This is a genomic window from Proteus appendicitidis (assembly GCF_030271835.1).
Lineage (GTDB): Bacteria > Pseudomonadota > Gammaproteobacteria > Enterobacterales > Enterobacteriaceae > Proteus > Proteus appendicitidis.
The window spans coordinates 3,973,576-4,088,918 of record NZ_CP127389.1 but is presented as its reverse complement, the minus strand read 5'-3'; the positions used below and the strand labels follow the sequence as shown (position 1 = coordinate 4,088,918).

Sequence of the window (115,343 nt, the reverse complement as noted above, 5' to 3'; positions counted from 1 at the left end):
ATAATGTATTTTCTTGTTGCTGATGAATATGGTGCGCACTTTCTGTCATAGAAAGTGAACGTAACACCCAACTTAATATGGTGATATAAACTAACGATATCCCTATTAGCCAATAATAAATATTAAGCGGATGCCTGACAGAAAGTGCCAACATAAATAAAAGCTCCTTACTTTCTTTTAATTAAAATTGTGCAGTAACACCTAATCGGAACGTTCTTCCCGGTGCGGGCATACCTGATCGCGTTAATGGATCAATGTAATATTCGTTTAATAAATTACTGCCCGTTATTTCAAAAGATAAATTAGGGCTATATTGATAGTTAATATAGGCATCAACGGTAAAGACTTCTGCCCAACGCATCGGGTTATTATTTTGACCGTACATTTCTCTTGGTAACTTTTCTTTTAGCCATTTTTCATCTTTATTTTCTACTTCTGATGAATAGAGCCAGCGGCTACCTATTTCTAATTTATTATCTAACCAACGAGTACCTAAATGTAAATTAACCGAATATTTAGGCTGAATAGAGGTACGCAAAAAACCACCGGGATATCCCCCTGTCATACACTCTTTAATACCTAAGAAACCAAAGGGATCATAGTTACTAAAAGCATTTTTATCACATACCTTATTTTTATGACTATAAACGAGAGCGGTATCCATAAAGATAAAACCGTTATCAAAACGTGCTTGAACTTCCAACCCTTCTAATTTTTGCTTTTCAAATTGCCTAATTTGCCAATTCGCATCTCTATCAAACACATTTTCAATATTGGTATAAAAATAATTAATTTTAACGTCAGCATGGCGCTCTATATTAAGCCAATCGGTAAAATCAAACACAAACCCAAACTCTGTACTTTTGGCTCGTTCTGGTTTTAATTTAAAACCATAATAGCGGGCTTTAGAGCCTGAAAATCCGCTAGTATCTTCAAATAAATTAGGTAAACGCAGTTGCTCAGTATAGCGTCCATAAAAACGCAATATATCGTTGGCATACACCGTTGCAGATACCAAGGGTGAAAATGCACCATGTTGATAACTAGGTTCAGGTAAAAATTTATCTTTATTATCGTCAAGATAAATAGGGATTGATTTAGAAACCCCCATTTCATATTTATTAACTAATTTACCTGTAATTGGATCAGGTACTTTTTCATTGATATTAAAATAACCGTTTAAGAACATATTTTTACTTTTAGGTAATTCGCCATTTTCATCATAAAGTAAAACGGTATGTTCCCTGATCATAAGGCGTTTTTGGGCAGATTTTATATTGAGATTTCCTTGTTCATCACGAAGAAAATCTTCTTGCATCATATCAACCTGAATTCTTTTAACTTCATGACTATTAATAATCTTTTCTTTTATTTCAGGTAATAATTTTTCATATTCAGGATAAACAAATTTAGAGTGTAAAAACTCACGCACTTTTTTGTCTATTTCTGGATAACGTCGATAATTTTTAAGCTCTTCAGGTAACGTCTCCACATCAATCCGGTGAATTGCTCTATATAATAAATACTCCTCCGCAGTTAATGTGCGTCGATAAGGAAGTACAAAACCTCTAACAGAAGGTGTTTTCTCATACCCCTTTACTTTATTTTGTCGCTTATTATTTAAAAAAATATCTGTTAAATGATAATAATGATATTTACCGCCAGCAGTAATAGCTAACCAAGAAAGCGGTTTCCAATCAGTGGAAAGGGCTAAATTAATTTCATGACGTTGCCCTGCTCGCCCTGCGGTAACAAAATCAAGCCCCTCTGGCAGGTTAATTTCATCGCTATCTAATTTTTCAAATTGATAGTTACTGGAAAATGAAATAGAAAATTGAGGTGATAATTTAAGTATTGATGATAAGTCAATACCGTAACGATTATTTTCTTGATAAAGAGAAGATGTATCAATAAATCCAGTATCGATATTAAGATTCCAGTTATTAATATTGAAATCTACATATTTCGGCTCTCTTGGTTTACCACCACGAGTATTGGTATGACCTGAGGTTAAATTACCCCATAGCCTTAATAATAAGTCTGTTTTTTTATCTTCTGGTTTATATTGATAAGTTAATATTCCTGCTTGTTGTGTAATATTTCCTAAAGGCCATTGATTTACTAAATTTTTATCATAACGAACCCAACTTAAACGTGATGGCATAATATCGCCAAACAGTAAGTCAGTGTATCGGTAATTAATGGAAAAACGATGTGCTGATTCAGGAAATAATGCCCCTTTGACTAAAAGAGAGCGACTACGATTAGAGGTATTTGGTACTTCATTATCAGGTCGATAAATATGAGCAATAAACGGTAAATAAGGCTCAAAATTTCTTGCGCCGTCTCTTACATGAACTGATTCAAGTAAGTCTTTATCTGTCTCACTATAATTTTTGGCATTTCTTTTTCCTGCAAAGTAATTACCTTTTTCTCGTAATGCATAGGCAAATAATAAATTAAATTTTTCCTCTTCAAAACCGATACCTAAACGAAAAGAATAATCTCGAAAGTTTTTTATTTTACTTTTTTGAGGTGTGATTTCTAAAGCAGGATCAATAAGGTATGCATTTTGCTGATAGAAATTTGGATATTTACGATAATCTTCAGTCATATTCATATAAACTTCTTTATATCGTGTAGAGTTATTACTAATATCCCCTTTAAAGTTAATTCCAAAAGAGTCACCAATAGGCACAATATCTCGAATATCTAAGGTTTTTACTGCAATACCGCCACCGATACCGGTTTTCATATCCGGGGTTAATGAAGGACCTTTTTCAATATAGATACTACTAATCAAATTAGAATCAATATAGTTACGATTAGATGCCCCACTGTAACCACGGTAAACGGTAATTGCCTGCTCTGTTCCATCCACAGTAACAGGAATTCGCCCTTGCCCTTGAATACCCCGAATATTCGGATCAAGCGCTCCACCATTACGTGCTTCACCACTATAAACACCAATCGCACTTTTTAGTAAGTCCGCTGGTGATACCCCCTGATAACGCTCTAATAGCTCTTTACCTAAATAAACATTAGAGACATCTTTCTCATAAACTTGAGCATAACCTTGTTTATCTTTTTCTTTATTATCTGAAACCTGAATATGACCAAGATCGGTTTTATCTTCTTTGGCTTGCAGATAAAAACAAGGAGAAAATAGCGATAGAGATACGAAGATTGAAACAATTTTCCGCTTTCTAAAAAGCATTATATGCATTGTTTTACCTATTTAATTGATAAAGAAAGTAACTTATTTAATTAAAATTGTTTTTCTAATTTAAATAACACTTCATGTTGCTGATATTGATATAACCAATCCACATTGCTTAATCTTCGGGTATAACGTAACTCTATTGCGGGGTAAAACCCTAAAATAAAGGGTGATTTATTTTTAATATTGGTTGTAAAAACAAAGCTATTGTCTTTTCTTCTCTTTTTTAAAAAAGGATTATAGTTATTAAAATATTTAAATTGATACTATAAAAAAAGAGATATATTCCAATTTTCTAACAATGGATAATAAACGCCAGTTTTTATACCATATAGCTGATAATTTAATAAAGTGTTTTTTTTACGTTCTAATTGATAATTTAATTGATTAACTAAATGCACTCGATTATTTAAATAATAGTTATGATTAGTACTATAACTAAGTCGCTGACTATTTAGATTATTTAGCGCCTTTTGATATTTCTTTATTTTATAATCAAAACTTAAATTAATAGTTTGCTTTTTATTAAAAAAATAAAAAAATTGTGTTTCACTACCCCATGCTTGATATTCATATTGAGCTTGTGATTTTTTTAATTCGTAATAAGGTGTTATTAACCATTGGTATTGAGGTTTTTGATAGCGATAACCCAGTTGGGTGTATAATGCCAAAAAATTAGCGCTACGATGAGAATGATAATCTATATATCGTACATAATTATAAGAAGAAAAAGTATGGTGAGAATAAATGATAAAAGGCTGATAAAAAGAAAAATAATGAGTAAGACCTGTTGATGCGATAGGTTTTGCACCTCTTAACGTTATTTTTCTTTGAGTGGATTGTGAGACAATTTTATCAGGTAAATCAGGTGCATGGTTAATATTATCATCATAAAAGAAGCTAAGTTGATAAAAACGTTGCCCTTGAAAATAAGATGCTAACTTAACCTTATAAAATGCAATGGATTGGATAATATCTTTAGGTAAATCAATCATATTATTCAATTGATTCAGTTGCTGCTGTGCTTTTTTATATTCTCGCAAATGAAAATAAAGTTGAATTAACCCTGTTTGTGCTGGGATAAAATCGGCTTTTTGCTTAAGTTGCTGCTGATAATAAAATTCAGCATTTAAAAAATCGCCTCTGTTTTGAGCCAGTAACGCCTTTGCATAATTGACAAGTAATACTTCATATTGAGGCTGTTGTTGATAATAAAGCAATAATTGTTCGGCTTTTTGCCACTGCTGTTGTTGCAAATAGTGGTAAAGTTGCTGACCAATTTCCGCGACACTTCTTTTATTAAATTGATCACGCAATAATTTATCATTATTTTCTATCGCCATACTATTAAATGATAAAAAAATAAGTAGTAAAGCCAATAACCTTCTTATGAAAGGTCGATAATAATTCATGGTATATCCTTATAATAAAAACCGACCTATTCCTTAAGATCGGTTTATTTTTGATAAAAAAAAACAGATAACCCTATACCTGATTATCTGTTGCTAACATTTAGCTTAATGACCACTAATACCACTTTTTAAAGAATTAACCGATTGTATTACCAAACAAATTTATAATATTATTTTTGAAAAAATTAAGAAGCATCCGTGCTTGCTGTTATTTCTTCACTTTCACTGCTATTTTTCGCACCACCAAAACCAATATCTTTTGTGTGATCCGAACTGAACACCACAACACCCGCTAACACTTCAGCACTCTCGCCAAAAAAGGCTCCTTCAACAACCCCTGATGTTGAGCCTTCTTTCGCATCTGCAGAAAACGTCACTTGGTTATTTGCGGTATAAAGATTTCCATTTTCTAACTCAACCGTACGTTGGCTATTTGCCAATGAACCGTCAATTTTCTTTTGTGAGAAATCAACATCAAACGAACCTGAAAGTAAGTTACTACCACTGTATTGGCTAATACCCGTTATCGTATAAGTGGCACTATCTGTTGGTAATGTGGTTGTGACGTCTTTACCAACATAATAGGTTTGATGTGTCGCATCCGTTACTGATGTTGTTTTTGCCCAGTCACCAAAATAGACATTGGCATCCGTAATTTTAGCGAAATGAAAAACCCCCATATCTCGATGGCTAGCAGGCGTACGTTCATTTGGCTGAATAGTGTAAACTCCATTACTATCCGCACTACTTCCCATCATTGGCGATGTTAACGAAGCAAAACCAATTTTTTTCCCACCTCCTATGCCACTAATACCAACACCCGGCTCTCCACCTGGCATTTGATGATAGCCTCGATTAACAGCATCACTTGCTCCCACTTCCATCGTCGTTAAAGGACCGCTTTGATTAGAATGAATTTCAGCTTGTACAGTATGCGTACCCATTAATATAAATAATGCACAAGATAATTTATTAACATTTTTCATAATAATTTCCATATCATTAGTTTGAGGGTGTGGCTACTTATTATAAATAATAAGTAGCCACCTACAGAGGTATTACTACTTTATCTTTACAGCTTCACTTTCGAATATAAAGCTCGCTGTTTCTGGCGTAGGTAATATTAAATAAATCTCTTTTGTTGTAAATAACAGATTTTAATTAAAAAGATTTTAATTAACCTTACTTATATTATGAGAATTAAATTAATTAAATGATTTAACTTAATTTTTTATTTAAACACATAAAAAAACAAAGAATATTTTATGTTTATTTTTGTGAACAAACTCGCAATTATTTATCTTTATTCGTTTTAAAACTAATTAATATTTATTAGGTATCTTAGCTTTATTATAAGCTATATTTTAAAATATAATCATTGCCAAAATTAAAGCCTTTTTTCATTCACTATATTTTATTTATTTCCTCAGGAATTATTTTTATAAAAATATCACGATCTTTATTCTGAATATTATTATTCCAAATAACACCTATTTCCCATTGTGTATACAAACCTGACAGTGGCAATAAAGTGACTTTTTGTTTATCACAAATAAGTTCTGCATTTTTAGGTACCAATGCCATTCCTAATCCAGCAGAAACTAACGCTAACTGTGTTTGAATATCTTGTGATTGCTGCAATACACGAGGTTTGATTTGATGATGCAGCAAAAAATCATCGATTTGTTGATGCAGTTTTTTTCCCTTTTCAGGAACCAACTGAATAAGCCCAAGCGTATTAAAGTAGTGTAATGGATCATCATCAGTTTCTAACACCTTAATAGTTTGCGTGGGAATTGCTAACATTAATCGCTCTTGTACTAATGAAATACCCTTTAGTGGCGCTGTGACAGGTAAACGTGAAAACGCAAAATCAAGCTCCCCTAAAAGTAATTTATCTTCCATTGTATTAGAAGGCATATCATCAATATGCACGGTAATATCAGGGTGAGCGTGATTAATTTTTGCCAATAATGGTGTAATAAAATTTAATGAGGACAAACCAAATCCTGCATAAAGCTCTGCTTTTTGAGGTTCACTTAATTGACGTGCCTGTTTTTCTAATACTCGGGCTTCTGTTAAAACTGCTTGAGATTGACTCAGTAAATACTGTCCTTCAGGCGTTAATTTTGCTCCGTGACGTCCTCGTTGAAAAAGAGTGACACCTAATTGAGATTCCAGCGTTTTTATCTGTTTAGTGAGTGCCGGTTGGCTAATACAAAGCCTTGATGAGGCTTCACCAAAATGTTCTGTTTCCGCTAAAACAACAAAAGCATTCAATAAACGGGTATCCATGATTAATTATTAATCCTATTTCACTCTTCCTTTTTATTATTCTAACATAGAATAAATAAATAAAATTAATAACCACCAAAAATGCATTAATAAGCACTTATTCTTTACGTTTGATAACATTTTGGAATGAAATGAGATAACAGCTAGAAATAACAGGGTTATACGCCTCTGTTTCACGGAACAAATACCTTATTTATTGGCATAATAATGGCAATAAAGGAGTGTTTATGTCTGCTAAGTCCCTATTTATAGTTATTTCATTATTAGGATCATCTGTTTCCTGTTTGGCAGGAGATGGCTTAGTGGATAGAACATGGACAGCTTCAGGATTAAATACACAAAGTTATCGACAAGCATTAAGGCAACCGACCGCAACCTCTCGATATACTCTTTTTAATATCACGCCAGATATGCCTGTTCCGGGTGGTGCAAGCCATTCTGATCCTCAAGGTATCCGTTATATTGCCATGAAGTATGGTCCTTATGGTCAGCCTGAACACTATAAAACCTACCAAATTATGTTTTCCCACTATTCAAATAGTAGTACGAAGAAAATTCGCTATTTAGGGGAGTTATATACTGTTGTCGGTGATATCTATTTAATTGATCCTTTTGCAACAGCCAATGAGTGGCAACGTGGTCGTAGCCAAATTGTTGAAGAGTACTATGAGATATTAGATGCGCACGGAAATAGAACAGGCAAAGGGTTACGCTTTAATAATTGGGATAAACCAATTCATATAACCAAATGGTCATCAAATTAATATATTCTTAATCAATATTCCTCTTTGTTAACTCTCTCTTAATGTCATCATTTTTTCTTTTATTAAAATAAGCACTTTGAATATTAACCTACATTAATACTTTCTAAGTTTATATAAATAAAAAATATAAGCATATCAATAACTGACATTATTCTCTTAATTTCTATTTAATTTACTTGTTTCTTTAGATAGAAGTTTAACCCACAGAAAAGTTAGTTTTTATTTCACTTATCTATTTAAAATAATCATTAGCTTATGAAAATCATAGAATATTATTTCAAACAATTTCGAACTATCGCATTGCCTGATCGAATCTATTTAAAGAATAAATTTATTCGTAACTTAGGTTATCAACCCAACTTTAAAATACCGACATCACTTAATGAAAAAATCAATGCACGTATGCTATTCGATAGAAACCCAATTTATACGCGCTTAGCAGATAAAATCAAAGTAAGAGAGTATGTCATCGAAAGGATTGGTCCACACTATCTGGTTCCTATCATTAATACCTATTCTCATCCTGATGAAATCGATATCACTCAACTTCCTTCACGTTTTGTACTCAAATGTAATCACGATAGTGGTAGTACAATTATCTGCCTTGATAAAGCAACTTTTGATTTTGAAAAAGCAAAGCAAAAGCTTCAATTTCATTTAAAACGTAATCTCTATCCCGTCACTCGTGAATGGCATTATAAAAACATCAAAGCTCAAATTATCTGTGAAGAATATATTGATTTATTTGATACACAAAATCCAATGATACCAACGACTTGTCGTCTTCACTGCTTTAATGGTCAGCCTCATTATGCTGAAATTGATATTTCTGATACCAAAGGGAATGAGTATATAAATGTGTACGATACAAATTGGCAGTTACAACCCATCACATTAGAAGATCCCAACACACCAGAACTTGTTGAAAAACCAACTCAATTTGAAAATATGTTGCAATTAGCCGCTAAAATGGCAAATGGCTTTAATTATTGTCGAGTTGACTTTTTAATGTCTGAAAATAGGCTTATCTTTAGCGAAATGACCTTTACCCCAAATGCAGGACGTATCCCCATCAAACCTAAAGAGTGGGATTACAAATTAGGGGCATTGTGGCCATAAAAGAGAAAATTAAATAGGTGTAAATTGTTACATAAAACGATTTACGCCTATTTTTAAAAATTTCATTTGATTTAGTCAATCTGTCAGTCGTTGTGGATGCGTAAATACCGTCGCTCTTCCGCGACGACAAAAACCCACCAGCGTAACATTGTATTTATTAGCAACTTCAACCGCTAAAGAGGTTGCAGCAGAAACGGCAAATAAAATTTCAGCACCACACATGGCCGCTTTTTGTACCATTTCATAGCTTGCTCGGCTTGAAACTAATACCGCGCCTTCATGCCATTTTTCTTGTGCTTTCATACCTAAAAGTTTATCAAGCGCAACATGACGACCGACGTCTTCACATCCTCCTTGCATTTCACCTTCTGGCGACAACCAAACAGCAGCATGTGTACACCCCGTTAGCTCACCGATTTCTTGAACGGTTGTCATTTGCTCTAAAGCTTTATCAAGATTTGAAAGTGAAAATGTTTGTGTAAAAGGTAACGGTGTAATAGGTCGGAAAATCTCTTCTAGTTGTTCAGTTCCACAAATACCACAGCCAGTACGGCCAGTCATATTGCGGCGTCGCTCTTTTAATTCCATAAAGCGGCGACTTGATAATTCAACTTGAACTTCAATGCCTCCGTTACAACTTTCTACAATTTCGATACTGCGAATTTCATTCGCAGATTCTATAATGCCCTCGGATAAAGAAAACCCGACAGCGAACAACTCTAAATTTTTAGGGCTTGCCATCATAACAACGTGAGAAATTCCGTTGTACACTAATGCAACAGGAACTTCGAGTGCAATATAATCGTCTTCTTGTCTGTTAAGAGATCCTTTGTGTTGCACAATTGTTTGATCTACGCCAATGATTACACGTTTAGTTAACAATTTTGTCGATTTTGTTTCATCCATAAGATGAATTCCTAAATTTATTAATACATAATAACAATACGGGTAAAACGATTTTACACTACCTATCAGGCAATGAACCTGATCCTATTAAGGATAATAGGAATAAAACAACAATCAGCTCCATTTTCGTGAAGAAAATCAGAGTCAGTAAAAGCAATGTATGATGAGGAGAGACCCCATGCAGGTCAGCAGAAGGCAGTTCTTTAAGATCTGTGCTGGCGGTATGGCAGGTACTACAGCGGCGGCGCTTGGTTTTACACCAGCAGTTGCGCTAGCAGGCTCACGTCAGTATAAATTACTGAGAGCACGCGAAACCCGCAATACCTGTACGTACTGTTCTGTCGGTTGCGGACTATTAATGTATAGTCTGGGCGATGGCGCAAAAAACGCAAAAGAAACAATATTCCATATTGAAGGTGACTCAGACCATCCAGTAAACCGCGGTGCATTATGCCCTAAAGGTGCTGGTCTTGTGGATTTTATTCACAGTGAAGGTCGTTTAAAACACCCAGAATACCGTGCACCCGGCTCGGATAAATGGGTAAAACTTTCATGGGAAGAAACGTTTGATCGTATTGCGCGCTTAATCAAAAAAGACCGCGATGCCAACTTCCAGAAATTCAATAAAGAAGGTGTAGAAGTCAACCGTTGGTTAACAACAGGTATGCTTTGCGCCTCTGCAGCAAGCAATGAAACTGGGTTTCTAACTCAGAAATTCTCAAGAGCGCTTGGGATGCTGGCTGTCGATAACCAAGCGCGTGTCTGACACGGACCAACGGTAGCAAGTCTTGCTCCAACATTTGGTCGCGGTGCGATGACCAACCACTGGGTTGATATGAAAAATGCCAACCTTATCGTCGTAATGGGCGGTAATGCGGCAGAAGCACATCCTGTGGGATTCCGCTGGGCGATGGAAGCTAAAATCCATAATAACGCCAAGCTCATTGTTATTGATCCTCGCTTCACCCGTACTGCGGCTGTTGCGGATTTCTATACGCCTATCCGTTCTGGTACTGATATTACGTTCTTATCGGGCGTTATCTTATATCTGCTCGAAAATAAGAAATATCAAAAAGAATACGTTGAGGCTTATACCAATGCTAGCTTGATTGTCCGTGAAGACTATCATTTTGATGATGGTTTATTCAGCGGATATGATGCAGAAAAACGTAAATACGATAAGACCACTTGGAACTACGAGATGGATGAAAATGGTTTCGCAAAACGCGACACCACATTACAACATCCTCGTTGTGTCTGGAATCTGTTAAAACAACACGTTAGCCGTTACACGCCTGATGTGGTTACTCAGATTTGTGGTACACCAAAAGATGATTTCTTAAAAGTCTGTGAATATATTGCTGAAACAGCAGCGAAAGATAAAACAGCATCTTTCCTGTATGCATTAGGCTGGACTCAACATACCGTCGGCGCTCAAAACATTCGTACCATGGCAATGATCCAATTACTGTTAGGTAATATGGGTATGGCTGGTGGCGGTGTTAACGCACTACGTGGTCACTCCAATATTCAAGGCTTAACTGACCTCGGTCTATTATCTCAAAGCTTACCAGGTTATATGACGCTGCCTTCTGAAAAGCAGACTTCATTAGAAACCTACTTAGCCGCAAATACGCCAAAAGCGACAGTACCGGGACAAGTTAACTATTGGGGCAATTATCCTAAATTCTTCGTCAGTATGATGAAGACATTCTATGGTGATAATGCTCAACGTGATAATGATTGGGGCTTCTCACTGTTACCTAAGTGGGACAAACCTTACGACGTTCTGCAATACTTCGACATGATGGATAAAGGTGAAGTCAACGGCTACCTCTGCCAAGGCTTTAACCCAGTGGCATCATTCCCGAATAAGAACAAAGTTATTCGTTCATTATCAAAACTGAAATTCCTTATCACAATGGACCCGCTAAATACTGAAACTTCGTGTTTCTGGCAGAACCATGGTGAAGAGAACGACGTTAAAACAGCAGATATTCAGACAGAAGTTTTCCGTCTGCCAACAACCTGTTTCGCAGAAGAAGACGGCTCTATCGTTAACTCTGGTCGCTGGTTACAATGGCACTGGAAAGGTGCTGATGCCCCAGGTGTTGCTATCCCTGATGCTGAGATTTTATCTGGTATTTTCCATCGTTTACGCCAACTCTATAAAGAAGAAGGCGGCGCGATGCCAGAACAGGTGTTGAATATGACTTGGGATTACTTCGATCCTGATAATCCAACATCTGCAGAAGTTGCACAAGAAAGTAATGGTAGAGCATTAGTCGATTTAAAAGACTCTGATGGCAATATCATTCTGAAAAAAGGTCAACTGCTTAGCTCGTTCGCTCAGTTACGTGATGATGGTACAACAGCAAGCGGCTGTTGGATCTTCGCAGGTAGCTGGACAGAGAAAGGCAACCAAATGGCTAACCGTGATAACTCCGATCCTTCAGGATTAGGAAATACACTAGGTTGGGCGTGGGCATGGCCTCTTAACCGTCGCATTATTTATAACCGCGCATCGGCAGACCCACAAGGTCAACCATGGGATCCTAAACGTAAATTAATCGAATGGGATGGCAGCAAATGGACAGGTATTGATGTACCTGACTATAGCAACGCTGCACCGGGTTCTGATGTAGGTCCATTTATTATGCAGCCGGAAGGTATGGGACGTCTGTTTGCTATCGATAAGATGGCAGAAGGTCCATTCCCTGAACACTATGAGCCAATTGAAACACCATTGGGAACTAACCCACTGCATCCAAATGTGGTTTCAAATCCAGCAGCGCGCATCTTTAAAGATGACTGGGAAGATATGGGTAAAGCAGAAGATTTCCCATATGTCGGTACAACTTATCGTCTGACAGAGCATTTCCACTTCTGGACTAAGCACGCGCGCTTAAATGCGATTATTCAGCCACAACAATTTATTGAAATTGGTGAGCGTTTAGCCGCAGAAAAAGGCATTGTTCAAGGCGATACCGTTAAAGTCAGCTCCAAACGCGGTTATATCAAAGCCAAAGCGGTGGTGACTAAACGTATTAGAACCCTAGATGTTGATGGGCGCAAAGTGGATACCATTGGTATTCCTATTCACTGGGGCTTTGAAGGTGTTGCAGTGAAAGGCTTTATTGCGAATACGTTAACGCCATTCGTTGGTGATGCAAATACACAAACGCCTGAGTTTAAAGCGTTCCTTGTTAATGTGGAAAAGGTGTAAGGAGATAAATTATGTCACTGCAATCCCAAGACATTATTCGTCGCTCTGCTACCAATTCCCTCACTCCCGCGCCACAGGTGCGGGATTACAAGGAAGAAGTGGCAAAACTTATCGACGTAACAACCTGTATCGGCTGTAAAGCCTGTCAGGTTGCTTGTTCTGAATGGAACGATATTCGCGATAAAATTGGCACTAACGTTGGTGTTTACGATAACCCAACTGACCTAACGCCGAAATCATGGACAGTGATGCGGTTCTCTGAAGTTGAAGAGAACGGCAAGCTGGAATGGTTGATTCGTAAAGACGGTTGTATGCACTGTGCTGATCCGGGCTGTTTAAAAGCATGCCCAGCAGAAGGTGCTATCATTCAATACGCTAATGGTATTGTTGATTTCCAATCAGAACACTGCATTGGTTGTGGTTATTGTATCGCTGGTTGTCCTTTCAATGTGCCTCGCATTAATGAAGAAGATAACCGTGCTTACAAATGTACGTTATGTGTTGACCGTGTAGAAGTCGGTCAAGAGCCTGCATGTGTGAAAACTTGCCCAACAGGCGCGATTCATTTTGGTTCGAAAGAAGCCATGATCAATCTTGCTAGTGAGCGTGTTTCTGAACTGCAAACTCGTGGTTACGACAATGCGGGTCTTTACGATCCACAAGGTGTGGGTGGGACACACGTAATGTATGTTCTCCATCATGCTGATAAACCAAACCTGTACCATGGTTTACCAGAAAACCCAGAAATTAGCTCTACCGTTAAATTCTGGAAAGGTATCTGGAAGCCATTGGCTGCTGTTGGTTTTGCCGCAACCTTCGCGGGTGCGATTTTCCACTATTTAGGTGTCGGTCCAAACCGTACAACTGAAGAAGATGAAGAAGAAGCACTCAAAGAGATGGAAGCATCTTCTAAAACACAGACCTCTGTGAATAAGGAGGAGCAGAAATGATGAAGAAGAAAGGTGATAAAATTCTTCGCCATACCGCGTCAGAGCGTATAAACCACTGGGTCGTTGTGATTGTCTTTCTGTTCACAGCGATCAGCGGCTTGGGTTTCTTCTTCCCATCTCTGAACTGGTTCATGAATATTTTAGGAACACCAGAGCTGTCGCGCTTATTACACCCATTCGTGGGTAGCTTGATGGCGTTCCTCTTTATCTTTATGTTCTTCAGATATCTGAAGCACAACTTTATCGATAAAGATGACTTAGTCTGGGCTAAAAATATTCATAAAGTACTGCAAAATGAAGAAGCTGGCGATATTGGTCACTACAACCTGGGTCAGAAAGGGATCTACTGGACATTAAGTCTCAGTCTGATCTTACTGACAGTCAGTGGTGTTATCATTTGGCGTCCTTATTTTGCAGAGTATTTCTCGATCCCAGTGATTAGAATTGCCTTATTAGTTCACTCATTATCAGCAATCTTACTGATAATTACCGTATTGGTTCACGCTTATGCGGCATTCTGGGTAAAAGGTTCAATTCGTAGCATGATTGAAGGCTGGGTAACTCGCGGTTGGGCTAAAAAGCATCACCCTCGTTGGTATCGTGAAATTCTCGAAGAAGAGAAAAAAGAAGCCGAAAAGCAGTCACAGAAATAATGCCTTAAAGTGTATTTCTAAACAAACGGAGGCTTGTTAGCCTCCGTTTTTTATTCAATTTACGCCCATTTTTAAGACGTAAAAAACAATAAAATCACGCTATTATTACCCACTGTCATGGCTTCGTGTTTACATTTGATTTATTCTGAAGCCAAACCCTGTGGGTATTCACTATAAAATTTATGATAATAGGAAGATAGAACGTTATGAGTATTCGCATCGTTCCTAAAGAGCAATTAGGTAAAGAGCAATCAGAAAAAGGGATTAGTTTTATTCCACCCGTATTATTCCCTAATCTGAAAAACCTTTATCAGCGTCGTGCTGAACGTTTTCAAACACTAGCAAAAGATAATCCTTTCGCAGATTACCTTGAATTTGCGGCAGAAATTGTCAAAGCGCAAGAAAAAGCACTTCATGACAATCCATTAGTCGTCGATCTTGCCCCACTCCTTACGCAGCAAGTCGGTGTAGCGCCTTTAGATAGAAAAACATTTAAACGCAGTAAACATTGGCATGCTTTATTAGCCTCAATTATTGCTGAATTACGTCCAGTTGTGCCTGAAAGTGCCACCATCACTTTAGAAAATCTCTCTAAAGCGTCTGAAACTGAATTAGAAGACATGGCAACGGCATTACTCAATGATGAATATTCAAAAGTCTCAGCAGATAAGTCTGTCTTTATTTGGGCAGCATTGTCTCTTTACTGGGCGCAATTAGCAGCGAATATTCCCGGTAAGGCTAAAACAGAATACGGTGAAAATCGTCAATTCTGCCCAGTTTGTAACAGTATGCCTGTGGCAAGCATGGTACAAATCGGCACAACACAAGGTTTACGCTATTTACACTGTAATTTATGTGAAACACAGTGGCATGTTGTACGCATTAAATGCACCAACTGTGAATTAACAGGTAAATTAAATTACTGGTCTTTAGACAGCGAAAATGCCCCTGTAAAAGCAGAAAGCTGTGGTGATTGTGGAAGCTATCTGAAAATTTTATATCAAGAAAAAGATGCCAATGTGGATGCTATCGCTGACGATTTAGCGTCGATTGTTCTTGATGCAAAAATGGAAGAAGAAGGCTTTGCTCGTAGCAGCATTAATCCATTCCTGTTCCCAAATGAATAATAATTAGGTATTAGCATGACAAATGATACGCGCTCACTTTACAGCCAACTACCGTCTATTGATAAGTTACTGCACCAAGTAGACATTCAAGCCTTAGTGGCTTCTTATGGTCAGACATTTATTGCTGAGCATTTACGAAAGTTACAAGAAGAAGCGCGTATCATTATTCGTCAAGAAAATGCATTACCACAATGGCATAACCATTGGGCAGATGAATTAAAAAATCGTATTAGATTACAACGAAAATCCTCGATTAAACCTGTTTTCAATTTAACCGGAACCGTTTTACACACTAATCTTGGGCGTGCATTAATGGCAGAATCCGCCATTGAAGCAGTTAGCCAAGTTATGCGCTCACCAGCAACCTTAGAATATTCTCTTGATGGTGCATCAAGAGGACACCGTGATCGCGCGATCGCTGATTTGCTTTGTGAATTAACCGGAGCAGAAGATGCCTGTATCGTTAATAACAACGCCGCAGCCGTTTTATTGATGCTCGCAACGGTTGCTCCCAATAAAGAGGTGGTTGTTTCTCGTGGTGAATTAGTCGAGATTGGTGGCGCTTTTCGTATTCCTGATGTAATGACACAAGCTGGTTGCACACTCAAAGAAGTGGGAACAACAAACCGTACTCACCTAAAAGATTATCGTAACGCCATTAATGAGAATACGGGTTTGCTAATGAAAGTTCATACTAGTAACTATTGTATTCAAGGATTTACAGCAGAAGTACATGGCGACGAACTTGCCGCACTTGGTAAAGAGATGAACTTACCGACTGCTATCGATTTAGGCAGTGGCTCCATGACTAATTTAGCCGAATTAGGTTTACCTTCAGAGCCAATGCCTCAAGATTATCTGCAACAAGGTATCGACCTTGTTACCTTTTCAGGTGATAAATTATTAGGTGGTCCACAAGCGGGAATAATCTTAGGTAAAAAAGTGTGGATTGAGGCTATTCAACGCCACCCTTTAAAGCGTGCATTACGGGTTGATAAAATGACATTAGCGGCTTTAGGTGCCACATTACGCCTTTATCAGCAACCTGAAAAAATGGCTGTTGAAATTCCGACATTACGTTTGTTAACTCGGACACAAACAGAAATTAATGACATGGCACAACGGTTATTGCCTCATTTTCAGGCATATTATGGGGATAATTACCATATCACGATATCCTCATGTGCTTCTCAAATAGGTAGTGGTTCGTTACCTATTGAAAGTTTACCGAGTGCAGCACTTACCTTTGAAGCTAAAGATGGAAAAGGTAGCCAATTAGATGCGTTAGCTGCGCATTGGCGTAATTTAGAAAAGCCGATTATTGGTCGAATTACTGATGGTCGCCTGTGGCTTGATCTGCGCTGTCTCGAGGATGAAAATGCATTAATACAGGCACTTTTACTATGATTTTTGCGACAGCAGGTCACGTAGACCACGGAAAAACCACACTTATACAGACCATTACTGGGGTAGATACTACTCATTTACCTGAAGAGAAAAAACGAGGCATGACCATTGATTTAGGTTATGCCTATTGGCGTCAAGACGATGGAACTTCAATTGGTTTTGTGGATGTTCCCGGTCATGAGAAATTCCTGTCAAATATGCTCTCAGGTGTCGGAGGGATCTCTCATGCGCTATTAATTGTGGCTTGTGACGATGGCGTTATGGCACAAACCATCGAACATATCTCTATTTTACGTCTTGCTGGCTGTCCTCAAGTTACCGTTATTCTCACCAAAGCCGATCGTGTTACCCCAGAACGAATTGAAGAAGTTCGTTTACAAACAATGGATATGTTAGCCAATTTAGGCTGGCAAAAACCTAACTTTTTTGTCACTTCAGCCCCATCAGGGGAAGGAATTCCAGAGCTTCGCCACTATCTGGTTGGTCTGCATCAGCAAGAACAACAACACCCTCAATGGCATAAGCGTTTTCGTTTAGCCATAGACCGTGTTTTTAGCATTAAAGGCGCGGGATTAGTTGTCACAGGCACTGCGCTTGCGGGACAAATTTCTGTTGGTGATACCTTTTGGCTAACGGGTGCAGATAAACCAGTAAGAATAAGAGCCTTACATGCTCAAAATCAGCCCGTAGAACGTGCGGGTGCTGGACATCGTATTGCAATTAACATCACAGGTGATGTCAGTAAAGAAAACGTCTCTCGGGGTGACTGGCTGCTTTCTCAAGCACCTAACTATCAATCTCATAAAATATTAGTCAGTTTAATTGCGGATGAACCTTTAAAGCATTGGCAGCCGGTACATATTCACCACGGTACACGTCATATTACGGGTCGTGTTGCTCTTTTAAATGATGCTAATGAAACACCACAGTTAGCCGAGCTTATTCTTGATAACCCCCTTTGGCTGGTGGATAACGACAGACTTATCTTGCGTGATATCAGTGCACAACGCACCTTAGCCGCAGCAAAAGTCTTATATTTACACTCGCCACGTAGAGGCAAGCGACAAGCAGAATTCTTAACTTGGTTACACCAACTCGATAATGCAGACAGCGCCAGTGCGAATTTAGCGTTATGTTTACCAAAAGGTGAGTTATCTCTAAGTCAGTTTTCTTGGGCGCAACAATTAACTGAAAGTGCGCTGGCTCAGTTATTAGAAACCTTTGACTTAGTCAGTGTTGCTGGCGTTATTCTTTCTAAAGAGAATGCGGATAACGCAAAACAGAAATTACTCGATACGCTTGAGGAATATCATCAACAACATAATGATCAAATGGGTGTGGGTCGTTCTCGTTTAAAACGGATGGCACTACCGACTTATCATGATGAATTGGTCTATCACTTAATTGATCAATTGCGTAAAGAAGGTGCTATTAGCCAAAGTCGTGGTTGGCTTCATCTTCCAACTCATGGTCTTGCTTTTTCTCCAGAACAAGATGCGCTATGGCAAAATGCTAAAGTCTATTTTGAGCAATCTGAACCTTGGTGGGTACGTGATCTCGCTGATGAAATGAAAAATGATGAGAAAGTGATCCGCTCATTGTTACGTAAAGCGGCACAATTAGGTTTAATTATTCCGATTATTGCCGACCGCTACTATACACACCAAACAATAGAAAAATTTGCGTCTATCATTGTGAAATATAATGAAAGTAATGGCAGTGTCACCGCTGCGGATTTCCGTGATGAGTTATCTGTTGGGCGTAAATTAGCAGTACAAATCTTAGAGTATTTTGACCGCACCGGTTTTACTCGCCGCAAAAAAGATCTTCATATTTTACGAGACAAAGGGTTATTCTAAATCCAGATGTCAACTTAGGCTAAATAAAGTTATTTAGCCTATTTAAGGTTATCGCCTACAATATTTGTAAAATATCCCCTTTATTCTTTATCGCTATACTCGGAAGAGATATGAAAAAAATATTAGGAAGTGTTTATCTTGCACTTATTCTTATTGCCTCACTCTTTATTGTTTTTGAGAAAGCAACGTTTATTTATACTGCACTACTTTCCGTCGGTGTGTATTTTATTCTTTTTTCTCTTTGCTTTATTTTATCAGCTCGTGTCTTATTTTCGGTTATTACCACAGGCACACTCTTCCTGATAACTAAGTTTATTAATCAAATAAAAGTCCATTATTACAAAGAAACATTAATGTTCTCTGACTTTGATTTAGCTTTTGATAGCTCTAACTTAGGGACATTAGGTCATTATTGGGAGGCCGGCGTTGCATTGGTTGCGATGCTAATATGGCTTCTTATCAATATGTTTATTGCTTGGCGTTTTTCCAAAAAATCACGCCCCGCCTTGCGTATAAGTAGCTTACTCTTAATGGTCATTGGGTTTACCACTCTCCATTTCACCGTGGAAAAATGGCAAGCTGAATGGGAAGGTACACTTCCAGGAGGACGAGGAACGGTTACTAATTTAATCATGTCTGGTTACCAAACGGCTTATCACCCTCCTTATTTCAATGAAAATGCAGATTACTTCCTTGAACAAGCAGACAAAACCGTATTACCTGAAACACAGACAGATATAAAACCTGATATTATCGTTTTATTACAAGAATCGACGGTTAATCCTCATATTTATCAATTTGATACAAATGTTGCACTGCCTGATTTATTTATGTTCCAAAAAGATGAAGGTGTCAGTGCGCAAAGCCCATTACGAGTACAAACCTTTGGCGGTGGTACTTGGCTTTCTGAATTTTCGGTATTAACCGGGTTAAATACCGATGATTTTGGTGCGCGTAAAAACTCCGTCTTCTATTTTGTTGTCGATAAACTTAATGAGAGTTTATTCCGCCAACTAAAAGCAGAAGGTTATTACACGGTGTTACTCACTCCATTTAATCGTAGTGCTTACCATGCTGGTTACGCTTATGAAAAAATGGGTATTGATGAGATTATTCAACCTCAAGAGCTTGGCTACCCAGGAACATTAGAAGAAAATCTCTGGAAAATATCGACGGTAGATATGCTGGGTTACGTTGAAGAGGTACTGAAAAAACGGACTGATAAGCCACTGTTTATATTCTCATTAACCATGTATGAGCATGGTCCTTATGATGAATCACACCGAGATATGTACCAAATTACAGGTCATACAGAAAGCAATAATGCTCCGGGTAAATTTAGCCACTATATGGAAAAAATCATTACTAGCGATCCGGCTATTAAAGATTTCTCTCATTTTGTTGCACAAAGAGAAAAGCCGACGATGTTCCTCTATTTTGGTGATCATCAACCCAATATTGAGCTAAAAAATTACCAGTCACCGTTTAATAACCCTGCGTATATTACTCAGTTCACCTTAAGAGATAATCTGTCGCAAGGTGCGCCAATAACAACGGGTGAACTAACGGATATTAGCTTCTTAGGTGGTATGATCTTAGAGCGCGCTCGTTTGCCATTATCCCCTTTCTACAAAGCAAACATTCAAATGCGCCACTTATGTGAAGGTAAATTAAATGACTGCGAAGACGAAAAATTAGTTAATAGTTATAAAAATTATATCTATGACAAACTGAAAGTCGCTGGTGATACTGATAAATAATTTTAGTGACCTTGCATAAAAGGTGATCGGGATTATAAATCTAACAAAACAAGCAATATCAATAATGAAAAAGAGGCTAGCATTTAGCCTCTTTTTTTATTTTAAAAGAATAGCATCTTGATTATTTGCGTGTTGCAACAATCACGCTAGAAGCTTTCACTAATGCTAAAACCTCACTGCCTTTTGCCAGCTTCATCTCTTGTAAGCTTTCATTTGTAATAACAGCAGTCAGCGCTAAGCCTTTAGCTGTTTCTAAATGTATCGTAGAATTCACGGCACCTTGTGCGATTTGAGTGACTTTACCTGCAAATTGATTACGTGCAGAGAAATTTAAACCACAATCAGGTAGTGCCAAAACAACCCATGGCGCTTTAATAATGGCAATAGCTTCACCGTCTTTTTTAATCTTTAAGCTTTCACAGCTTTCTTTGGTGATGATTGTCGCCAGTTTCTCACCGTGTGCTAAAGATAAAATCACTTCACTATTAACTGCACCTTCAATAATATCAACAACTTTACCGACTAACTGATTGCGTGCTGAAACTTTCATTTATCCACCTCTATTGTTGATGAGAAATTATATTAATAACATTATCAAGTTATTGAGATAACTTTAGCATAAATAGTATTAAATAAATTATTCTTAGATCATAGATTAAAGTTTATTTATTATTTAAATAACATAACGTTATAAACAAATAGAGATAACGAAATACAATTAACTTATAAAATTTGAATAAGTATAAATAATTTAGAAAAATATTTTTTATCACTATCGATATAAAAAATAGATAACTTAATGCCTCTCTGTATTAAAAGGAATTTAAGCTATCTATTATTCAAATTAACTAAATATACTTATTGCCCGTTTTGAGCAAATGCCGCTAATAAGTGTAAAGCTGAAGAGTAATAATCCGTATCTTTACTTAAATCGACATCTTCAATAGGTGTTTTCATCGTTAAATCTCTCACTGCCATCATACCGGGAGTGAGGTTATATTCAGCACGCTCTTGAGCATCGATACTTACCCAAGCAGGAGTTTTATAACGATCAAATTGCTGCCAATACTGCACAAAAGGTTGTAACGCTAATTCATCACGCGCCCAAGCCAAATACAGCGGAATACGTATTGCATCAAAGCTAAATCGTGCAGGCCATTTTTCACTAGGCTCTATCTTTCCATCTGGAAACAAACTGACCCAGTCTGTTGGTAATTGATATTCACCAAACCGCATATTTCTAAGTAAAGACTGGCTATCATTAATTAACGCTTTCCAACGAACATCTTTACTTGTGCGGTAAAAATCTTTCCATGCAGGGAAAATAAAATAGGATGGGTTAATAATAATTTCTTCTGGTGTTTTAAAGCCATTAATACCAGGTAAAAGTACAGTATAATTTTTTGTCTTAACTAAAGTATGTTCCAAAATAGCGTGTTGAATAGAATCAGAAGCTGAAAGATAACTTTCATCATTCCATTTCTCACCCGCTTTTAATAATGCCCACGCAATTAAGATGTCACCATCTGTTGCATTATTAGGATCAGGGGTATGTTCACTATTTTCAGGCTCGTAACGCCATTTAAATAAGCCTAAATCGCCACGATAAAGGGAAGCGGCTGTCCAGCGCCATAACTTATTAAATGTTTCATGATCATCACTCATTACAGCCATTAACATGCCATAGCCTTGACCTTCAGAGTGTGAAATATTTTTGTTAGCGCTGTCTATAACTCGTCCATCATTCTGGATATAGCGCTCTTTAAACTGTTGCCATCCTACTTGAGTATCTGCTGCCTGTATTGAGGGAGAAACCATAAGCAACAAACCTAAAATAAAAAAAGTAGAAAATAGATAATGACAACGAGATAAGTACCAAAAAGACATTACCTTTCTCTCCTGCTATTGCCGACCGTCATTTTATTTCGGTCGGCATATTGCATATTATTTCAATATAAACTCAAAAGATAGCAACTATCTTTTGTGCTTCACTGACGTCATCTTCTGCTATGACTTCTGTTTTGGGTAATAATGTTTTTTCACAAAAGTCTTGCAACCAAGAAGAAAATTCTTCTTTTAACACCGAATTATAAAGCCCATATTCAACAAAGGCTTTCATATATCCTAGCTTATTACCACAATCATGTGATTTACCCACTAAGGTATATGCTTCAGCGACTTCTTTTTTCAATAATAAATCAATTGCATCTGTTAATTGAATTTCACCACCCACACCAGCAGGTAGACCATCTAATAATTCCCAGATAGCTTCAGAGAAAACATAACGGCCAACAACAGAAAGGTTAGAAGGCGCATCTTCAGGATTTGGTTTTTCCACGATACGACGAATAGGCGCCCAATTACCTTGAGGACAGAAAACACCTTGGCAATCTACAACACCATATTGTTGCACTTGGCTCATTGGCACAGGTTCAACCATAATTTGGCTACGTTCTGTTTTTTCAAAACGTTTTATCATTGCGGATAAATTATCATGTTGAGGATCGCAATAATGTGCATTTAATAAAACATCAGGCAGTAAAACAATAAATGGATTATTGCCAATAACTGGACGAGCGCAGCAAATTGCATGACCTAAACCTAAAGCATGCCCTTGGCGAATTTGGACAATCTTGACATTGTCAGGGCAAATTGAACGCACTTCTTCTAATAATTTATTTTTAATACGCTGTTCCAGCATATTTTCTAATTCAAAACTGGTATCAAAGTGATCCGCAATTGAATTTTTAGAAGAGTGAGTAACTAAAATAATTTCCTCAACGCCTGCCTGAGCGCACTCTTCAACAATATATTGAATTAAAGGGCGATCAACAATAGGTAGCATTTCTTTAGGAATTGATTTCGTTGCAGGTAACATACGAGTACCTAATCCAGCAACAGGGATAACCGCTTTCATCATAATAAAATCCTCTAATAGATATTTATCTAAAACTAATATTTAGTATTATTTTAAATTTACTCTTATATTTCATCAGGAGTGCTAGATATATTTTAAAAACAGTCACCTCCCTCTTCGTTAAAAAGAGATAACGTTATTTTTATATATCTTTATTAAAAAACTTTTTATTTAAAATCTTTTATTTAAAATCCGGAATAAAACCCATATTTATTACCACCCATTTCTTTTATAGAATAAAGTGTTTCATCTGCGGATTTTAATAATTCAGATAATGTTTTTCCGTCCTTAGGATATTCAGCAATACCTAAACTAATTGAAGGCGTTAACATAAAATCAGAATTAATATTGATGGGTTTTTCCATTGATTTCCAAAGTGATTCTATTATTTCTAACAAAATCACAGAACAAGAACGTAATCCTTTAGGGAAAAGCACAGCAAACTCATCGCCACCAAGTCGCCCACAATAGACTTCATTATTTTCTAATTGTGACAACCGTTTAGATATTTCACACAATACTTTATCGCCTGCATGATGCCCGAATTGATCATTAATAGATTTGAATTTATCGCAATCTATAATACCAAGGCAAAATGAAGAGGGTTGTAAAATATTTAATCGTTCATTTTCAATTTTTTCAACGATACTTAGTCGATTAGATATTCCAGTTAATGAATCAATATAACTTTTATTAAATAACTCATTTCTTAGCTCTACCTTATCAGTAATATCCAAGCTAATAAATACATAATGAGAAATTAAATTGTTTTCATCAAATACAGGAATAATACTAATATCTTCCCATATATCTTGTTGCATATTGTTATTTCTTTTGGCTTCTAATCGATATACTCCTTTATTATCATTATTACCATTTACACAACAATTGATTTGATTCTCGTCAATTAAATTAAATAAGCTGTAATTTTTACCTTTTATATTTTCAAAGTGAACATTATTAAATTCACAATATTTTTCATTTGCATAAATAATGATGCCATTAATATCTGTTACTAACATCATAAAAACATTATTAGTAAATTGCTTTATTAATAAGCATTTAGAATTATCATCATTAAATATCATTTCATTCATTTTTGACCTCCTATGCTCATCAATAAAGCATATATATTATTATTCGGCTGATGAGTTATGCGCATAGCGGAAAATAAAGACATCTTTTGCATCAGTAGGTTGGCGATGCACTTGCATTTTGGCATTACCGCCTTGATTTGTTAACCAACCTTCATATAACCCTTCTAAAACACCCGCACTTGCAACACGCCACTGAGCATCATCTTGGCTTTGCGTAAAATGAGGCCATGCACAATGAACCAGTAAAAGTTCGCTCATTGCAGGAGATATCGTGACAAAACCCCATTTAAATAGCGTTAATACGCGATTAATATGTGATTCAAGTAATTGAATATTTTCGCTTTCAGGTAAAGGATAACGTAAGGCAATATCTTTACCTATATTCCTTAATTTATTTCCAGCAGTAGAAATATCATTGTCATTTAAAATTTGAAAAAATAATAATTGAGTTAGATCTTGCCAGCCACTTTCAAAAGGTAATTGTAAGATATCACTGTCATGCTTATTCATTATTTGTCTCCTTAATTATTTAGACAGGAAGTCTGGGGTATATTTTAAGTGTAACCACATATTATCTTCAGCATAATCACCCGATGTATCATGCGATAAGCTGACACCTAACTCGGTTTCTTTGTTTAAATAATATTTCGCGTCTAAACCTAATCTATAAGTAATATTCGTTTCGTCTTGCTCTTCGTACTGAGATTTAATACGAGGATCGCTTGCATTCTGTTTATTTAATGCGTTTTGCATATAACCATGCGTTGGGAAATAATCACTACCTTTTTGTTTGTAACTTTGTATCCCTATTGCACCATTTAATGAGACTTCACCTTTTTCAAAACGGCGGGTATAAGCAACAGGCAATGAAACAGACACATAATCTTGTGGGCTGAAGTAACCACCGTGCCCTAAGGAGAAGTAGTTTTGGTTATTTCTAAAGTTCATATAATCAACATGCACGCCAGCTTTTACTTCTTGTTGATCATCTTGATAGAACTTAGCATAAGAGCCAATCCACGCTTTCACTTCATCATTACTCGCAACACTTTTACCTTCGTAGTTATAGAAACCACCACCAGCATAAGCCCCAATTTTTCCATCATCCCAAGCATATTGAACTTTAGCGCCGTTACGTGTTACACGCCCCCAACTTTCGCCTGTCATTGGATCTGTACGCCCCATATAAGAAAGTAGACTATCTTTTATGGCTCTGCGCTCTGCTGTTAGTGTTAATTGCCCATTTTGGCTAATTTGAGGTGAATATGTGATGCCACCAACAACCGTTGCCGTATCTTTACCTAATGGCGTAGAGCCAACATCGAAACTGACATTCTTGTCTGATAAACGCAGCCCTAATTCAACACCAGAAGCACGTTGACTACCGGCTTCATCGGCATTAATTTTGTTTTTCTCATCGTGGTTATCGCTATTTTTAGCAAAGCGTTCAGCATGTTGAAGCTGACCCGTACCAAAACGGTTAGCCCTTTCTCCTGAAACCGAACCACTTGTCATCGAAACAGGGTTAACACTAAATTCCCAACGGAACTCTTCACCAGGCACACTCGAAATACTGATTGGCGCTGAAATTTCAGTGACGTTAGATAATCCTTTATCACCATTACGATGACGCATAGCCACCCCACCTTGTACCCAAGGTGAAACTTTCTCTTCTAGCTCACGAATAGAACGTTGAACCGATGCCATCTCTTTACGTTCATAGATAGAACCCGCAAGAACAGGATTATCACTTCCTCCTAATGCGTTTAATTGACCCGCAGAGGTTTTTAATGTGCTATCACTGTTTTGCCATTGCGCACTACGCAGTAACGTTAATGCTTTGCGATTCTCACCATTTAATTGCGCAATTTGCGCAGCTTGTAATAAATAAGCCGGTTGTGAAGATGAAGGAATTTGCTGTAATAACTGTTGTGCTTTTCTTCCATCTTTTTGTGCTAATGCCACTTCGATTTGAGCTTGGATTAATTTGCTATCTTTTCCTTGCTCTTTTTCTAAATAAGAAAGAATTTTGTTTGATTGTTCAGGCATTGATTGCGCTAAATAAACACGACTTAATGCCATTAATAAATCGGGATCATTCGGTGATGTTTTTAAAGCAACCACTAACGCGTCATAAGCGGCTTTAATTTCGCCTTTTTCACGTAGGCTATCTGCTTGCGCAACTTTAGTGGCAACTTCTAAACGCTTTTTCTCAACAATCGGTGTTTCTTGTTGTAAAGCGGGATCATTAATCAAGCTAGATGCCTGTGTATAATGACCTAACTCATTGAGAACGTTGATATGGCCAGCATAGTTACCTACCGAACCTTTAGTGCCTTTTGCAATATCACTTTCAACTAATTGTAACGCCTCATCGTTTAATCCACTGTTAACCAATTTTTCTGCTAATTCACCCACATCATTTGGATAATCAGCGACTTGATTAATTAATGGACGTAAAATATTACGCATTGCAACAAGGTTTCCTGCCTGACGATAATGGTCTGCTTGCGCAAGTTGGCGATGGAAACGAGCGCGCTGTAATAACGCTTTTTCAGCTTCAGTTTGTTGATTATGGCTACTGAGTAAGTTAAAAACTTTATCCCACTCTTTTTGCTCAACATAAAACAGAGATACCACATAATCAGAGTCTCTTGTTCTACGGTTTTGTAGCTGTGAAATGATATTTTTTGCACCAGCGCTATCACCATCAGCAGCCATTAGGCGCGCTAAATCAAGGTAAACCCAGTTATTTTGCGGGTTTTTACGCTGAGCTTGAGTCAATAATTGTCTTGCTTGAACACGATCACCATTTTCTAATGCTTTTTGCGCTTCACGGCGTAATTTCTCAGAAGGATCTGTATTCGCAGTCAGTTTTTGACGCAAAGAGGCTGATTGTTGAGCCAGTAATTGTTCTGCTTTCGTATTCTGTCCTTCCTGAACTAATAAATAGTAATAAGCAGAAATCACTTTTTCATTACGGCTATTTTGCTGATAAAGCCCTGAAAGCAATTGATGAGCTGCAGGTAAATTACCTTGCTTACGTAATAAGTCAGCTTGCAATAAGTTGGCAGACAACCCTTTTTCACCGGAAGCTCCCGTTAATGGTGCTAATTGATCAAGAGCTTGTTGAATATTCCCTTGTTTAGCACGTTGTTGTGCGCCACGTAATTGCGCATAAAAACCCGCATCTTCCGCTTGTTGCTTCCATTTACTGCCTTGTTCACCACCTGATTGCGCAGCTTGGTTTAATAAACGCTGACCTGTGGTTAAATCACCTGAACGTAATGCGATATAACCTAAACCCGCTAAGGCTTGCGCATCATTGTTATCTGCCGCTAAAGCTTGTTTGAAATAACCTTCGGCTTCTTTCAATTTACCTTTATTTAATGCGGTATAACCTGCTTGGCGTGCATTACCTTGAATAGCGCCTTGGAAATGCTCTGCAACCGCTTTATCGTTCGGGTTTGCTTGCAAATAGGTTTTATATAACACTTCATCATCAGGACGAACATTCAGCCATAACAGAGCTTGACGCATACCTTTTTTGGCTGATTCATCACCTGAGATATTACCTAAAATAGTAATACCTTCACGACGCGTCTCTTCGTTATAAGTTAGTGTTAATCCTAATGCTTTTTGCGTTTCTTTATTATCAGGCATTAATGCAGCACGTTGCTTTAATCCTGTAATAGCTTGAGGCAACATAGCAGGCACACCAGCCATGGTTTGATAATATTCTAACGCCAGTGTTTCAGGTGGCTCACTACTAACAAATAAACGCTGATACGCTTTTATTGCTTCTTCATGTTGCCCTTTTTTGGCTAACTCTCTGGCATATCCTAATTGTTGTTCACTAAATTGTGATGATCGGATGTTTTTTAATCCTTCAATTCGCGGATCTTGCGGTGCAATTTGCGCAAGTTTTTCTCGCCAATATGCTGCTTGTTTTTCATTACCTTGTTGCGCTGTAAAGAATGCCATTAAATACAGCGCATCCTGATTATTGCTTTCCATAATCAGTACTTTTTGCAGTGCTTCTACTGCTCGTTCATCGTGCGCTCTACCGTGCCAATAATTAGCTTGTTCAATAAGAGAACTGACAATATTTGGATCAGTTGCAGCTGTATTCGCCTCAACGGCAGTTGCTTGTACTTGGCTTGAAGCCCCTAGAATGCAACCTGCATAGATGACTTTAACGATGATATTAAGTGCGTGATTTTTCATCTTATATCCCCCCTTATTTGTCTGAACGATGCTGTGATATCTGATGTAAACGACGAGTTGAACGACGTTGTAACCAGTAATAAGTAACGAGACCCGTCAGCGCACAAAAACCAACAGCTAAAAGACCCAGCAAATATACGTGTCTAGAGCTATACCAAAGGAATTGTTGTAAGAAAGGTAAGTCACCTTGCGAAAAGTGTTCGCCTAAATGGAAACTTTTTACGGTGTCTTTACCGCTAATCAGAGTGATGTCGCCTTTAATAGCCGCATTTATTTGAGCTAAATTTAAGTCATTGATAATGGTTTTTATCGAGTCATTACCTTTAGCTGTAACTAATACGACAACCCTATCGTTTGCCCAAGGTGAGATAAAACTCATCATGCCACGCCAATCTTTCACTGAAGATAAGTAACTTGCAGCATCACCACTTTGAGATAAATAATCGCCAGCCATCCAACCTTTTGCCTTATCAATCAATGATTGCGGTTTGATTTCGACGTTTTTATTTAAAAATGAGAACGTTTGTTGTGAAAAACGAGCGGGTAGAAATCCCTCACTATTTAATGAGCCAATTGCTAACACATCGTGTTGAGAGAGGTTATTTTTCTCAAGCTCTTTAGCACCTAAAAAAACTGAAGCATGAGAAACCGGTGTGCCTGTGGCATAGCCTGATCTCGCCATTAAGTTCACTAAGGTATAAAGCTCTTCTATTGTTGGACTTTCAGGTAATAGTAGAGTGGTTTGTGAAAAATCCGCACGGCGACTAAATGGGAATGACGCTCCTGAAAAATAAGCCAAGTTCGGCATTCTTGAGTAGTGCCAAGTATTTTTAAATTGCAGCGTTGATTGCGGATCTATTTGGCTAATTAAGCTACTGCCATCCGTTAAAATACACGGTGAATCATCAGGTTCACGTAAATCAAAATAAAACTGTAATTGATTCTGGCTATAAATTTGACGAGGATTTAAATAGAGCGTGCTATTTTGCTGTTCGCTCTCCATTCCTAGCCATTGTCTTAACATCCCTAAAGGCTCTGAACGCGCCGGATACAATGCACCTAAGAATTGGTTATTCAAAGAGACAATTAATGAAGAACGGCGACTATTTAGTTTATCCGAATGAGGAAAAACATATTTCAAATCTAAAGGCAGTGCATCACCATCCCACCAAAAGAGATCAGGAGAGACACGAAACGAAAACTGATTTGGTGCATGGTTAATACCTTGGCGTGAGAAATCATCACTATTATTGGCAATTTGACTTAACGAAACCGGTTTATTGGTATTTAACCAACGAGGTGCATCGTAATCCGTGCTCATGGCAAGCGTTTGAGAAGGCACCACTAAGTGATCGTTTTGTGGCAATTTACCGTTGTTTAACGCCCATACAGCTTGGCGAAGAGATTTTTCATTATCACCGCTGATCAGTAATAATTTGAAAACAGGATCGACCGGGTTATCAACAATAGTTAATTGCCCACTATTTCCTGAAGGTAATGTAATCCCCGCAATAGTTTGTCCTGAATAGCCAACTAAAATACCATCACTTTCAGGTAACTGATTCATTAAAACGGGTAAATCAACTTGCTTAATATCATGGCTAAAACTGCCAAACCATGATGCAGCTATAGCTGCCGTTGTTACCTCTGCATGGTCAGGTTTATCTGACAATATGATAGGTAACGAGGTCGCTGTCATTCTGTCAGGATCAAAGAACGGTAGGGGCAATCGTTCCAGACTATACCCGCCATTAATCCAGCGACCTCGATAATCTAATGATGAATCCGGTGAAATAACCAGGCTTAATCCTTCCGCCAGTGGAGGAATACATTGGTTTTCATCCAATGCATCACGATTGGCTAAACGAAAGCTGAGGTTATTCACATTCGTCAACATCATTTCAGGAATTTCTAAAACATATTCATGCTCTTGCCCACCTTCTTCTAAAGGTAGAAATCCCATAGGTTGACCATTTAACATTAAGTGAAGTGTTTGATCAGATTGAATTAATCCTTGAGACGCTTTCACCTTCATCGTTAATGTTGCTTTATCAATAAATAAATCGTTCGCCATATTAAAAGTCACACCAGAAAGTAATTTTCTTCCTGATAACACGATAGGTGAGGGGCTTCCCATTTGTGCTAATGTTAATTGCTCTTCAATATTACGCGCTTCAGACAATACGCCATCTTCAAGTTGGATCGGGTTATTCGCATTTTGTTGCACTTGTGAATGTGTATAAGAAGTCGGGTCAGGTAAAAGCTCCCCTCCTAGTTCTAACATTCCGGTATCTGCTTGAGAAAGATGAATACTTGCGATCGCTATCGCCGTCAGGCTTAGCATTAATGTCAGTTTCTTTTTCATGCTTAGTCATCCCCGTTAATAGATTGCACAGAGAGTGAAGCTTTTGCTTTCGTTCTTGTTGCTGGCGCTTTCACTTTTTGGCGACGACCAAAGAACAGTTCAAAAATACAACGTGTAATACCCGCCAATTCTTTAAATGGCTTGTCTTTATAATCAGCTTGATGGATCCATGCATCAGCACGACCAAAGACAATGCGCACCAATTTACGACGAAGATTTAAATCAATAGGTAAGAATTCAAGACGTAGTTGATTGCTTTCTAAACTCACCATATCAACAGGAACGGTAACTTCATCTCGTTGTACATTCAGGGTGATTGAAGTGACATTACGTTGGCGAAATTCAGACATTTTATTTACGGCAATGCGAACGCCACCCATTGAAATATCTTCTGTGGTCGTTGTTAATTCAGCGCCATCATCAAAATGTAACGTAATCGGTAAAGATGCGTTGATCCGAGTATTTTTACGAATTTGTCGCGTCTCTTTACCTACTGCAATAGAGGCTAGAATGATAAATAAACTGTAAGTTGCCCAAGTAAGGTTTAAAACAATAACCAGTGGGTCAATACCTTGGAAGTCATTTAATAAGTAACGGACAACAACCCATGAAATCCCAGTGATAAGAAGAAGTGCAGTGATAATTAATGGACGTACAGTGAGGTAATCCATATAGCTTTTATCAAGCAAGTCACCTTTATCTGTTACGTTAAATTTACCTAATTTTGGTGAAACTAAACTCAGTAAGGTAGGTAATACCAAACTAAATGCCATGACGGTTTCATAAATTTCCCCCCAAAAAGAGTAACGGTATTTACCGATATTTTTCGAGTTTACATAAACCGACATGATTAAGTGTGGTAATGCATAGGCAAATATCATGCTTGCAGATGAAGCGATAATATTAAGGTTAAATAACATAAATAGTAACGGTGCAGTCAAGAAAATGATACGAGGCAAACCGTACTGGAAGTGGAGCATGGCATTGAGATAACATAAACGCTGAGGGAATGTTAAACCACGACCCAACATTGGATTATCAACACGGAATATCTGTGTCATTCCTCTAGCCCAACGAATACGTTGGTTAACGTGTAATGCTAAACGTTCTGTTGCAAGACCTGCGGCTAAAGGAATATCAATAAATGCTGAGTTCCAACCTAAACGCTGTAATTTAAGCGCAGTGTGTGCATCTTCGGTAACCGTTTCAACAGCAATCCCTCCGATTTCTTCAAGAGCGCTACGACGCATAACAGCACATGAACCACAGAAGAATGTCGCATTCCAGTTATCATTACCACGTTGAACAGGACCATAGAAAAGTGCGCCTTCATGGGGTGCATCTTTAGCCGCACTTAAATTACGTTCAAATGGGTCTGCTGAGTAGAAATAGTGTGGTGTTTGGATCAGCGCTAATTTTGGGTCTTCAAGGAAGCTACCTACTGTTGCTTGCAAGAAAATACGTGTTGAGATGTGGTCACAGTCAAAAACGCAGATTAGCTCACCGTCTGTTAATCCCATCGCATGATTTAAGTTACCCGCTTTAGCGTGATCATGAACTTCACGTTCAATGTAAGTTACACCAACATCACCTGCGAATTGCTTAAATTCTTCACGACTACCATCATCCAATATATAAACTTTCATTTTATCTTGTGGATAATCGATAGCTTGTGCAGCAAGGACGGTATCACGTACAACATCCAAACTTTCGTTATATGTTGGAATATAAATATCAACAGTAGGCCATTGAGAAACATCTTTAGGTAAAGGGGCTATTTTTCTATTTAATGGCCATGACGTTTGGAAATATCCTAGGACTAATATTATCCAAGAATAAATCTCCGCCATAAATAAACCACTACCTAAAACAGCCTCGATAGTTGTATTAAAATTTAAGGTATTTGTTGCACGCCAGTAGAGATAACGCGTTGACATCAACAATGAAATAAAAACCATTGTTAATAATCGTTTTTTTGATTTTTTAAAACCGACAACAAATAACAACAATATATTGATAATACCGAATATATATTGTTGTTCGGCGCTCATTGGCATAACAATGAGTGAAAACATTGTTATCAATAGAAAAGCCGTAATTAATGTTTTAAATATTTTATTCATAAACCCATACCTTTGTCATCGCCATAGATCTTTTCTTAAGACAAAGGCACCCTATCGACATTAATAAATATCGAAAAGAAATAAACTTATCTTAAAAAATAAAATAACAATGGCTAAAGATTGACACCAGTCAATATTATTTATTTACACAAAGAGTTTTACTTATTTAGATTAGACAGAGGCAATAAATGACAATATATCTTTTAGTGATATATTTTCATGGGCATGAACTCTATCCGTTTCTTTGTTATCAAATATTTTATTATCTGCTAACAAATTTTCATTACTCTTAATTAAATTGTCTTTCTTTGCTTTAACAACTAAAGCATCCTGGTGATAAGAAGGAATAGACGATGAAGTAACAGGCTGTTTTGGTTCGTTTTTCACGACAAGTGAAGTTTCAGAAAACGTGTTATTACTCAAATTACTAATTTTATTATTATCTTCTTTATTTATAACTACTGATTCTATTTTATTATCAATATCTTGTATTGTAGAGGAAGAAAACTCTTGAAAAGCAAAGGCATCTTCCTGAAACTTATCTTTTAGGTTACTAATATCATCATACATAGTGTGGCCCCTTTAATAACAGTACTCTAAACCTTGTTCAATAATTTGATGCTCATCCAAAATAAGGAAGAGAGAACCTTATAGATAATTTTTACAATAAGTTAAAAATATATCTTTATAAATTCATATTTAAACTCTCATTAAATCATCAATTAATGAACATCAACTATGTAGGGTAAAATAATCTTATAAATACTAATCTATTTAATTACAAATAAGCATCATCCGATTAGGAGTAATGATTATTTAATTTAAATTGTATAATTATTTTAATGAAAAAGACAACATCAAAAAAAGTGTAAAAAGTAAAACGCTACTCATTTTCACTTTATAAAAATGGGTACTTCTACTTAATCTTATATTTATTATTACTATCAAAAATAGCGTCTTTTTTACCTAAAGAAACAGGTTTTGAAACCAGATAATAACTAGAGTTAATTAATAACAATTTGTATAAATTTTATAAAAATAAAATTCTAAAATAATTATTTATTGATATTATTTCTTCTAAAAACCAAAGAACCCATCAAGATCAATTTTAATAAACCCTCTTTTTCCCATTCCAAAAAAGACTAAAAAAATAACAACTAAAAATAGAAAGGATTATTTATTCATATTGATCATCATCAAAACAGCCCCTTTTTTTACACCCAAAAGTTGTGTTTATTGCTTTTTATCATATTACGATCGGTCTATTTCACTGAGAAAAAAATAAAATATATCAGTATTGGTTAAGTTTTAGAAAAAAACATCAAAATAAAAGACAAAAATAGATTATCAATCTATGATTGGTTTTATTATTTACTTATAGTAAATACCGCTAAGAATAACCTGTATTACAGAATAATTAACTTAAGTAATATTTTACCTATAAAACAATATTGTTAATTTAGCTTAACAAACGTATAAGCGTGACCTAGTTCAAATAATAAATGTAACAATGAAAATTAACGCATCAATTAATATAAGTTATTAATTTAATTATATAATAACCATTATATTAGTTATAAATACCAATAATTAGTATAAATACCGATAAATACACTTTTTTATATTAGAAATACTTAATTAACTACACCTTTATACTAAGTAAGCAATATCGTTTTAAGATTATCCTTTTGTGTGATTATATAAATAAAGAGGCTCTTTAGCTCAATTCTTTTAAGAGTAATCCTAGTAATCTAAGCGCTATTTTTTTTATCATTCAGCAAAAATAAGTCTAATTAAGATTAGTTTTATAAGAATAATTCAAAATAGCGGAATCGCTTCACCTATAAGCAGAATCGCAAAAAGACACTCTATCCTTCTTTACTTCTATGCTATCTTTATAAAGTGAATGAGGAGTATTCAACATAACGGGAAAAAAGATGGATTTAGAACAATTAAAAAAAGAATTTCGGGCAGGAAAGAAAATAAAGTACATCTACTTTTGGGGACACAAAAGTAAAGGCAATGACATCGCAAAAAGTTGCTTTAGCCAATGGTATCCTGCACCTTTTATATTAGATGATGTACGTTATGCCAGCGCTGAGCACTGTATGATGGCTGAAAAAGCGAAGCTATTTAATGATATAGAAGTTAGAAAGCGCATTATTACTGCATCTAATCCAGGCTCTGCGAAAGCATTAGGCAGAGAAGTAAAAGGATTTGACCAAGGTATTTGGGAACAACACCGTATGGATATTGTTATTCGTGCCAATATCGCTAAGTTTTCCCAAAATGAAGAGCTTGGTAAATTTCTGATTGCAACAGGCAATCGTGTGCTTGTTGAAGCAAGCCCCGTTGATAAAATATGGGGAGTCGGTTTAAGTGAGCAAGACAATGAGATTAACAATCCTCTACTTTGGAATGGATTAAATTTATTAGGCTTTGCTCTAATGAAAGTACGTAGTGTTTTGATTGAAAGTAGTAATCAATAGATAAAGAAAACTCAACTGTCACCAATCACTGTTCTTCTTTAACCTAGTGTATATAAGCAGTAGAGATAACTTAAGTATTGACTGAAATAGAAATGGCCACGTAACGACAACCTTGTCGTTGCTATAAATAATATTTACAGAATAATTAAGAGACTGATATGTATTATGGTTTTGATATGGGCGGCACAAAAATAGAGCTTGCCGTTTTTGATAAAGATCTGACTCAAGTGTGGCAAAAACGAGTTCCTACACCTAAAAATGATTATCCGGCATTATTGAATGTTTTTAAGGAACTGACCTTAGAAGCTGACATTGAATTAGGATGTAGAGGAAAAATCGGGGTTGGTGTTCCTGGTATTGTTAATGCAAAAGAAGGAACAGTATTTACCACTAATGTTCCAGCAGCGAAATACAAGCCTATGGTTCACGATCTTGCACATATACTCAATAGACCGGTTAAAGTTGAAAATGATGCCAACTGCTTTGCCTTATCGGAAGCATGGGACCCCGAATTTCGTCACCATCCTTCTGTACTTGGACTTATTTTAGGCACTGGTGTTGGTGGCGGTTTTGTTATTGATGGCAAAGTATTGTCTGGCAAGAATGGAATTGCCGGTGAAATTGGGCATATGAATCTGAATGTGGACGCAGATAACGTGATTGGCGAAACAATGCCAAAAATTATCTGCGGTTGTGGCAAAAAAGCGTGTTTTGAAACTTATTTATCTGGTCGTGGTTTTGAACGTATGTATAAGGCCTTCAATCACACTCCTAAAAGAGCTGTTGATATTGTTGAGCAATACTATGCTGGAGATAAGAAAACTGAAGAACACGTTGATCGTTATATGAAAGTGTTAGCCATTTATCTAAGTAATATTCTTACTGTGCTTGATCCACATTTAATTGTTGTTGGTGGTGGATTATCACAATTTAATGCACTGTATGATCAATTGCCCGAATATCTCTCACACTGTGTCTATGGAAATGCACAAATTCCAGCAATAGAAAAAGCACGTCATGGTGATGCAGGTGGCGCTCGTGGAGCTGCTTGCCTTAATTTATTAGACTAATAAATAAAAAAGAGCCTTTCTTCTTTTTTTATTAGAGGCTCTTCTATTTATATTTATAGTTATAGCGTTATAGTGTTTTATCAACGGCATCACATTATTAAGGCTATGTTATGAATAAAGTTTGGTTTAAAAAAAGGCTCACCTTTCTTGGCGGGTTAACTATCATATTAGTCTTACTTCAACTTATTAACTCACTATTCCCCATATCTCTTTTCCAATGGGGGATTATTCCAAGAACGGGTGAAGGTTTAATTGGTATTTTTATCGCGCCTTTCATTCATGGATCTTGGTCCCATCTATTTAGTAACCTACTCCCGTTTCTTATTCTTAGCTTTTTATCCATGACACAATCTCTACGAGAATATGTGCTATCCAGCATATTTATTATTATCGTAAGCGGTTTATTAGTTTGGATTTTTGGACGAAATGCTATTCATGTTGGTGCAAGTGGGTGGATTTTTGGATTATGGTCTTTACTTATTGCTCACGCTTTTACTCGGCATAAAATAATCGATATTGTTATTGCACTCTTTGTTCTATTCTATTACGGATCAATGGCATATGGTTTAATTCCGGGACAATTAGGTGTATCAACAGAATCACATATTTCCGGTGTCGTTGCCGGGTTACTTTATGCATGGTGCGCAAGAAAATTAATACGCCGTAAAAGCCAAGTAGTAGAAGTGGCTAAATAGCCACTTCTTTATAAAGCGGTTACTTGTGACCAATTGGCAGTATTGTTCTGCCATACATCTCATTTAATACTTCAGCCATTGCAAGATAAAAAGCACTGGCACCACAAATAATACCTTCAAAACCTGCAATTTTTAAAATCAGTGCATTACCTGTGATATTTCCTATCGCCAGTAATGCAAATAAAATGGTCAGACTTAAAAAGACAAACTGGAGTGCTCTATTGGCTTTTAATGTGCCAATAAACATGAAAAAGGTAAAAATTCCCCATAACGCTAAAAATACACCTAAAAAGAGAGGTGTTGTGGGTTCACTTAAGCCCATCACGGGTAATAACCAAATTCCGACCAATGTTACCCAAAAAAAGCCGTAAGAGGTAAATGCAGTGGCTCCAAAAGTATTGCCTTTTTTGAACTCAAAAATTCCAGCAATAACTTGTGCGATCCCACCATAAAAAATTCCCATACTCATAATGACTGAGACTACGGGGAAAAAACCGGCATTATGTATGTTCAACAAAATCGTTGTCATACCAAAACCCATTAAACCTAATGGACCCGGATTGGCAATGCGTTCGTTAGTCATAAAACCTAAAACCTCTAAAAATAATAGGGGAAAATTAAAAAAAATTTGAAGGCGCTGGATGATAAGAGGTAATACATCTAAAAACAATGATCCTACAGGGTATATATTTGAATAACGGTCTACACTGATCCTAAGGGGAAATAACTAGAGGATTTAACTTAAAGAAAAGAAGTCTTTAGTGATAGATACTTATATTGGAAAAAACAACACTATAAAATATAACTCTGGCTTTTAAATCACACCATCAATCATTTGATACATTAATACCTAGATTTACTTTTACATACTTTTTTATATATAAAACTGAAATAAAATAAGTACCATAATTAGTTATATTTTAACCAAAAAGCGAGCTTGATATGAAAAAAATTCTTGTATTATTAATTGGTAGTACGTTGGCTTTTGCATCTCAAGCCAATACAACATCTCATAATAATGGTGGTTTTGTTTCTCCTCAAGGCACTATCCAATCAAGTGCAGATCAAGGGGGATTTAAAGGTCCTTCCATTAGCGAAACCACTGTTGCAAAAGCAAAAGATCTTTCCGATGACACTTGGGTTATCTTAACGGGCAAAATTACCAAGAAAATTGGTGATGAGCTGTATGTTTTTGAAGACAGCACTGGCGGTATCAATGTGGATATCGACAATAAAAGATGGCGTGGACAAACAGTTACACCAGATAATACCGTCAGAATTGAAGGTAAAGTTGATAAAGAATGGACAAGTACTGAGATCGACGTAAAACAAATTACCATTATCAAATAATTTGTATTTAAATTAAACATAGTCTGTTTATTATAAAAGCTAATATATTGAAATATATTAGCTTTTTATTTTTTACTTTTTTATATTTTAGTTTAATCAATAAATTTGGACCCTTTATACAAATTTCTCCGCTTTAACCTCAGGTTAAGTTTAGGTTTATAGTAATTTAAAGTTAAAGCACAAATACTCTTCGCAAGAGGTGATTTAACTTAATGAGATACCCTCAACTCTACGTTTACCCTGTTTTCTCCATTTTGAGCCTGCTATGCAGGCTTTTTTCTTTTTATATCGGGTTATATTCCCGAAAAGCATCAAAAAAGGGTCAGCAAAGTATTATTTATATCTTTGTTTTCTATAAATATTTTTTTACAAAACTCTACGCGTTTATACCTTAATTAAATTGACCTTCCAGTAGGGGGAAAGATTAGTGTTTCGTCTATCAACTTAATAAAAGGAATGAACAATGAAAAAATTATTACTGCCTTCTGTCATTGCAATCTCTGCTTTTACAAGTACAGCTTATGCTTCTAATAATATTGTTGAGGTTTATAAAACAGAGAGTTGTGGATGCTGTACGTTATGGGCTGATGGTATGAAAGAAGCCGGTTTTAACATTAAAGTGAATATTGTTTCAGAAACACAATTAATGGAAAAATATCAACAAGCAGGTGTACCCAATAATTTATTAAGTTGCCACTTTGCGACTTATCAAGGTAAAGATTTAGTTGGGCATATCCCTGTCGATAGCTTAAAAAATATCAACTTAGTGGATAAATCTAAATCGGGTATTGCGGTTGCAGGAATGCCAGCAGGTAGTTTAGGTATGTATGCAGGTGATTACAAAGAGCCTTACCAAGTGATCGCCTTTGATAAATCAGGTAACCAATCTCTATTTAAGTCTTACAACTAGTTCTTTTCTTACTTCGTTTTGTTCTTACTGTTGTGTTGTTTTAATAGCAATATATCTCTCCGATGGTGCTATTTTCCTCTGCCTGTTATCGATTTACGGGCAGAGTTTTATTTTTTAGGCATAAAAAAAACCAGCCTGCTTTTTACAGCATAACTGGTTTTTTTTAGAATAAAGCTAACTTTAACTTTATTTATTCAACTGTAACCGATTTTGCTAAGTTACGAGGTTGGTCTACATCAGTGCCTTTAATTAACGCCACATGATAAGACAACAACTGTAATGGTACAGTATAGAAAATAGGCGCGATAAGCTCTTCAACATGAGGTAAAGAAATTAACTTCATCGTTTCATTTTCTTCAAAGCCCGCATCTTGATCCGCAAACACATACAGTAAGCCACCACGCGCACGCACTTCTTCAATATTAGATTTTAATTTTTCTAATAATTCATTGTTTGGCGCAATGATGATAACTGGCATATCCGCATCAATTAATGCTAATGGGCCATGTTTTAATTCACCCGCAGCATAAGCTTCTGCATGAATATAAGAGATCTCTTTTAGCTTTAATGCACCTTCTACCGCAATCGGGTATTGGTCGCCACGACCTAAGAATAAAGCATGGCTTTTTTCTGAGAAGTCTTCAGCTAACGCTTCAATCACTTTATCTTTCGATAACATGCTTTCAATACGGCTTGGTAATGCGTGTAATGCCGTTGAAACTTCTTGCTCTAATGTCGCGAAACCTTTAATACGTCCCATATATGCCACCAGCATTAATAGAACGGTTAACTGTGTGGTAAATGCTTTAGTTGATGCCACACCAATTTCAGCACCCGCTTTAGTCATTAAAACAAATTCAGATTCACGAACTAAAGAAGAGCCAGCAACGTTACAAATCGCCAGTGATGATAAATATCCTAGCTCTTTAGATAAACGTAAAGCTGCCAATGTATCAGCCGTTTCACCAGATTGAGATAATGTGATCAATAAGCTATTACGGCGAGTTGCTGGTTTACGGTAGCGATATTCTGATGCAATTTCGACATCACAAGGAATACCCGCTAAAGATTCAAACCAATAACGTGAAACCATACCGGCATTATAAGAAGTCCCACAAGCGACAATTTGAATATGTTCAACTTTAGATAAGATATCTTCAGCTTTAGATCCTAGTTCACTGAGATCAATCGTTTCTGATTTTAAACGACCTTCAAGCGTGTTTTTAATCGCGAGAGGCTGTTCATAGATCTCTTTTTGCATGTAGTGACGGTAAACACCTTTATCACCAGCATCGTATTGAACATTTGATTCAATCGTATCACGCACAACTTCTTCGCCATTCACATCAAAAATATGAACATGGCGACGAGTGACCTCGACAATATCTCCTTCTTCAAGGTAGATAAAGCGACGAGTAACAGGTAATAGAGCTAATTGGTCAGAAGCAAGGAAGTTTTCACCGACGCCAAGACCTACCACCAGCGGGCTACCAGAGCGAGCAGCAACTAATAGCTCAGGTGTACGGCTATCCATAATAACGGTACCGTAAGCACCACGTAATTGAGGAATAACGCGTTGTACAACTTCACGTAATGTACCGCCTTGGCGCTGTTCCCAGTTAACAAGGTGAGCAATTACTTCAGTGTCAGTTTGAGAAGCAAACTGATACCCTTTTTTAATTAATTCTGCTTTCAGTTCTTGGTAGTTTTCAATAATGCCATTATGTACAACGGCAATCGTACCCGATACATGAGGATGCGCATTATCTTCACAAGGTTCACCATGTGTTGCCCAACGTGTATGAGCAATACCTGTACCACCAATCACTTGTGTTTTTTCTGCCTCTTCTGCCAGCATTTGTACTTTGCCAGCTTCTCGCAGACGTGTCATTTTACAGTCATTATCCACAACAGCTAAACCCGCAGAATCATAACCGCGGTATTCTAAACGACGTAAGCCTTCAATTAAGATTTCAGCGATATCGCGTTGTGCAACTGCACCTACTATTCCACACATTGTGTTATTCCTAAAACTGTGCGTTTATTCGCACTTGGATGTCTTATACCTGATTGGTTTGTTCCCCAAGCCATTGTAGAAAGCGGGGATATTTTTTTGTTTTTAGAATAATAGCGTACAAGAAAAGGGCGCTAATGAAATATACGCCCTTTTCTTAAAATTATTGTTTTTTCTTCACTGGACGTTTCCATCCACTGATATGAGTTTGTTTAACTCGACTGATCACTAATTCGTTTTCATTCACGTTTTTAGTGAGTGTTGTTCCTGCACCAATTGTTGCACCATTAGCAACCGTAACTGGCGCAACTAATTGGGTATCTGAACCAATAAAGACATCATCACCAATCACTGTTTTGGATTTATTCGCACCATCGTAGTTACAAGTAATAGTACCTGCACCGATATTAACATTAGCGCCTACTTCAGTATCGCCTAAGTAAGTCAGATGACCCGCTTTAGAACCAACACCTAAGCTTGCTTTTTTCATCTCAACAAAGTTACCAACGTGAGCTTTATCCGCTAATTCACTTCCCGGACGAAGGCGTGCAAATGGTCCGACAGTACACTCTTGCGCTAAGTTTGCATCCTCGATCACCGTATAAGGGCTAATAATAGAATTATCGCCAATCACACAGTTTTTCAGGACACACCCTGTGCCAATTTCAACGTTGTTACCTAAAGTGACATCACCTTCAATAATCACGTTGGTATCAATCACGACGTCTTTACCGTGAGTTAATGTACCACGTAAATCAAAACGAGCAGGATCAAGCAACATAACGCCTTCTAATAATAAACGTTCAGCTTGTTCTGTTTGGTAAATACGTTCTAATGCAGCCAGTTGTAAACGGTTATTCACACCTTCCATTTCACTATGGCGACGAGGGTGAGCCGTTTCAATTTTACGACCTTCTTTATACGCTAACGCGATAATGTCAGTAATGTAATACTCTTTTTGTGCATTGTTATTATTGAGCTTACCTAACCAACGTTTTAAATCACCGCCGTTTGCTACTAAAATACCCGTGTTGATTTCAGTAATTTTGAGTTGTTCTTCAGATGCATCTTTTTGTTCGATAATGCCAGTTACTTCGCCATTTTCACGAACAATACGACCATAACCCGTTGGGTTATCTAAAATAACCGTTAATAAACCAATACCGCCTTCTGGTTTGACTTCAATTAAACGTTCTAACGTTTCTTTGGTGATAAGTGGAACATCACCGTAAAGCATCAGGATATCTTCATCATCAGCAAAGAAAGGCGCGGCTTGTTGCATTGCGTGACCTGTACCTAGTTGCTCTGCTTGTAGTACCCAATTAACGGGTTGTGAACCTAATTTTTCTTTCATTAGTTCACCACCATGCCCATAGACAAGGTGTGTTTGTTGAGCGCCTAATGACTTGGCAGTATCAATCACATGTTGAACCATGGATTTACCCGCAAGTTTATGAAGAACTTTAGGTAACTGTGAATACATGCGGGTGCCTTTTCCCGCAGCAAGAATAACAACGCTTTTAGCTGAATTAGACATAATTAACCCGATAACTCCCGTAAAGAATGGCAAGTAAACCTGTTTATGCCAAATAATACTACATATTTCGTCACACAAAATATTTCATGACGCAAAAAAGCCAGTTAGCGAAGAACCAACTGGCTTTTTTATTCATAGACTGCCTATTTACATCAACGTCGAGTCAATTCGATTACACGTAGTTTTGCAATCGCTTTGGCTAATTCTGCCGATGCTTGAGCATAATCAACATCACCATGAGAGGATTGAATGTGTTCTTCAGCTTTACGCTTAGATTCTAACGCTTTCGCTTCATCCAAATCACGACCACGGATAGCTGTATCTGCCAGTACAATGACGCCAGTCGGCTGAACTTCGAGAATACCACCTGAAAGGTAGATAACCTCTTCTTCGCCCGATGTTTTTACGACACGTACCATGCCCGGTTTTATGGCAGTTAATAACGGGGTATGCTGCGGATAAATACCCAGCTCACCTTCGCTACCTGTTACCTGAATTCGTTTAACTTCGCCGTCATATAACTGCTTTTCAGCGCTGACAACTTTCAGGTGGAACGATGTATCGGCCATATCAACCTCCCGTCAGCCGTATTAAAGCTTCTTAGCTTTTTCTACTGCTTCTTCGATAGTACCAACCATGTAGAACGCCTGCTCTGGCAGGTGGTCATAATCACCGTTCAGAATACCTTTAAAGCCACGGATAGTGTCTTTCAGGGAAACGAACTTACCTGGTGATCCGGTAAATACTTCAGCAACGAAGAATGGCTGAGATAGGAAGCGCTGGATCTTACGCGCACGCGCAACAACCAGTTTATCTTCTTCTGACAGTTCATCCATACCTAAGATAGCGATGATGTCTTTCAGCTCCTGATAACGTTGCAGGATAGACTGAACACCACGAGCCACATCATAGTGCTCTTGGCCAACTACCAGTGGGTCTAACTGACGACTGGTAGAATCCAGTGGGTCAACCGCAGGGTAGATACCTAATGAAGCAATTTGACGGCTCAGTACAACTGTCGCATCTAAGTGAGCAAACGTTGTTGCTGGTGATGGGTCAGTTAAGTCATCCGCAGGTACGTATACAGCTTGTACAGAGGTGATTGAACCTGTTTTGGTTGAAGTGATACGTTCTTGCAGAACACCCATCTCTTCAGCCAATGTTGGTTGGTAACCTACCGCTGATGGCATACGACCTAACAGTGCTGATACTTCAGTACCGGCTAAGGTGTAACGATAGATGTTATCTACGAATAACAGTACGTCACGACCTTCGTCACGGAATTTCTCAGCCATAGTCAGACCAGTCAGTGCAACACGCAGACGGTTTCCTGGTGGCTCATTCATCTGACCATAAACTAACGATACTTTGTCAAGAACGTTAGAATCTGTCATTTCATGATAGAAGTCGTTACCCTCACGAGTACGCTCACCAACACCAGCAAATACAGAGTAACCTGAGTGCTCGATCGCGATGTTACGGATCAATTCCATCATGTTAACTGTTTTACCAACACCCGCACCACCGAACAGACCTACTTTACCACCTTTAGCAAACGGACAGATTAAGTCCATTACTTTGATACCGGTTTCAAGCAGTTCTTGTGAGTTTGATAACTCTTCGTAGGTTGGTGCTTCACGGTGGATAGACCAACGTTCTTCAGTTGCAATATCACCTTTCATATCGATAGGTGTACCCAGAACGTTCATGATACGTCCCAGAGTTGCTTTACCTACTGGTACTTCAATTGGGTGGCCTAAGTTTTCAACTTTTAAGCCACGGCTTAAACCGTCTGATGTACCCATTGCGATACAACGAACGATACCACCGCCTAACTGTTGCTGAACTTCCAGCACCAGTTTTTCTTTACCATTCATAACCTCAAGAGCGTCGTATACTTTAGGGACGCTATCCTGAGGGAACTCGGCGTCCACTACGGCGCCGATTACCTGGACAATCTTTCCAGTAGCCATCTTGAATCCTCTACGTAATTCGTAAACCTAGCTGTTATACCGCGGCTGCACCAGACACAATTTCTGTAAGTTCCTGAGTAATGCTTGCTTGGCGTGCTTTGTTGTACACCAATTGCAGTTCTTTAATCAGGTTACCACCGTTATCTGTAGCGGCTTTCATCGCGACCATTCGGGCGGCCTGCTCACTCGCTAAGTTCTCTACGACGCTCTGGTAAACTTGCGATTCGATATAACGACGCAGTAAAGTATCCAGTAACGCCTTAGGATCAGGTTCGTACAGATAATCCCAAGATTTTTCTTTCAGCTCTTCATCATCACCTGGTGGTAATGGTAAAACCTGAAGAATTTTAGGCTCTTGAGCCATGGTATTGATGAACTTATTTGCCACCACATACAGTTTATCTAAACGACCTTCGTCATAAGCCTGCAACATGATATTGACTGGACCGATAAGGTCTGACAGTTTTGGATCATCACCCATACCCGTTACTTGACCAACCACATTCCCGCCTACTGAGCCAAAGAATGAAGCGGCTTTAGAACCGATGAGTGCTAAATCTACCTGCACACCTTTTTCAGACCACTCTTTCATGTCTGCCAGCAGTTTTTTGAACAAGTTAATGTTCAAACCACCACACAAACCACGGTCGGTCGAAACAACCAGGTACCCGACACGTTTAACTTCACGCTCTTCGAGGTATGGATGTTTGTATTCCAGATTCCCTAACGCAAGGTGACCAATCACACTGCGCATGGTTTCTGCATAAGGACGGCTGGCTGCCATGCGTTCCTGCGTTTTACGCATTTTCGACGCGGCGACCATCTCCATCGCTTTAGTGATCTTCTGTGTGTTTTGCACACTGGCGATCTTCGAACGTATCTCTTTTGCGCCGGCCATTTCTGCTTCTCCTCATGAACCAGACGGCCTAATGTTTAACTATTAGGCCGAATAGTTATTACCAGGACTGAGTCGCTTTGAAGTTTTCTAGCACGCCTTTCAGCTTCGCTTCGATTTCTTCGTTATAAGTACCAGTCTGGTTGATTTCTTTCAATAAATCAGCATGTTCACGAGAGGCATAAGCTAATAAAGCCGCTTCAAATGGCACAACTTTTGAAATTTCAACATCTTCCAGATAACCACGTTCTGCTGCAAACAGTGATAAAGACTGTTGTGCGACAGACATTGGTTCGTACTGTTTCTGTTTCAGCAATTCAGTCACTTTCTGACCGTGGTTCAATTGTTTACGGGTAGCATCGTCCAGATCGGAAGCGAACTGTGAGAATGCTGCCAGCTCACGATACTGCGCAAGAGCAGTACGGATACCACCAGAAAGTTTCTTCATGATCTTAGTCTGAGCTGCACCACCAACACGAGATACGGAGATCCCTGGGTTAACAGCTGGACGGATACCTGCGTTAAACAGGTTAGATTCTAAGAAGATCTGACCATCGGTAATAGAGATTACGTTCGTAGGAACGAATGCAGAAACGTCCCCTGCTTGCGTTTCGATAATAGGTAACGCAGTCAGAGAGCCGGTTTTACCTTTAACTTCACCATTAGTGAATGCTTCTACGTACTCAGCATTAACGCGAGCAGCACGCTCAAGTAAACGGGAGTGCAGATAGAAAACGTCACCAGGGTATGCTTCACGTCCAGGTGGACGACGAAGTAACAGTGAAATTTGACGGTATGCGACAGCCTGTTTAGACAGGTCATCATAAATAATCAGTGCATCTTCACCACGGTCACGGAAGTATTCACCCATTGCGCAACCAGAATAAGGTGCTAGGTATTGCAGCGCTGCTGATTCTGATGCAGAAGCAACAACAACAATGGTGTTTTCTAACGCGCCATGTTCTTCTAATTTACGAACAACGTTCGAAATAGTAGAGGCTTTCTGACCGATAGCGACATAGATACATTTAATGCCAGAGTCGCGTTGGTTGATGATAGCATCGACAGCCAGAGCAGTTTTACCTGTTTGACGGTCACCGATGATCAATTCACGCTGACCACGACCAATTGGGATCATGGCATCGACGGATTTGTAACCTGTTTGTACAGGCTGATCAACTGATTGACGGTCGATAACACCAGGAGCAATCATCTCAACAGGTGAGAATCCATCATGCTCTACTGCACCTTTACCATCAATCGGCTCACCCAGTGTGTTTACCACACGGCCAAGCAGACCACGCCCAACAGGAACTTCCAGAATACGACCTGTACATTTAACTTTCATGCCTTCTGCTAAGTCAGCATAAGGACCCATCACAACCGCACCAACAGAGTCGCGCTCTAAGTTCAGTGCGATAGCGAAACGGTTACCCGGCAGTGCGATCATCTCACCCTGCATAACTTCGGCTAAACCGTGGATACGAATAATACCGTCACTAACGGATACAATCGTACCTTCATTGTGAGCTTCACTCACTACATTGAACTGAGCAATGCGCTGCTTGATCAGTTCGCTGATTTCAGTGGAATTCAGTTGCATATGCTCCAGTCCCCTTAAGACTGCAAGACGTCAGTTAATCGCTCTAAACGGCCACGAATACTGCCATCGATGACGAGGTCACCGGCGCGTATAATCATGCCTGCGATAACAGACTTATCAATTTTGCAATTCAGCTTCACTTTGCGTGATAGACGTTTTTCCATCGCTGCAGAAATGTTAGCTAGCTGCTGTTTAGTTAGCTCAATGGCAGAAGTTACTTCAACGTCAACCGTTGACTCTAGTACTGCGCGCAATTGAATAAATTGGCTCAATACTTCAGGCAACGTTGATAAACGGCCATTATCAGCCATAACACGAATTAAATTCTGAGCATGACCATCTAATTGTTCGCCACAAAGGTCAACAAAGATGTCAGCCAGTTTTTCTGATGCTAAAGAACCAGAAAGTAATTCGGTTACCTGCTCATTGCGTGCTACTTCAGCGGTGAACGCCAGCATAACCTGCCACTTATCGACAGCCTGGTTTTCCACAGCAAAGTCAAAAGCTGCTTTGGCGTAGGGGCGAGCTACCGTTGCTATTTCAGACATGCCCCTCCCTCCTTACAGTTCAGCGACCAGTTTATCAACGATGTCGCTATTAGCAGCTTCATCCACGGAACGTTCAATAATTTTCTCGGCACCTGCGATAGCCAGCATTGCGACTTGTTTACGAAGTTCTTCACGAGCACGTTTACGCTCTGCATCCAGTTCGGATTGAGCTTGTGCAACGATCTTACTACGTTCTTGCTCTGCTTCTGCTTTAGCATCTTCAATCATTTGAGTGCGTTGTTTATTCGCTGATTCAATGATTGCTTGAGCTTCTGCTTTTGCTTTCGCTAGCTGATCGCCTGCATCGGCTTTCGCTAAATCTAAGTCCTTTTTAGCACGTTCTGCAGATGATAAACCGTCAGCAATTTCTTTTTGACGTTTTTCAATGGCCGCCATAATTGGTGGCCATACGAATTTCATACAGAACAAAACAAACAGGACAAATGCGACGGCCTGGCCGAGGATTGTTGCATTTAAATTCACAGCACAATACCTCTTTCTTGGTTATAAACTAACTTGATGCTTTTACTGCTCATTGCCATCATTAGGCAACAGCAAACATCACGTAAAGGCCCAGACCCACAGCAATCATTGGGATGGCGTCAACCAGACCCATAACGATAAAGAACTGTGTACGCAGAAGAGGGATCAGATCAGGCTGACGAGCAGCACCTTCTAAAAATTTGCCTCCGAGGATTCCGATACCGATTGCAGCACCGATTGCAGCTAAACCCATCATAATAGCGGCAGCCATGTACAGCAGATCCATACTCAGGTTTTCCATGACAGTCTCCAGTTTGTTTCAGTTATTTCTTCAAAGAGTTAATAATTAATGTTCTTCAGATGCCATCGACAGATAGACAATCGTTAGAACCATGAAAATAAATGCTTGTAACGTAATAATCAGTATGTGGAATATCGCCCAAGGAAGGCTTAATAACCACTGTGACCACCACGGTAACAGACCAGCAATAAGAATAAAGATCAGTTCACCTGCATACATGTTACCAAACAGTCGAAGACCGAGGGAAACAGGTTTAGATAGCAGGCTTACCCCTTCCAAGATTAAGTTGACAGGAATAAAAATTGGGTGATTAAAAGGCTGTAAAGTCAGCTCTTTTGTAAACCCTTTTATGCCTTTCATCTTAATGCTATAGAAAAGGATCAGGATAAATACACCAATTGCCATCGATAGAGTAATACTCACGTCCGCAGTCGGAACGATGCGTAACGCTGGTAACCCAAAGATGTGTTCACCGATATAAGGGATGAAGTCGATTGGTAATAAATCCAGGGCATTCATTAACAGCACCCAAACGAACACAGTCAATGCCAAAGGTGCAATGACCTTGCTCTTTCCGTGATACATATCACGGACGCTGCTATCAACGAAACCAATGATCATTTCTACTGCAGTCTGGAATTTTCCCGGTACGCCACTGGTTGCTCTTACTGCTACTTTTCTAAACAGCCATAGGAATAGTGCTCCCATCAGTACTGAAAAGAAAAGTGAGTCAATATTTAACACCCAGAATGATGGCGCATTTTCAGCATGGGGATTGACCAACTCGAAAGTACGTAGGTCCAACTGAAGGTTATTCAGATGGTGACCTATGTAGTCTCTAGTGGTTAATGCTTCTCCTGATGCAGACATGATGCCAATTACCCTTTTGTTGTTAAAAACGCTAACCGTTAATGACGGCTGGTGCAACGACCTGCATAACAAGCACCGCTAAGTAGGTCATGACCAGTGGTGCAAATGCCGCTTTAAACACTCCTAAAGCAACAATCAGCAAGGCTATTGATAATATAACCTTCAACCCTTCACTGAAAGCAAAAAGCCAGTTTATGCGAACTGGAGTTTCTTCGTCGTTGACTTTTTGTAAGCGCATTAACAAAAGAAAAGCAATATTGGGTAACCAACATGCCAACCCGCCTAAAAAAGCCGAAAAACTCCAGTCTGTACTCTTTAAGTAGAAACCCGCACTGAGAATAACAAAAGTCATAAACTGCAAAAATAACAGTTTCAGTGCAACTTTCCCGCTGTAGAGGGAGACAGACATGACGTTTGTATTCTCCAGACTAGCTATCGTAAAAGGTATTACTGAATGATGTATCAAACTGTCTTTGCTATAAAGTGTCAAGTGACAAAAACGAGCAAATTATACGGGGCGTGGCAATGAATTCAATCAATAAGTAGCGAAAAAGTGAAGATTAATTTAAATTTCTTACCAAGGTTCCATTTATGAAAAATGATTAAGAACAAAAAGAGTAAAAATAATAGAGCTGAATAAAATAAATAGCGTGATATACATCACAAATACAAAAGTATAAATAAAGCTTATTTCATAAATTATATAACGGGGTTAACAAATAAATGCCCTTTTATGAACAATTTAGTGGCAATTGAAAAATAATTAACCGAATTTTAATTAAATAAATTCAATATTTTTATAATGCACAGAATTATTAATTTATTTTGGAAATAAAAAGAGAAAAACCAAGGTTAAAAAGTGAATTAAAACAAAAGATAAGAAATTGTTAATTTATTGTTTTAGTTGGGTGAATTTTAATGTTTCACATAAAACCCCATAAAACAAATGGCGATAACATTGTAAATATTATCGCCAGAGCACAAAAAATGAAAAAAAGATCAATGAAACACAAGATGTTTGATTAAATAATCACCAAATGCCTTTGTTCATTCAATTCAGGTATGGATAAGCTGATCACTTTTTCAGGCATTTTTAATCCATTATCAGCAAGTTCATCCAACTCTTCTTGATGAATTTGTCCTTTCAATGCATAGAAACGACCATGTTCTTGAGTCACTAAATGTGAACACCAAGAAAGCATATCGTTCATTGATGCAAATGCCCGACTGATAACACCGTCAAAAGGGGTCTCTGTTTGGTATTCTTCAACACGGTATTGAACTGGCTCGATATTATTAAGTTCTAGCTCGTGCTGAACTTGTTTCATAAAGCGAACTCGCTTGCCTAAGCTATCCAATAAGACAAACTGGTGATCGGGACGCATTATCGCCAGCGGAATACCGGGTAGCCCAGGACCTGTACCCACATCAATAAATCTTTCACCTTCAAGATATTGGCTCACAACAATGCTATCCAAAATGTGACGGATAAGCATTTGTTGTGGATCTCTTACAGAGGTGAGGTTGTAGGCTTTATTCCATTTATCAAGCATAGCAACATAACCGATTAGCTTTTCAGCTTGAAGATCGGTTAGCTCAATATTGGCTTGCTTAGCCAGCTTTTTTAGCCGATTAAGTAAGTCACTCATGATGCACTCCTGCGTAATAGGCCTTGTTTTTTCAACCAAACTAATAAAATAGAGATAGCAGCAGGTGTGACACCTGAGATCCTTGATGCTTGACCAATCGATGTTGGTTTGTGATCGTTAAGTTTCGCAATAACTTCGTTAGATAATCCGCTAACTTGTTTATAGTCCAGATCAATCGGTAACGTCGCATTTTCATTGCGCAGTTGTTTTTCGATCTCTTCTTGTTGGCGATTAATATAACCTTCGTACTTAACTTGGATCTCAACTTGTTCCGCAGCTTGTGGTTTTGAATCGTCAATACCCGGCGCAAAATGAGGGATTTTTTTCAAAATGTCATACGTCATTTCAGGGCGACGTAATAGATCTTCACCATTAGCTTCTTTCGATAGTGGCGTATTAAGTAACTCGTTAATTTCAGAAATATTATCTGCTTTTGGATGAACCCAAATATCTCTTAAACGTTGACGCTCTTTTTCAACTAACTCCACTTTTTCGCTAAATTGCGCCCAACGGTTATCATCAACCATTCCTAATTCACGTCCAATTTCAGTCAGACGTAAATCTGCATTATCTTCACGTAGCATCAAGCGATATTCAGCACGCGAGGTAAACATACGATACGGTTCTTTTGTACCTAGTGTACAAAGATCGTCAACTAATACACCGATGTAAGCTTGATCTCGACGTGGGAACCAACCTTCTTGATCGAAGGCGTAACGTGCCGCATTAAGACCCGCAAGCATGCCTTGAGCTGCAGCCTCTTCATAACCGGTTGTACCGTTAATTTGCCCAGCAAAGAATAACCCATTGATAAATTTACTTTCTAGGGTTTGTTTTAGATCTCTTGGATCGAAGAAATCATATTCAATAGCATAGCCAGGTCTAATGATCTTCGCATTTTCCATGCCTTTCATGGAATTTACGATTTGCATTTGAACATCGAAAGGTAAACTTGTTGAAATACCATTTGGGTAAATTTCGTTACTGGTTAAGCCTTCAGGCTCTAAAAAGATCTGATGTGAATTACGATCAGCAAATCTCATCACCTTATCTTCAATAGATGGGCAATAACGAGGGCCTATTCCTTCGATGACACCCGCATACATTGGGCTACGATCGAGGTTATTACGAATAACGTCGTGTGTTTTTTCGTTTGTGTATGTGACATGACAAGGCATTTGTTCAGGATGCTGATCTACATTACCTAAAAACGAGAAAACAGGCATTGGAGTATCACCCAACTGAACAGCTAATTGGCTAAAATCAATAGTTCTAGCATCAATACGAGGCGGAGTACCTGTTTTTAAACGACCTACACGTAGAGGTAATTCACGTAGTCTGTGCGATAACGAAACTGATGGTGGATCACCTGCACGACCGCCGCTGTAATTTTCTAAACCAATATGGATTTTTCCATCAAGGAAAGTACCTACTGTTAGAACAACAGATTTAGCACGGAACTTTAAGCCCATGCGAGTAACAGCGCCTGTTACTTGGTCGTTTTCAACAATGAGATCTTCAACGGGTTGTTGGAAGATCATTAAATTAGGTTGATTTTCAAGAGTAGTGCGAACAGCTTGGCGATAAAGAACACGGTCAGCTTGTGCTCTTGTTGCTCTTACAGCTGGCCCTTTACTTGCGTTAAGGGTTCTGAATTGGATCCCTGCATGGTCAATAGCGGTCGCCATTAATCCACCCATGGCATCGATCTCTTTTACCAGATGCCCTTTACCAATCCCACCAATAGCTGGGTTACAAGACATTTGGCCCAAAGTATCAATATTGTGGGTCAGTAATAGGGTTTGACGCCCCATACGAGCTGCAGCCATAGCGGCTTCTGTACCGGCGTGACCACCACCGATGACAATGACGTCAAAGTGTTCTGGATAAAACATGTGTGAACCTTAAATGTTACGAATGCTGAATGTGTTGCATTGGGAAAACGAATTCTACTCAACTTTTTGACAGATACAAGCGAGCAGATCCGCAGGTAATTATTTAAAGATCTTTTTATTTAAAGATCTCTTTATTAGATCTTTTATTAGGGAAGCGATCCTCTGTGGATAAGTGGATTTTCTATTTAAAGATCATAAAAGTGTAAAGGATCATATACTGTGAATGATCCGTGATCTATCTGCTGATAAGCTGGGATCAAAATGACGACTTATGCACAGGTCATTTCTTGATATAGCCTTATACAATGGATAACTACGGGTTAACCCCTGCTTTTAAGCATAGTTATCCACATTCGTTTGCTGTTTTTTTGTTCGATTTAAAGTAAATTTTTCCAAGAAGCTATCCATTCTTCTGCTGGATCTTCCGGAATGTCGTACTTTTGAATATCAATTTCGAGACGATCGCCAAGGCGAGTAGCCCCTTTTTCCACCAATTTTTGATCCAATGTTCTGATCGCACCGCAGAAAGTGTCATATTCACTACTTCCTATGCCGATCGCACCAAAGGTGACATTACTAAGATCAACAGAATCAGCCGATATTTCATTAGCAAAAGGCAGTAGGTTATCAGGAAGATCACCTGCACCATGCGTTGATGTCACCACCAGCCAGATCCCTTCATTAGGAAGATCATTAAGAGAAGGTCCATGGTGCAGATCAGTCTCAAATCCTTCATCAGATAAGATCTCTGCAAGGTGTTCTGCTACATATTCAGCACTACCCATGGTACTGCCACTAATAAGAGTGACTTTTTTCATTAATGATCTCCTTATGTTTAAGACGCGCTATTGTACGCTGTGAATCACTTGGGATCTACCTGTGGATAATGTGGTTATAAAAAAAAATAAGAATTTACTCTTATGGCTTGATCGTCCTTATTATCGGGTTTTGCAGTGAGATCAGGGTTTCGGTTGATTGAATTTCATCAATTGTCTGGATTTTGTTGATAAGTACGTCTTGTAAGGCTTCTATACTTTTACACATAACCTTCGTAAAAATACTGTATTGCCCTGTTGTATAGTACACTTCTACAACTTCATCTAACTTATCTAATTTATCTAATGCGGTGTGATAGTCTTTTGCACTCTTAAGAATAATGCCTATAAAGCAGCAGACATCAAAACCAAGTTGCTTTTCACTAATATCAACTCGAGTGCCTGTAATAATTCCTGCCTGCTTCATTTTCTCTACTCGAACATGAATTGTGCCAGGGCTTACTTCGAATTTTTTGGCTAATTCAGCGTAAGGTGTTCTCGCATTTGCCATTAATGCGTGAAGTATGTCTCGATCGAGATTATCGATCTGATAAATATTGTCCATAAATCCTCTCTGTTTTTAACGATAATACATTTTTATAGCGTTATTTTTAACGATTTAAAACAAGCAAGGCTATTTTTAATGAAGTATATTGAATTTAGTACCTGTTTTGTTGCTTAATCTATATCAGCGAAACACGACATCACCACTAGGAATATAAAAATGGAAAAATCATTCATCCAGACTCAACAGCAAATTAGCTTTGTTAAATCTTATTTTTCACGACTGCTGGAAAAAGAATTAGGACTGATTGAAGTTCAAGGACCGATCTTAAGTCGCCTTGGTGATGGAACTCAAGATAACTTATCTGGTCATGAGAAGGCAGTACAAGTTAAAGTCAAATCTTTACCAGATTCTACTTTTGAGGTTGTCCATTCATTAGCTAAGTGGAAACGTAAAACATTAGCTCGTTTTGGATTTAGTTCTGGTCAAGGTCTTTATACGCATATGAAAGCGTTACGACCAGACGAAGATCGCTTAACTCAGATCCACTCTGTTTATGTTGATCAGTGGGACTGGGAAAAAGTGATGGAAGGTAAAGAGCGTACAGTTCCTTATCTTAAGCAGACAGTGGGTAAAATTTATCAGGCAATAAAAGAAACTGAAAAAGCCGTCAGCGAAGAATTTGGTCTGGTACCGTTCCTGCCAGATCAAATTCAATTTATCCACACTGAAGAGTTACTGCGTCGTTATCCAGACCTTGATGCTAAAGGCCGTGAAAAAGCGATTGCAAAAGAATATGGTGCTGTTTTCTTAATTGGTATTGGTGGCAAATTATCAAGTGGCGAAGCTCATGATGTAAGAGCGCCAGACTATGATGACTGGACAACACCAAACGAAGATGGATTTGAAGGTTTAAACGGCGACATTCTTGTTTGGAACCCAGTTCTACAAGATGCGTTTGAATTGTCATCAATGGGTATCCGTGTTGATCCTGAAACATTAATGCGTCAGCTAACATTAACAGATGATACTAAGCGTCTTGAACTAGATTGGCACAAAGCATTAATGCATGGTGATATGCCACAAACTATCGGTGGTGGTATTGGCCAATCTCGTTTAGTGATGTTACTGCTACAAAAAGAGCACATTGGACAAGTACAATGTGGCGTATGGGAAAAGGACACCCGCTTAGCTTTCGCTGATATGCTGTAATTATTGGCGCCAGCGTCGAAGTAAACGGCTTTTTAATCCAGTATCAAAACGCCATATATGGTCAAAGATTTTCATGATACTGGGTTTACCGTAATTGGATAGGGTAACCGCATGGAAGCGATTGTGCTGTTGCTGTTGGCTTTTTTTGATTTTGTTGATTAGGTTTTCGGGTAACCTTTGGGCGACAAAGTCAGAAATAACAACAGCATCAGCATCTTTCCATGCTGGGCTATTTAGTTTTTCTGCGACATTATCTAAACAAGCACTTAAGTCCGTGCCTCCTCTAAATGACTGATTCAAAAACTTGATAAGATCTTGCAGCCCATTGGGTGATGACAATTGATAATGTACCGTTTCAGTAGAAAATAACATCACATGGCATGAACGATTATCAGCTAGCGCTATTTTCATCAATGCTAATCCAAAAGCTTTAGCACACTGTTCGTTAAATCCTCCCATCGAACCTGATGTATCAATACATACAATAAAAGGTCCTCTTGGTCTTTCTTCATCATGATGATGAGTTACTGGACGTAATACAGTACGCTCTTGCCAATTATCTCCTTGTAATCGATAAGTATTGAGCTGTTTTTCCACCAGCTTGCGATAAAACTCATATTCGATTTCATTAATACCTAACAAGGCTAGCTCTGTCGGAAGTAAGCGTAAGATATCATCACTAAGCCCTATACCATTGACTTGCTCTGGTGTTGTATCTGGTGCTTTCTCAACAATAGTTACTGGTTCAAAAATAACACTCTCTTCAGGCAGTGATTTTGCTGTTTTACTACGACCTAGCAAACTTGCGAGTTTATGCAATTCAGGTTGTTGATCGAGAAAGTCGCTATAACGTTGAATAATTTTCTCATCGAAGGGGGTTTTTGTTACAACGCCTTTGCTCATATCCCATAAACGCCCAGCAGCCCGCTCATTTTCTGAAAATGTATTACTTAAGCTTCCACTTAGCGCTAAACGTTCCTGAAGTTCTGCAAGGAGTTGTTCTTGTTCTTGGTCAAATAAGGCTTTGTGTAATGCAGTGACTTGGAAAATTAAACTTATCCGCCAGTGTTGAATAAACAAAGCTTGTTGAGCGGGTGAAAAAGGCTTATTGGTTTTAACCAATTGCGATGCTTCGTCAGTAAAAGAGGAGTCTAGCTTGTTTAATTCAGCCAGTATTTGTTCTACTTGCTGATTAAATATGGCGTTACCAAATGATTGGGTCTGTTGATAAAGCGCAAACTCATCAGCAATCATTGTAGGGACCAATGTCTCTTTTACTCTTTGTTGTAAGCTTTTTTTCCATTGATGGATATCTTTCAATAAGGCTTTTTTGAGCCTTGGGTGCTTTTCAAAAAATACCGCTAATTGAGGGGATGCAAGCACAGCAATAATAACTTCTTCAATAAGCTGTCCTTCATTTATAGCTAAAAGCATATCTAATGTTGAAAGTGTCAGCATAATATCACTACTTTATTTGGCTTTTTAATTGCGATAATTTTTCATTAAGCTGAACAAAACTTTGTTCGATGGAAATAAGCCAATCATTATCAATAAATAAATTTGGTTGATGATGATTAAATTTTTCCTGCTCACCATAAATTTCTTGAGTCAGATCTTTTAACTTATCTTGCCACTCTTTGTTATCGCCAATAGGAACAGCAGGCGCTGTCTCTTTTTGTTGATAAAGAGATGTTGTTCGACGACTCACATCCAAAATTTCTAATACGCCATCTTGGCGTATTTGTGCATTAATTGATTGAGGGAAACCAATACCATTTAAACGTGCGAGTAACTCATCCCCTTTGGCCAAAAAGTTTTCTAATGCCTTTTTCTCGAGAGTAATAAAGTTAACTTGGATACTATGGATATGCAGAGGGATGTGTAAAAACAGGGTAAATTTATCAGCCTGCATTTTATCTGATAGGCTAAAATGTGCATTTCGTCCAAACATTCCACTTTGTTTTTCAAAACGAAAAGCCTGTTGATCTTGCTTACTTCTTGTCGATTGCATCCACTCAGCCCATAAACTTTCTGTTTTTCTAATCAACTCGAGCTGGTGGTAGGCTTGTTCTGTTAAAAGGCTTTGCAATAACTTATCTAATAATGCAAATGATGCTTGGTCATGCCATAGGCAATCTTTTAATAAAATAAGATCTAATGGTGAAATAACACTACGGCCATTAAAAAAAGCACTGGCTTGTAAAAGGCGTACTGCTTTTTTCCAACGTCTATCAGAAACATAAGGTGCAGCATCACTTTTATCTAAAGACTCACGAAGTTGATAAATTAAATCAAATAGATGGTCATCTAAAGTGACCTTTTCTAATTCTGATTGCCAACGTGAAAACTCTTCTGCGGTAATTTTAAGATGTTCTGGAATATGAAAAGAGCCTACTTCTTTATTAATAAGTAATGCACGAAAGTTTTTCTTATCCTGAACTTTTGTTAACCAAATACGAATAAGCATTCGGTCATATAGTGCTTCAAGACTACTGTCTGAATCAGGTAATTCATTAGAGGCTGATACTAATAAACGCATTGGAATAGCAACTTCAGCTTCTCCATTTCTAAATTTACGCTCATTAATCGCTGTTAATAACGTATTAAGAATAGCGGGTCCTGCTTTCCATATTTCATCTAGAAAGACAACTTCAGCATCAGGTAAATATCCGTCAACCAAACGCTGATATTTACCTTCATCTTTTAAGGCTTGAATAGATAAAGGGCCAAAAATTTCTTCGGGTGTTGAAAAACGCGTCATTAGGTATTCAAAAGCTTTAGCCTCTTTAAAGGCTTCTTTCATTCTTCTAGCTATTAAGCTTTTAGCAATACCTGGAGGGCCAAGTAAGAAAACACTCTCACCACTCAGTGCTGCAAGCAGACAAAGACGGATAGCAGACTGTCGCTCATAAAGCCCAGTTTCAAGATATTGGCTAAGTTGTGAAATCCGCTCTGCAAGTTGCATAAACACTCCTAATCATGGGTACTTATTTTCTTCATCCCTCCGAAAATATCAGAAAAGGATTGCTGGCATATAGTCAAACATTCTATTAGCACACAAATTGTTTATAGCAAAAATCGATTCAGCTTCCTACTGCTTATTTTTGGTTCTTTTTTGTTTTACTAGCGAAACGTTTCGATAGTGATCACGTTTTTTCATTAATGTTGCTGAGATGATCGGTTTAAAATATTGAATGTCATTTATGCAATACATCTAGAATTTATTACTGAAAGTAAGGAAAAATCATGGAAGCGAAGAAACTTGTGATTTTAGGTAGTGTTAATGCTGATCATATTCTTAATGTTGCCCATTTTCCGCTTCCTGGTGAAACCATTTCAGGCAACCAATTTCAAATGGTATTTGGCGGTAAAGGTGCTAATCAGGCGGTTGCTGCTGGGCGTTGTGGTGCTAATATTTCGTTTCTTGCTTGTTTAGGGAATGACGATATTGGTAAAAAAGCCAAAGCTCAATTAATAACAGATAACATTGATACCAATAGCATTGAGTTAATTGATGATGTGGCAACAGGTGTTGCGCTGATTTTCGTTAATCAACAGGGTGAAAATATTATTGGTATTCATGCTGGTGCTAATGGACGATTAGATACAAGTTATGTTCAGCGTTATGGAAATATTATAAAAGAAGCTGATGCTCTGTTAATGCAATTAGAATCGCCACTTGATTCAGTATTAAAAGCAGCTGAAATCGCTAAACAAGAAAATGTGCAAGTAATACTAAACCCCGCACCAGCCCAAGCATTACCTGATGAGCTGTTATCACTTGTCGATATTATTACTCCAAACGAAACAGAGACTGAATATCTGACTGGAATTAAAGTAATAGATGATGAAAGCGCTCAACAAGCAGCGGATGTGCTGCATCATAAAGGTATTAAAACAGTTCTTATTACATTAGGAAGCCGTGGTGTTTGGGTGAGTGAGAAAAATAGTAAAGGTTGTATTGTTCCTGCATTTAAAGTGAAAGCTGTTGATACTATCGCTGCGGGTGATACCTTTAATGGCGCGCTAATCACGGCTTTATTAGAAGGGCAATCTATGATGCCTGCGATTAAGTTTGCTCATGCAGCGGCTGCTATTGCCGTTACTCGAGCAGGCGCTCAGCCATCAGTACCATGGCGTCATGAGGTAGATACTTTTTTAGCTTCATCTTTATAATGTATTTTTCTATTTCATATAAAGAAAAAGAGAGCATCGGCTCTCTTTTTTAGTTTGAATAACATTATCAGGCTTTTTTCTTTTTATTAGTAAGATTATCACCATCATGTTTATCAAGGAGTAAAAATACAAAGGAAGAAAGCAATGTAATGATACCAACAGTAATAAAAGTATAATGAAAGTTATCAACTGTAGTGCCCACATTTTCAGTATCAAAATACCCTAAAATAGATGCACTCACCGCAATACCAAAACTAATAGCGAGTTGTTGGGTAACCGCTAAAACACTATTTCCTGAACTCGCATTATTATCTGTTAAATCAGCCAATGAAATTGTATTCATCGACGTAAATTGTATCGACATCACCACGCCTAATAAAAAGAGTGGGATAACAAGATAATAAATAGACATTTCTGGCGATTGAAGAGAGAACTGGGCGATCATCAAACCAATAATAATCGTGATAGCAAAGAGCGTTCGGCGATAACTAAATTTCACTAAGATCTTAGTAACAAATGATTTTGCTAAAATAGAACCTAATGCCATTGGTGCCATCATCATTCCTGAAATAATAGCAGGATAACCAAACCCAACCTGTAACATGAGCGGCATTAAGAAAGGAATACAGCCAGTACCTAATCTTGTTGCAATATTTCCCGCAATACCGACAGAGAAAGTTCGTGTTTTAAATATATTAAGAGGGATAAGTGGTTGCTGGTGGCGTCTTGCATGATTGACGTATAACCCCAGTAAAAAAAAGCCACCTAAAATAATGGCAATAGGAATATATCGAGAGATATTTTTATCACCAAAAAGATCAAGGCTGACAGAAAGCATGACTAAGCCAAAACCAAAGAAAATAAAGCCAAGCAAATCAAATTTACGTTTTGGCATAGTGAAATTAGGCATATGTTTTATGGCATAGAAAATACCTAATAGACCAATAGGAATATTTATAATAAATATCCAATGCCAAGAGGCATAAGTAACCAATACCCCACCTAAAAGAGGTCCTGCTATGGGGCCGACTAATCCGGGCATAGTGACAAAATTAAGAATGGGTAATAATTCGCTGCGCGGATAAGCTCTTAATAAAGCAAGGCGTGCAACCGGCATCATCATTGCGCCACCTATACCTTGTATAATCCGTGAAATAACAAGAAAAGTAAGGTTAGGAGAAAGTGCACATAATAAAGAGCCACCTGAGAATAAAGAAACCGCAATAATAAAAATTTTACGCGTTCCAAATCTATCAGCTAGCCATCCACTGACGGGAATTAATAAGGCAACAGTTAAGGTATAGCTGATAACAGCCGATTGCATGGCAAGAGGAGAATGATTAAGGCTTTTTGCTATGTCTGGTAATGCCGTATTAAGAATGGTTGCATCGAGAGCCTGCATAAAAAAAGCCATTGCAGCAATCCAAGGCAACCCAGACATATTTTTGGCGGATTTCAACATGAAGCATATACCGTCTTTGTTCTATATTTTGATTATCGCTTCATTATAAACAGAAAACCTACAAAATTTGTATTAAAACTATTCAATCACTCGTTAATAAGATTAAACAGAGGTCACGCGCCTTAATTCCATCTTTATCAATAATAGCTTGCACAATTTGGTTATGCGTTTCTGGCTGAACGGTTTCATTACCCACAATAAGATCGAAATACTTTTTATAAGCAGAAAGAAATAATGAGCCGAAAGAGGCAAAGAATGGATTACCACTTGCTTGATAAATAAGATAGTGAAATTGAGTATCGATATCTAACCAATGTTGTCTATCAAAATTCTCATCAAGCAACTGCATTTCTCTACCAAATAAAGCAAGAGACTGTTTTTGGCTTTCAGTTGCATTAAATGCGGCTAAATAACATGCTTGAGGTTCTATTGCTAAACGAACGTGATGGAAATAATGGCTGACCTTATTAAATTCACCACTGTCTATCCACCAATTAAGAAGATCATTATCTAATAGATTCCAATTTTGCATTGGAGTAACACGAGTACCTATTCTTGGACGAGGTAAAAGCATTCCTTTAGCTGCAAGCATTTTTATTGCTTCTCGAATAACAGTCCTGCTGACGGAGAGTAATTCTGCTAATTCTATTTCTCCTGGTAACAAAGATTCAGGTTCATAGTGACCAGAAAGAATTTGTTTACCTAATTTTTCAGCAACTATATAAGAAAGATTTTTTTGAGAAGCTGAACGTTGTTCGCTAAATTGCATAATAAAGGTTACCTATACCATAATTTATCTTCTATCTTACGTGAGTCGGCTAGAGAAAGCTGTTCGGATTTCACGCTATCAGCATAAAATTAGAGCGTTTTTCTTTATTTTGTTGAAAAAAAAAGCGAACAGAAAAAAAATTGAAATAAACACTTGCGCTAATCCGAGATCTCCCTATAATGCGCATCCACTGACCGGCGATGAGCAAACAACAAGCCACGCAGGACGGTGAAGAGAAAAGAAAAAAGTTTGAAAAAACTCTTGACTCTTCAGAGGAATAACGTAATATACGCCTCCTCGCAACAACGCAGAAGACCGGAAACGGCAGCGAAGGTTGCACTGCTCTTTAACAAATTATCAGACAATCTGTGTGGGCACTCGCAGAGACGATATCTTCTAAAATATTAGATGTATCAAGTCTTGAAGAGTGAACAACAAAAGTAAATTCATTTATGAATAGCTAAGTTTTCGATTTCTTTGAGCATCAAACACTTTTAATTGAAGAGTTTGATCATGGCTCAGATTGAACGCTGGCGGCAGGCCTAACACATGCAAGTCGAGCGGTAACAGAAGAAAGCTTGCTTTCTTGCTGACGAGCGGCGGACGGGTGAGTAATGTATGGGGATCTGCCCGATAGAGGGGGATAACTACTGGAAACGGTAGCTAATACCGCATGACGTCTACGGACCAAAGCAGGGGCTCTTCGGACCTTGCGCTATCGGATGAACCCATATGGGATTAGCTAGTAGGTGAGGTAATGGCTCACCTAGGCGACGATCTCTAGCTGGTCTGAGAGGATGATCAGCCACACTGGGACTGAGACACGGCCCAGACTCCTACGGGAGGCAGCAGTGGGGAATATTGCACAATGGGCGCAAGCCTGATGCAGCCATGCCGCGTGTATGAAGAAGGCCTTAGGGTTGTAAAGTACTTTCAGCGGGGAGGAAGGTGATAAAGTTAATACCTTTGTCAATTGACGTTACCCGCAGAAGAAGCACCGGCTAACTCCGTGCCAGCAGCCGCGGTAATACGGAGGGTGCAAGCGTTAATCGGAATTACTGGGCGTAAAGCGCACGCAGGCGGTCAATTAAGTCAGATGTGAAAGCCCCGAGCTTAACTTGGGAATTGCATCTGAAACTGGTTGGCTAGAGTCTTGTAGAGGGGGGTAGAATTCCACGTGTAGCGGTGAAATGCGTAGAGATGTGGAGGAATACCGGTGGCGAAGGCGGCCCCCTGGACAAAGACTGACGCTCAGGTGCGAAAGCGTGGGGAGCAAACAGGATTAGATACCCTGGTAGTCCACGCTGTAAACGATGTCGATTTAGAGGTTGTGGTCTTGAACCGTGGCTTCTGGAGCTAACGCGTTAAATCGACCGCCTGGGGAGTACGGCCGCAAGGTTAAAACTCAAATGAATTGACGGGGGCCCGCACAAGCGGTGGAGCATGTGGTTTAATTCGATGCAACGCGAAGAACCTTACCTACTCTTGACATCCAGAGAATCCTTTAGAGATAGAGGAGTGCCTTCGGGAACTCTGAGACAGGTGCTGCATGGCTGTCGTCAGCTCGTGTTGTGAAATGTTGGGTTAAGTCCCGCAACGAGCGCAACCCTTATCCTTTGTTGCCAGCGCGTAATGGCGGGAACTCAAAGGAGACTGCCGGTGATAAACCGGAGGAAGGTGGGGATGACGTCAAGTCATCATGGCCCTTACGAGTAGGGCTACACACGTGCTACAATGGCAGATACAAAGAGAAGCGACCTCGCGAGAGCAAGCGGAACTCATAAAGTCTGTCGTAGTCCGGATTGGAGTCTGCAACTCGACTCCATGAAGTCGGAATCGCTAGTAATCGTAGATCAGAATGCTACGGTGAATACGTTCCCGGGCCTTGTACACACCGCCCGTCACACCATGGGAGTGGGTTGCAAAAGAAGTAGGTAGCTTAACCTTCGGGAGGGCGCTTACCACTTTGTGATTCATGACTGGGGTGAAGTCGTAACAAGGTAACCGTAGGGGAACCTGCGGTTGGATCACCTCCTTACCTAAGAGATACGTGTTATGTGTAGTGCTCACACAGATTGTCTGATGAAGAACGAGCAGAAATACCGGTATAGGCTTGTAGCTCAGGTGGTTAGAGCGCACCCCTGATAAGGGTGAGGTCGGTGGTTCAAGTCCACTCAGGCCTACCAAATCGTATTGATACTGCGTTATGAAGCAACTCGTTTACTTAAAGTAAACTTCGTTACTCCATGCCTTGTCTCACTACGATTAGCTCTCTTCTTAATTAAAGGAACATTTCCGATAAGAGAGAATGCTGAGTAACAAAAAACGGTATTAAGAATGCATTATGGGGCTATAGCTCAGCTGGGAGAGCGCCTGCCTTGCACGCAGGAGGTCAGCGGTTCGATCCCGCTTAGCTCCACCATAATCTCTTGAATAAAAAATAATAATTCAGAGTATATTAGCAATAGTATACTGCGAATTATTTTGCTCTTTAACAATCTGGAACAAGCTGAAAAATTGAAAACAAATCAATATATCACCGAGGTATATTGATGAGTCTCTCAAAATCTCAAACTTTGAATGTGTTTTTGACATCAAAGTGGGATGAGCGAGCAATTTACAGTTCGAGGCGGCCAGCGCACAGCAAGCGGAACATACTAAAGTATGTGAGCATTGCGAGCACTGCCCAACGATGAAATGTAATCTGCGCAGCCATCACCACCAAGAGAGTCATCGAAAAAGACACCTTCGGGTTGTGAGGTTAAGCGAATAAGCGTACACGGTGGATGCCTAGGCAATCAGAGGCGATGAAGGACGTGCTAATCTGCGATAAGCGTCGGTAAGGTGATATGAACCGTTATACCCGACGATTTCCGAATGGGGAAACCCAATATCCAATGGATATTATCATTAACTGAATACATAGGTTAATGAAGCGAACCGGGAGAACTGAAACATCTCAGTACCCCGAGGAAAAGAAATCAACCGAGATTCCCCTAGTAGCGGCGAGCGAACGGGGAACAGCCCAGAGTCTTAATCAACAGCAGCATCAGGAGAACGGTCTGGAAAGTCCGGCAGTAAAGGGTGATAGCCCCGTATCTGAAGATGCTGTTATTGTGAACTCGACGAGTAGGGCGGGACACGTGTTATCCTGTCTGAATATGGGGGGACCATCCTCCAAGGCTAAATACTCCTGATTGACCGATAGTGAACCAGTACCGTGAGGGAAAGGCGAAAAGAACCCCGGCGAGGGGAGTGAAAAAGAACCTGAAACCGTGTACGTACAAGCAGTAGGAGCCTCTTCGTGAGGTGACTGCGTACCTTTTGTATAATGGGTCAGCGACTTATATTCTGTAGCAAGGTTAACCGTATAGGGGAGCCGTAGGGAAACCGAGTCTTAACTGGGCGAATGAGTTGCAGGGTATAGACCCGAAACCCGGTGATCTATCCATGGGCAGGTTGAAGGTTGGGTAACACTAACTGGAGGACCGAACCGACTAATGTTGAAAAATTAGCGGATGACTTGTGGATGGGGGTGAAAGGCCAATCAAACCGGGAGATAGCTGGTTCTCCCCGAAAGCTATTTAGGTAGCGCCTCGTGAACTCATCTTCGGGGGTAGAGCACTGTTTCGACTAGGGGGTCATCCCGACTTACCAACTCGATGCAAACTGCGAATACCGAAGAATGTTATCACGGGAGACACACGGCGGGTGCTAACGTCCGTCGTGAAGAGGGAAACAACCCAGACCGCCAGCTAAGGTCCCAAAGTCATGGTTAAGTGGGAAACGAAGTGGGAAGGCTCAGACAGCCAGGATGTTGGCTTAGAAGCAGCCATCATTTAAAGAAAGCGTAATAGCTCACTGGTCGAGTCGGCCCGCGCGGAAGATGTAACGGGGCTAAACCATGCACCGAAGCTGCGGCAGCGACACTATGTGTTGTTGGGTAGGGGAGCGTTCTGTAAGCCTGCGAAGGTGTACTGTGAGGTATGCTGGAGGTATCAGAAGTGCGAATGCTGACATAAGTAACGATAATGCGGGTGAAAAACCCGCACGCCGGAAGACCAAGGGTTCCTGTCCAACGTTAATCGGGGCAGGGTGAGTCGACCCCTAAGGCGAGGCTGAAAAGCGTAGTCGATGGGAAACGGGTTAATATTCCCGTACTGGTGGTAACTGCGATGGGGGAACGGAGAAGGCTAGGTTGTCCGGGCGACGGTCGTCCCGGTTCAAGCATGTAGGCAGAGTGATTAGGCAAATCCGGTCACTTAATGCTGAGGTGTGATGACGAGCCACTAAGGTGGTGAAGCAATTGATGCCCTGCTTCCAGGAAAAGCCTCTAAGCTTCAGGTTACCAACAATCGTACCCCAAACCGACACAGGTGGTCAGGTAGAGAATACTCAGGCGCTTGAGAGAACTCGGGTGAAGGAACTAGGCAAAATGGTGCCGTAACTTCGGGAGAAGGCACGCTGGCGGTAAGTGAAGTCCCTCGCGGACGGAGCCGAAGCCAGTCGAAGATACCAGCTGGCTGCAACTGTTTATTAAAAACACAGCACTGTGCAAACACGAAAGTGGACGTATACGGTGTGACGCCTGCCCGGTGCTGGAAGGTTAATTGATGGGGTTATCCTTAGGGAGAAGCTCTTGATCGAAGCCCCAGTAAACGGCGGCCGTAACTATAACGGTCCTAAGGTAGCGAAATTCCTTGTCGGGTAAGTTCCGACCTGCACGAATGGCGTAATGATGGCCAGGCTGTCTCCACCCGAGACTCAGTGAAATTGAACTCGCTGTGAAGATGCAGTGTACCCGCGGCAAGACGGAAAGACCCCGTGAACCTTTACTATAGCTTGACACTGAACATTGAGCCTTGATGTGTAGGATAGGTGGGAGACTATGAAGTGTGGACGCCAGTCTGCATGGAGTCAACCTTGAAATACCACCCTTTAACGTTTGATGTTCTAACCTAGGTCCATAATCTGGATCGGGGACCGTGTCTGGTGGGTAGTTTGACTGGGGCGGTCTCCTCCTAAAGAGTAACGGAGGAGCACGAAGGTTGGCTAAGCATGGTCGGACATCATGCGGTTAGTGCAAAGGCATAAGCCAGCTTGACTGTGAGAGTGACGGCTCGAGCAGGTACGAAAGTAGGTCTTAGTGATCCGGTGGTTCTGAATGGAAGGGCCATCGCTCAACGGATAAAAGGTACTCCGGGGATAACAGGCTGATACCGCCCAAGAGTTCATATCGACGGCGGTGTTTGGCACCTCGATGTCGGCTCATCACATCCTGGGGCTGAAGTAGGTCCCAAGGGTATGGCTGTTCGCCATTTAAAGTGGTACGCGAGCTGGGTTTAGAACGTCGTGAGACAGTTCGGTCCCTATCTGCCGTGGGCGTTGGAAGATTGAGAGGGGTTGCTCCTAGTACGAGAGGACCGGAGTGAACGCACCACTGGTGTTCGGGTTGTCATGCCAATGGCATTGCCCGGTAGCTAAGTGCGGAAGAGATAACCGCTGAAAGCATCTAAGCGGGAAACTTGCCTCGAGATGAGTCTTCCCTGTCACCTAGAGTGACCTAAAGGAACGTTTAAGACTAAGACGTTGATAGGCTGGGTGTGTAAGCGTAGCGATACGTTGAGCTAACCAGTACTAATGAACCGTGAGGCTTAACCTGACAACACCGAAGGTGTTTTGTCTGAGAGACGACAGTAGATGAAGTAAGCTTGTTTAAGATTGAAATTGCTGGTTACTGAGGAAGAAACAACAGTAACGGGTAATAAAACCGAATTTGCTTGGCGGCCATAGCGCAGCGGACCCACCTGAATCCATGCCGAACTCAGAAGTGAAACGTTGTAGCGCCGATGGTAGTGTGGGGTCTCCCCATGTGAGAGTAGGGAACTGCCAGGCATTAAATAAGACGAGAAAGCCAACCCAATGGGTTGGCTTTTTTGCGTTTGGACGTTACCTAGCTTATTTGTTAGTCGTTAATTAGAAACTATTGCTATATTCCTTAATAAAATTGTTATATTCCGCAATAAAATAGCCAATCTTCATGCTGTTAAATACTATTTATGGCAACTCTATTAGTAAGATTATCCTTGTATCAATTATCTAATATCACTTAATTTAATATCTAGTATTCTGATCTCTTTATTTCTTGTTATCTTTGATAGATCTTATTAAAAGTAGATGATGAAAATATAAAAAGTACATTTTTATTACTGAGTGTATTGTTTTTATTTAGGTATTTTTAATGAGTATGCTATTGAGGCTCCTGCTCTTCTGAGCGCAATAAATCATAGTTTAAGAGATTTTTATTGCCATCAATAACTGTGATTGATGATTTAGGTTGATAGCACTCATTTAATGGTGAGTGACACTTTTGGTGAGAGTTATGCTCTATTCCAAGCCAACTACTTAGTAGCCAATAGTTATTTACCGTTGAATAAGGTTTATTTAACGCTTCATTATTGATAATCGGTTTAATAGACGATGGGCTATACCAAATAAACAATGGTATATCATAAGCTTCTTTTCGTGGCGTATTTACACCATGATGATAACGAACTTCTTTATTTTTATCGAGACGTTGTAAAGCGTGATCAGCAAAGTAGAGAATAGAAGCTGGCTTATCTTTAACTCTCTCGATGATGTCATTAATTAACTTATCTGTATAAGCGATAGAGCTGTCATAACAGTTATCATCATCTTCTTGGGTAAATTTCTTTAAATACTGACTTGGAAATCGATTACAGGCCGGCTCATGGCTACCATACGTATGTAAGATGATTAATTTTTTCTGCGTAGATGGCTCATTAAGCGCCTTATCTAAATAAGGAAGTAGCTCTTCATCGTAACCGATAAATTCATTCCACTTTTTATTTTGAGCCATATTAGCAATGACAGAAATAACACTGGTTTTCTGATTACCTTCACCTTGATTACTTAACCAATATGTTTTAAACCCAGCATGATTGGCAAGAGAAACAATATTATCCGCATAATGATTTTTATTTTGTAACTGTTCTAACCCTATATTTGAGAGTGAAATTGGTACAGAAAGAATGGTTACTGGTGCCGGAGAATAAACTTGATTGAATAAAATAAGGTTACTCTTTTCTTTCATTAGATTAGGTGTTGTATCGTGCGGATAGCCATAAATTCCTAGATGATCTCTGCGAACGGACTCTCCAAGAATAAGGATATAAATTTCTGTATTATCATTATTTTTATTATATTGAAATTCAACTTTTTGCGAGGCAATTTTTCTAATTTGGCGATTTTCATGGAAGGTTCGAACAAGTGCCGCTGCATTATAAAAAGGTGTATTGAGAAGTGCATATTCTGTCAGTAATTTACTGCTGTTATCGTTTCTTAATGCTAAGCTTTTATAAATTGGAATAATGGCTATTAAGATAACAAAAGCAATCACACTTTTTTTTGTCGTTTTTAGATCAGATACTTGAGCGGCTTTATGGATGCAAAAATAGTAAATGACAAAAGCACATACATAAAATAAGACATAGTACTTATTATAAGAGAGCATACCGACAGTTTCGCTGCCGTTGGTATTAATAAAAGTTTCAGCAATGGATGATGAAAAGGCAATATCGTGTTCACGATAGAAAAATAGAGAAATAGAAAGGTTTAAAGACCATAGCGCACTAGTAATAAAGGTTATTATTTTTCCAAAAATAGAACGATAAATGCCACTACATATTAGTATAAGTAGCCAACCAATAAGGACAATATAGATTTTTTGTTCTATATGCAGTGTTGACGCCCCCAATACTGCAGGTGCCATTGATAAGAAAAATAAAAGTGCGTAATGAGTTAATTGAGACATAATTTATTTAAAAACTACCACCTCTTTTTATACAGAATAAAAAGTTAACCATTTACTTTTTGACAATACAAGCCTTGTTTGGCTGAAGTGTGTCTGAAATTGATATTATTATGTTTCTTTCTCACTACTTAGATAATTTTAGCTTTATTAATAAGATGTATAGTAAATAAATTATATTTATTTTTATTTGTAATTAATTGATTTTAATTTAATTTATTTTTCTTTTTATAATAGTGGAATAACTCATAATAAGTTATTTAAATAATCGTATAGATATGTAGTTAAAGATTAAAAATATTCTAAATAAGTAAATAATAGAAATAGGCGTAAGATTTTTATAATAATGGATAAAATCATTGAAAATGAATAACCCCAAAGTTGGAATTTACTTTGGGGTTATTTTTGTTTAGAAAGATAACATTATTTTAGATGGTTAGTGCTGTTTACCTTGTTCAATGCCTAAGCCAATTTGAGAACGAATAAACTGTACTTGGAATTTTGCTTTTTCTTGTTCACCTAAAGATGATTTATCTGTAACCGAGAAAAGCCATGAGACAACAAAAGCAATGATTATTGAGAATAATGCTGGGTATTCATAAGGATAGATCGGCTTCTCATGACCTAAAATACTTACCCAAATTGTTGGCCCCAAGATCATCAACGTGACAGCAACTAATAGACCAGACCATCCTCCCGCGACCGCGCCTCGTGTTGTTAGCCCTTTCCAATACATAGATAACAATATGATTGGGAAGTTACAGCTTGCGGCAATTGAGAAAGCAAGCCCCACCATAAAGGCAATATTTTGCTTTTCAAATAAAATACCTAAACCAATAGCGACAATACCTAAGATAACCACAGTAATTTTGGATACTTTTAGCTCTTGTCTTTCATCTGCGTGACCATTTTTAATTACATTAGCGTAGAGATCATGCGATACCGCAGATGCACCTGCTAAAGTTAGCCCGGCAACAACGGCTAAAATAGTAGCGAAGGCAACGGCTGAAATGAAGCCTAAGAAGAAATTACCACCAACAGCATCCGCTAAGTGAACCGCCGCCATATTGGTTCCACCAATCAAAGCGCCAGCGGCATCTTTGAACACAGGATTAGGGCTAACGAGTAAGATAGCGCCGAAACCAATGATAAAAGTAAGAATATAAAAATAACCGATAAAACCTGTTGCATAGAAAACACTCTTACGGGCTTCTTTTGCATCGCTAACAGTAAAGAAGCGCATGATGATATGAGGAAGCCCCGCTGTACCAAACATCAAAGCAAGACCTAAAGAGAGCGCAGATATAGGATCAGAAACCAATCCACCAGGACTCATGATAGAGAACCCTTTTGAGTGAACACTAACGGCTTCTTTAAATAAAGTATTGAAATTAAAATCGACGGCTTTCATAACCATAACAGCCATAAAACTTGCACCTGCAAGTAATAAAATAGCTTTAATGATTTGAACCCAAGTAGTCGCTAACATGCCTCCAAATAACACATATAGCACCATTAGAATGCCGACGAGTACAACGGCAATATGGTAGTTTAAGCCGAAAAGGAGTTCGATTAATTTACCGGCACCTACCATTTGTGCAATCAGATATAGAGCAACAACAACCAGTGATCCAATCGCGGAGAGTGTTCTCACAGGTTTAGGGCTTAAGCGATAGGAGACAACATCAGCAAAGGTATAGCGCCCTAAATTACGTAAGCGTTCAGCAATGATAAAAAGAATGATAGGCCAACCAATCAGAAATCCAATTGAATAGATAAGCCCATCATAACCCGAGGTATAAACCAGCGCGGAGATCCCTAAAAAGGATGCGGCAGACATAAAATCACCAGCGATTGCCATTCCGTTTTGGAAGCCAGTAATTTTTCCTCCGGCTGTATAGTAATCAGAACGAGAGCGGGTACGTTTAGAAGCCCAATAAGTGATGTAAAGCGTTAATCCTACGAATATTAGGAACATGATGATGGCCTGAATATTCATCGGTTGTTTCTCACCTCCTTCTGTTATTGCAGCAGCGTAAGCAACCGTTGAGGAGAGGAAAAATAAGCTTATTGCATAGAGTAATTTTCTCATTTTTCTACCTCTTCAATAATTTCAGCGGTAAGTTTGTCAAACTCGGTATTGGCTTTAATAACGTAAATACCCGTTAATAAAAATGAGGCGATGATTAAACCCATACCAATAGGAATACCTCGTGTAATGTAACTTCCCTCATATAATGGTGTACCTAACCATTGTGGATAGAACGCAATAAGTAAGATAAATGAGACGTACATAACAAGCGTAATAATTGAAAGTGTCCATGAAAAACGACTACGTTTATTAACCAGTTCTTTAAAGCGAGGGTTGTTTTCTATCTCTTGATAAATATTGGCATTCATCAGAGTTCTCCTCTATATAATTGTTTGGTTTATCACTTGATTTAGAGGCTTAATCCCCCGCATTCCATGATTTTTAGGTAAGAGAGCCTAGCAAAGGCATTTTTATGCCTTTGCTTTGTCGTATTACGTTTTTTAAATGACAGTTATTTTGTTGTGTATTAAGCAGTGAGTGATAGAGACTGTTTTTCTTCTAACAGTTTCTCTACAACACCCGGATCAGCGAGTGTTGAGGTATCCCCGAGGTTAGTTGTGTCGCCAGAGGCAATTTTACGCAAGATACGGCGCATAATTTTTCCTGAGCGTGTTTTAGGTAAGGAATCTGTCCAATGTAGGATATCTGGTGTGGCTATTGGTCCAATTTCTTTACGTACCCAGTTGCGAACTTCAGTATAAAGTTCAGGCGTTGGCTCTTCACCGTGATTTAAAGTGACATAAGCATAAATGGCTTGTCCTTTAATATTGTGAGGAATACCAACTACTGCGGCTTCTGCAATCTTAGGATGTGCAACGAGAGCGGATTCAATCTCTGCTGTTCCTAAGCGATGACCTGAAATATTTAAGACATCATCAACACGTCCGGTTATCCAATAGTCACCATCTTCATCTCGGCGAGCGCCGTCACCAGAGAAATACATCCCTTTAAAGGTTGAAAAGTAAGTTTGTTCAAAACGATCGTGATCACCAAAAAGTGTTCTTGCTTGACCCGGCCAAGAATCAGTAATGACTAAGTTACCTTCACAAGCTCCTTGCTGTACTTCTCCCATATTATCGACAATTGCAGGCTGAACACCGAAGAAAGGGCGTGTTGCTGAGCCAGGTTTTAGGATCATAGCACCCGGTAATGGGGTTATCATGAAACCACCGGTTTCTGTTTGCCACCATGTATCAACGATAGGACATTGGCTACGCCCCATCTTCTGATAGAACCATTCCCATGCTTCTGGGTTAATGGGTTCACCTACGGAGCCTAAAATGCGCAGAGAGGTGCGTTGAGTGCCTTCAATCGCTTTATCGCCTTCAGCCATTAATGCACGGATTGCCGTAGGTGCTGTATATAAGATATTGATTTGGTGCTTATCAACAATCTGAGCCATACGATTAACAGATGGATAATTAGGAACACCTTCAAACATAACCGTAGTCGCACCATTTGATAGAGGACCATACAGTAAGTAGCTATGCCCTGTTACCCAACCCACATCAGCGGTACACCAATAAATATCACCTTCATGATAATCAAAGGTGTATTTGAAGGTCATTGAAGCATAAACGAGATAACCTCCCGTTGTATGCAGTACGCCTTTGGGTTTGCCTGTTGAACCTGAGGTATACAGAATAAAGAGAGGATCTTCTGCATCCATCACTTCAACATCACACTCAGTGCTGACACCTTGGATGATTTCATCCCACCAAACATCACGCCCTTCAATCCATTGTTCGGTATGCCCTGTTCGACGAAATACCACTACATGATTAATAGGGGGGATATCAGCGTGATTTAAAGCATCATCAACATTTTTCTTTAAAGGAATAGCGCGACCCGCACGTAATCCTTCATCAGCTGTAATCACTAATTTAGCTTTTGAATCAATGATCCTGCCTGCTACAGCTTCAGGAGAGAAACCACCAAAAATAACAGAATGGATAGCCCCAATACGAGTACAAGCGAGCATAGCGACTGCCGCTTCTGGCACCATCGGCATATAAATCGCCACAACATCGCCTTTTTTAATACCTAAATTTTTTAATACATTAGCGAATTGGCAAACATCTTGGTGGAGTTGTCGGTAAGTGATTTTTTTCGACTCATTAGGTGAGTCACCTTCCCAAATAATGGCGGTTTGATCACCTCGTGTTTTAAGGTGGCGATCAAGACAGTTTTGACTGATATTTAGCTGACCATCTTCAAACCAGCGAATGCGTACATGGCCTGGGTCAAAAGAAGTATTTTTTACCACAGTATATGGCTTTATCCAGTCAATGATTTTCCCTTTATCTGCCCAAAAGGCCTCAGGGTTTTTGATGGATAATTCATAATCTTTTTGGTATTGCTCTTTATTGATCAGGGCGTGTTCTGCAATGCTTGCAGGAATATGATGTTGGTTTATTTTTGTCATAATAGTTCTCCTCACTATTGTTAATACTATGTCAAAAAATCGTTAACAAAAGAGGGTAAATAAAGATTGTTTCTTTTTTGCGCAGAAGATCACGAATTAATGGAAAGGCTTTTCATGGAATGTTCAATTAGTGCTAAAGCGAGTAGGGTATTATTTATCTACTATTTTCTTGTTTAATAGGATTATCGTTTAATAGAACGCTTTTAAATTAAAATAATATACTGTGAAAATTAATTTAACCGTGCTGGATAAAAAAACCACAAAAATAATATGGATTTGATAATGATTTTCATTAACGTTTTTTCCACTATAATGAAATGAAAAGATAAATCACATGGTGTGATCCAAGATAAAACAGCACTGGAGATTAATATGAGCTATACATTACCTGCACTGCCTTATGCTTATGATGCATTAGAGCCTCACTTTGATGAGCGTACAATGGAAATTCACCATACTAAGCATCATCAAACTTATGTGAATAATACCAACACAGCATTAGAAAAATTACCTGAGCTTGCTGGCTTAGAAATTGATGAGTTGGTTAAAAATCTTCATAAAGTACCTGCCGATCAACGTACTTTTTTACGTAATAACGCAGGTGGCCATTCTAACCACTCATTATTCTGGAAAGGTCTGAAGCTAGGGACTCAATTACAAGGTTCACTAAAAGATGCGATTGAGCGCGATTTTGGTAGCGTTGATGCCTTTAAAGAGTTATTTGAAAAAGCGGCGGCAAGCCGTTTTGGTTCAGGTTGGGCTTGGCTGGTATTAAAAGACGATGGCAAACTTGCGGTAGTTTCTACTGCAAACCAAGATAGCCCATTAATGGGTGAAGAGTTAGCTGGCGCATCAGGTTACCCAATTGTAGGGTTAGATGTGTGGGAACATGCTTACTACTTGAAATATCAAAATCGCCGCCCTGATTATATTAAAGCGTTCTGGTCAGTCGTTAACTGGGACGAAGCGCAAAAACGTTTTCAGAGCAAAGCATAATTGAGTAGATAGCATCCTTTCTCTTTTATATTTTCAATGCCGACATTTGTCGGCATTGTTTCTTTTGAACACTATCTTTACTATGAGTTATTCTTTTCTGTTTAGGTAGTGAGCTATGCGCTATTTTCCTAGTATTTTTATCGGTAATATCACAACAACATCTAATGGATTTACCAGTGCGATCACCAAAAGGCTGGTGGATGGCACTATCAAATTGACATCACTGGGATTAGAAGGTGATGAGCAAGCAGAAAAGAGTTTTCACGGTGGTCCTGATCGCGCACTTTGTCACTATCCTAACGAACATTATCTTTATTGGGCTGAGCAATTCCCTCAATTGATGGATTTTTTTCATGCTCCCGCATTTGGTGAAAATATCTCAACAACAGGCATGACGGAAGAGAATGTTTTTATTGGGGATATTTATCAATGGGGAACTGCATTAATTCAAGTTACTCAACCTCGCTCTCCTTGCTACAAACTTAACACAGTGACAGAAGTCAGTAATTTTTCGCAAACTATGCAAGATAGTGGTTATTGTGGTTGGTTATATCGTGTTGTGAGTGCAGGAGAAACAGGGAGTCATCATCCTCTTGCGTTAGTTTCAAGAAACAGTGATGTCTCTGTTAAAGAAGCTATTTCTATTGCTTTTCATATGCCTTTTGATGAAGAGCTTTATCATCGTTTATTAAGTGCGGCAGGATTATCAGCGAGTTGGAGTAAGACTATGCAGTTAAGACTGCAAAATCAAACTATTGAGAGCTTTGATAGGCGGCTGTTTAAGAGATAAATAATTATCTAATTGATAATTAATGATATTATCAATAAAAATTAGCTTGTGAGCTAATTTAACTTCTTTACTAAAAAAACACCTCCCTAAAAATAGGCGAGGTGTTTTTTATGCATTAACGAAAAATTACGGATGTGCAATAAATCCGATTGCGTCATAAACCTTGTCTAAGGTTGCTTGAGCGCGAATTTTGGCTTTATCTGCACCTTCTTTCATAATTTTATTCAATAGTGCTTCATTATCACGGAATGCGTGGAAACGTTCTTGAATGTTGGTTAGCATTTCAGATACCGCATCAGCGACAGCACCTTTTAGATGACCGTACATTTTTCCTTCAAATTCAGCTTCTAATTCAGGAATAGTTTTACCTGTTACACCCGCTAAAATATCCAGTAAGTTAGATACACCGGCTTTGTTTTCAAGATCGTAAATAACACGAGGTGGTTCTTCTGAGTCTGTCATTGCACGTTTGATCTTTTTCGCTGCAGCTTTTGGATCTTCAAGCAATGCGATAACGTTATTACGGTTATCATCAGACTTAGACATTTTTTTAGTCGGATCTTGTAATGCCATCACACGAGCGCCGCCTTTTGGAATAAAAGGATCTGGTACGGTGAATATGTCGCCATAAATAGCATTAAAGCGCTGAGCAATATCACGGCTTAATTCAAGATGTTGTTTTTGGTCGATACCAACAGGGACTTGGTTTGTTTGATAGATAAGAATATCTGCCGCCATTAATACAGGATAGTCGAATAGCCCTGCATTGATATTTTCGGCGTGGCGCGCTGATTTATCTTTAAATTGAGTCATTCGGCTCAATTCACCAAAATAGGTATAGCAGTTAAGTGCCCAGCTTAATTGCGCATGTTGTGGAACATGTGACTGAACAAAAATAGTGCTTTTTTCTGGATCAATACCACAAGCAAGATAAAGAGCCAACGTATCTAAGGTTCTTTTTCTAAGCTCTTTTGGATCTTGACGAACTGTAATGGCGTGTTGGTCAACGATACAGTAAATGCAATCATAGTCATCTTGCATTTGTACCCATTGACGTAATGCACCCATGTAGTTACCAATAGTGAGTTCACCAGAAGGCTGTGCACCACTGAATACAATTGGCTTTTGTGCCGTTTTTTCTACTGAAGTCGTCATCTTAATTCTGTTCCACAGTTGTCATTGCGTGATGTCGAGGATTGATAGCAAGTCAGCAAAATTATCGAGTGTATAATCAGGTTTGCTGTCTGCGATAGGAACGCCATAGTTATAGCCATAGGTTAAACCTACGCAAGGGCATTGAGCCTCTTGTGCTGCAATAATATCGTTGCGAGAATCCCCAACAAAAAGGAGTTCTTCCTTTTTAACACCAAATGTACCCATTGTTAAATATAATGGTGCTGGATGTGGTTTTTTTTCTTTGACATCATCTCCGCCAAGCACCAAGGAAAAATACCTATCAATTTCTAGTTGCTGTAATAGTGGTGCAATAAAGGGAGAAGGTTTATTGGTGACGATACCTAATGGAATGTTATGTGAAGCTAATACTTCAAGCGTTTCTTTGACATGTGGGAATAAATCGCTGCCTGTTTTGACCGAAGTTGCATAATGTTCATCAAAAAGGTCACGCATCTCTTTTAATAAGGTTTCTGTGACATCTTCTACGCCAGCGTTATGCAAAGCGCGCGTAAGTAGCATATCAACGCCATTACCCACCCAAATAGTCACATTATGTTTACCAGCAGGCGCAAAACCTTTTGATGTTAATGCGTAATCTGTTGCTTCTGTTAGTCCAACAGCGCTGTCTGTGAGTGTGCCATCAAGATCAAAGGCGATAGCACGAATGCCTTTGAGTTTTTTGTCTGTCATTACGATACCTTTTCTAATTCACGGCGCATATTGTCAATAACATGCTTATAATCTGGTTGATTGAAAATAGCTGAGCCAGCAACGAACATATCTGCACCTGCTTGGGCAATTTCAGCGATATTATCGACTTTAACACCACCATCAATTTCTAAACGAATGTCATAACCACCATCATCGATCATTTTACGAACTTGGCGTAATTTATCGAGGGTGTTAGGAATAAATGATTGGCCGCCAAAGCCTGGGTTAACAGACATCAGCAGAATAAGATCCAATTTATCCATTACATAATCGAGATAATTTAATGGGGTTGCTGGGTTAAGCACTAAGCCTGCTTTACAACCACAATCTTTTATTAGTTGAATTGTACGGTCAACGTGGTCACTGGCTTCAGCGTGAAATGAGATATAAGTTGCGCCCGCATTTGCAAAATCAGGAATGATACGGTCAACGGGTTTAACCATGAGGTGAACATCAATGGGTGCTGTAATACCGTAGTTGCGCAGCGCCTTACAAATTGGCGCACCAAATGTCAGATTAGGGACATAGTGGTTATCCATCACATCAAAGTGGACAACATCTGCGCCAGCCGCGAGTACTTTTTCAGTATCTTCACCAAGGCGAGCAAAATCAGCGGATAAAATAGAAGGGGCAATCAGAAAATCTTTCATCGCATTCTCCAGACAACACTCCCATTGTCGGGAGGTGTTAACGATTATTTATATAAGGCAAGTAATTCGTTCACTTTGCTACGACCAAGTGTGTTGCTACTGATTGTTCTTCTGACTTTCACACTGTGTAGCTCTTTTGCGTTTACATACCACTCTTTTGTTAACGCAGTCTCATGATTTGATATTAACACGGGTATCTGTCTCTCGTAAGCCAGCATTGAGGCAAGTTGAGCCAGATGTTCCTGCTCTTGAAAACTAAAGCTATTTGTATGGTATGACGTAAAATTTGCAGTCGGTGATAATGGTGCATAAGGCGGATCGCAATAAACGACAGCGCCTTTTTTTGCATTTGTCATCGTTGATGAATAGCTTTGGCAAACAAATTCGGCTTTTTGTGCTTTTTCAGAAAACCAAATTAGCTCTGCTTCAGGAAAATAAGGTTTTTTATAACGACCAAAAGGGACATTGTATTCACCTTTTGAATTATAACGACACAGCCCATTGTAGCAATGACGGTTAAGATAGAGAAATAACACACTACGCTGATAAGCGTCCGTTGAACGATTAAATTCTTGTCGTAGTTGATAAAACTCTTCTGCGATATTCATTTGAGGGGTAAATAATAAGCGAGCATCCTTCATAAATTTTTCAGGATGTCGCTTCACCGTATTATAGAGATGAATTAGATCACTATTTATATCGGCAAGAATATATGAATCGTATTCTGTATTTAAAAAAACAGAACCGGCACCCATAAAAGGTTCAATTAAACAATTACCCTCAGGCAGATGACGTTTAATGTCATCTACCAAAGGATATTTACCACCAGCCCATTTTAGGAATGCGCGTTTTTTTTTCATGCCGTCCAAATTTCTCAATCGTTTCAGAGTCGCCGATTGTACTCTGTTTCAGACAGCATATCAGCGGTGAACTTCGTCTTAATTATTTTTTTAGATCCTGATGAACATGTTTCATCGGTCTAACCCAAGGTTGTTTTGCTTGTACTGGCGCTGGTAAAGAAGAAATGGCCTGTTTGGCTTCACTTATATTACGATAATTTCCATAGATGAGTACATACCATGGATTACCGTTACGCTGTGTTTTGTAAATAGTGTAGTTTCCATTGAGGTTCTTTTTAGCGAAAGCCTCTAAGGTATCTTGGCGACTTGCACCACTTAATTGCAACGTATAGTTAGTGGCAGGAATAGCACTTAAATTACCTGCTGATAAGGAGCCTGAAACAACAGGTTTAGTCGTTGCAGGTTTAGGTTGCGTTGTTGCTGGTGGTGTTACCGGTTTTGTCGGTGGTGTTTTTATTTCAGCCGGTTTTTGTACTGGCTGTACAGGCTTGGTGACTGGTGGCTGTGTAACAGGCTGCACTGGTTTGGGTTGTTGTGCATTTAATTGTTGTTGCTGACCTGTCGCTTGGTTTATACCAGGTTGTTGTTGATTTAAAGAATCAACAATATCACCAGGGATCTCAACGCGTTGACCTTGCGAATCAATCATTGGCGGTAAATTTTGAGAAGGTGGTGTTGCTGGCTGTATCTCTTGCCCAGTAATAGATTGAGGTGTCGATGGCTGACCATTTTCTGAAGGTGTAACGGATGACGGTTGTTGAGATAGGTCGATATTTCTTTCCGTATTACTCGCAGGCGTTGATTCCGTTGTTTCCGGTGATTTTAATGCTGAACTTATTGCGATAATTAGCAGAATAAGAACTAAAACACCTACACCAATCATCATCTGTTGACGGGATACAGAGAATCGTGCGTTTTTTAATGGATTGTTACGAGGTCGGTTGGTTCGACGTTCAGGTCTATCCGAAGTATCAGGTTTGAGTGAATTATCACCCTTGGTTTCATTATCAGGTTTGAACTCGTCCATTATGCCCTCCGTCAGAGCGTCAAAAAGCGAAAAATATTCTATTCAGCCTTAGCCATTACCTCATAGTATAAGGATGAAACGCTTTTTCTGAAACGTTGCATTTGACAATATTAACCAGAATTTTCCTTAAATGAATATTCTAGTTTATTTCTTGTCAGGTAATGGGGAGCTTAATTTGCATTAATGCAAGATGTTATCGCTTTGCGGACTTGTTCGCGAGTAATATCGGCACGCAATTCGGATTGACCGATACCTTTTGGTAAAACAAGGTGTAATTTGCCACCAGATACTTTTTTATCTCGCATCATATGAGGTAAATAGTCATCGGGTGTCATTTCAATAGGACCATTGACGGGGAGATTGGCTCTCTCAAGCAATTGAATAACACGTTGAGTCTCTTCTTCAGTGAATTGACCAAGCGCTTGAGCTGTTCTTGCCGCCATTACCATACCTGCAGCAACGGCTTCACCATGCAACCAAACACCATATCCCATATGAGCTTCAATGGCGTGTCCATAGGTATGACCAAGGTTGAGTAGTGCGCGCAAACCACTTGTTTCTTTTTCATCAGCAGCAACGACGTCAGCTTTTAGCTCACAGCAACGACGGATACAAAATGCCATGGCTTTAGGATCAAGCGCCAAGAGTTTATCAATATTATTTTCAAGCCAGATAAAAAAGTTTTTATCTAAAATGATGCCATATTTAATAACTTCAGCTAAACCTGATGAAAGTTCACGAGGCGGTAATGTGGCAAGACAATCGAGATCGATAACAACAGAAGCAGGCTGATAAAACGCCCCAATCATGTTTTTGCCAAGAGGGTGATTAACTGCAGTTTTTCCACCAACAGAAGAATCAACTTGTGACAATAGTGTTGTTGGCACTTGGATAAAGCGAACGCCGCGCTGATAGCTTGCTGCGGCAAAACCAGTTAGATCACCAATAACACCACCGCCTAACGCGATAAGTGTTGTATCTCGATTGTGATTTTTTTCTAATAATGCAGTAAAGACATCATTCATGATTTCAAGCGATTTATATTGTTCGCCATCAGGCAAAATTACGCTATCAACCAAAACACCCTGTTTTTTTAAGGTGTCCGTTACCTTTTCTAAATAGAGTGGAGCAAGTGTCACGTTTGTGACTATCATAACTTGCTGCCCTGATTTTAAAGGTAAAAAGGTATCTTCTTGATGAAAAAGGCCAGAAGCAATGGTAATGGGATAGCTTCTTTCACCTAATGTGACAGTGATTTTTTCCATAACAGTGGCCTTCTTCTTATTGTCTTCACTTAACCTTGTAAATAGCTGAATTTATTAGTTTTGTTCTAATAATTCAATTATTTGATTGGCTACAATTTTTGCACTCTGATCATCAGTATGAATAGTGATGTCAGCAATTTCTTCATAAAGAGGATTACGTTCTTCAGCTAATGTCTCTAAGACATCGCGCACAGGTTCAACACCTTGCAATAAAGGACGTTTTTTATCACGTTGGGTACGCGCGAGCTGCTTTTCGATGTTGGTTTCTAAATAAACAACCACACCGCGTGCAGATAATCTGTTACGGGTTTCTCGCGATATCACCGAACCACCACCTGTTGCTAACACAATGCCTTGCTTTTCAGTGAGTTCGTTGATTATTTTTTCTTCTCGTTGACGGAAGCCTTCTTCGCCTTCAACATCAAATACCCAACCTACATCCGCACCAGTACGCCGCTCAATTTCCTGATCGGAATCATAAAACTCCATACTAAGTTGTTGAGCTAACTGACGACCAATAGTGCTTTTGCCGGCACCCATAGGCCCAACCAGAAAGATATTACGTTTCTCTGCCATGTTTTTGGTATTACTAAGATATTCGTTAATGATAACCCGCCCCGCCAAATTCATTCAGCGACGGGACCTAAACTGAAATTTATGAGTGTTTATCTAATACACACCTGATAACATTTGTTATCTACTCTCATAATAAGACTGAGTTCTTTCAGTAGATCGCTATAAAATAACCACATGCTGTCATAAACGACAACATAGGATAAAAATCCCTTTGCCCACAGTACATAACAAAAACTACTCAAAAAGTAATTATCTTTGTTGGCAACGCGGAGATTCTAACACAATTTAGTCGGAAAACCGCATCTGATAATATTGTCTTTTTCGTCATCAATCGATCAATATTACATATAAAAAGCCCTACCTCCAAGAATAGAGGAAGTGCATAAAATGTATCCGTATTTTTATTGTGATGTTTCAGGTTCACTCAAATTAGCTAACCCTTGTAAGCTAAATCGCCTTCATCGTCAAATCTATAAATACTGATTATAAGAAAAAACAATGAATAACTCTCAGTTTAATCCTAGTAAAAAACATGTAGTGCTTTGTATTTTATAATAAAAGTATTTATCACATAAAAAATTAGATTAATTTGGGTGTAATAAAAATAACCAATTCATGGCGACTGTGTTGATCTCTTTTATGACTGAAAAGTACTCCTAGTAATGGAATAGAGGATAAGAAGGGGATCTTTGCTGTGTGTTCTTGTTGCTTTTGCTGAAATATACCTCCTAACATAATGGTTTCTCCGTCTCGAATAGTCACTTCTGTGCTGATCTCTTGCTTATCAATAGATAGATGTTCACTTCCACCTTGAACAAGTGCAATGCCCGGTGTGTTTTGACTAATCTTAAGTATTAATCTTATCTTTTTATTTCTCTGAATAATGGGGGTTACTTCCATACCCAAAACGGCTTCTTTAAATTGAACTCGTGTAATTTCATTATCTCGACTGACATAGGGGATCTCCGTTCCTTGTTTAATGGATGCTGTTTTTTCATGAGCGGTTGTGAGCCGTGGACTTGCAATGATAGATAGCTGTTTCTCTTGTTCTAACGCACTTAATTCAAGCTCTAATAGACGCCCATTAATTCTGGCAATATTAAAGGCAACATAGTGCAGGGGATTTTTGGTGTTTTGATGGAGTGATAATGCAGAAAGTGAAGGCGTTGATGGCGCCGAATTAAGCGAGGAGGTTGTTGAAATAGCATTAGGTATGGTAGATGCAGCTTCGGTTTGTGTTTTTAATGCTTGTAATCCCCATTGAGTACCTAATTCATTTAAAGCATCCTGACTGCTACTCACAATATGTGCGGTGATATGAACTTGTTGTTGTGGAGTGTCCCGTAATTTTAGCCAATCCTCAATTTCAGACAGTGTTTTACTGTTATCAACGATTGAAAGACTATTCGCTTCTCTATCAATAATAACTCGCCCCTGCTGACTTAGTAATGGAATAGTGTGATTACTGAGTTGTTCGCCTAATCTCTCAGCATCAGCATAATTTAAAGGATAAAGTTGGTGATGTAACTCATCAGGTTGTTCCGTAGTTGATGTTCGCTCTTCAATAAAAGTAGATGATATCTTTTCATCATCGATATTCTCAGGAAAAAAGGGATCTCGGGTGTGAGCCAAAGTGGCGGTAGTCATACATAATATGACGATTAAAATTCCTATCTTCATGATATATCACCCTGTATTGCGCTAGGATAACTTAGCTCTGTAAGGCTTATTTGTACTGAAATTAAATGGGTTTCTATTGGAATAATATTTAGAGAAACCAGCGCTAAACTTGTTTGATTGAGGTATTCCAAGAGTGCTAAAAACTGTGAGTAAGACAAAGTAAAAGTGAGTTTATATAAAGAGCTAGGCGAGTTTTCCCAAATCTCCGGTATAAAATGGTAAGTCATCAGTAAACGTTGTAATTGCTCACTAACCGGTAGGTTATCGAATGGAATGTCATAATCTATTTGTTGTGAATGAATAGATGGCATTGTGTCTAACGCGCTCTGATAGTGATTAATACGCTTTAGTCTTTGTACTATTTCTAGGTGTTGTTGAGCTATCTCTTGCTGGTAGTCCGTATAGATAAAGAGGTAATAAAATAGAAGGGTAATAAAAGGTATTATTAAGCTCAGTAAAGTGAGTTTCCACTTGGGTAGAAACGCAATAAGTAACAACCACTGTGCATTTATTTTCATTGGCTTCCCTCATCTTCTTCACCTTCTTCATTCCATCGCGCTTGTTCTTCTGACTTTCCGTTTAAATGTATTTCTGTATAAGACGGATCAGCTTTGCTTTGTTGTAAATAACTCAACGTTAAAGAGGCTAAAACAGGGTGATTTTTAAGGTTGGTAATAAAGGAGAGTGATTGTGTATTGGGAAGTGTGAGATGGAGTGAGCGCTGATTATCTGCCTCACCATAGTGGCTAATCCAACCAGTTGAGGGAAGATGTGTTTCGATAGCTCGAAAGAAGCGAATGTAATGTAAATAGCGCAACCAGTTTTGATAATAGAGTGAATAGTGTTGATAGCGTAAAAGTGTCTGTTTTTTCTGTTGTTGATATATATCGAGCTGTTTTAGCAATAAATCTTCTTGTTGTTGAGTTTGGCGTTGTTGATCTGTTATGTGTGAGCGTTTTTGTGCTAAATGGTAGGTGTAATAGCTACAAATAACGAAAGTGATCGTGACCAATGATAGTGTTTGAAAAAGCCATAACAATGCATTTTGCCTAAATAAACGGCTGCGCCAAGGTAAGTAATTTACTTGATACATAACACCTCTTCAGGGCGTAATGCCAAACCCAAAGCAACAAGTGGAATGAGATTTTTATCTGACGTTGTGTTAAATAAGTCGAGGGAAAGATGGGGCCAAATAGGCATCAACTGACTAAAATATTCTTCATTATCACCTGTTAAGTAACACTGTTTTAATGACCAATGATATTTTTCTATTAACTGGTAAATACAGGCTTGTTGCTCTTGTTGGTTTTCATAGGCAAGAGTGCCGTAATGGGGCATATTTTCATCAGATGATATCCAAAGTAGCGTTTTGTTTTTACAGTACAAAAGTGGGTACTGAGGTGAGATATCAAGGTAAGTTGCTAAATAGCGTAGTGCGCATGCCGGGGTATCAATCGCAGTTATTGTTAAGTTTATTTGAGAAAACAAGTCAATATACTTATCTAAAATCGTTTTATGGCACAGATGAATAGCGAGTTTCCCATTATTTTGCCGATAATCAAAATTAACAGGGATTTTCGTATTTTGTGTGTAAGATGTGGCTCGTAGTTGCGCTAACCGATAACATGCTGCTGATGTAAGGGAAACTGCATGAGGCAGTGAGATAATTTGATAGTTTTCATAAATATCTGGTAGAGAAAGCGTAACATTATTAATTGAGGGTAATTTTTCACGCCAATTTATTAGGATTTCTCTTAATTTTATGTCATTTAAATCGTCATTAAGAGGTAAAGGGAATTGCCAAAATGTACTGATCTTCCATTGTTTATTCTGCTGAAATACCAAAACTGCATTGATATGATGAGTGTTAATTTCAATACCAATCTGGTAATTGTGTGTTTCCATAAATGATATCCATATCTATTGATGAGTAATTGCCTATTTTCGAAGAGGCGTTACCTTTATACTACGCACTGTTTGTTTATAAACCGCCCAATTCACATTACATGGGAAATTTAAGGTGAAGTTCTTAAAATATTTTTTCATCTTCGTTTTTGCTTGCATAATTTTGGGAGCTGCCTCGATATACGGTATGTATAAGTATGTAGAGCCTCAGTTACCCGATGTCGCGACATTAAAAGATGTTCGTTTACAAACTCCTATGCAGGTATTTAGTGCAGACGGAGAGTTGATTGCGCAATACGGCGAAAAACGTCGTTTACCGCTAACATTGGAGGAGATACCTCCTCAACTTATTAATGCTTTTATCGCAACAGAAGATACGCGTTTTCGTGAACACCACGGTATTGACCCTATTGGGATCTCGCGTGCTGTTGTCGTGGCATTAACATCAGGACAAGCCTCTCAAGGCGCGAGTACCATTACGCAACAATTAGCTAGAAATTTCTTTTTAACACCTGAAAAGAAATTAATGCGAAAAATAAAAGAAGCCTTCTTGGCGATCCGCATTGAAAAAGAGCTGACTAAAGATGAAATTTTAGCGCTGTATCTAAATAAAATTTATCTAGGTAACCGCGCTTATGGTGTGGGTGCTGCGGCTTATGTTTACTTTGGTAAAAGTGTTCATGATCTTAGCCTAAATGAAATGGCTGTCATTGCTGGTTTACCGAAAGCACCATCGACACTTAACCCACTCTATTCTTATGATCGTGCCTTAAAACGTCGTAATGTCGTTTTACAGCGTATGTATGAAGAGAACTATATCACTCGTGCGCAGTATGAAAGTGCAAGAGCCGAGCCTATCGTTGCTAAATACCATGCACCACAAATTGATTTCTCTGCACCTTATTTAACAGAAATGGTGAGAATGGAGATGTATGAGCGCTATGGTGAAAATGCTTATACAGATGGCTATAAAATTTACACTACGGTGGTTCGTAAAGATCAATTAGCCGCAGAAAAAGCCTTGCGTGACAATGTTATCGACTACGACATGCGTCATGGTTACCGTGGCGCTCAAGAAGTTTTGTGGCGTGAAGGACAAACACCATGGGATAACGAAGCTATCAACAAGAAATTAAAAGGGATCCAAACTTATGGTCCTTTAATTCCTGCTGTTGTGTTATCCGCTGATGCGAAAGAAGCCAAAGTTATCTTAAAAACGGGCGACAACATTACGCTAGATTTAAAAGCGGTTCGTTGGGCGCGTAAATTTATTTCTGATACCTCTCAAGGCGCAACACCAACAAAAGTTGATGCCGTTGTGCATGCTGGTGAGCAAATTTGGGTACGCCAAAATAACGAAAACAATTGGGTACTAGCGCAACTTCCGGGTGTTAATGCTGCATTTGTTGCATTAGATCCTATCAATGGAGGGATTATTGCGCTGGTTGGTGGTTTTGATTTTGAGATCAGTAAATTTAACCGGGTTTCTCAATCGTTACGCCAAGTCGGTTCAAACATTAAACCTTTCTTATATGCTGCTGCATTAGATAAAGGATTAACGTTATCGACACTGCTTAATGATTTACCTATTAGCCGTTGGGATGCCGGTGCGGGAACAGATTGGCGTCCTAAAAACTCACCGCCAACTTATGCCGGTCCTATTCGTTTACGTCAAGGTTTAGGTCAGTCTAAAAACGTGGTGATGGTACGTGCAATGCGCGCAATGGGTGTGGATTATGCTGCTGATTATCTATTACGTTTTGGTTTCCCTAATCAAAATATCGATAGAACAGAATCTTTAGCATTAGGATCACCATCATTTACACCAATGCAAATGGTACGAGGGTTTGCTGTTATGGCAAACGGCGGATATCTCATAGAGCCTTACTATATCCAACGTATTGAGAATGCCGAAGGTGAAGAGCTGTTTACTGCAAAACCAAAGATAGCTTGTCCTGATTGTACTGATATCCCTGTTATTTATGGCGATACCATGCGTTCTATTGCGTTATCTGATGATTATATGGAAAACGTTGCTCAATCTAATACATCTCAGCCAGTAGCGGTTACGCCTGAAATTGAATTAGAACAAGCACCATTAGCTGAAACGGTAAAAGAAAGCCCTTATGCACCACATGTTATCAGCACACCACTGGCTTACTTAATGCATGATGCATTAAGAACAAACCTTGTGGGAGAGCCGGGATGGTCTGGTACAGGTTGGCGTGCTGTTCGTGATCTTAAACGCCAAGATATTGGTGGTAAGACCGGAACAACAAACAGTTCTAAAGATGCTTGGTTCTCTGGATATGGTGCCAATATTGTTGCTACAGCTTGGATTGGTTTTGATGACAGTAGCCGCAATTTAGGTCGAACTGCCGCAAGTGGTGGTGAAGCGGGTGCTAAAACAGCACAACCTATTTGGAATGACTTTATGAAAGTAGCTCTGGATGGTGTCCCTGTTAATATGATGCCAGCACCAAAAGGTGTTGTGGCTGTTCAAATTGATAGAAGGACAGGAAAATTGGCGGGTGATGGCGCTTCAATGAAAGAATATTTTATTGATGGCACTCAACCGACAGAAAGGGCAAAAAATGAAGTAGGAACACAGATTTTTGAGGATAATGGCGAATCTAACGAGTTATTCTAATTAATCGAAAATAAAAACCGGATGTTAAAGTCCGGTTTTTTATTATCTATTTATTTTGTAATAGATAGCGGTGGGCTAAGAAGAGAGCACTAACACTACGAGCTTCTGTAAAATCTGGGTGCTCGAGTAAGTCCATCATTTTTGCGATAGGCCAACGTATTTGGATCAGTGGTTCAGGCTCATCACCCTCAAGTTGCTCTGGATAAAGATCATGCGCGATGACAATGTTCATTTTGCTAGAAAAGTAAGAGGGTGCCATCGACAGCTTTGCGAGTTCTATTAATGAGTGAGCGCCATAGCCAATTTCTTCTTTTAGTTCGCGGTTTGCAGCTTGTAGGGCATTTTCACCAGGATCAATTGCGCCTTTGGGAAAACCAAAGTCGTAATTTTCGATACCTACGGCGTATTCACGAATAAGAATAATATTGTCATCAATAATAGGAACAATCATAACGGCTTCACGATTAGCGGGCTTCATTCGCTCATAAGTGCGCTTTTCTCCGTTACTAAACTCCAGATTAACGGATTGGATCTGAAATAATTGAGAACGGGCGATGTTATCAATGTTTAATATATTGGGTTTTTTTAGTTCTTTCATAACAGTCCCTGACAGAATAGAGATTAACCTGAATTTAACACATTAATGACAAAATAAATCTAACAATTAGATTTAGCTTTTAAAGGAAAATTGAGTACACTCCGCTATCAAATCTAGTTATTTATTGATTTTTTGAGAATATTATTATTTATTGATTCGCTATTTTACCCGAAGATAGCATTGTTAGCGGATATAAACTTGATTATAGATATAAATTATAACGCGACTACAAAAATATAATCTATTGTATTTAAATAAAAAATAGAACAAAAGAATAGGAATTGCCTTATGTTAGGCAGGGTTTTAAATTTGTTATTGTTACTACGCAGCATCAGTATAAGCATGGGGAAAAAATGAGATTATCAGTCATTATATTGGCTATCTTGATGATAAGCCTATTTATAATGGCCGCCTTTCTATTCTTTAAAAGAAGGCGGCTTGATGGCTCACATCATCTCCCATCTCTCGCTAAACCTACTTATCGCAAGCTCACTTCTGATGACTATGGGCTTATTAGTGATTATTTATCTTATTTTGGTACCTCTAATTTCTCTTCTGGCTATTCATTACAAAACTTCCCCGATATGCCAATTAAAGGCGAAGTCGTTGCTACATTAAGAAATATCGTTAATCGCTTTGCAGGTTCTAGTGAAGGATTAAATCATTGGCGTTATTATATTGATGCTGTAGAAATTCATATTCCCCCGCTGCTTGTTCCTTATCTTCAGCAAGAAAACGTTCTCGATGTTGTCTGTACCCCTTCGATCCCCATCGTTATTGGTGTGAATGGACATTTTTTAAAAGACGAAAAAATTCATTTTTCTTCGCTAAGTTTAAAACAGCTGTCTGAACCAATATTGGCAAATGGTTCATCAACTATCCAAAAGAACGAAGGTGATGCGGCTCACTTATTACAAATCCGAGAAGAAACAAACGAAGAATACCGATTACATAACTCATCTGGTTTTTGGGATGGTTCTTTTGTTTGTATAGGGCTTACGCTGTGCCTAACAGCCTTAATGATGCCTCAAGTTTTTCTTCCTTGGATCTTAGCGACCGGTGGTGCTTTTCTTGCTGTTGGTATTTTTCTGATCCACAACCCTTTAATCAAACCACGTAAACAAGAAATCCACTGTTTTAAAGGACGCTTAAAGCGCTGGGGGCTTTTTGGTAACTTTGATCATGGGCAAGTAAAAAATGTTTCTTTAGGGGGGATTGATCTGGTTTATCCGCCTCATTGGGAGCCTTATATTCAAAGCGATATTGATAAGGTGACCTATTTAGAAATGTATCCAAGTCATCATGTTGTAAAGCAAGGAAACTACCTTTCATTGCATGATGAAGAGAAAAATTATCCTTATAAACGGTATATTAAAAATATTATTTTCGTTTTTTGGAGCTTGTTTATTATTGGAATGTTGTATCTTTATCAGCCACTTTCTCTTTCAATGAAACTCAGTTTTTCATGGCTTAAAGATACAGAGCCTCATTTAGTCACTAATTTTACTGAGTTAGAAACAACCAATTTGCATGTCGGGGATATTATTCAAGCTAAAGGGGTTGGGATGTGCTATATGCCACCTAATTTATCAAGTAAGAATAATAAAACGATTTTTGCACCTTTTGATTGCTCAGGGATTTATTGGAATAACAGTAATCCAATGCCAATGCCTGAATCGAGCACGATAGAAAAAGCCGCGGCTTTATTGCATATGGTTGAAGAGCAATTACACCCTGTTTCTAATAACCGAGTTAACCCAAGTTTAGGCCAAGCGATTACTAAATCTGGGATGAATTTGCTAGATAATTTTGATGGCATTGTGTTGAAAACACAGGATTTATGCCCCCGAGAAAATGAATGTATTCGGCTAAAAATGGCGCTAGTTAACTTAAGTAACGTCAATGATTGGGCAGCATTAATTCAACGAGCTGAAAGCGGTAAATTGACCGGAACGAATGTTTTATTGCGTGCAGTAAGTGCTGAGGCCTTGGAAAAGCTTATCGACACCACCACATCCTCTTTTATCTACCGAGAAATAGATAAAGCCGCAATACTGTTAAACAGCCCTCCACCGGGTGGTGTGCTGTTAATCAGTGATGAAAGAAAACAGCTTGTTGATTATGCTTCAAGTTCAAACTCAGTGTTTGAACCTACTCCGTTAGAACAGTGGCGAGAATTACAACGTTTATCCGATATTTTATTGCATACACCTTTTGATACGGGTGGCGTAATAACGGGTATGGTTGTCGATGCGAATGGCACGTTACAGATATTTTTACATAGCCTGCCAGACTCGATGACAATGTTATATTACATCGGTAATACGGTATTGTTGCTTCTTGCTATCGGGTTCTTAGTATTGAACCTATTTCTTATCATCCGGCGCCGGCGACAAAACAACCAACGCATGAATAAAATCAGTCTCTACTATGAGCACTGTTTTTATCGCCCTCCTCAGTAAGTCCCTTGTTGTGGAAGGCCATGTGTTTACACTATCGCCTTCGTAAAGAAGTTGAAGTTAAGGAGAAAGGGATGAGTCAACCATCACAAGACAGTGGTGTCCGCTTAGATAAATGGCTTTGGGCTGCTCGTTTTTATAAAACGCGTGCCATTGCGCGCACGATGATTGAAGGTGGTAAAGTCCATTACAATGGTGTGAGAGGTAAGCCAAGTAAAATCGTTGAAGAAGGTGCAGAAGTACGCCTACGACAAGGTAATGATGAACGGACGGTAACCATTCTCATGGTGAGTGCTCAGCGACAAGGTGCTACACAAGCGCAGACACTTTATTGCGAAACGCCAGAGAGTATTGCTAAAAGAGAAAAAATTGCTCTAGCAAGAAAAATGAATGCGTTAACAATGCCTCATCCTGAGCGTCGCCCTGATAAAAAGGAAAGACGCACCTTACTTCGCTTCAAACAGACAAATTTACAAGAATCGGATTAACCGGTTCCCTGAAATGAGAGAAAATTATGTCTAAAAAAGACGCTTTATCACGTTTTTTATTCGAAAAAAACGCGGTACGTGGTGAATTAGTCAATGTGACTGAAACCTATCAATCAATGCTTGAAAATCACCATTATCCTGAGCCAGTTCAATGCCTTCTGGGTGATTTATTAGTGGCAACGAGTTTGTTAACAGCGACGCTTAAATTTGAAGGAGATATTACGGTTCAAATTCAAGGTGATGGCCCAGTACGATTGGCGGTTATTAATGGCAACAATAATCAACAAATGCGTGGTGTTGCGCGTGTTGGTGATGATGTTAAGGCTGGTAGTACCTTAAAAGAGATGATCGGTAATGGTTTTATGGTCATCACGGTAACGCCTGAAAAAGGTGAACGTTATCAAGGTATTGTTGCTCTTGATGGTGAAACTATTGAAGCATGTATTGATAACTACTTTAAGCAATCAGAACAGCTACCTACACGCGTATTTATTCGTAGTGGTATGCAAGCGGGCAAACCAGCCGCAGCGGGTATGTTATTACAAGTATTGCCTGCGTCAGAAGAGTTCACCGCAGAACATACTGCTGAACACTTTGAATTGCTGACACAGTTAACACACACAATCAAAGCTGAAGAGCTATTTACGCTAGATACTAAAGAGATCTTACATCGCTTATATCATGAGGAAGATGTCACTCTTTATGATCCTCAAGTTGTTGAATTCCATTGTACTTGTTCGCGTGAACGTTGTGAAAATACATTAGTAACATTGTCGGAAGAAGATGTGAACCACCTGTTGCAAGAACAGGGAAATATTGATATGGAATGCGAATATTGTGGAACACATTATATCTTCACAGAGAATGATATTAATAAAATCAATGAGTTAAATAAGTCAGAATTGCACTGATTCGATTTAGCAAGACGGTTTTATCAAAAGGACGCTATTTTGCGTCCTTTTTTATTCAACAATTTTTCTTTAGTTTTGTGCATTAGCTCTCGTTCTTAACATAAAAAAATTATAAATTTTCAAAATATTGATAACAATCGCTGTTAATTACTCGTAACACCTTAATATTATTCGCAGAAAGGTCTATTTATCAGGAGCAAAACTATGAGCGTTAAAGGTCTTACCCCTAAGGATCTCCAGCAGTACGGTATTAAGGACACGAGTGAAATCATTTATAACCCAAGCTATGAGCTGTTATTTAATGAAGAAACCAAGCCTGAATTAACAGGTTACGAGCGAGGCACACAAACCTCGTTAGGCGCTATTGCCGTTGATACAGGTATATTTACTGGACGTTCTCCGAAAGATAAATACATTGTTCGTGATGATGTTACGCGTGACACCGTATGGTGGGCTGATCAGGGTAAAGGTAAAAATGATAATAAGCCACTTTCACAAGAAGTGTGGGCTGACTTAAAATCATTAGTAACCAATCAGCTATCAGGCAAACGTTTGTTTGTTGTCGATGCATTTTGTGGTGCGAATGCGGATACACGTTTGAAAGTTCGTTTTATCACAGAAGTTGCTTGGCAAGCGCATTTTGTTAAAAATATGTTTATTCGTCCTGAACAAGAAGAGCTGGAAAATTTCACACCAGACTTCATTGTGATGAACGGAGCGAAATGTACAAATCCAAATTGGAAGGCGCAAGGTCTGAATTCAGAGAACTTCGTTGCTTTCAATTTAACTGAACGCATTCAGTTAATTGGTGGTACTTGGTACGGTGGCGAGATGAAGAAAGGTATGTTCTCTATGATGAACTACTTCCTTCCTCTTAAAGGCATCGCTTCTATGCACTGCTCCGCAAACGTTGGCGAAAGTGGTGATGTTGCTATTTTCTTTGGTCTATCAGGCACAGGTAAAACAACCCTTTCAACCGATCCTAAGCGTAAGTTAATTGGTGATGATGAACATGGTTGGGATGATGACGGCGTGTTTAACTTTGAAGGTGGTTGTTATGCGAAAACAATCCACTTATCAAAAGAAGCTGAACCTGATATCTATGGTGCAATTAAACGTGATGCACTGTTAGAAAACGTGGTTGTGTTATCTGATGGTTCTGTTGATTTCGACGATGGTTCGAAAACAGAAAATACCCGTGTTTCTTACCCTATTTATCATATTGATAATATCGTTAAACCTATTTCCAAAGCAGGTCATGCTAAGAAAGTTATTTTCTTAACAGCGGATGCTTTTGGTGTGTTACCTCCTGTTTCACGTTTAACACCAGAACAGACGCAATACCACTTTTTATCCGGCTTCACCGCTAAACTTGCGGGAACTGAACGTGGTGTGACCGAGCCAACACCAACATTCTCAGCCTGTTTTGGTGCAGCATTCTTATCTCTGCACCCAACACAATATGCTGAAGTATTGGTAAAACGTATGCAAGCATCAGGTGCAAAAGCCTACTTGGTTAATACAGGTTGGAACGGTACAGGTAAACGTATCTCGATTAAAGATACACGCGCTATTATTGATGCCATCTTAAATGGTGATATTGATAAAGCACCAATGAAAACATTACCTGTATTTGATTTAGAGATCCCAACCGCACTACCAGGCGTTAACAGCGAAATCTTAGATCCTCGTGATACTTATGCTGATAAAGCACAATGGGATACTAAAGCAGACGATCTGGCTGATCGCTTTGTGAAAAACTTTGATAAATATACGGATACCCCAGCGGGTCAAGCGTTGACTAAAGTGGGACCAAAACGTTAATTTTTATTAGCATGAATAAAAGACACCAAACTCATAGGATGTGATTTTGGTGTTTTTTTATTTGAGATCTTCGAGATAAAAAAAATCCCTGAAATGCGAGAAGATTTCAGGGAATACAAAGAAAATAAAGTGAAATTGTTTATTAGAGAAAAAGTGACTTTAGAGGGTGATAACCCAACTATGCTGTTACTGGAGGTAAATCAAACAGTAAAATTTCACTGTCCTCATCACCAACGAAACGGATCATATCTTCATTTGCGATAGCCACACCATCACTGGTGGTCGCAATTATGTCATTAATCGTTATTTTGCCTTTCACTACTTGTAGCCAAACATTGCGTCCTGTTTCTACCTGATACTGTGCTTCTTCACCTTTTTTCAGGTTCCAGCGCCATAGCGTCATATCTTGAAAGACTTTTAAAGAACCATCACGAGCATCTGGCGATAAAATAAGTTGTTTACTCACTGAGGTATCAAAACGACGTTGATCGTAACGTGGTGTGATACCGGTGGTGCTAGGCATAATCCAAATTTGGTAAAAATGCAGCCCTTTATCACTATTTGGATTATATTCTGAGTGAGTAATACCTGTACCTGCACTCATTATTTGAAACTCACCTGCAGGAACATTTTCTTTATTACCCATGCTGTCTTGATGCTCGATATTACCTTCAAGCACATAGGTTAAAATTTCCATGTCTTTATGTGGATGAGTACCAAAACCTTTACCGGGTATTACGCGATCTTCATTAATAACTCGTAGTGCAGAAAATCCCATAAAATCACGATCGTAATAATTTGCGAAAGAGAAGGTATGCCAGCTATCTAGCCAACCATGATTAGCGTGTCCTCTTTCATTTGCTTTGCGTAGATAAATCATAATGTGTTTCCTTCTCTGAAGTTGTTGAACACAGTTTACCCAGTAGCGCAAAGTAAAAAAGCGGAGGAATTTAACCTGAAGATCCAAATAATTTGAATAAGAGAAAACAAAAACATCGAATGAGTTCTAGAAAAGAAAAAAGCCAGCACCCGGCTGGCTAAAGTAAAACACTGGAAGCAATGTGAGCAATGTCGTTCTTTCATATGACCCTGAAGGTGGTGCATCTGAAAGTGTTATTGATGATAATGGTTCTCAGTATCATTTGTAAAGCCCTTTTTTTAAGCAAATTAGAAAAAAGAGCTAAAAAAGTTTTAACTTACTGATTAACGAGTTATTTTATTTTAATAATTTTTTAAAACAGTAATATAACCAAATAGTTAACAATATTCTTTATGGGGTCATTTATAAAGAAAAGAAGAGAAAATGTGGTATAAAACCAGAGGAAAGGAAGGGATATAAGGTATTTTGGATCTCTACCGAGAAATACCAGAAGAAAAAGCCATCATTGATTGATGATGGCTGGTTTTTATTATGTATGAGTTATAAGTTTATAGAATTATAAAACCAATATTTATAACTTTAACATTTGCACATTTATTCATTATTGTTCAACAACAGTCGATTTTGGTGTTGAAATAAGGCTCTGCGCACAGGCATAAGCCGAGCTCCACGCCCACTGGAAGTTATATCCACCTAACCAACCCGTCACATCAACCACTTCGCCAATAAAATAGAGTCCTTTTACTTTTGTGGCTTCCATGGTTTTAGAGGAAATAGCTCGAGTATCTACACCGCCTAGTGTGACTTCTGCGGTGCGATATCCCTCAGTACCATTGGGCTGAATTTGCCATTCTTGTAGTAACGTTGCAATTTGTGTAATACGTTCATTACTCAGTTGAGTCAGAGAAACATCAGGTAACTGTTTATTTTCTATCATTATTTCAATAAAACGCTTTGGTAATAAGCGAGAAAGCGTGTTTTTTACTAATTGATTTGGATGCTCTTGACGTTTTTCTTGTAGCAGGCTTTCAAGATCAATACTTGGAAGTAAGTTAATACTTACATACTCTCCAGCTTGCCAATAACTTGAAATTTGCAAAATCGCAGGACCTGAAAGACCACGATGTGTGAAAAGAATGTTTTCTTTAAAACTTGTGCCATTTTTTGCCGTCACAATAGCGGGTACCGCTACGCCGGATAGTTGGCTTAATTGCTCAAGTTGGGGTTTATGCAGAGTAAAAGGCACTAAACCGGCGCGAGTGGGTAAAACAGGAAGCCCAAACTGTTCAGCAACTTTATAGCCAAAAGGGGTTGCCCCTAAACCAGGCATAGAAAGACCACCACTGGCAATGACTACCGAAGGTGTTGTGATGGTTTTTCCATCAACAAAAATAGTAAAGCCCGTATCTGTTTTCTCGATTTGTGTGACTTCACTACGTAAGCGAACACTTACTTTCCCTTTTTGACATTCAGTGAGTAATAAATCAACAATTTGCTGTGCTGAATCATCACAAAATAGCTGCCCGAGCGTTTTTTCATGGTAGGCGATGTTATGTTGTTGCACTAATTCAATAAAATCCCATTGTGTATAGCGAGCAAGCGCTGACTTACAGAAATGAGGATTCTCTGATAAGTACGCGGAAGGTTCGATATACATGTTGGTGAAATTACAACGCCCACCACCTGACATTAGAATTTTACGGCCCGCTTTTTTACCATTATCGAGGACTAAAACAGATAATCCTGCTTGTCCTGCTAAAGACGCACAAAAAAGCCCCGCGGCACCTGCACCTATAATTACTGTATCGTATGATCCCACAATGATGTCTCGTTCTTGGTTTTCTCTGACTACTTAATCAATGATTTTCGCGTAAGATCAGAGTATTTTGTAAAATTATATGGAGAAATCTGCATTTTTCACCTAAATTCTTATAAGCAAGGAAAAAATTGTCAGAAATTTACTTTTTTTTATTTTTATTAATTAAATGATATATAAGGAATTATCTTAAAAAGGCTCTGATTTTCTTGGTTATCAAATCAAAAAAAGGTTAAATTTTGCTTCCACCGTTCGCATTTGTCGCTGATAATGCGCCGCGTTCATGTCCAACTAACTGGCTTAACGTCTATGCTACATTTGTTTACTGACCTAGAATTTCACACAGGTTTGATGTTGGTTTTAGCACTGTTATTTGTGCTATTTTATGAAGCTATTAACGGCTTCCATGATACCGCAAATGCGGTAGCAACTGTTATCTATACTCGTGCTATGCGTGCGCAATTTGCGGTCGTGATGGCGGGTGTATTTAACTTCCTTGGAGTTTTGCTCGGTGGATTGAGCGTAGCTTATGCTATCGTTCACTTGTTACCGACAGATCTTCTGCTGAATGTGAGCTCAGCTCATGGCCTTGCCATGGTCTTCTCGTTGCTGTTAGCCGCCATTATCTGGAACTTAGGTACATGGTATTTCGGTATTCCAGCATCAAGTTCACATACGCTGATAGGTGCTATCATTGGTATTGGTTTAACAAATGCTATCGTGACAGATTCGTCTATCGTTGACGCATTAAACATACCAAAAATGATCAGTATCTTCCTATCACTCATTCTTTCACCAATTATCGGCTTGGTTATTGCAGGCGCGATGATTTTCTTACTGCGCCGTTACTGGAGTGGTACGAAAAAACGTCGTCGTATTCACCTGACACCTGCTGAACGTGAGAAGCAAGATGGTAAGCGTAAGCCGCCATTTTGGACCCGTACTGCACTGATTTTATCTGCAGTTGGGGTAAGTTTCTCTCATGGTGCAAATGATGGGCAGAAAGGTATCGGTCTTATCATGTTGGTATTAATTGGCGTTGCGCCTGCGGGCTTTGTCGTCAATATGAGTGCAAGCGGATACGATATCACCAAAACTCATGATGCCGTTGTACACTTACAACAATATTATGAGAAACATCAGCCAGCACTACAGCATGCTATTGATAATACACCAGTAGTACCAGCGCAAGCTGATGCTAGCGATACAGATTTCCATTGTAATAGCGCAAGAACGCCAATTGTTCTGAATCAAACAGAACAGCTGCTTGCAAATATTGGCTCTTATGATGAGCTAACCGCAGACCAGCGTGCTCAAATGCGTCGATTACTTATGTGTATCGCTGATACCGCAACAGAAGTGGCTAAATTACCAGAAACTAGCGCCCAAGATGCACGGTTCTTAAAAACATTGAGTCGTGACCTGCTAAACACCGTGGAATATGCTCCGATTTGGATCATTGTCGCCGTGGCATTAGCGCTCTCTATCGGGACCATGGTAGGTTGGAAACGCGTTGCAGTAACGATTGGTGAGAAAATTGGTAAAAAAGGTATGACCTACGCTCAAGGGGTTTCTGCGCAAGTAACAGCCGCAGTTTCTATCGGTGTAGCAAGTTATACGGGTATGCCTGTATCAACAACACAAGTTCTGTCATCTGCAGTTGCAGGTACGATGATTGTTGATGGTGGTGGTGTTCAAACGAAGACAGTGAAAAACATTGCGCTGGCTTGGATCTTAACATTACCAGTTAGCATTGGTTTATCAGGTTTACTTTATTGGATATCACTTACATTTATTGTGAATAGCTGATAACAATAATTACCCAAGTTTGTTTATAAACGGTGACTTTTAGTCACCGTTTTTTTGTTTTTGTCGCTTACCAAAAAAGCATGGCAATTAAACTTGCGACAGCCAAAATACAAAAACGGCTAACAAGATAAAATTGCCGATAAATTCGCTCACAACGCATAATGACTTCAGGATTATGATGATTGATGTATTGGCGTTGGTTGATATAGCGAATGAGTCTTAGTTGTTTTGAAAATTGTCCGTGCATAGTAAAAAATCCATTGCCATCCACAGATTGGTAGAGCAAAGGATCAGATTGGCGCAATATTGTGAGTAATACCCGAATAGATGAAAAATAACGCATCATATTAATCAGGCAAAGAATACATAGCGCCCAAAAGACAACAATGACATTAAACATAATCCCCTCCCTAGAATAATAGATTCTGAGATGAGAAAACCTTTACCAATAAAGGTTACTTTTTTCTCTAATTTAAGTTTAGGTGAAATTAAGCAATAAACAAAAGTGACTTTTTCAAGTTGTTTCCTTTTTCAGAAAAAAAGATAAAAAATAACTCTAAAAGGGTGCTTTTGTTGTTTTTTATACTCAATTCTCATTATTATGATGTTATTGTCGGTGAATGACATCGTGCTAATGTAAAATAGTGTATATTGTTATTTATCGATAGATGCTTTCTTGATGAATTTGACATAAGTTGTGATCAAGGCGACATCTAACTTTCATCTTAAAACGTTATATTTAATACATAGGATTTAGGCTTAACCGCCTTTCCAACCGATTAATCAGCTTATGGAAGGAGTTCACGATGGCTTATAAGCATATTCTAGTGGCAGTTGATTTATCCCCTGAGAGTAACGTCTTAGTACAGAAAGCTGTATCTATGGCAAAACCCTATAATGCCAAAGTTTCCTTAATTCACGTTGATGTTAACTACTCTGATCTTTATACCGGTCTAATTGATGTCAACCTCGGTGATATGCAGCAACGTATTACTGATGAAACCCGTAACGCGTTAAAAGATCTCTCTGATAACTCGGGTTATGAAATTCAAGAAACCCTGAGTGGTAGTGGTGATTTAGGACAAGTTCTAGTCGATGCGATTAAGAAATACGATATGGATTTAGTCGTTTGTGGTCATCACCAAGACTTCTGGAGCAAATTGATGTCATCAGCACGCCAACTAATTAATACTGTGCATGTTGATATGCTAATTGTTCCTCTGAAAGATGATGAATAATAATCGCTTGCTTGTTTAAGCAAAAAAATGCCTGCTTATGCAGGTATTTTTTTGCCTAAAATTCCTATTTTTCCTGTCGTTAAAGCGAGTCAACCTTTTTTTTTTGTCTAATTGTGAAAAAAATGTCTTGAAGTGTGAATGTATTTTAATGATATATTCAAGAAGCAAAACAACATCAACCTCACAAAACCCAAAAATATTCCGAATAAATGAGGTTATGCCAACATCACATTACACAAAAAAGGAATAACTGAATGAATATATCTGGCTCATTATCTTCGTTTTTAGAAGGGGTAGAAAAATATAACGCTCATCAACCTGAGTATCATCAGGCGGTTCGTGAAGTTTTTACCACTTTGTGGCCTTTTTTAGAGAAAAACCCACAATATCGTGAACAATCATTACTTGAGCGCTTAGTAGAGCCTGAACGTATTATCCAGTTTCGCGTCTGTTGGTTAGATGATAAAGGGCAAGTGCAAGTTAACCGAGCATGGCGTATCCAATTTAACTCCGCCATTGGACCTTACAAAGGTGGTATGCGTTTTCATCCATCAGTAAATCTTTCTATCCTAAAATTCTTAGGTTTTGAACAAACATTTAAAAATGCATTAACGACATTACCGATGGGAGGAGCCAAAGGTGGCTCTGATTTTAATCCTAAAGGTAAAAGCCATGGGGAAGTGATGCGCTTTTGTCAGGCATTGATGACTGAACTTTATCGCCATTTAGGCGCTAATACAGATGTTCCTGCCGGTGACATTGGGGTGGGAGCACGAGAAGTCGGCTTTATGGCCGGCATGATGAAAAAACTGTCTAATAGCAATGAATGTGTATTTACAGGTAAAGGTCTTTCATTCGGTGGCAGTTTAATTCGCCCAGAAGCTACTGGGTACGGTCTGGTTTACTTTACTAATGCGATGCTTAAACGTCATGGTATGTCTCTTGAGGGAATGCGTGTGGCGGTTTCTGGCGCGGGTAACGTTGCACAGTTCACTATCGAAAAATGTTTAGAGTTAGGCGCTAAAGTAATAACAGCATCAGATTCAGGTGGTACTGTGGTTGATGAAGCGGGATTTACCACTGAAAAACTCGCTCGACTCACTGAAATTAAAAATAATTATGGTCGTGTTGAAGAGTACGCAAAAGAATTTGGCTTAACGTATCTTGAAGGGCAACAACCTTGGGCTGTTCCTGTTGATATTGCGTTGCCTTGTGCAACACAAAATGAGTTAGATTGGGAAGCGGCTAAAGTGCTTATCAAAAATGGGGTAAAAGCTGTTGCTGAAGGCGCAAATATGCCAACAACGATTGCTGCAACAGATGCCTTTATTGAAGCGGGTGTCCTTTTTGCACCAGGTAAAGCAGCTAATGCTGGTGGTGTTGCAACCTCGGGGTTAGAGATGGCACAGAATGCGGCACGTTTGAGCTGGAAAGCAGAGAAAGTGGATGCTCGCTTACATCACATTATGTTAGATATTCACCATGCTTGCGTGAATTACGGCGGTGAAGGTAAGCAAACTAATTATATTCAAGGCGCAAACATTGCAGGTTTTGTTAAAGTCGCTGATGCAATGCTGGCACAAGGCGTGTTGTAATTTTCATTGATTCTGAACGGGTGTTTAACACCCGTCAGATTTCAAATTTATTTTTTCCTAATGTGTAAGTAGTTACACACAAGGATAGATATCAAAGCGGTGATTTTTGGTTGTTACATTGGCATGTGCAGGCTGATTATTTAATGGTTCTGCATAATCAGGACGTTTAACTACAACCCTTTTTTTAGCTAACGTAATTGCCGGCTCTAACAGTGCATCTGCATCTTCATCGGCACCCACTAAAGACTGAAACACTCGCATCTCTTTTTTTACTAATGCGCTTTTCGCTTTATGTGGATACATAGGATCAAGATAGACCACATCGGGTGCTGGTGTGATTTCTGTTAGTGCTTGAGCTGAAGAGGCGTGGATCAGTGTCATACGTTCTTGCATCCATTCACCAATATCAGGATCAAGATAAGCACGTTTTAAGCCGTCTTCAAGCAATGCTGCGACAACAGGATGGCGTTCAACCATTCTCACCTTACAACCAATAGACGCCAATACAAATGCATCACGACCAAGCCCTGCCGTTGCATCAACTACATCAGGTAGATAGTCTTTTTTAATGCCGACAGCTTTTGCCACAGCTTCACCTCGACCACCGCCAAATTTACGACGATGTGCCATGGTGCCTTCCACAAAATCGACATAAATGCCACCCAATTTAGGTTCATCTTGTTTGCGTAATTCAAGGTGTGTGGGTGTTAACACTAATGCCATAATTTGCGTTTCATCGTGAACTAAGCCCCAACGTTGCGCTAAATCAGATAAGGCGCTGTTATCAGCGCCTTCTTCACAAAGTAAACAGATATTCACATATCATCCTTTAATGCCGTAGCCTTTGAGCATAGCATCAAGTTGCGGCTCACGACCACGGAAGCGTTTAAACAGTTCCATTGGCTCTTCTGAACCACCACGAGTTAAAATATTATCAAGGAATGATTGACCCGTTTCACGGTTAAAAATACCTTCTTCAGAGAAGCGAGAGAAGGCATCGGCTGCCAGTACATCTGCCCATAAATAGCTGTAATAACCTGCGGCATATCCACCAGCAAAGATATGACTAAAGGCATGAGGGAAACGCGCCCACGGTGTAGAAGGAACCACAGAAACTTTCTCTTTCACACTGTTTAAGATATCCATAATACGCGCGCCTTTAGATGGATCATATTCAGCGTGTAAACGGAAATCAAACAGACCAAACTCCAGTTGGCGTAACACAAACATCGCTGACTGATAATTTTTTGCTTTAAGCATATTATCAAGCATTGCCTGTGGTAATGGTTCGCCAGTTTCGTAGTGACCTGAAATAAAGGCTAACGCTTCTGGCTCCCAGCACCAGTTCTCCATAAATTGGCTTGGTAATTCAACGGCATCCCAAGGCACACCATTAATGCCTGCAACATCTGCGGTATCAATCTGCGTTAACATGTGATGTAAGCCGTGGCCAAACTCATGGAATAGCGTGGTTACTTCATTATGAGTAAACAGTGCCGGTTTATCGCCTACTGGCTTATTGAAGTTACAAGTGAGGTAAGCAACGGGGTTTTGTAGTGAACCATCCGCATGACGCATTCTGCCTATGCAGTTATCCATCCAAGCGCCACCACGTTTGTGCTCGCGTGCATATAAATCAAGATAGAAGCTACCACGTAAAGTATTGCTTTCATCATAAAGCTCAAAGTAACGGACATCATCATGCCAAGTGTCGATATCGTTACGCTCTTTGGCAGTTAAACCATAGATACGATGAACGACTTCAAATAAACCACTTAAAGCACGTTGTTCAGGGAAATAAGGGCGTAGCTGTTCATCATCGATTGAGAATAGGTGTTGTTTTTGTTTTTCGCTGTAATAAGCCAGATCCCACGATTCGAGTTTATCAACACCATAGTGTTCTTTTGCAAATTGAGTGAGTTCTGCTAATTCTTCTTCACCTTGCGGATGAGCGCGTTGGGCTAAATCAGTTAAGAAGCTCAATACTTGCTCAGGAGACTCTGCCATTTTAGTAGCAAGGGATTTTTCAGCATAATTTTTAAAGCCGAGCAGTTGAGCGAGTTCGTGACGTAACGAAAGGATCTCCGCCATAATTTCACTGTTATCCCACTGACCTGCATTTGGACCTTGATCAGAAGCGCGAGTGCTATAAGCAATGCTCATTTCTTTTCGCAGTTCACGGTTATCTGCGTAAGTCCTAACCGGTATATAGCTTGGCATATCAAGTGTTAATAGATAGCCTTCTTGATCTTTCGCTTGTGCAATTGCTTTTGCTGCATCAATCGCACTTTGTGGCATACCAGATAGATCGTCTACATTGGTAATTAATTTAGACCAACCCATTGTGGCATCTAATACGTTATTGCCGTATTTCGCACCTAGTTCTGACATCCGCGCACTGATTTCACCAAAGCGCTGTTGTTTTTCTTTTGGTAGCCCAATACCTGATAATTCAAAGTCACGTAATGCGTTTTCAATCGTTTTTTTCTGTGGTTGAGTTAACGCATTAAAATCAGCACTTTCTTTAATTGATTTATAAGCTTGATATAAACCTTCGTGTTGCCCCATCCATGTACTGAATTCAGACAGCAATGGTAAACTCTGTTCATACGCTTCGCGTAGTTCAGCACAGTTTTTGACAGAATTTAAATGACTAACGGGGGACCAAACACGAGAAAGTTTATCACCTACTTCAGCTAATGGCTGGCAAAGGTTATCCCAGTTAAATTGCGTATTATCAGCCAGTAATTTTTCAACTGTTTCACGGTAAGTTGTTAAGACTTCTTTTAGCGCAGGAACAACATGTTCTGGTTTGATAAGGGAAAATGCAGGTAATCCCGTTGTATTAAGTAATGGATTTGACATAAAAACATCCTGTATTTTGGTTTGCAGTGGCGTAAAACACATCACTGAGTTTATTCGTCATAGAAAGTAAGATGAGGGTGAAACCGCATAAGTTCAATAGTATCGTGGTAATTATCCGAGGTTTTACTCAAAAATGGGATTATTTTATTTGAAAGGGCTTTTATTGATTTGATGCACTTGGGATTAAAAATAATTCAGCGTATAATCATCCCGTTATTTCCTTTTGACCTACTCAAAAATGGAAGATCATCGTCCCCGGTGGGGCGGCTGGACTTCAAATCCAGATGGGGCCGCCAGCGGTCCTTGGCAGGTTCGACTCCTGTGATCTTCCGCCAATTCTTATTCAATTAACCTCCTCAAAAAATCGCTTTTTATGTCTTTATCATATTGTTTTTCGCTAAAACAATAAGTTTATTATCTATTTATAAGCGCTCTTATCTTTGAATACAGAAGCTAAAATTGCTGAATTATATGGAAAAGACGTCCGTACAATTAATAAGTATCTTGTTAATATTTTCCTTAAAAGGGAACTTGCTCAAAACGCAACCATCCGGAAATTCCGGATAGTTCGCCAATAGGGTAATCAGGTAGGGTCAATAAAAAAGCTAAGGATAACTGACGGTTCATAACAACGAAAAGTATATTAAGAACCAGCCAGTATTAGTGGGTCTTTGCCGGTTTTAGTTGGAGTAATTTTTTAACTAAAAATCCGTTTTAGAAAAACCAGTCATAACATCTAGCCCCATTTCGCGGCCTAATGCTGTCATTGGATGGACGATTATCAAGCCTCGTACGGCTTTCTTCAGTTTGCCAATATCAGCTTGTTCTTTCTTAGTAATGGGGCGTTTGAATGGCATATCCACCAATTTCTGCGCTTCTTTACTTAGTTTATTGCTACGTACTTCTTTCAAACGAACGATTTCAGTTTCCAGTTCTACTTTTTCTTTCTCAAACTCTGCGTATTTTTCCGCTTCATCTGTCAGCGAGATATTTGCCATTTTGTGGCGAATAAGATCTAAACGGTCACTAAGGAGTTTGATTTTTGCTTTTTCGATTTCTTTCATTATTAATTAACCGTGAACAAATTTCTTGTCGGTAAGTATACACTATTCTGTGTAAGGGCGTGGAAAGGGGATAGATTGGCTTGCTTTGTACCAAAGCAGACACCGCATTCATTATTTTTTCTTGTTCAGCATCGACTTTAAATCTGCAAAAGGATTATAAGTGGCTGCACCTACATCATCCTGTGCATCTTCACCGGCGACAACGGTTGTACCGTACTGGTCTGCTTCTGTGTATTTTGAGTGTTCATGGTCATGGCAAAACAGACACAATAATTCCCAGTTACTGCCATCTTCTGGGTTATTGGTATGGTCGTGATCAATATGATGAACGGTTAGTTCACGTAGATTGGAATAAACGAACTCACGCGCACAACGCCCACATACCCACGGGTAGATTTTCAGTGCTTTTTCACGGTAGCCACTTTCCAACCGTGCATAGTTTTTTGGGATCAGAGCCATTGTTAGTATTACCTGTTATAAGAGAAAGTTTGACGATAGTTTTTCCAATATACTCTGAATGTACGGATAGGTTCAAATCTCACAAGGTCTATTTCCTCTAATAAGCTATCAATCTTACAACCTGATGCACTCTTGGAAATTACAGGTATAATTTCATAAATTATTGAGCAGACTTAGGCATAACAATGGCAAAACTTACCTTACAAGAGCAAATGTTAAAAGCGGGACTTGTGACCAGTAAAAAAATGGCAAAAGTTCAAAGAACAGCGAAAAAATCACGCGTTCAAGCGCGAGAAGCAAGAGAAGCGGTAGAAGAAAATAAAAAAGCCCAACTGGAGCGCGATAAACTGCTTAGTGAGCAACAAAAACAAGCTACATTATCTAAAGAGTATAAAGCGCAAGTTAAGCAACTTATTGAGATGAATAGAATTACGCCAGTCAAAGGCGATATTGATTTTAACTTCACTGACAACAATGTGATTAAAAATATCGTGGTGGATAAATTGACACAATCTCAATTGATTAGTGGACGTCTCGCCATTGCGCGACTGGATAGTGCAGATAAAACTGAATACGCGATTATTCCAGCAAGTGTAGCGGATAAAATTACACAAAGAGATGTGGGCTGTATCTTGTTAAATAACGCACTTAGCGAAACAGAACAAGATGAAGACGATCCTTATGCTGATTTTAAAATCCCAGATGATTTGATGTGGTAATAAGCAAAGTAGCTTATTATCCCAAAGGGCATAGTCTGTATAAGCATTGTGCTTTATACTGCGTCTGAAAATTTTTGTAGATAAACGATTAAGTAGGCGATAATGGCAATGAACGGAATAATCACAAAGTGGTTTGAAGATAAAGGTTTTGGATTTATTAAAGATGAAAACGGTGATAACCGTTATTTTCATGTGATTAAAGTTGCCAACCCTGCTTTGATAAAAACAGATGCAAATGTCACGTTTGAACCAACCACAAATACTAAAGGTCTATCTGCTTACGCGGTGAAAGTGATCCCAGACAGCAAATATGTCTATATTGCTGGTGAGCGAGTTAAGCTGACATCTATTAAATCTTTTCGAATTTATAGTGAAGAGGTATCTGCAGATACACATATCAATAAAGAAAACACCGTACTTTCTGTCGGCACTTTAATGAATAGTATCAGACCAAAATCTGCAGATGATACTCATAATATGCGTACGTTGAGAAAGCTTGCGATCACCACTATGCACGGAACAGAAATCATTTTTACTGAAGATGAACTTGATATCGATGAAACAGTAAAAGCGCTTAAACTGTAAATAGCGATATTTAAAACGGGCTTTCGCTACGCGCTTTTATTGGTGCTTGGCTAATGGGGTGAACAAAATGAAGTTCACTCGCATGCAGCATAAGTCGCGTAGCCCGTTTAGTACCATCCCTTTCTTCTATCAAATCTTCGTCGCACCTGCCATATAAATCACAACCTAAAATAGGATGCCCTATAAACTGGCTGTGAATACGAAGTTGATGCGTTCTCCCTGTTTCAGGCATAAATTGTACTCGCGTTAAAGGCAATAACGTTCCACTTTCTAACGTATGATAAAAATGCTCAATAACACGATAACGAGAGCGTGCAGGTTTGCCATTAACGGGGCAAATCGACATGCGTGGAAACAGAGCCGGATCTTTTGCTATCGGCGCATCGATTATTCCTTCATTCTCATCTAAATACCCACACAGTAGCGCGCTGTATATTTTGGTTACACTGCGCTGGCTAAATTGTTGACACAAAAGAGCATTGATTGCTTTATTGCGTGCGACAACCATCAATCCAGATGTGCCAAAATCAAGCCGATGAACAAGCGTACATCCCGGAAATAACTTTACTAATCGATAATGCACGGAGTCGATATTTTGTGGATTTTTTCCTGATAAGCTCAATAAACCTGTCGGTTTGTTGATAAGTACTAAGTGCTCGTCTTGATAAAGGATCTCGATTTCATCATGGCAAGGTGGGGCAATAAAAGTATCGATAATCGTAGACATCGGCTTATCCGCAGCAAAAGAAGGAAATGGATGATAGCGAATTTTAGGTTAACAGGCGAATGTAGAGATATACTCTTAGTAATTTGAATATGACGAGTATAAACGTTAATCCTTGGGGACAAACTATGAATAATGAAATCCACTTTAAATATTATGATATGGTCGAAGAATATGCGATGGAGTCGCTAGAGCCTGTTGCTGAGGCCGAAGAAGATGCACTTGCTCTCTACTTCCAGTTACTTCTTACTCGATTAATGAATAACGAAGAAATTAGTGAAAACGCACAGCAAGAGATGGCAAAAGAAGCGGGTATTGATAAAAAACGCATTGATGATATCGCCATGTTTCTTAACCGCTGGGGTAACGAATAACACGTATTGAGCTCATTAAAAAATGGGCTCAATATTATCCTAATTCACAAAATATCACTCTGATCCTACATAACTGTATGATTTAACGTATACTCGTTATGTATTTTATTTCACATAAACTCGCAAAAAGAACAGAACCATTTTGTTGATGCTTGCTGTTTTCATAAGCTTACTGTTTTCATAAGATAGTTTAGATTAATTTATTGGGTGAGATATGCTGGATTTTTTAAAAAATTATGACAATTTAACGATCAGCGAAAAGAAAGTATTAAAATATCTCACCGATAATATTGCGGATATTCCGTATTTAAATATTAATGATTTAGTTGCTAAAACCTTTGTATCAAAAACGGTTATCATTAATTTATCGCAAAAGTTAGGGTTCAGTGGATTTAAAGAGCTTAAATTCCAAATTAATAATTATATTTTGACAAAAAATAAAGTCGAAAAAACCCATGCGGCGTCTTATAAAAAACAATTAGAAAAAAACATTCATAAAACATTTACCTTAATTAATGAAGAACAAATTCAGGAGTGTGCAAAAACCTTACGTCATTCTAGGAATATTTTTATTGTTGCAAGAGGCACAAGCAAAGCCGTAGGGTATTATCTTGAACACCTATTGTTTGCATTAGGTCTACATTGCTTTTTTATTAATGATTACAATTTATCTGATTCGTTTACACGTCTTGTTAATGAAGACGACACCGTTATCTTTATCTCTCTTTCTGGTGGCACCAAAAAAATCATCGAGACAGCAAAAATCGTACAATTAAAAGATGCTAACATTATTAGTATGACAGCATTTAATACCAATGAATTAACCAGTTATGCAACTCATGCTCTATTTTGTTTTGCTGATAATCATGATACTAAAAAAGATGATACCAAATCCCGTATTGGCTTTTTTATGCTGGTGGATTTACTGATTAATGAGTTAGAAAATCTACTTTAAAAAGAGATAACAGCCTCTATATAATTTATTAAATACTCTTTTTAATGATTAAATCGTGAATAGTATTAATATATCCCGCTAGATTACTCGTTGTTTATTTTAAAATAGCCTTGCTTTTCAATATTAATTCCCAACCCTAAAATAAATATTATTTAATAGAATAAAATAATTTATTTATGGCTCTTTATTACGTCGATAATTAACAAAAAGACCTAAGTCATAAAATCTGACCTGAGATAATATTTAAAACCAGCGCGTCATTCATTTCCTATAATCCCTAAGATAGAGTACCTCGGTAATTCTTTTATATTCGAGAAGTCATAAGGAAAAAAATATGGCCAGGAAAAAGTTCAGCGAATCTATTCAGCGCTTTGGTAGAACCCTACTTCTACCTATCGGCGTATTGGCACCTATTGGTATGATCTTAGGGATCAGTGGTGCTTTAGTTCAGTCTTATATGATTGCACGCTTTCCTTTTTTAGGGAATGAAACAGTCAATGCTTTATTAGTGAGTATCCGTTCTATTGCTGGCGTTGTGTTTGACAACATTCCCCTCTTGTTTGCAATGGGGGTGGCATATGGTATGAGCCACAAAGATAAGGGGATCGCGGTCTTTGCCTCTGTTGTCGGCTATTTAACCTTGATAAGTACTATCAATATCTGGCTGGTATTGACAGGAAAGCTTGCTGATCCTGCGATTATGACGCAAGTGGGGCAAATCAAGGTTCTTGGTATACAAACCATGAATATCAGTGCCGCAGGGGGGATTATCACGGGATTAATTGCCGCATGGGCAACGGATAAATTCTACAACCTTGAATTACCAACGGCATTTGCCTTCTTCTCAGGAAAAAAATCAGTCGCCATTATTATGGTCGGATTGATGATAGGCGTAGGTGCACTATTGCCATTTATTTGGGAAGTCTTAGTCATGGGCTTAACTAAGCTCTCGGCTGTCTTCTTAAGCCCTGTCGGACCTTTCTTTACCGCGGGTGGCGAGCGTCTGTTTATTCCATTTGGTTTACACCATGTTTGGAACGTTCTGTTTAGATTTACTGAAGCCGGTGGTTCTTATGTCATTGAAGGTCAAACCTATGTGGGTGTGGTACCTGCAATGACAGAAGTGTTATTCAACCAAGGGCCAAGTAGTGAATATTGGGCAATGATGCCAAGCCTAACGCGCTTTATGGCTCAACAACAAATGTTGGTGACGCTGTTCCTGTTCCCTGCGATTGCATTAGCAATTTATAAAACCTCGAAGAAAGAAAATCGCGCTGAAGTTAAATCGATGCTGGTGACGATGGTCTTAACGGCAATGTTGGGTAACGTTACCGAACCACTTGAATTTACCTTCGTCTTTATCGCACCGTTACTTTACTTAATTTACGCGATTATCGTCGGTATTGGCGCTGTTCTGCTCTCTTTTGCGGGTGTTGCGATCGGTTATATCCGAGGCACCGTCTTTGACTTCACTATCTTTGGATTACTGTACGAACACACTAACTGGATCTTCTTAGTGCTGATTGGTAGTGCGCTGGCTGTTGTGACCTACTTTATTTTCTACTGGGCTATTGTCAAATTTGATATCAAAACACCGGGTAGAGAAGAATCAAGCAATATGAAAAATACGCTAATCAAAGAAAAACGTTATGGCGAAATTGCAGAAATTCTTATTCAAGCGTTAGGTGGCAAACAAAATATTCGTAATGTTGATAACTGTATTACGCGACTACGTATCGATATTAATGAAGTTAATCAAATAGATAAAGAGTTAATGTTAGAGTCTGGTTGTACGGCATTCTTCTTTCCGGCAGCAAACCATGTCCATGTCGTTTATGGCCCTAAAGTCGAATTTGTTCGCAATGCTGTTGATGAAGCAATGAAGAAATAAAAGGATATATGATGAGAGCGTTATACGATTCTAAAAGTAAAACAATCGACGATCGCGGTATAAAAAATCTGCTGTCTAATGAAGCAAAATATTCTACTTGGTTGATGTTTGAAGCCATGTTAGCGCAAGCACAAGCTGAATACGGTTTTATTCCACAGTCTGCCGCAGATGAAATTAAAGAAAAGGCGATTATTGAGAATATCGATTTCGAAGAGATGAACCGTATTTATCAAAAAATCGGTCATGGCTTTGTGCCTTTCTTAAAAGTACTGGTAAATGCATGCTCTGAAGAGAGTGGTAAATATGTACACTACGGCATTACCACTCAAAATATACAGCAAAGTTCACAGCTGTATATGATGAAAACGGTACACGATAAGTTCATGTTATTGTTAAGCGAGATCATCGAAAACTTATCAAATCTTGCTGAAAGAACCAAACATATGGTGATGGCAGGTAGAACGCACGGTCGTCATGCTATTCCGATTACTTATGGCTATAAAGTATCTGTTTGGATCAGCGATTTTATTGATTGCTACCAGCGTATGAAAGAGTGCGAAAAGCGTGTATTCACTATCATGATGGGTGGTGCGGTAGGTGCTTTTAACTCCATGCCTGAAGTGGGAATGAAAGTACAAAAACGCGTTGCTGAATTAGTGGGTATGCAAGCAATGGAAGTGCCATCACGTAACCTCAGTACGCATAAATTAGAGTACATGATGAACTTGGCATTGATGGCAAATATCTGCCATAAAATTGGTGAAGAAGTGTATAGCACCACGTTAGAAGAGATTGCTGAGGTTTCTGAAGGATTTACAAAAGGCACAGTGGGCAGTAGCACGATGCCTCATAAAATTAATCCAAAATTAGCCAAAGGTATTATTGCTAACTCACAAAAACTTTACTCATTACCGAATGTGGGGATGTATTCTGCGGTAAGACCATACGAGGGCGATAGCAGCTCTTATATGTTATTCGATGGCTTAATTGAAGAAGCCTTAGAATTAACAACAGAAATTCTCTTAAGAACAGAAGAGCTTTCAAGAACCATCGTTCCTCATGAAGAGAGAATGCTACATAACGTGATGAGAAATAAGGGTTTAGATAATACCGAATACGTTATGATGAAAATGGCAGAAAAATTAGGGAAAGATAAAGCGCACTCACTGTTATATGAAGAAGCCATTAAAACGGCAGCAGACGGTGAAGATTTTTATACTAACCTAATGAAGAATGAAACCATTACTGCCGCCTTTAATGCAGATGAAATTAAGGCAATGCTTGATCCTCGTTCTTATATCGGTTTATCCGTTGAACTTGCTGAAAAAGAAGCAAAACGTGGATTAGTGATTTCTCAAGAAATTAAACAAAGTTATAAATAAGTAGTAAAAACCATCAAGTATCCATAAATAAATCATTATCAGTTAAGTCGAGAGCCACTTATTTGAGTGGCTCTTTTTTGTTGAGAGTTAACCAATTAAACCATGCACTAAAATAATACCGATACAAATAGGACCAATATAACGCCATACCAATAATAAGCTTTGACGTTTTAATCCCGTGATATTTTCAGGAATAAATGCATTCGCTCTGCGTGACCAACCAAAGATCAAACACATTGCGATACCAAACAGTGGCATCAAAATATTAGACGTCAGGTAATCCAACAAATCGAAGACTGTTTTGCCCCCCAGAGTCACATTACTCATAGGTCCAAAAGATAATGACACTGGAATACCCATCAACATAATAGAAGCGGTAACCACTAATCCAGCACGACGACGAGTCCATTGAAAACGCATTTGTACGTAAGCGACGATATGTTCCAGTAACGAAATTGCAGAGGTTAACGCTGCCATTAACAACAAGATAAAGAACGTCACAGCTAAAATATTACCACCAGGCAAGTTGGCAAAATAAACTGGCATGGTCATAAAGGTTAAACCGGGACCAGCATTAGGCTCTAAGCCTGCGGCAGATAATGCAGGAAAAATCATTAATCCGGCAAGTACACACACCATACAAGACAAAATAACCACCCACATACTGGAGTTAGCGATGCCTTTATTATCTGCTAAATAAGCACTGTAAGTGATGTGAATACCTAAACCGATAGACAGTGAGAAGAAAGCTAACCCTAATGCATCTAATACGCCTTGAGGCGTTAACTTACTGAAATCAGGGTATAAAAATAATTTTAAACCTTCAGACGAACCAGGTAAGCTGATGCCGACAATAATCAATAAAATCATAATGATAAATAACATTGGCATCATGATTTTGACAGCTTTTTCTAATCCACGTTGTACACCAGCTAAAACCACAAAACAGGTTAATCCCGCAAAGACAAGGTGAGCCAAAATAGGCCATAAAGGATCACTAATAAAGCGGGTAAAAATACCTGTTAATTCAGCGCTATCTGTAATATTTAACTGACCTGTTGCCGCCATAACGGTATAGCCAATTGTCCAACCACCGACAACGCTATAGAAGCTATAAATACACCATGAACTGAATACACCAATAACGCCGATAATGACCCAATTACGTCCCATCATTCTTTTAAATGCGTTAACAGCTTCAGCGTGTGTGCTACTGCCTAAAATATTCTCAGCCAGTAATACCGCAAGCCCGATAATAAAACTGAATAATAAGAAGACGATTAAGAATGCGCCACCCCCATTATTGGCAGCGACATAAGAAAACTTCCAGATTGCGCCAATACCGATTGCAGAGCCTGCGGCTGCTAAGATATGACCTACACGAGATGTCCATTGCTGGCTCATTTTGCCCCCTGAGTTATCGAA

91 protein-coding genes, 3 tRNA genes, 3 rRNA genes and 1 pseudogene (1 of these 98 running past the window's edge) are annotated in these 115,343 nt (G+C 38.8%); 38 read left to right on the top strand and 60 right to left on the bottom strand.

Translation table 11 applies throughout. From position 1 onward, the window contains the following. From QQS39_RS18585 to QQS39_RS18565, 5 genes and pseudogenes are all read right to left on the bottom strand, one after another. A protein-coding gene (locus tag QQS39_RS18585; protein WP_285805148.1) for a cell envelope integrity TolA family protein crosses the window boundary here: on the bottom strand, positions 1 to 154 show its beginning. 641 nt of this gene lie to the left of the window's left edge; the window shows 154 of its 795 coding nt (coding positions 1–154); its start codon is at positions 152 to 154; its stop codon lies beyond the left edge, outside the window. A 27-nt stretch (positions 155 to 181) separates the two neighbouring features. Next, positions 182 to 3,226, bottom strand: a complete 3,045-nt coding sequence (locus QQS39_RS18580) for a TonB-dependent receptor domain-containing protein (RefSeq protein WP_285805147.1) — start codon at positions 3,224 to 3,226, stop codon at positions 182 to 184. 41 nt (positions 3,227 to 3,267) lie between these two features. Continuing rightward, positions 3,268 to 4,563: pseudogene (locus QQS39_RS18575) on the bottom strand (surface lipoprotein assembly modifier). Between the two features lie 254 nt (positions 4,564 to 4,817). Then, on the bottom strand, positions 4,818 to 5,618 hold the full coding sequence (locus QQS39_RS18570; RefSeq protein ID WP_285805146.1) for a Slam-dependent surface lipoprotein: 801 nt from the start codon (positions 5,616 to 5,618) through the stop codon (positions 4,818 to 4,820). Positions 5,619 to 6,039: 421 nt separating this feature from the next. Beyond that, the gene (locus tag QQS39_RS18565) at positions 6,040 to 6,927 is read right to left on the bottom strand and encodes a LysR family transcriptional regulator (RefSeq protein WP_285805145.1); all 888 of its coding nucleotides are present in this window, start codon (positions 6,925 to 6,927) and stop codon (positions 6,040 to 6,042) included. Between the two features lie 227 nt (positions 6,928 to 7,154). On the opposite strand from QQS39_RS18565, the gene umoA reads away from it, so the two are divergent. Together umoA and QQS39_RS18555 are read left to right on the top strand one after the other, a co-directional pair. Next, a complete protein-coding gene (umoA, locus tag QQS39_RS18560; RefSeq protein WP_151436518.1) occupies positions 7,155 to 7,691 on the top strand; it encodes a UmoA family flagellar biogenesis regulator in 537 nt (178 codons plus the stop codon). A gap of 255 nt (positions 7,692 to 7,946) precedes the next feature. After that, on the top strand, positions 7,947 to 8,810 hold the full coding sequence (locus tag QQS39_RS18555; protein ID WP_285805144.1) for an ATP-grasp fold amidoligase family protein: 864 nt from the start codon (positions 7,947 to 7,949) through the stop codon (positions 8,808 to 8,810). A gap of 75 nt (positions 8,811 to 8,885) precedes the next feature. Here QQS39_RS18555 and fdhD read toward each other — a convergent pair whose 3' ends face one another. Beyond that, positions 8,886 to 9,716, bottom strand: a complete 831-nt coding sequence (fdhD, locus tag QQS39_RS18550) for a formate dehydrogenase accessory sulfurtransferase FdhD (RefSeq protein WP_285805143.1) — start codon at positions 9,714 to 9,716, stop codon at positions 8,886 to 8,888. Positions 9,717 to 9,894: 178 nt separating this feature from the next. Between fdhD and fdnG the strand changes: the two genes are divergently transcribed. From fdnG to QQS39_RS18515, 7 genes are all read left to right on the top strand, one after another. Next, positions 9,895 to 12,942: a formate dehydrogenase-N subunit alpha gene (gene fdnG, locus QQS39_RS18545; RefSeq protein ID WP_285805142.1), complete on the top strand. Its 3,048-nt coding sequence runs from the start codon at positions 9,895 to 9,897 to the stop codon at positions 12,940 to 12,942. 11 nt (positions 12,943 to 12,953) lie between these two features. Beyond that, positions 12,954 to 13,892 carry a formate dehydrogenase subunit beta gene (fdxH, locus tag QQS39_RS18540; RefSeq protein WP_151436514.1) on the top strand — a complete coding sequence of 313 codons (939 nt, stop codon included), beginning with the start codon at positions 12,954 to 12,956 and terminating at the stop codon, positions 13,890 to 13,892. Then, positions 13,889 to 14,545, top strand: coding sequence for a formate dehydrogenase cytochrome b556 subunit (gene fdoI / locus QQS39_RS18535; RefSeq protein WP_151436513.1), 657 nt, complete (start codon positions 13,889 to 13,891; stop codon positions 14,543 to 14,545). The genes fdxH and fdoI overlap by 4 nt, the downstream gene beginning before the upstream one ends. Positions 14,546 to 14,751: 206 nt before the next feature. Beyond that, positions 14,752 to 15,672, top strand: a complete 921-nt coding sequence (gene fdhE, locus QQS39_RS18530) for a formate dehydrogenase accessory protein FdhE (protein WP_151436512.1) — start codon at positions 14,752 to 14,754, stop codon at positions 15,670 to 15,672. Positions 15,673 to 15,687: 15 nt separating this feature from the next. Continuing rightward, complete coding sequence (gene selA / locus QQS39_RS18525) at positions 15,688 to 17,079, top strand: L-seryl-tRNA(Sec) selenium transferase (RefSeq protein ID WP_285805141.1); 1,392 nt, start codon at positions 15,688 to 15,690, stop codon at positions 17,077 to 17,079. Next, positions 17,076 to 18,938, top strand: coding sequence for a selenocysteine-specific translation elongation factor (selB, locus tag QQS39_RS18520; protein ID WP_285805140.1), 1,863 nt, complete (start codon positions 17,076 to 17,078; stop codon positions 18,936 to 18,938). Before selA ends, selB begins: the two co-directional genes overlap by 4 nt. Before the next feature lie 110 nt (positions 18,939 to 19,048). Then, on the top strand, positions 19,049 to 20,698 hold the full coding sequence (locus tag QQS39_RS18515) for an LTA synthase family protein (RefSeq protein WP_285805139.1): 1,650 nt from the start codon (positions 19,049 to 19,051) through the stop codon (positions 20,696 to 20,698). Between the two features lie 121 nt (positions 20,699 to 20,819). Here QQS39_RS18515 and QQS39_RS18510 read toward each other — a convergent pair whose 3' ends face one another. From QQS39_RS18510 to QQS39_RS18470, 9 genes are all read right to left on the bottom strand, one after another. Beyond that, positions 20,820 to 21,248: a TOBE domain-containing protein gene (locus tag QQS39_RS18510; protein ID WP_285805138.1), complete on the bottom strand. Its 429-nt coding sequence runs from the start codon at positions 21,246 to 21,248 to the stop codon at positions 20,820 to 20,822. A 308-nt stretch (positions 21,249 to 21,556) separates the two neighbouring features. After that, on the bottom strand, positions 21,557 to 22,585 hold the full coding sequence (locus QQS39_RS18505) for a family 8 glycosyl hydrolase (RefSeq protein ID WP_285805137.1): 1,029 nt from the start codon (positions 22,583 to 22,585) through the stop codon (positions 21,557 to 21,559). 73 nt (positions 22,586 to 22,658) lie between these two features. Continuing rightward, positions 22,659 to 23,618: a UTP--glucose-1-phosphate uridylyltransferase GalU gene (gene galU / locus QQS39_RS18500; RefSeq protein ID WP_285805136.1), complete on the bottom strand. Its 960-nt coding sequence runs from the start codon at positions 23,616 to 23,618 to the stop codon at positions 22,659 to 22,661. 182 nt (positions 23,619 to 23,800) lie between these two features. After that, on the bottom strand, positions 23,801 to 24,712 hold the full coding sequence (locus QQS39_RS18495) for a sensor domain-containing diguanylate cyclase (protein WP_285805135.1): 912 nt from the start codon (positions 24,710 to 24,712) through the stop codon (positions 23,801 to 23,803). Between the two features lie 39 nt (positions 24,713 to 24,751). Further along, entirely contained in the window at positions 24,752 to 25,222 is a 471-nt protein-coding gene (gene bcsD, locus QQS39_RS18490; RefSeq protein ID WP_109373335.1) for a cellulose biosynthesis protein BcsD, read from the bottom strand. Positions 25,223 to 25,237: 15 nt separating this feature from the next. Beyond that, complete coding sequence (locus tag QQS39_RS18485; RefSeq protein WP_285805134.1) at positions 25,238 to 28,939, bottom strand: cellulose biosynthesis protein BcsC; 3,702 nt, start codon at positions 28,937 to 28,939, stop codon at positions 25,238 to 25,240. A gap of 13 nt (positions 28,940 to 28,952) precedes the next feature. Then, positions 28,953 to 31,304, bottom strand: a complete 2,352-nt coding sequence (gene bcsB / locus QQS39_RS18480) for a cellulose biosynthesis cyclic di-GMP-binding regulatory protein BcsB (RefSeq protein WP_285805133.1) — start codon at positions 31,302 to 31,304, stop codon at positions 28,953 to 28,955. Between the two features lie 2 nt (positions 31,305 to 31,306). Next, entirely contained in the window at positions 31,307 to 33,427 is a 2,121-nt protein-coding gene (gene bcsA, locus QQS39_RS18475) for a UDP-forming cellulose synthase catalytic subunit (protein WP_285805132.1), read from the bottom strand. Between the two features lie 171 nt (positions 33,428 to 33,598). Then, complete coding sequence (locus QQS39_RS18470; RefSeq protein ID WP_285805131.1) at positions 33,599 to 33,997, bottom strand: hypothetical protein; 399 nt, start codon at positions 33,995 to 33,997, stop codon at positions 33,599 to 33,601. A gap of 1,367 nt (positions 33,998 to 35,364) precedes the next feature. Here QQS39_RS18470 and ybiA point away from each other — a divergent pair. The 3 genes from ybiA (at position 35,365) to QQS39_RS18455 (ending at position 37,681) form a co-directional block, all read left to right on the top strand. Next, a complete protein-coding gene (ybiA, locus tag QQS39_RS18465) occupies positions 35,365 to 35,916 on the top strand; it encodes a riboflavin biosynthesis intermediates N-glycosidase (RefSeq protein ID WP_285805130.1) in 552 nt (183 codons plus the stop codon). A gap of 158 nt (positions 35,917 to 36,074) precedes the next feature. After that, positions 36,075 to 36,986, top strand: coding sequence for an N-acetylglucosamine kinase (gene nagK, locus QQS39_RS18460; RefSeq protein ID WP_285805129.1), 912 nt, complete (start codon positions 36,075 to 36,077; stop codon positions 36,984 to 36,986). 110 nt (positions 36,987 to 37,096) lie between these two features. Next, on the top strand, positions 37,097 to 37,681 hold the full coding sequence (locus QQS39_RS18455; protein ID WP_196735249.1) for a rhomboid family intramembrane serine protease: 585 nt from the start codon (positions 37,097 to 37,099) through the stop codon (positions 37,679 to 37,681). Positions 37,682 to 37,700: 19 nt separating this feature from the next. Here the strand turns inward: QQS39_RS18455 and satP are convergent, their stop codons facing one another. Next, complete coding sequence (gene satP / locus QQS39_RS18450; RefSeq protein ID WP_072065220.1) at positions 37,701 to 38,264, bottom strand: acetate uptake transporter; 564 nt, start codon at positions 38,262 to 38,264, stop codon at positions 37,701 to 37,703. Between the two features lie 359 nt (positions 38,265 to 38,623). Here satP and QQS39_RS18445 point away from each other — a divergent pair, with 359 nt between their 5' ends. Beyond that, on the top strand, positions 38,624 to 39,031 hold the full coding sequence (locus QQS39_RS18445; protein ID WP_099073863.1) for a YgiW/YdeI family stress tolerance OB fold protein: 408 nt from the start codon (positions 38,624 to 38,626) through the stop codon (positions 39,029 to 39,031). 463 nt (positions 39,032 to 39,494) lie between these two features. Further along, positions 39,495 to 39,941, top strand: a complete 447-nt coding sequence (locus QQS39_RS18440) for a DUF411 domain-containing protein (protein WP_151436496.1) — start codon at positions 39,495 to 39,497, stop codon at positions 39,939 to 39,941. 190 nt (positions 39,942 to 40,131) lie between these two features. Here the strand turns inward: QQS39_RS18440 and glmS are convergent, their stop codons facing one another. From glmS to asnC, 15 genes are all read right to left on the bottom strand, one after another. After that, a complete protein-coding gene (glmS, locus tag QQS39_RS18435; RefSeq protein ID WP_151436495.1) occupies positions 40,132 to 41,958 on the bottom strand; it encodes a glutamine--fructose-6-phosphate transaminase (isomerizing) in 1,827 nt (608 codons plus the stop codon). A gap of 160 nt (positions 41,959 to 42,118) precedes the next feature. After that, a complete protein-coding gene (gene glmU, locus QQS39_RS18430) occupies positions 42,119 to 43,492 on the bottom strand; it encodes a bifunctional UDP-N-acetylglucosamine diphosphorylase/glucosamine-1-phosphate N-acetyltransferase GlmU (protein ID WP_196570554.1) in 1,374 nt (457 codons plus the stop codon). A 152-nt stretch (positions 43,493 to 43,644) separates the two neighbouring features. Further along, positions 43,645 to 44,061, bottom strand: a complete 417-nt coding sequence (locus tag QQS39_RS18425) for a F0F1 ATP synthase subunit epsilon (protein ID WP_006534340.1) — start codon at positions 44,059 to 44,061, stop codon at positions 43,645 to 43,647. Between the two features lie 21 nt (positions 44,062 to 44,082). Continuing rightward, a complete protein-coding gene (gene atpD, locus QQS39_RS18420; protein WP_023583323.1) occupies positions 44,083 to 45,465 on the bottom strand; it encodes a F0F1 ATP synthase subunit beta in 1,383 nt (460 codons plus the stop codon). Between the two features lie 34 nt (positions 45,466 to 45,499). Beyond that, positions 45,500 to 46,363, bottom strand: coding sequence for a F0F1 ATP synthase subunit gamma (atpG, locus tag QQS39_RS18415; RefSeq protein ID WP_006534342.1), 864 nt, complete (start codon positions 46,361 to 46,363; stop codon positions 45,500 to 45,502). A 58-nt stretch (positions 46,364 to 46,421) separates the two neighbouring features. Further along, positions 46,422 to 47,963, bottom strand: coding sequence for a F0F1 ATP synthase subunit alpha (atpA, locus tag QQS39_RS18410; RefSeq protein WP_006534343.1), 1,542 nt, complete (start codon positions 47,961 to 47,963; stop codon positions 46,422 to 46,424). A 14-nt stretch (positions 47,964 to 47,977) separates the two neighbouring features. After that, entirely contained in the window at positions 47,978 to 48,511 is a 534-nt protein-coding gene (gene atpH, locus QQS39_RS18405; protein ID WP_006534344.1) for a F0F1 ATP synthase subunit delta, read from the bottom strand. A 12-nt stretch (positions 48,512 to 48,523) separates the two neighbouring features. Continuing rightward, entirely contained in the window at positions 48,524 to 48,994 is a 471-nt protein-coding gene (gene atpF, locus QQS39_RS18400; protein ID WP_036914499.1) for a F0F1 ATP synthase subunit B, read from the bottom strand. Between the two features lie 61 nt (positions 48,995 to 49,055). Beyond that, on the bottom strand, positions 49,056 to 49,295 hold the full coding sequence (atpE, locus tag QQS39_RS18395; RefSeq protein WP_004246596.1) for a F0F1 ATP synthase subunit C: 240 nt from the start codon (positions 49,293 to 49,295) through the stop codon (positions 49,056 to 49,058). 45 nt (positions 49,296 to 49,340) lie between these two features. Continuing rightward, positions 49,341 to 50,165, bottom strand: a complete 825-nt coding sequence (gene atpB / locus QQS39_RS18390) for a F0F1 ATP synthase subunit A (protein WP_100157813.1) — start codon at positions 50,163 to 50,165, stop codon at positions 49,341 to 49,343. Positions 50,166 to 50,196: 31 nt separating this feature from the next. Beyond that, a complete protein-coding gene (gene atpI, locus QQS39_RS18385) occupies positions 50,197 to 50,574 on the bottom strand; it encodes a F0F1 ATP synthase subunit I (protein ID WP_151436493.1) in 378 nt (125 codons plus the stop codon). A 613-nt stretch (positions 50,575 to 51,187) separates the two neighbouring features. Beyond that, on the bottom strand, positions 51,188 to 51,814 hold the full coding sequence (rsmG, locus tag QQS39_RS18380; protein WP_151436492.1) for a 16S rRNA (guanine(527)-N(7))-methyltransferase RsmG: 627 nt from the start codon (positions 51,812 to 51,814) through the stop codon (positions 51,188 to 51,190). Next, positions 51,811 to 53,709 carry a tRNA uridine-5-carboxymethylaminomethyl(34) synthesis enzyme MnmG gene (mnmG, locus tag QQS39_RS18375; RefSeq protein ID WP_151436491.1) on the bottom strand — a complete coding sequence of 633 codons (1,899 nt, stop codon included), beginning with the start codon at positions 53,707 to 53,709 and terminating at the stop codon, positions 51,811 to 51,813. Before mnmG ends, rsmG begins: the two co-directional genes overlap by 4 nt. 377 nt (positions 53,710 to 54,086) lie before the next feature. Then, a complete protein-coding gene (gene mioC, locus QQS39_RS18370; protein ID WP_151436490.1) occupies positions 54,087 to 54,527 on the bottom strand; it encodes an FMN-binding protein MioC in 441 nt (146 codons plus the stop codon). Between the two features lie 100 nt (positions 54,528 to 54,627). Then, positions 54,628 to 55,089, bottom strand: coding sequence for a transcriptional regulator AsnC (gene asnC, locus QQS39_RS18365; RefSeq protein WP_023583317.1), 462 nt, complete (start codon positions 55,087 to 55,089; stop codon positions 54,628 to 54,630). 159 nt (positions 55,090 to 55,248) lie between these two features. Between asnC and asnA the strand changes: the two genes are divergently transcribed. Beyond that, complete coding sequence (asnA, locus tag QQS39_RS18360; protein ID WP_151436489.1) at positions 55,249 to 56,241, top strand: aspartate--ammonia ligase; 993 nt, start codon at positions 55,249 to 55,251, stop codon at positions 56,239 to 56,241. Here asnA and viaA read toward each other — a convergent pair whose 3' ends face one another. Both viaA and ravA read right to left on the bottom strand, forming a co-directional pair. Further along, a complete protein-coding gene (viaA, locus tag QQS39_RS18355; protein ID WP_285805128.1) occupies positions 56,242 to 57,699 on the bottom strand; it encodes an ATPase RavA stimulator ViaA in 1,458 nt (485 codons plus the stop codon). A 7-nt stretch (positions 57,700 to 57,706) separates the two neighbouring features. Next, the gene (gene ravA / locus QQS39_RS18350; RefSeq protein WP_151436487.1) at positions 57,707 to 59,206 is read right to left on the bottom strand and encodes an ATPase RavA; all 1,500 of its coding nucleotides are present in this window, start codon (positions 59,204 to 59,206) and stop codon (positions 57,707 to 57,709) included. 281 nt (positions 59,207 to 59,487) lie between these two features. Between ravA and rbsK the strand changes: the two genes are divergently transcribed. Further along, complete coding sequence (rbsK, locus tag QQS39_RS18345) at positions 59,488 to 60,417, top strand: ribokinase (RefSeq protein WP_285805127.1); 930 nt, start codon at positions 59,488 to 59,490, stop codon at positions 60,415 to 60,417. 67 nt (positions 60,418 to 60,484) lie between these two features. Here rbsK and mdtD read toward each other — a convergent pair whose 3' ends face one another. Together mdtD and QQS39_RS18335 are read right to left on the bottom strand one after the other, a co-directional pair. Then, on the bottom strand, positions 60,485 to 61,879 hold the full coding sequence (gene mdtD / locus QQS39_RS18340) for a multidrug transporter subunit MdtD (protein WP_285805126.1): 1,395 nt from the start codon (positions 61,877 to 61,879) through the stop codon (positions 60,485 to 60,487). An 82-nt stretch (positions 61,880 to 61,961) separates the two neighbouring features. Beyond that, positions 61,962 to 62,648, bottom strand: a complete 687-nt coding sequence (locus QQS39_RS18335) for a FadR/GntR family transcriptional regulator (protein ID WP_196570565.1) — start codon at positions 62,646 to 62,648, stop codon at positions 61,962 to 61,964. Positions 62,649 to 63,143: 495 nt separating this feature from the next. Here QQS39_RS18335 and QQS39_RS18330 point away from each other — a divergent pair. The 5 genes from QQS39_RS18330 (at position 63,144) to rrf (ending at position 68,543) form a co-directional block, all read left to right on the top strand. Continuing rightward, a 16S ribosomal RNA gene (locus tag QQS39_RS18330) occupies positions 63,144 to 64,686 on the top strand. A 71-nt stretch (positions 64,687 to 64,757) separates the two neighbouring features. Next, positions 64,758 to 64,834, top strand: a tRNA-Ile gene (locus tag QQS39_RS18325). Positions 64,835 to 64,994: 160 nt separating this feature from the next. Then, positions 64,995 to 65,070: transfer RNA gene (locus QQS39_RS18320), tRNA-Ala, on the top strand. 337 nt (positions 65,071 to 65,407) lie between these two features. Further along, a 23S ribosomal RNA gene (locus QQS39_RS18315) occupies positions 65,408 to 68,310 on the top strand. Between the two features lie 117 nt (positions 68,311 to 68,427). Continuing rightward, a 5S ribosomal RNA gene (rrf, locus tag QQS39_RS18310) occupies positions 68,428 to 68,543 on the top strand. The 16S, 23S and 5S rRNA genes sit together here with 2 tRNA genes alongside, the layout of an rRNA operon. Before the next feature lie 355 nt (positions 68,544 to 68,898). On the opposite strand, the gene QQS39_RS18305 is transcribed toward rrf, so the two are convergent. The 4 genes from QQS39_RS18305 to acs all read right to left on the bottom strand — a co-directional run bounded on the left by QQS39_RS18305 (position 68,899) and on the right by acs (position 74,996). Next, positions 68,899 to 70,482 carry a phosphoethanolamine transferase gene (locus tag QQS39_RS18305; protein WP_285805125.1) on the bottom strand — a complete coding sequence of 528 codons (1,584 nt, stop codon included), beginning with the start codon at positions 70,480 to 70,482 and terminating at the stop codon, positions 68,899 to 68,901. Between the two features lie 433 nt (positions 70,483 to 70,915). Next, positions 70,916 to 72,571, bottom strand: a complete 1,656-nt coding sequence (locus QQS39_RS18300) for a cation acetate symporter (RefSeq protein ID WP_151436482.1) — start codon at positions 72,569 to 72,571, stop codon at positions 70,916 to 70,918. Continuing rightward, complete coding sequence (locus QQS39_RS18295; RefSeq protein ID WP_088494195.1) at positions 72,568 to 72,879, bottom strand: DUF485 domain-containing protein; 312 nt, start codon at positions 72,877 to 72,879, stop codon at positions 72,568 to 72,570. The genes QQS39_RS18300 and QQS39_RS18295 overlap by 4 nt, the downstream gene beginning before the upstream one ends. A gap of 158 nt (positions 72,880 to 73,037) precedes the next feature. After that, positions 73,038 to 74,996 (bottom strand): acetate--CoA ligase, encoded by a 1,959-nt coding sequence (gene acs / locus QQS39_RS18290; RefSeq protein ID WP_151436481.1) that lies wholly within the window; start codon positions 74,994 to 74,996, stop codon positions 73,038 to 73,040. Between the two features lie 372 nt (positions 74,997 to 75,368). Between acs and sodA the strand changes: the two genes are divergently transcribed. Continuing rightward, positions 75,369 to 75,992 carry a superoxide dismutase [Mn] gene (gene sodA / locus QQS39_RS18285; RefSeq protein ID WP_075672604.1) on the top strand — a complete coding sequence of 208 codons (624 nt, stop codon included), beginning with the start codon at positions 75,369 to 75,371 and terminating at the stop codon, positions 75,990 to 75,992. A gap of 115 nt (positions 75,993 to 76,107) precedes the next feature. Beyond that, positions 76,108 to 76,782: a 6-hydroxyaminopurine reductase gene (yiiM, locus tag QQS39_RS18280; protein ID WP_285805124.1), complete on the top strand. Its 675-nt coding sequence runs from the start codon at positions 76,108 to 76,110 to the stop codon at positions 76,780 to 76,782. Positions 76,783 to 76,908: 126 nt separating this feature from the next. Here the strand turns inward: yiiM and trpS are convergent, their stop codons facing one another. From trpS to QQS39_RS18225, 11 genes are all read right to left on the bottom strand, one after another. Further along, positions 76,909 to 77,937 carry a tryptophan--tRNA ligase gene (gene trpS / locus QQS39_RS18275; protein WP_151436479.1) on the bottom strand — a complete coding sequence of 343 codons (1,029 nt, stop codon included), beginning with the start codon at positions 77,935 to 77,937 and terminating at the stop codon, positions 76,909 to 76,911. A gap of 21 nt (positions 77,938 to 77,958) precedes the next feature. Next, complete coding sequence (locus QQS39_RS18270) at positions 77,959 to 78,648, bottom strand: phosphoglycolate phosphatase (protein ID WP_285805123.1); 690 nt, start codon at positions 78,646 to 78,648, stop codon at positions 77,959 to 77,961. Next, on the bottom strand, positions 78,648 to 79,319 hold the full coding sequence (gene rpe / locus QQS39_RS18265; RefSeq protein WP_099076132.1) for a ribulose-phosphate 3-epimerase: 672 nt from the start codon (positions 79,317 to 79,319) through the stop codon (positions 78,648 to 78,650). The genes QQS39_RS18270 and rpe overlap by 1 nt, the downstream gene beginning before the upstream one ends. A 44-nt stretch (positions 79,320 to 79,363) precedes the next feature. After that, on the bottom strand, positions 79,364 to 80,179 hold the full coding sequence (gene dam, locus QQS39_RS18260; protein ID WP_151436476.1) for an adenine-specific DNA-methyltransferase: 816 nt from the start codon (positions 80,177 to 80,179) through the stop codon (positions 79,364 to 79,366). 82 nt (positions 80,180 to 80,261) lie between these two features. After that, positions 80,262 to 81,206 carry an SPOR domain-containing protein gene (locus QQS39_RS18255; RefSeq protein WP_285805122.1) on the bottom strand — a complete coding sequence of 315 codons (945 nt, stop codon included), beginning with the start codon at positions 81,204 to 81,206 and terminating at the stop codon, positions 80,262 to 80,264. 170 nt (positions 81,207 to 81,376) lie between these two features. Next, positions 81,377 to 82,471 (bottom strand): 3-dehydroquinate synthase, encoded by a 1,095-nt coding sequence (gene aroB, locus QQS39_RS18250; protein WP_285805121.1) that lies wholly within the window; start codon positions 82,469 to 82,471, stop codon positions 81,377 to 81,379. A 54-nt stretch (positions 82,472 to 82,525) separates the two neighbouring features. Beyond that, complete coding sequence (gene aroK / locus QQS39_RS18245; RefSeq protein ID WP_129586866.1) at positions 82,526 to 83,047, bottom strand: shikimate kinase AroK; 522 nt, start codon at positions 83,045 to 83,047, stop codon at positions 82,526 to 82,528. A gap of 579 nt (positions 83,048 to 83,626) precedes the next feature. Then, a complete protein-coding gene (pilQ, locus tag QQS39_RS18240; protein ID WP_285805120.1) occupies positions 83,627 to 84,727 on the bottom strand; it encodes a type IV pilus secretin PilQ in 1,101 nt (366 codons plus the stop codon). Next, positions 84,724 to 85,245: a hypothetical protein gene (locus QQS39_RS18235; protein WP_285805119.1), complete on the bottom strand. Its 522-nt coding sequence runs from the start codon at positions 85,243 to 85,245 to the stop codon at positions 84,724 to 84,726. The genes pilQ and QQS39_RS18235 overlap by 4 nt, the downstream gene beginning before the upstream one ends. Continuing rightward, positions 85,242 to 85,820 carry a fimbrial assembly protein gene (locus tag QQS39_RS18230; protein ID WP_285805118.1) on the bottom strand — a complete coding sequence of 193 codons (579 nt, stop codon included), beginning with the start codon at positions 85,818 to 85,820 and terminating at the stop codon, positions 85,242 to 85,244. The genes QQS39_RS18235 and QQS39_RS18230 overlap by 4 nt, the downstream gene beginning before the upstream one ends. Continuing rightward, positions 85,808 to 86,632 carry a hypothetical protein gene (locus QQS39_RS18225; RefSeq protein ID WP_285805117.1) on the bottom strand — a complete coding sequence of 275 codons (825 nt, stop codon included), beginning with the start codon at positions 86,630 to 86,632 and terminating at the stop codon, positions 85,808 to 85,810. Before QQS39_RS18225 ends, QQS39_RS18230 begins: the two co-directional genes overlap by 13 nt. 115 nt (positions 86,633 to 86,747) lie before the next feature. Here QQS39_RS18225 and mrcA point away from each other — a divergent pair, with 115 nt between their 5' ends. Further along, positions 86,748 to 89,282: a peptidoglycan glycosyltransferase/peptidoglycan DD-transpeptidase MrcA gene (mrcA, locus tag QQS39_RS18220; protein ID WP_285805116.1), complete on the top strand. Its 2,535-nt coding sequence runs from the start codon at positions 86,748 to 86,750 to the stop codon at positions 89,280 to 89,282. Between the two features lie 46 nt (positions 89,283 to 89,328). On the opposite strand, the gene nudE is transcribed toward mrcA, so the two are convergent. After that, positions 89,329 to 89,880, bottom strand: a complete 552-nt coding sequence (gene nudE, locus QQS39_RS18215) for an ADP compounds hydrolase NudE (protein ID WP_151436468.1) — start codon at positions 89,878 to 89,880, stop codon at positions 89,329 to 89,331. A gap of 353 nt (positions 89,881 to 90,233) precedes the next feature. Here nudE and umoB point away from each other — a divergent pair, with 353 nt between their 5' ends. The 4 genes from umoB (at position 90,234) to pckA (ending at position 95,562) form a co-directional block, all read left to right on the top strand. Further along, on the top strand, positions 90,234 to 92,342 hold the full coding sequence (gene umoB / locus QQS39_RS18210) for a flagellar biogenesis regulator UmoB (protein WP_151436467.1): 2,109 nt from the start codon (positions 90,234 to 90,236) through the stop codon (positions 92,340 to 92,342). Between the two features lie 71 nt (positions 92,343 to 92,413). Further along, positions 92,414 to 92,827: a ribosome-associated heat shock protein Hsp15 gene (hslR, locus tag QQS39_RS18205; RefSeq protein WP_151436466.1), complete on the top strand. Its 414-nt coding sequence runs from the start codon at positions 92,414 to 92,416 to the stop codon at positions 92,825 to 92,827. 26 nt (positions 92,828 to 92,853) lie between these two features. Then, entirely contained in the window at positions 92,854 to 93,738 is an 885-nt protein-coding gene (hslO, locus tag QQS39_RS18200; protein ID WP_285805115.1) for an Hsp33 family molecular chaperone HslO, read from the top strand. Positions 93,739 to 93,942: 204 nt separating this feature from the next. After that, entirely contained in the window at positions 93,943 to 95,562 is a 1,620-nt protein-coding gene (pckA, locus tag QQS39_RS18195; protein ID WP_151436464.1) for a phosphoenolpyruvate carboxykinase (ATP), read from the top strand. Between the two features lie 178 nt (positions 95,563 to 95,740). Here pckA and QQS39_RS18190 read toward each other — a convergent pair whose 3' ends face one another. Both QQS39_RS18190 and QQS39_RS18185 read right to left on the bottom strand, forming a co-directional pair. Next, positions 95,741 to 96,442 (bottom strand): pirin family protein, encoded by a 702-nt coding sequence (locus tag QQS39_RS18190; protein ID WP_285805114.1) that lies wholly within the window; start codon positions 96,440 to 96,442, stop codon positions 95,741 to 95,743. A 601-nt stretch (positions 96,443 to 97,043) separates the two neighbouring features. Continuing rightward, entirely contained in the window at positions 97,044 to 98,261 is a 1,218-nt protein-coding gene (locus QQS39_RS18185; RefSeq protein ID WP_151436462.1) for a BaiN/RdsA family NAD(P)/FAD-dependent oxidoreductase, read from the bottom strand. A gap of 306 nt (positions 98,262 to 98,567) precedes the next feature. Between QQS39_RS18185 and pitA the strand changes: the two genes are divergently transcribed. Beyond that, positions 98,568 to 100,067 carry an inorganic phosphate transporter PitA gene (gene pitA, locus QQS39_RS18180; protein ID WP_151436461.1) on the top strand — a complete coding sequence of 500 codons (1,500 nt, stop codon included), beginning with the start codon at positions 98,568 to 98,570 and terminating at the stop codon, positions 100,065 to 100,067. Between the two features lie 67 nt (positions 100,068 to 100,134). On the opposite strand, the gene uspB is transcribed toward pitA, so the two are convergent. After that, positions 100,135 to 100,467: a universal stress protein UspB gene (gene uspB / locus QQS39_RS18175; protein WP_006534411.1), complete on the bottom strand. Its 333-nt coding sequence runs from the start codon at positions 100,465 to 100,467 to the stop codon at positions 100,135 to 100,137. 406 nt (positions 100,468 to 100,873) lie between these two features. Between uspB and uspA the strand changes: the two genes are divergently transcribed. Further along, positions 100,874 to 101,305: a universal stress protein UspA gene (gene uspA / locus QQS39_RS18170; RefSeq protein WP_069369439.1), complete on the top strand. Its 432-nt coding sequence runs from the start codon at positions 100,874 to 100,876 to the stop codon at positions 101,303 to 101,305. 254 nt (positions 101,306 to 101,559) lie between these two features. Then, entirely contained in the window at positions 101,560 to 102,900 is a 1,341-nt protein-coding gene (gdhA, locus tag QQS39_RS18165; protein WP_285805113.1) for an NADP-specific glutamate dehydrogenase, read from the top strand. Between the two features lie 72 nt (positions 102,901 to 102,972). On the opposite strand, the gene rsmJ is transcribed toward gdhA, so the two are convergent. Together rsmJ and prlC are read right to left on the bottom strand one after the other, a co-directional pair. Then, a complete protein-coding gene (rsmJ, locus tag QQS39_RS18160; protein ID WP_109374175.1) occupies positions 102,973 to 103,719 on the bottom strand; it encodes a 16S rRNA (guanine(1516)-N(2))-methyltransferase RsmJ in 747 nt (248 codons plus the stop codon). Between the two features lie 3 nt (positions 103,720 to 103,722). Then, positions 103,723 to 105,765 (bottom strand): oligopeptidase A, encoded by a 2,043-nt coding sequence (prlC, locus tag QQS39_RS18155; protein ID WP_285805112.1) that lies wholly within the window; start codon positions 105,763 to 105,765, stop codon positions 103,723 to 103,725. A 240-nt stretch (positions 105,766 to 106,005) separates the two neighbouring features. On the opposite strand from prlC, the gene QQS39_RS18150 reads away from it, so the two are divergent. After that, positions 106,006 to 106,100: transfer RNA gene (locus QQS39_RS18150), tRNA-Sec, on the top strand. Between the two features lie 366 nt (positions 106,101 to 106,466). Here QQS39_RS18150 and QQS39_RS18145 read toward each other — a convergent pair. Both QQS39_RS18145 and yajD read right to left on the bottom strand, forming a co-directional pair. After that, the gene (locus QQS39_RS18145) at positions 106,467 to 106,829 is read right to left on the bottom strand and encodes a YibL family ribosome-associated protein (RefSeq protein WP_151436451.1); all 363 of its coding nucleotides are present in this window, start codon (positions 106,827 to 106,829) and stop codon (positions 106,467 to 106,469) included. A 111-nt stretch (positions 106,830 to 106,940) separates the two neighbouring features. After that, a complete protein-coding gene (gene yajD, locus QQS39_RS18140; protein ID WP_006534437.1) occupies positions 106,941 to 107,288 on the bottom strand; it encodes an HNH nuclease YajD in 348 nt (115 codons plus the stop codon). Between the two features lie 185 nt (positions 107,289 to 107,473). Here yajD and QQS39_RS18135 point away from each other — a divergent pair, with 185 nt between their 5' ends. Then, complete coding sequence (locus tag QQS39_RS18135) at positions 107,474 to 108,007, top strand: DUF2058 domain-containing protein (protein WP_285805111.1); 534 nt, start codon at positions 107,474 to 107,476, stop codon at positions 108,005 to 108,007. Between the two features lie 102 nt (positions 108,008 to 108,109). Beyond that, positions 108,110 to 108,592 carry a cold-shock protein gene (locus QQS39_RS18130; RefSeq protein WP_151436449.1) on the top strand — a complete coding sequence of 161 codons (483 nt, stop codon included), beginning with the start codon at positions 108,110 to 108,112 and terminating at the stop codon, positions 108,590 to 108,592. Positions 108,593 to 108,602: 10 nt separating this feature from the next. Here QQS39_RS18130 and QQS39_RS18125 read toward each other — a convergent pair whose 3' ends face one another. Beyond that, positions 108,603 to 109,319 carry an RluA family pseudouridine synthase gene (locus QQS39_RS18125; RefSeq protein ID WP_285805110.1) on the bottom strand — a complete coding sequence of 239 codons (717 nt, stop codon included), beginning with the start codon at positions 109,317 to 109,319 and terminating at the stop codon, positions 108,603 to 108,605. A gap of 125 nt (positions 109,320 to 109,444) precedes the next feature. Here QQS39_RS18125 and QQS39_RS18120 point away from each other — a divergent pair, with 125 nt between their 5' ends. From QQS39_RS18120 to QQS39_RS18105, 4 genes are all read left to right on the top strand, one after another. Next, the gene (locus tag QQS39_RS18120; protein WP_285805109.1) at positions 109,445 to 109,690 is read left to right on the top strand and encodes a DUF2543 family protein; all 246 of its coding nucleotides are present in this window, start codon (positions 109,445 to 109,447) and stop codon (positions 109,688 to 109,690) included. 214 nt (positions 109,691 to 109,904) lie between these two features. Next, entirely contained in the window at positions 109,905 to 110,645 is a 741-nt protein-coding gene (locus QQS39_RS18115) for a MurR/RpiR family transcriptional regulator (protein WP_285805108.1), read from the top strand. 334 nt (positions 110,646 to 110,979) lie between these two features. Beyond that, on the top strand, positions 110,980 to 112,536 hold the full coding sequence (locus tag QQS39_RS18110; protein ID WP_109374183.1) for a PTS transporter subunit EIIC: 1,557 nt from the start codon (positions 110,980 to 110,982) through the stop codon (positions 112,534 to 112,536). A gap of 11 nt (positions 112,537 to 112,547) precedes the next feature. Beyond that, positions 112,548 to 113,918, top strand: a complete 1,371-nt coding sequence (locus QQS39_RS18105; RefSeq protein ID WP_151436445.1) for a class-II fumarase/aspartase family protein — start codon at positions 112,548 to 112,550, stop codon at positions 113,916 to 113,918. An 87-nt stretch (positions 113,919 to 114,005) separates the two neighbouring features. On the opposite strand, the gene QQS39_RS18100 is transcribed toward QQS39_RS18105, so the two are convergent. After that, a complete protein-coding gene (locus tag QQS39_RS18100; RefSeq protein ID WP_151436444.1) occupies positions 114,006 to 115,322 on the bottom strand; it encodes a sodium-dependent transporter in 1,317 nt (438 codons plus the stop codon). Positions 115,323 to 115,343: the final 21 nt, after the last annotated feature.

Bases quoted from the DNA above. Each gene is read 5' to 3' on its own strand.
- prlC (WP_285805112.1), bottom strand. From the start codon at position 105,765: ATGTCAAATCCATTACTTAATACAACGGGATTACCTGCATTTTCCCTT.
- selA (WP_285805141.1), top strand. From the start codon at position 15,688: ATGACAAATGATACGCGCTCACTTTACAGCCAACTACCGTCTATTGAT.
- fdhD (WP_285805143.1), bottom strand. From the start codon at position 9,716: ATGGATGAAACAAAATCGACAAAATTGTTAACTAAACGTGTAATCATT.
- atpI (WP_151436493.1), bottom strand. From the start codon at position 50,574: ATGTCTGTCTCCCTCTACAGCGGGAAAGTTGCACTGAAACTGTTATTT.
- atpE (WP_004246596.1), bottom strand. From the start codon at position 49,295: ATGGAAAACCTGAGTATGGATCTGCTGTACATGGCTGCCGCTATTATG.
- atpB (WP_100157813.1), bottom strand. From the start codon at position 50,165: ATGTCTGCATCAGGAGAAGCATTAACCACTAGAGACTACATAGGTCAC.
- QQS39_RS18455 (WP_196735249.1), top strand. From the start codon at position 37,097: ATGAATAAAGTTTGGTTTAAAAAAAGGCTCACCTTTCTTGGCGGGTTA.
- sodA (WP_075672604.1), top strand. From the start codon at position 75,369: ATGAGCTATACATTACCTGCACTGCCTTATGCTTATGATGCATTAGAG.
- yiiM (WP_285805124.1), top strand. From the start codon at position 76,108: ATGCGCTATTTTCCTAGTATTTTTATCGGTAATATCACAACAACATCT.
- QQS39_RS18235 (WP_285805119.1), bottom strand. From the start codon at position 85,245: ATGAAAATAAATGCACAGTGGTTGTTACTTATTGCGTTTCTACCCAAG.
- QQS39_RS18300 (WP_151436482.1), bottom strand. From the start codon at position 72,571: ATGAGAAAATTACTCTATGCAATAAGCTTATTTTTCCTCTCCTCAACG.
- QQS39_RS18495 (WP_285805135.1), bottom strand. From the start codon at position 24,712: ATGAATGAAATGATATTTAATGATGATAATTCTAAATGCTTATTAATA.
- rsmG (WP_151436492.1), bottom strand. From the start codon at position 51,814: ATGAGTGACTTACTTAATCGGCTAAAAAAGCTGGCTAAGCAAGCCAAT.
- bcsB (WP_285805133.1), bottom strand. From the start codon at position 31,304: ATGAAAAAGAAACTGACATTAATGCTAAGCCTGACGGCGATAGCGATC.
- galU (WP_285805136.1), bottom strand. From the start codon at position 23,618: ATGATGAAAGCGGTTATCCCTGTTGCTGGATTAGGTACTCGTATGTTA.
- QQS39_RS18120 (WP_285805109.1), top strand. From the start codon at position 109,445: ATGAATAATGAAATCCACTTTAAATATTATGATATGGTCGAAGAATAT.
- aroK (WP_129586866.1), bottom strand. From the start codon at position 83,047: ATGGCAGAGAAACGTAATATCTTTCTGGTTGGGCCTATGGGTGCCGGC.
- QQS39_RS18565 (WP_285805145.1), bottom strand. From the start codon at position 6,927: ATGGATACCCGTTTATTGAATGCTTTTGTTGTTTTAGCGGAAACAGAA.
- hslR (WP_151436466.1), top strand. From the start codon at position 92,414: ATGAGTCAACCATCACAAGACAGTGGTGTCCGCTTAGATAAATGGCTT.
- QQS39_RS18110 (WP_109374183.1), top strand. From the start codon at position 110,980: ATGGCCAGGAAAAAGTTCAGCGAATCTATTCAGCGCTTTGGTAGAACC.
- aroB (WP_285805121.1), bottom strand. From the start codon at position 82,471: ATGGAAAAAATCACTGTCACATTAGGTGAAAGAAGCTATCCCATTACC.
- mdtD (WP_285805126.1), bottom strand. From the start codon at position 61,879: ATGTTGAAATCCGCCAAAAATATGTCTGGGTTGCCTTGGATTGCTGCA.
- QQS39_RS18305 (WP_285805125.1), bottom strand. From the start codon at position 70,482: ATGTCTCAATTAACTCATTACGCACTTTTATTTTTCTTATCAATGGCA.
- umoB (WP_151436467.1), top strand. From the start codon at position 90,234: ATGAGATTATCAGTCATTATATTGGCTATCTTGATGATAAGCCTATTT.
- satP (WP_072065220.1), bottom strand. From the start codon at position 38,264: ATGACTAACGAACGCATTGCCAATCCGGGTCCATTAGGTTTAATGGGT.
- QQS39_RS18145 (WP_151436451.1), bottom strand. From the start codon at position 106,829: ATGAAAGAAATCGAAAAAGCAAAAATCAAACTCCTTAGTGACCGTTTA.
- fdoI (WP_151436513.1), top strand. From the start codon at position 13,889: ATGATGAAGAAGAAAGGTGATAAAATTCTTCGCCATACCGCGTCAGAG.
- trpS (WP_151436479.1), bottom strand. From the start codon at position 77,937: ATGACGACTTCAGTAGAAAAAACGGCACAAAAGCCAATTGTATTCAGT.
- QQS39_RS18425 (WP_006534340.1), bottom strand. From the start codon at position 44,061: ATGGCCGATACATCGTTCCACCTGAAAGTTGTCAGCGCTGAAAAGCAG.
- QQS39_RS18445 (WP_099073863.1), top strand. From the start codon at position 38,624: ATGAAAAAAATTCTTGTATTATTAATTGGTAGTACGTTGGCTTTTGCA.
- QQS39_RS18485 (WP_285805134.1), bottom strand. From the start codon at position 28,939: ATGAAAAATCACGCACTTAATATCATCGTTAAAGTCATCTATGCAGGT.
- bcsA (WP_285805132.1), bottom strand. From the start codon at position 33,427: ATGAATAAAATATTTAAAACATTAATTACGGCTTTTCTATTGATAACA.
- dam (WP_151436476.1), bottom strand. From the start codon at position 80,179: ATGAAAAAAAAACGCGCATTCCTAAAATGGGCTGGTGGTAAATATCCT.
- gdhA (WP_285805113.1), top strand. From the start codon at position 101,560: ATGAATATATCTGGCTCATTATCTTCGTTTTTAGAAGGGGTAGAAAAA.
- QQS39_RS18190 (WP_285805114.1), bottom strand. From the start codon at position 96,442: ATGATTTATCTACGCAAAGCAAATGAAAGAGGACACGCTAATCATGGT.
- atpA (WP_006534343.1), bottom strand. From the start codon at position 47,963: ATGCAACTGAATTCCACTGAAATCAGCGAACTGATCAAGCAGCGCATT.
- umoA (WP_151436518.1), top strand. From the start codon at position 7,155: ATGTCTGCTAAGTCCCTATTTATAGTTATTTCATTATTAGGATCATCT.
- pilQ (WP_285805120.1), bottom strand. From the start codon at position 84,727: ATGAAGATAGGAATTTTAATCGTCATATTATGTATGACTACCGCCACT.
- mnmG (WP_151436491.1), bottom strand. From the start codon at position 53,709: ATGTTTTATCCAGAACACTTTGACGTCATTGTCATCGGTGGTGGTCAC.
- ybiA (WP_285805130.1), top strand. From the start codon at position 35,365: ATGGATTTAGAACAATTAAAAAAAGAATTTCGGGCAGGAAAGAAAATA.
- viaA (WP_285805128.1), bottom strand. From the start codon at position 57,699: ATGCTGACACTTTCAACATTAGATATGCTTTTAGCTATAAATGAAGGA.
- acs (WP_151436481.1), bottom strand. From the start codon at position 74,996: ATGACAAAAATAAACCAACATCATATTCCTGCAAGCATTGCAGAACAC.
- fdhE (WP_151436512.1), top strand. From the start codon at position 14,752: ATGAGTATTCGCATCGTTCCTAAAGAGCAATTAGGTAAAGAGCAATCA.
- ravA (WP_151436487.1), bottom strand. From the start codon at position 59,206: ATGCAACTTGCAGAGCGGATTTCACAACTTAGCCAATATCTTGAAACT.
- yajD (WP_006534437.1), bottom strand. From the start codon at position 107,288: ATGGCTCTGATCCCAAAAAACTATGCACGGTTGGAAAGTGGCTACCGT.
- asnA (WP_151436489.1), top strand. From the start codon at position 55,249: ATGGAAAAATCATTCATCCAGACTCAACAGCAAATTAGCTTTGTTAAA.
- QQS39_RS18270 (WP_285805123.1), bottom strand. From the start codon at position 78,648: ATGACAGACAAAAAACTCAAAGGCATTCGTGCTATCGCCTTTGATCTT.
- QQS39_RS18555 (WP_285805144.1), top strand. From the start codon at position 7,947: ATGAAAATCATAGAATATTATTTCAAACAATTTCGAACTATCGCATTG.
- QQS39_RS18230 (WP_285805118.1), bottom strand. From the start codon at position 85,820: ATGTATCAAGTAAATTACTTACCTTGGCGCAGCCGTTTATTTAGGCAA.
- QQS39_RS18115 (WP_285805108.1), top strand. From the start codon at position 109,905: ATGCTGGATTTTTTAAAAAATTATGACAATTTAACGATCAGCGAAAAG.
- fdxH (WP_151436514.1), top strand. From the start codon at position 12,954: ATGTCACTGCAATCCCAAGACATTATTCGTCGCTCTGCTACCAATTCC.
- QQS39_RS18135 (WP_285805111.1), top strand. From the start codon at position 107,474: ATGGCAAAACTTACCTTACAAGAGCAAATGTTAAAAGCGGGACTTGTG.
- QQS39_RS18580 (WP_285805147.1), bottom strand. From the start codon at position 3,226: ATGCATATAATGCTTTTTAGAAAGCGGAAAATTGTTTCAATCTTCGTA.
- selB (WP_285805140.1), top strand. From the start codon at position 17,076: ATGATTTTTGCGACAGCAGGTCACGTAGACCACGGAAAAACCACACTT.
- QQS39_RS18570 (WP_285805146.1), bottom strand. From the start codon at position 5,618: ATGAAAAATGTTAATAAATTATCTTGTGCATTATTTATATTAATGGGT.
- QQS39_RS18510 (WP_285805138.1), bottom strand. From the start codon at position 21,248: ATGAAAGTTTCAGCACGCAATCAGTTAGTCGGTAAAGTTGTTGATATT.
- hslO (WP_285805115.1), top strand. From the start codon at position 92,854: ATGTCTAAAAAAGACGCTTTATCACGTTTTTTATTCGAAAAAAACGCG.
- QQS39_RS18515 (WP_285805139.1), top strand. From the start codon at position 19,049: ATGAAAAAAATATTAGGAAGTGTTTATCTTGCACTTATTCTTATTGCC.
- pitA (WP_151436461.1), top strand. From the start codon at position 98,568: ATGCTACATTTGTTTACTGACCTAGAATTTCACACAGGTTTGATGTTG.
- uspA (WP_069369439.1), top strand. From the start codon at position 100,874: ATGGCTTATAAGCATATTCTAGTGGCAGTTGATTTATCCCCTGAGAGT.
- QQS39_RS18470 (WP_285805131.1), bottom strand. From the start codon at position 33,997: ATGTATGATGATATTAGTAACCTAAAAGATAAGTTTCAGGAAGATGCC.
- QQS39_RS18105 (WP_151436445.1), top strand. From the start codon at position 112,548: ATGAGAGCGTTATACGATTCTAAAAGTAAAACAATCGACGATCGCGGT.
- nudE (WP_151436468.1), bottom strand. From the start codon at position 89,880: ATGAAAGAACTAAAAAAACCCAATATATTAAACATTGATAACATCGCC.
- mioC (WP_151436490.1), bottom strand. From the start codon at position 54,527: ATGAAAAAAGTCACTCTTATTAGTGGCAGTACCATGGGTAGTGCTGAA.
- QQS39_RS18125 (WP_285805110.1), bottom strand. From the start codon at position 109,319: ATGTCTACGATTATCGATACTTTTATTGCCCCACCTTGCCATGATGAA.
- QQS39_RS18335 (WP_196570565.1), bottom strand. From the start codon at position 62,648: ATGCAATTTAGCGAACAACGTTCAGCTTCTCAAAAAAATCTTTCTTAT.
- atpH (WP_006534344.1), bottom strand. From the start codon at position 48,511: ATGTCTGAAATAGCAACGGTAGCTCGCCCCTACGCCAAAGCAGCTTTT.
- rbsK (WP_285805127.1), top strand. From the start codon at position 59,488: ATGGAAGCGAAGAAACTTGTGATTTTAGGTAGTGTTAATGCTGATCAT.
- uspB (WP_006534411.1), bottom strand. From the start codon at position 100,467: ATGTTTAATGTCATTGTTGTCTTTTGGGCGCTATGTATTCTTTGCCTG.
- pckA (WP_151436464.1), top strand. From the start codon at position 93,943: ATGAGCGTTAAAGGTCTTACCCCTAAGGATCTCCAGCAGTACGGTATT.
- asnC (WP_023583317.1), bottom strand. From the start codon at position 55,089: ATGGACAATATTTATCAGATCGATAATCTCGATCGAGACATACTTCAC.
- QQS39_RS18100 (WP_151436444.1), bottom strand. From the start codon at position 115,322: ATGAGCCAGCAATGGACATCTCGTGTAGGTCATATCTTAGCAGCCGCA.
- QQS39_RS18225 (WP_285805117.1), bottom strand. From the start codon at position 86,632: ATGGAAACACACAATTACCAGATTGGTATTGAAATTAACACTCATCAT.
- rpe (WP_099076132.1), bottom strand. From the start codon at position 79,319: ATGAAAGATTTTCTGATTGCCCCTTCTATTTTATCCGCTGATTTTGCT.
- glmU (WP_196570554.1), bottom strand. From the start codon at position 43,492: ATGTCTAATTCAGCTAAAAGCGTTGTTATTCTTGCTGCGGGAAAAGGC.
- bcsD (WP_109373335.1), bottom strand. From the start codon at position 25,222: ATGAATAAGCATGACAGTGATATCTTACAATTACCTTTTGAAAGTGGC.
- QQS39_RS18130 (WP_151436449.1), top strand. From the start codon at position 108,110: ATGGCAATGAACGGAATAATCACAAAGTGGTTTGAAGATAAAGGTTTT.
- atpG (WP_006534342.1), bottom strand. From the start codon at position 46,363: ATGGCCGGCGCAAAAGAGATACGTTCGAAGATCGCCAGTGTGCAAAAC.
- glmS (WP_151436495.1), bottom strand. From the start codon at position 41,958: ATGTGTGGAATAGTAGGTGCAGTTGCACAACGCGATATCGCTGAAATC.
- nagK (WP_285805129.1), top strand. From the start codon at position 36,075: ATGTATTATGGTTTTGATATGGGCGGCACAAAAATAGAGCTTGCCGTT.
- QQS39_RS18505 (WP_285805137.1), bottom strand. From the start codon at position 22,585: ATGTCTTTTTGGTACTTATCTCGTTGTCATTATCTATTTTCTACTTTT.
- QQS39_RS18255 (WP_285805122.1), bottom strand. From the start codon at position 81,206: ATGGACGAGTTCAAACCTGATAATGAAACCAAGGGTGATAATTCACTC.
- QQS39_RS18440 (WP_151436496.1), top strand. From the start codon at position 39,495: ATGAAAAAATTATTACTGCCTTCTGTCATTGCAATCTCTGCTTTTACA.
- QQS39_RS18295 (WP_088494195.1), bottom strand. From the start codon at position 72,879: ATGAATGCCAATATTTATCAAGAGATAGAAAACAACCCTCGCTTTAAA.
- atpD (WP_023583323.1), bottom strand. From the start codon at position 45,465: ATGGCTACTGGAAAGATTGTCCAGGTAATCGGCGCCGTAGTGGACGCC.